The following is a 115,343-nucleotide window of genomic DNA, read 5'->3' as shown; positions in this document are numbered from 1 at the left end:
CATTAAAACTGATTAGAGGTTTTTCATCTCCATAAATACTTTGCACAACCATAATTACATAATTTACATCGTATTGTTCCTTAATGGCCTTTAATATTGAGATTTTGTGTTTCAAATTTCTAATTGTGTCCAATACTTGTGCTTTGACATCTAATCTTTCAATATCAGATTTTTCCGCAACCCAAGAGGAAAATAAATATTCCTTTCCATTCCTTCTTTTATCTCCCTTTTTCCAGCAACTAAACGGCTGTATACCTAGTACCTTCGTTATATTGTCCGGATTAAAAAAACCTCTTTCATTTGAAACTAAACCTCTGCTACCGATTTGCCCATTACTCTCTATTCCAAAGTATATGTAAGTATGTGTTTTATCCATCTCTTACTTCCCTTCCAATACCATTAAGTAACCAGGATAAATTCCTTTTCTGCTTTCTAACAACTTTAATTCAACAAAATAATGCATTAATCCTTTCTGGTATTATGCCATCACTTAATGTACTGACCTGCCCGTTAGCAAAATAAAAAAAGAGCTGCCATCGCAGCCCCTGTTCTTCTAGTAAAATACCCATTACATAAATAGATATTCACATTGCGAATTAGGGTAATACTCATTATATTCAATGAGACATTCTTTCATAATACTTGCATCTCTTGGAAGAGTCTTCTCTAGCTGAGCCCATCCAATAAGAGTTAGTTTTTCCGGCATATCTATAGGTCCGGTAATAGCATCCCAAAAGGCATCCCAATTTTCACCGTAAAAATTAGGGAACGCTAATTTTTCTTTAAGTACCAATTGCAAATCATACGCTGTTTTTATATTTGTTACATCAACAGTTAATTCGTTTTCACAATTCAATTTTCCACCCTCCAAGCAGAGTATTATTATTAATATTACTCTTTGCTGGATTACCTTTCTAGCAGTATTAATAATAGACAAATCGTTAGTCTTTTATTGGCTTTTACTGTTTCGTCGAATCCTATAATTAACATAACGAAAAGGGCCGCCTCAGCAGCCCCTTCTTCTTAAACTAACGCACCCGTTAGCATAACAAGAAAATTATTATTTTATTTTTTTTGACATTTTAAAATTAGCTAATTTAACCCCCTTTTTTTCCACAGTTTGTGAACAAACAATTTTGTAACCTAGATGTTCAAAAAATGGCTTAGCTGTAATACTTGCTTCGGTATCAATTTCTAAAAGATTTAATTTCTTTGCATTAGATTCAAGCATATCAACTAAAGCTTTGGCTATACCTTGTCCTTGATAATCTTTATGAACAAATAGTCTATCTAAGTACCCACTATGTGTTAAATCGCTAAAACCAACAACTTTATCATTAACTTTAGCTACAAATGTTATATTTCTACTCAATGATTCCTTCCAAGATTTCATTTTAGATTCTTTTTCATCTCTTGGTGCCCAAGCATCCAACTGTGCTTGGGAATAATCTTTTGAATTTACAGAATGAACTGTTTCATAAAACAAAGAAACAATCTCTTCGGTATCAGTGTCCTTAAACTTTATAATCTTCACTATCTGTTATGCCTCCCCTTATTAGATAAGCATCCTAATAAAATTTCCACTCCAACTTCATCTTACATTGTCCTGCCCGTTAGTTAGACAAGTTCTGTTTTCGTAAATATTGTTGTTTTAGAATTTAAATGGGGACAAATCACTTCTCTGTTAAAATGCAAATGATACAAATTTTAAATTTATAATTAATGGGGATAAGATAAGTTTTGTTGAAAGTTGGGCTCTATCTACAAATACTTTGGTATTTAATGTTCTTTACAAATATACTTGGATTTATAGGTTCAAAAAGTGAAATATTGCAAGACATAGTTTGGTTAGGAATTCCTGCTTACGGGTTAATCATCACCATTGTTTATCTACTAAAAAGGAAATTCGAGAATATTGTATGATTGTAATATTTCTGTCTCTATCAATAATTTTCTTGTGGTTCCTAATTTCTTTCATTGGCAAAATGTAAGTTGAATGTGAATATGAAAAAACTTGACCTCTTTTGAGGTCTTTTATTATGCACTTCTCAACATCTCAACAGTTATCAAACTTGACTTTTGACACGCCAAAATAAGCATTTGTTCTACTTGAAAGCAACAATTTATGCGAAAACAGCCTTCTTTTTATAATATCTTATTGTTTCATCATCAACTATCCTGCTTTAGTTAAACAACAAAAAAACTGCCTAAGCAGCTGAGTGATAACTAACGCACCCGTTAGTTAAACAAGGGTGCTAAGTAATTTGAAAATCTTTTGGTGCCCATACTGCTATTTCATTGCCTGGAACAGCTACAATTAACCATTCGTGACCGCCATAACCTTCTCCATCTCCAGCTTGCCAACATTCAAAATTTTTATCATATCCGTTTACAAATAGTACTTTGCCAGACTTAAAAGTTATAAACAAGTGGGGAGATGTGTCACCTAAAGAAATATCAACAATTTCTTCTCTCCGAATTTCTAAGATTCGCTTTATGGATTCTTCTTCATCCAATTCATCCATTTTTTCATTGTATTTCGGTAGATTGCCTGAATTCTTTGGAAGGATAATAAATTTGTTCACCTCGATATTTAACCACATAAGATCAGGCTCTTGGTTTTTGTAATGGAGAAAGTATAGAAAAGTACATCCTGGACCAGCACCAAATTTAATACCATCTAACTGGCTTCCAATAAATACTTTTTTCAAAGCAGCTTCAGCAAAACGTTTGTCCGATGATTTGATAAAAACTCCTCCAATATCCTGTTAATTGACATTTTTTAAACTACCTACTCAGTTACTTGAAGAATGAAAGAACATTCCTTTTCTTCCAGAAGCACACTTGTTAATTAAATAAGAAAATTATATTTTGGTACATTAATAGCTTTTTTAATGCCTCGGCTAACTGTCCAGGAACAATTTTCTTTCCTAATGGAATAACTTTTTCCTCTATAACGACATATCCACGCCGTGGAATTTTTTGATAAGGTTTAACATCATATCCATCTTTCTTATTCCACTCAAATTCAATTAGCTTCAGGTTTTTGGTTGCCTTTCCTTAGCCGTTTATTCCCAACACTCTTTCAATAGTTGACTGTTTGCTGTCTACATCGGGTTCTATTGAGTGGCATAATTCCATAGAACCTAATAATGTTTCTTCCAATTCAAGTTCATTGTAGGGATAATTAACCTTGGCAATTACATCAATTTCCCTATTTAATCCTTCCAATTTTTTAGATTCACCACAAGAAATAATAATCAAATCATTGTGGGGATTACAATAAATTAATACAATCCCATAATTGAAAGACTGTTAGAAAATTAGTTCTGCATTATATATCAATTGAGTTTTCTTCAACTAATCTGCACCGTTTATTTATTTAAGAATTCAACAAAAAAGGCAGCTAATCCTTCTTCGAATAACGCACCCGTTAGTTCAATCAATAAAAATATATAACACTTAACAATTCAATTAAAATCACTAAGAAAAAAGCTATACCAAATCCAATTAGTTGTTTTTTAGTTGCCTTTTTTAATGTATAACGTTCAAATAATGTTAAAGAAAATCCAATAAGTACGTAAATATTAGCAATCCCAATATAAATGTTGTCAGGACCGTAATACCAAGGAGAAACTAAGTATATGACTCCTGCTAATATCCATAAAACTAATGCTGGAAAAAATAAAGGTTTTATTCTGTTTCTAAAAAGTCCCATTATAAAATCGCCTCTCTAAAATGACCTCCACCCAAAAATCTTACTCAAATAGTTCAATAAAAATGTCATTTTTCCTTCTTTCACTAACCTGCCCCTTTGTTAAACAACACAAAAAAGGCTACTGAAGCAGCCATAACGTTTTTTAACAAACGCACCCGTTAGTTTAAGTACAATTCTCACAATGTTTGCTTTTTAATGCATTCTCAATTTTTAGATGTTGGGAAATATTTAAGATTTCCTTTGCTTTTAACCCCGTTTCTTCAAAAAGCTCACGTTCAGCGGTTTGTTCTAAACTTTCACCCATTTCCATTGCTCCACCGGGCAGACCCCATTCCTTTGTGTCAGAACGGCGTTGAAATAAAATCTCTTTTTTTTCATTCATAACAATAATAGTAGAACCAACCAATATTAATGGTCTATTTCCGATTAGTCCTCTAATTTCCTTTATGTAGTCAGCCACTTTCCCAACTCCTATTTCCTGCCTTGATCTATCCCATAACTGATGTAAGTACGATAGCTACTCTTAGAGTTTCATATAAACCACCGACTCCATTTAACTGGATGTCCTGTTTAGACAAAAAAACCTATCATAATAAAAAAGTGGTTTGTTCTGTTAGAATATAGGATATTAACTTATAAATTGGCTACAAGGATGAGTAGCTACAGATCACATCTCTGGTTACCCATTCTACCAACCAGCATCTAACTTAGGTGCTGGTTATTATTTTCCAAACACTTACTTTGTACTTAAACAAACGCACCCGTTAGTTGAATAAGAGCCAATACCTTTTGAGTTCAATCCCCTCCGACAAATATTTTTTTATGGCTGGATTGATGATTTCATAAGACTTTGGTACTGACCTTGATTATTTTCGTTAATAAACATCTTGTATTTTTCCAAATCATTAGATTAACCCAATAAGTGCCCGTCCTTCATAGGTTGCATCTGACAGTTCCGAAAATCAAATATCCTTTGTACCGTTGCGAGGCGGGTATTACTGTTTGATATTTCTTAACTATATCCTAATGTAGTAAAATATAAAAAAGTACATTAAATGTAGTTTAACCCACTACTTATTATCCAAATGGAACATAAACATTTAGGATGAATTCATAAACAGAAAAGTTTCACATTTTTAAAACAAGGTGGAATATATGTCATACGAATCTAAGATCAAGCAAATAATTAAAGATACGCAGAGTAAAGTTCCTGATAAGCGTCACAAAACTTTAGACTCTTTGAATCAATTAAAAGATAACGAAGAAATAGGTCTGGATTTTGGTATTTTTGAAGATATTATAAAAGCTGCTTCATTCCACTTTGAGTCCACTAATGAAGAGTGGGATGACCCGAGTTTCCAGCTTATTGATTTCGTCAGTGATTACCAAACACCTGAAGTATCAGATGCAATTGCTCGTTATTATCAAGGTTTTAGTCGTGAAGCAAAAATCCGGGCGTTGTATTATTTATGTTCATTCGAGGAAGAAAACAATCTATCAGCTATTATGGACATTTTTGAAAAAAACTTGCCCTCTAAGAATGCAGTTATCGTAACGGAGCCTTTATACGATCATCCTCGATGGATTCAAAGGATCGTAGAGAAATTTTACATATATCTCTCAGACGAAACGTATAAATATCAGTTTTACGACCTGCTATTGTATTGTTATGAGAACGAATTAATACAAAATTTTCACCCGGATTATGTATATCCGCTATTGCTTGAGGATTACGAAAAATGTAAAGAGAAATATAAATCTTATCACGATTCTTACAGCCTTAAAAAGGTCTATATTGATTGGAAAGAAAATTATATAGACCTCCGTTTAGAAATTGAGTACGTATTAATGAATATGGCCTACCATTATAACGAAAAGGTTCAAGAAGTATTTGATGAAGTTCTTACATTTAAGGATCCGATATTACAAACCAGAGCTTTTATTTCAACGATGGAATTCAAAGGAGTTTGGGATAAGAACCTTCTCAACGATCTATCAAAAAATATTGAATCCACTCAACTTATTTATTATGGGCTGCACCGATTACGTAAAACTCATTTATTCTTGGCCGATGAGAATAAACAACCTTACTTTGCTCGTTCTTACCTATTTCATTATTTAATGGAATACGATGAGTATCAAGGAGTCCCATTCGAGGTGAAAATTGAAGATCATCTAGATATCGAAAATCATTACGGGCAGCCAATCCGGTACTATCTCGCCTCATTTATAGGAGTAGATGAGAAAACATATTATGGTTGGGTCGGGGCCTTCCCGCTTGAGGTTAAGGACAGTATAGATATATGGGAAGGAACCTATACAGAATTAGAAGAATTCGTACCTTCCAAGATAGAGGAATATAAAAACAAATTTATGAAAAAGAGAGAAATAAATAAAGAACAGCTCCAAAGTGAAGTGTATTACGAAGACACGCCTGTTTTTAATAAAGGATGGTTTGCAACCTATTTAGTTCTAGCTGCAATTTGGTCCGTTCATTTTATTTCCTCTATCTCATATGGATTAATACCTGTCTCTGCTATAACGGCTTATGTCCTGTTTGTAACAATACGTTGGATTATAGAGAGAAAATCTTATATAAAAATTCAAGGAAGCAACTTGCATATTCAGTACAAATCACAGGTCAAAAATATTGAGTTGCATCAGATTAAAAAAGTCTCTCTACGTAAAAATGGCCGAAAACGCATTGCGGAAATATATGATAAAAATAATCATTTGTTAATTTCGTTTCCTACCAGGGTATTTGATTATGATACATTCATTGAGTGTGTTGAAGAACTTACTGACCATCTTAAAGAGCCGCCGTTTCTTGAAAGTGAAAAATATGAACAATGATCCCTATAAAATAAAAGCTATGTTAAATAATATTGTTGATAAATGACCATAAAAATAAGGACCTGATTTGGGGTCCTTTGTTTTAAATCCATATTGTTGATTAGCACCCGTTAGCTCAATAAAAACCTACCAAATTTCATAATAAATACCTTGGTTATTATGATTAGGTTCATCATATTCTTCTCTAAGTGAATTTTCTCGCTTTTTCATATAAGTTACATAGCGGCTTAAACTCTCAATAAATCCATTTATATCGCCCTTTAGAATTTCGTAATAAGTATAATCCCATTGTTCAATATAGTAGTCTTCTATTTCTTCCAGTTTGCTTTTACCCGCCTCGCTTAAAAGCACTATATATTTATCCTGAACCTGATTTACAATCTTAATTGAAAGGGTACACCAATAAGCCTCCATCACTGAACTATCAGTAATATGGAAGGGACTTATTACTAAATCGTCAATATAGTTAAGACGCTTAATAATACTAGATAGAAGGTTAATTTCTTCTAGAGTGAAATACAAACTATTATCACGACAATGTCCTCCAGCCAACTTATCCAGCTCAGCAGAACACTGTTTGCCAAAATCCATACTCATTTCCTCCAAACTAAAAGTTCCAATTTTGATTTTAGCATCTTCTTGTTCGATTATATTACCCTGTAAGTGGAACAACAAAAAGGCTACCATTGCAGACAAGCTTGTTAAACTAACGCACCCGTTAGTTCAAGAACAACTATTAAAGTTTAACCTTTTCAAAATGTTCAACTGTTGGAAATGGGTCATAAAAATTATGTAATTTCTTTTTCCATTCTTGATACTCGTTGGATTGTCTAAATCCAATTGTATGGTCTTCTAATGTTTCCCACTGCACTAGTAGTAAATATTTTCCCTCAATTTCCATACAACGCTGTAACTCGTGATATATGTACCCTTTCATTGAAGAAATAATTTCTGATGCTTCACGAAATGCTTCTTCATATTTTCCTTCCATACCTTCCTTAACTTGTAGCATAACAGCTTCCAATATCATTTAATTTCCACCTTTTTTATTGACTTTTTGTTGAACTATACTGACCCGTTAGCTGAAGAACAAAAATGCTGCCATAGCAGCCTCCTTCTTTAACTAACGCACCCGGTAGTGGAATAAGAATTTTTAATCTCTCCCAGTATTTAATTCATTTAACAACTTACTTATATATCCAACGATGTACTCCCTTTGAGTTTTTTCTTCAATATCATCGTTCTCAACAAGGTCTTCAATAGCTTTATTAACGATGTTCCATAATGGAGTATTTTCAAATTGCTTATATGGATGAGACATCTTATGTACCTCCTACACTCAAGCACCCCTAATAATGAAATCAGTTTGTCTCTTCGTTTATCATATCTGCAAGACGCTTAAAAGCTGTATTTATGGGATTCGCTTCTAATTTTTTTCGAATCAAATTTGCACATTCTTCAGGATTTAGAACCGATGTATCAATCTCCAGATCATAGATACCGGGCAAATGAACGGACTTCTGCCACAACATAATGGGTTTTGGTACAGACCCATCTTCAGCGTAGCTATTATTCCAAGTCGCAATTCGTCGATCCATTACAACATTTATGGGACATCGGATACCTACAAATAACACGGGAAAGTCCTTCAAAATACGGACACACTTATAAAGAATTCCCCTCCTAGTTGAATAGTTATCGTGATGTCCAATATCAACTACAACGTTCAATCCTAATCGACTGTGTGCTGCTATAGATTCATACATAGCCTGATACAAGGTAACGATTAATGGCTCTAAATCAGGGCGTTCGCCTCCAGGTCTTAATCCAATACCAGGTTGGTAACGTTGAGGTGTCATTCGAATAAAGTTATCAACACCTAAATTCATCCAAACTCCATCAAACGTATTTTGTACAATAGTTGCTATACTTGATTTTCCTGACCGAGGAGTTCCGTTTAGAATCACTATCTTACCTAATGGATTTCTATTTAGCAATTCTGTCTCCTCCTATTACTATAACTTTTTTATTATACTAACCTGCCAGTTAGTGGACCAAGGAAAAGGGCTCCCGCAGCAATCCAATATTCAACTCTTGCACCCTTTAGTTGGAGTACATTTTTTCATAATTTTGTTTTAGTGCTTATCAATACTGTTAGTTATATGGTGAATTAAATTCTTCAACGAATAGTCCACTCCTTTCTACACTTACACGGGCTTTAGGACAATCTTTTATAGCTCCTATATACATATAGTAGTCGTACCCAAAAAGAACAAAATATTCTTTTTTGTAGCTTAATTTACACCAAATAGCATCACGTAAAGTTAGCTTTACTAACTCCTTTATTTCTTGTTTAGATACCCCTTTACCTACCCACATTTTGGACATAAATTCAGAGGCTTTTTGTTTCTCCACTTCATTGGAATTAAGCTCCAAGGCATTTAAATATATCTTATTAAAATTCATTTCATTCATAAAAGAAAAAATCGCATTTATATAGCGTTTTTCAGTTTTTAAATACACTTCTTCACTAACCTTACTACCTATATCTGAATAAGAAGTCCATTCATAATTTTTATAGGAACCATTAATATCCCTATTTAAAGGGTTATATTTCGTTATTCTCCACGAATACAAATAGATATTCCCCCTATTTATTTTTACTAAAAATGAGTTTATTCACTACTTATTAATTTATTTCTTACCTGCCTATTATTTAAAAAAAAATGCTGCCTAAGCAGCCATATGTTCTTCAACTAAAGCACCCGATAGTTGAAGAAAAACACGTAAAATTACTTTTTCAGTTGATTTATAATCAGTTTCAATACATCATTCTGTGACATATTATTAGTCAATATAGTTTCTCCATTTACGCCAAGATAATCTTTTGGATTCCACCAGACACGTAAAGAATCTTCTCCGAATTCCATCTTTTTCGAACTAGAGTTATGACGTATGACTGTTTCCTCAAATGATAAATCAAAATAATAAGTAAATGTCTCTTGGTTATAGAACTGAATTAAGTTATTTAACATTTCACCGTAACGACTTTTATACAAAATTCCTTCCACAATAACAAATTCACATCTATCTTTACCATATTCTGCAATTTGACGTATCAAATCAATTGAAAGGTTCCCTTCACTATCGTGAACCTTCAACATATCACGGCGAACGACATCCTGAGAAACCAAGAGTGTTCCGTGCCCAAAATGATTTTGAAGACTATTCGCAGTCGTTGTTTTTCCACTCCCCGAGTTTCCTCGAATGATTATTAGCTTAGATTCCATATTCTGCTCCCAATTTATATTGTATCGGTAGTATTTCTATATCGCCTTGAATATTCCTCTTAATGTTACACGGCCCTTTGTAAAACAAATAAGCTACAGAAGCGGCACATTGATCTTCCACTAACGCACCCTTTAGTTAAACACGGAAGCAATTACCTTAGTGATTAACTTGTGCTCGATAGATCTTTTTTTCGTAATGGTTCCATTCCTCATTCAATTCCCTCCAGGTTATAATCTTCCAAGGATTAAAGAAGGTTTGGCCGTTTTTATTAAATAAAAGGTTATTTCCAATGTAATATGACGAGTGTTGAATTACACCATCTTCATTAACCCAAGTAATAACATCCCCGTTTTTAATTTCATCATTTACTAAGGAATAGTTAGCTCTTTCTAAACCTTCTTTAAATGTTGCCGGATGTATCCATTCATTGATCATCCATTCTTGTTTCGTTATAGCAAACAAAGTAGCAGCCAAACAGTTACTACCCGAAACTATAGAAAAGTTATTAGCATATTTCCTGATATGTTCAGGAATTCGAATCGGTATATCGCAGCAGGTCCAACTATCCCATAAACGAGCATATGCTTTTATTGCATTTACTTTTATACTGTAGGGCAACTCGTTCCAAATATCGTATTGTAAAACAACAACCTCTTTACCTTCGTCTACAAAAATGTGATCTTGAGGTATTGATGAATTAGAGAAGAATGATAAAGGAAAAATTAAGCCCCTGCCGATACTTATTTGATTGTGTAAGATCTTTCTCTTTTTTTGTTTTTCGAGGTTCTTTATCCAACTAGGAGGTGCAACAATAACATATTGAGTTTTACTTGCGATATTCCAATATGTATAGCTATTCAAAAGTTCAATTTGTCTATAAGATGGGTGGTTAAAGAATTCTTTTTTTGGAATTACCAAAACTTCATTTAGTTCATCCTTTATCTTACTCAACTCTACCTTATCTAAGAAAAACAAATCTTTCTCTGGTACAAATCTTTCTACCCACCGCTCAAGTTGCTCATTTGTAGGTGTTATATCAACAGTTTGCATTACTACACCTCATTTCTTTTGTATAACTTATGTTATTTGTTTTGATTATTTACGGCCTTAGACGACTTATTATTTAACTATTTGGAAATTTAGTGCAAATTAATTTTATCATAAATGATTGATGAGCTTTGTTAAAATGCAGAACTTAGAAAGTACTTCTTTTTGATAAGGATTCTATTGGTCACTCAAATTATTTTCTTTATAAAAAAAGGCTGCCACAGCAGCCCTTACTAACGCACCCGTATGGTTAAGTATATTTCTTCACAAACTTTCGTTATTACAGAAATGGTGTCTTTAGTTTATGCTTTCGACTTTAATTGTGTATCGAGTAAAATTAATAACTTTTGTTGGGCTCTTTCATCACGAATAATTTTATTTACACGGTTGGTGTTTTGTAAATAAGCTCGGATATTCCTATTGGTAATAAACAATTTATAATATCTATTGTCATCGTATATCTGTCTAAACCAATCCTGTTGTTTCAACAATTCAATATTTTTATCAATTTTTCTTGTATCCAAGGCTCCTGTACTAACACCTACCAAGCTGGATAAAAAGCCCGATAAAAAATCACACATAAGTAAATCCCGTCCTTATTATTCCTAATTATTTGACCAGTTTACTACACTATCCAGCCAATTATAAAGGCTTCCAATTTGAATCCTTTTCGTCATTCTCATTAGGCTTTCTAACAAACTCAGTACACCTTTCTTCGAAGGCTCCGAACACAAATTTTCCTCCAAAATTCAGGTTTGTATTTTTTAATTTTATTATATCATTCGTTATTGAACTAACCTGCACCGTTAGTTCAATAAGAAAAAAAGGCTTGACTCCTTCTTGAAGTAAAGCACCCGTTAGTTGAACAATCATTATTTTAAGGGATTTCCTGAAACGATATGCCAATGGAGGTGTTTCGAGTCCTGATAATTACCTAAATTAGTAATAACTCTACAACCCCATTTTCATTAGTCACTATAGCAGCAACTTTTTTAATTACTCTAAGAAGTTCAAGCAATAATTCGTTGTCATCCTCTTCCAACGTAATTAAAGAAGAGATATGTTTCTTTGGTATTGCTACAATATGAACTGGATAAAAAGGTCTTGTATGATAATAGGCTAATACATTTTCTGTCTCCATCACTTTATTGACTTGTGTTTTACCACTTAACACCTCTTCACAGTAAAAATCTTCGGTCATAATACCCCCTCAAACATATGGATTTTCCTCATTTATATCCAATATTTATTTTATTCCCTTATTCATCAATCCTGCCCCTTTAGTGGAATAAAGCCAACAGATCTTAAACTAACGCACCCGTTAGCTTAATAACACGTTAGCCTTTAAATTTCATAAAGTGACTTGAATTCGGATAAAGATTTTCCTTTAAAAATCCTAAAGAAGTATAAAATTTATCAGCCTGTTCCGTATCTGTATGAAGTACCAAAATTTTATAATATCTTTTTGCTTCGTAAATTATTTTTTTCACCAAAAGGCTTCCTATACCGTTTCTCCTATATTCTTTACTAACATAAAACCTTCTCAGCCTACCAATAAATAGTTCATTTGAAAATGGGTCTTTATTTAATCCACCAATAGCAACAAGGACACCTTCTTCATTAAATACTCCAAATAAACCTTCTCCAGAATGATTAAAAGTATTACTGCCATTTGTATAATCATTTACTAATCTTTCTACAAAACGAAAACCATCTTCTTTACTTTGCATTACTAAACTATCCAAATCATAATTCAACAGATTATATATTTTCTTTACCTCATATTCCCCCATATGTATCCCCCTGCGAATTAGTATTCTTGTTTTAAATTATTCTGCCCCTTTAATGAAACAACAAAAAGCTACCTAAGCAGCCAAGTAATCTTCAACTCCCTCAGTTTAATTCGATTTTCTTCCGAATGCTCGCTTATTCGCAGGATTTCAACCACCAAGGATATCATCCTTTGACTGTAGGAAGTAAATTGAGGACATTTAGGCTACATGGAGGCATGATTAAATAGAGGAGTAACTTTCCTTCTCCATATTCTACCATATAATGCACGTCTCCACGCCGCCCCTGGAGGCTTTCCCTCCCATGTCTCAACGGGTCAATGCCCTCTCATTCCTTCGTTATGCCTATCCAAGGGGTGGAGGCCAGTTATGCTAACGCAATGGATAAGAGCCCTTTTGTTGAAGAAACCTGGTACTCCGTACATATTTGAAATCCTACGAATAAGCCAACACTCGATCTAAGAGAGTTCTCTTCGAGAACAATAAAATGGATTAAACTACGCTGCCAACTCCGTTAATGATTGAACTTTCTTGGCACAATACGATTCGTTTTTGCGTGCTATTCCTACGAATATCCGGGCTAACTTTCCAACTAACTTCATGATGGATTTCATCTTTTTCATTTTCTTCACTTTAACATTGTTGGAGTGAATGGCCTTAAATTCCGGGTTGTTCATCACTAGGCTCATAGTGGCCAAGTAAAGGAAACACCTAAGCCTTGATCTTCCACGTTTGGAAATGACAATTTGCCCTTTCCACTTTCCTGAACTAGCTTCAGCGAGATGGAGTCCTGCATGGCGAAGTAAAGAATTGCCGTGTGAAAACCCACTTAAATCTCCGGCTTCCCCTAAAATACCAGCTAACGAAATTTCACTAATTCCCTTTATCATAAGCAACTTATCTGCAAATGGAATTTTAGGCAGTTCATCCTTAATTGCTAGTTCCACTCTTTCCAGTTGTTTTACCGCTAGATCATACTCTTCGAGTAATTGTTCAAGATGAAATTTGTAAGCCTCTATTGCTTGTCTTGTACCAACAGATTTCCTAGCTACATTGAGCAGTAAATAGGCTTTCTTTAACCCAGGCTGTCGCTTCATGAGTGACTTCCAACCGGACACTATCTCTTCAGGATTCATGGAACCCAGTTCCATTGGGGACGGGAAAAGCCTTAGTGTGGCAATCGCACCTTTAGCAGTGATGTCTTTAAATACTTGCCTAAGCTCAGGGAAAACAATATCCACCCAGCGATTTAATTGATTAACAGAGCTGACAAGTCTTTTAACAATGACATCCCGGTTGGACATTAGAACCCTAAGTTTTTCAAACAACTCAGAGGTATTCCTGACAAAGGCATAGTAACCATTCTTCACCATATCGGCTATTACAAGAGCGTCTTTCTTATCACTCTTGGATTGTGTATTATCACGGTTTTCTTTATTTCTTTTCACCAGATGAGGATTAACAGTTACTACCTCAATATCTTTTTTTATTAGCCATTTTGAAAGGTTGATCCAGTAATGACCTGTAGGTTCCATCCCGACAATAGCTGCCTCTAACTTATGTATTCTTTTAAGATTATTTAACCAGATTAATAGGGTCGAAAAACCGTCTTCATTGTTTGAGAAAGTAATTGGATCTCCTACAACAATCCCGCGGAAATTGACAGCTCGTGCAACGTGAAACTGTTGTGCAATATCAACCCCAACAACGAGATGCTTATCGGTTATTCTCTCTATTAGTTGATTTTGTTTGTCCTGCATTTTAAACTTCATAGTAAGGGTTCCTCCTAAGGTTTTGAGTTAGAGTCGTGTCTTACTCATATCTTACTGAGAGCCCTATTTTTTTCAAAGTTGAAAAATAACGATCTACAGGAATGCTAACGCACCCGATAGTTAAGTAAAGCCTCTTTTTCTTTCTAGTGCATATCATCCCGTACTGTACAATACTTTTGAAAAAAATGAAAATCCCACACACACGGTTCTTTATCATTTGCATATCCTTTAAGTACAGGCACTTGCTTGAACAACTTTTTTCTCTCTTTTAGCTTTTTCTCTCTTTAGGACCATGAGTTCATTTGGTACAAGACAAACACAGTATGAACGGTATTTTTTTGGTGATCCCATTCGTTTATCAGTGCTTTATATCAAAATCATCTAAAAAATAAGTTGTGGAAGAAGTAAAGAAATACCTTAACTTACACAAATAAGTGTATGCTACACTCTTCATGACGGTAATTGTGCCAACAAACTGCCTTTATGAAATATATCCACGTGGTATATAACATAATTCGTAGAATTCCCTAAATTAAAAACATATGTACGAAGAAGAGGGTATAGAACCTGTTCTTCTTCTGGAGGAAAAAATGCATGGGAGCGGATACTGGATACGGCTTACAATAGAGTATGCCTCAAAGATGAATCTGTTCTGCTTTAACAAATAAAGAAAAATTCTCTACTGACGTTAACAAACTCTGAATAATAATAAAAGGTCCTCAAAGGACCCTTTTCAACAATATTTAATTCCAACAGACGGCTCCAATAATCACTAAAAGGATAAACAAAACTACAATTAAAGCGAAAACTCTTCCGCAGCCAGATCCATAACCACCGTATCCGCAACCACCGTATCCATATCCATATCCATATCCGTACATAAGTTAATTCCCCTCTCTTAAATGATTATTATTTAGTACCCGTATCCACAGTAGGAAGCACCTATAATAATTAGTAAAATAAATAATACAACGATTAAGGCAAAACCGCTTCCATATCCAGCATGATCACCCACCATTTATACCTCCTTTCGAACTGTTATTATAAGGTATGTAAATGGAGGAAAAATGTATGGGCAACCCAAAATTATCCTGTCAAGAGCAAGGCACCTTCATCAGAAGCATGCCAGCTGCCTTGCTCCGCCACTTTTCATAACGTTCAACTGCGACATAGAGGAAAAAAGGTACCGAGTTTAGTCAGCTAAAATTAATAAGGGTAGATGTTGGTTTGGTAATATTTTGGTAATATTTTAGTAATATTTACACTATTTAAATACAAAGTTATTCTAACATACGATTGAGGCTCCTCAACAAAGTTCAATTGTATTTACTGATAAGATATTTCAAGGATATAGATATAAAAACACTTACCACGGAAGATTTAAAACAGTACCTTATAAATACTGGGGATCATTTGAAACCGGCAAGCCTTGCATATCGAATACGATTCATTAAATCCTTACTTAGGTGGGCATATGAAGAAGGCTATTTAAATCACAACCCGGCTGTAAAAATAAAAGAGCCTAAATTGGGACAGCGAATACCGAAATTCCTTATTGATCAGGAGATTGAATTACTAAGAGAGGTTTGTTATTCCCCAATCGAAAATGCTTTGTTTGAATTTATGTTTTCGACGGGGTGTAGGATTGGTGAAGTCGCAATGCTCAACAAAGAGCACATAGATTGGCCCAGCAGATCAGCGATACTCAGAGGGAAAGGAAATAAGGAACGCAAAGTTTATTTTAATACCCGCAGTGACATTTGGTTAAAGCGTTACCTGGCTGACCTGCAGGATGAAGATTCAGCCCTATTTGTCACAGAACGCTGTCCTCATAAGATGAGTACAGCCCAGATACGTTACATTATAAAGCGAATTTCGAAAAGAGCATCCTTCAATAAAAATAATTTACATTTACCCTCACCAATTCTGCCATAGTTATGCCACTCATTTATTAAATAATGGGGCCCCTTTTGAAGTTATTCAGACGTTACTCGGACACGAAAAAAGTGAAACAACCAGAGTCTACGCCCATCTTAGTGGGAAAATAAGGAAAGATTTCTACAATAAATACTTGTACCAAGTTAGTTAAACAAGGGCGATTCAAATTAGTTGCTCATTATACACGCTAATTGGGTGTATTTTCTCTTGTAATAAGTTATTAATTATTTGCTTTATTACACGGGGTTCTCGTAAGTCGTTGTTTTCAAAGGTTCCAAGTTCATTTACTTTTATCCACTTGCTGTCAGAAATTACTCCTTCTTCGAGATTTAGAGAACCTCCTGTAACCTCACCAACAAAATGAAATAAAATAACTGGATTGTTTGTACTACTAACAAAATTATATACACCAGTAGTACCAATTAGCTTTACATCAAACCCTGTTTCCTCTTTAACTTCCCTCTGAGCTGTATAGAGAATGTTCTCTCCGTATTCGACATGACCACTTGGAAAGTTCCACTTATCAATTGCAGTAGGCTTATTCTCTTTTATAATCAAGACTTTATCATCATTAAAGATTGACACACTTGCTACTAAAACAATTCCATCTTGTGACATCTGAGTTCTCCCCATTTCCCACTTAAAATTAATTTATCTCTATTATACCTGTTTAGCTTTCTTTCACTGACCTGCCTCGTTTTTTCAATAAGGAATTTTTTTAAAAAAGCGGCTAATCCTTCCTTAATTAACGCACCCGTTAGTGAAATATTCGTTAAGATCTTTTTATTTGAATAATTAAGTTAGTTCACCTGCTATTACGGCTTTTTAAAGAACTGATTACTACACTAAATACCTTCTCCAACACTTAATCCATGGTAAAATAAAGAAAATACAGGTTAAGGCGGGGGATTTATGTGAAATTATTTTTAATTGTCGCCTTTCTTATAACCGTTATCTTCTTGTTGGAGAAATTCACTAACAAATGGCTGGGTGTCAAAAAGAAAAAACTGTCTGAAACTCCAGGGAAAAAAGTAGATTTCTGGGTTAGAGTTAGTATTGTAGCTCTCTTCGTATGTACGATACCGCTTCTAGTGAGTGGGGATGTATTCATCCCAAAATGGTATTGGATCGTTTATTTAACTGTTTTATTGGGTTCGCAGGTAATATTGGAACGAATCTATTTAAAGAACTCCAAACAATATATTTCTACACTAATTGGCCTTATTATCGTTTTATTATTTATTTATTTTTTAGAACCCCTTTTGCATGTACTAACGTGCATCTCTCTCTCGTAATTCCTTTACGATTTTGTTTATTTTCTCTATTTCCATAACAGATTCTCCCATAAGTATAATTCCTTCCTCAATATGACAATTAGTTGAAAGAAATGTTTAATCAGAGAAATCCCAGAACAATACTTCTATCTCTTGACCACCATAAACATTATCGTCACCAATAAATTTTTCAATCTCTACTGTTCCATCCTCCATAAATACAACTCCCCAACGTTGTCCTGGAACTGCAATTTCAACCATAATAGCATCATTTCGAACTTTATTTAGCTTATAGCTTATATTGAGGAATTTGATTAAATATTTTGGGCCCAACAAACCATCTCAATTCATTAAATATTATACAAATTATAATCTAAATCCTTATCGAACTAAACTGCCCGTTAGTTTAAGTACAATCATTCACATACTGGTTTTTTACCAAACAGCGTAAAACTTTTGTTCTTAACACAACCCCAATTTGTTCTAGTGAATTTTTAATATAAAGTTATTGATATCTTAATTCATTAACATTGTGATAACAAATATAAATTTATACACTTTTGATATGTGTGGCAATTGGAGGTTCGCTTAATGGCATTAATCAAATAATAAGAAGACTATCCTCACTGGATAGTCCTTTTTCTGTATTTTATTACTGGCTATTTAATTCATATGCCCCAAAAGTTAGATGGTGTTTTTATCCACCTTGCCTTTCGATTACTTTGCCATTTTCAGTTAACCCTCTTACAATTCCTCTGCCTAAATGAAGAAAATAACTTCTTCCTTGTGTCTTAAATATTTTAGCTTCATGAGAATTAAAAATGACTATTTGCCGTTACACTTGTGCTTCAAAATCTTTAATCCTGGCATCCGGGCTCAGGATCTTTTCCGGTTGGAAATCGTTTATTGGCTCTCCGGCTTTTACTTTTTTTACCCAGTCATGGTTGGCAAGAGCGCCTTTCCCTAAGGTAACAATGTCAGCTTCTCCTTTTTCAACGATTTCTGCAGCTGTTTCCGGGTTCTCAAGGTGTCCATTCGCAATAACAGGCAATTTACCGAATTTTTTTGCTAATTTTGCTAATGAAGCTCCGCCGTCCCCAAAGGCTGAATCGGTAGCGGTCGTGCCTTCCCCTTCCGGAAATGCTGGCTGCCAGGCTTCGTACTCCGTTACATGGATGAAATCAAGACCAGCTTGTCCCAGCTGACCAAAGATGATTTCAGCATCTTTTTCCTTCCCAGCCCACTTGTGTGTATAGTCATTTACTTTCCCTTGTGAAATCCGGATCCCAACGGTGAAATCCTGTCCAACAGCTTCCCGAACGGCTTTCGATACTTCTTCCAGTAAACGCACGCGATTTTCTGTAGAACCTCCATATTCATCTGTACGCTGATTCGTATAATCGGTTAGGAACTGGTCTAATATATACCCATTTGCCCCGTGAATTTCAACTCCATCAAATCCAGCTGCTACTGCATGTTTAGCCGCCTTCACAAATCCATTGATCACTTCTGTGATTTCTTCCTTGGTAACTTCTCTTGGCGTTGGGAATGGTCCCTTTCCTCCGTAAAACTCCATCTGTTCACCTTTTGGAGGAACAGACGAAGGAGCTATTGTTTCATTCACAAAACGGTTTCCTTGTGACAGGGCTCCTGCGTGCATGAGCTGTGCAAATATTTTAGCTCCAGCTTGATGAACAGAATCCACTACTTTCTTCCATGCTTGTACTTGTTCGTCATTGAAAATGCCTGGTTGATTCAAATACCCTTGACTGTACTTATCGTCTGGGTAAATTCCCTCTGTAATAATCAGGCCAAATCCGCCTTGGGCAAATGATGTATAGTAAGAAACCATTTGATCGGTTGCATAACCTTCCGATCCAGCACTTGTCCGTGTCATGGGAGCGACACCTGCCCGGTTATCTATTGTGGTACTGCCTAATGTCACTTTTTCAAACAATACGTCTTTATTTGTCATAAATAATACTCCTTCCAAATTTAAAGCATAAATAGTCTTTTCCCTTTTATTGAATGATTTAACATCCGTCAATACTCGAGGTTACACCTTCCATTACTATTTGAGGCTTTTGCTTATCTAATTCATGCTTAAACTAAAAAAGAGACTGCTTATTCATTAAGCAGCCTTTTTTTCGTTTTATATCGTCATTTCATTACAAGACCACCATCTACATGCAGGCACTGCCCCGTTATGAATGCAGATAAATCGGATGCAAAGAATAACACACTGCCTGCTATATCCTCCGGGGAAGCCAATCTGCGCATTGGAGTTAGATGAATGATTGATTCTCTGACATCATCTTTTGTTTCAGCGCTGGAGTCAGTTGGATAAGTGAGCCCTGGTGATACGGCATTCACCGTTATTCCAAAAGCGCCTAGTTCTTTGGCGAGATTTCTTGTAAAGCCGAGCAGCGCCATCTTCGCGGTGGAATAATCATGATAAGGAATGACAGGGAAATCTATCAAATTACTTACAATATTGATGATTCTTCCATACATTTGTTCCTTCATAAATGGCATGGCCGCTCTGCATATGTTATAGGCGCCATGAACATTTCCTTCCCATTGCTGATTGTAATCGTCCCATTCCATCTCCCAGGCCGTTTTCCTTGTTCTAGGATTGAAGGTGTAGTGGCTTAAGGCATTGTTCACAACGACATCGATGGTGCCAAAGTTTTCGATAATGTGGGCCATCATTTCATTTACCTGCTCAAAATCAGTGACATCAGCTTGTATCGCCGCTGCCTGACCGCCCCTTGTCTCGATGTCTGCTGCTATATCTTCTGCAAGATGTTTATTACTTAAATAGTTAATAATGACAAAGGAACCTTCGGAAGCGAATTTCCTTGCGATAGCCGCCCCTATTCCCCTGCTGGCTCCAGTTATCAAGACCACTTTATCTTTTAGATTCATCAAAGCACCCCCTACTCCACGTCTGGATCGAATCGTTCCAGTTCCTGTTCCACATTTCTTTCAATATCCATGATCCTGACAAGGTCCAAGAGATTAAATCCCCCATCATGATGCCAGCCGGGTTTTGCCCGGTTCATTTCTCCGATGGTACTTATCCGGTTTACACCGTATGATCCCAATAAATCCGCCAGTATAAACAGTCTGTTAGGCGAAACAGCCAGGCCGCATGATTGTAAAAACTGCTGATAAGGCTTTATTGCAGCTGCGGCATCCTCCAGAGATTCCGTTGAAAAAACATGGATGGAACGATTTAAGGGTGTACCAGCAAATCCCGCTTCCTCATGGAAAATGACCGTCCAGGAGGTATCCATGCTGCTGAAATAAACGGAGATAGGCCTGTTATTCAATGCCTCGAGCTGATATTGGTTTCTAAACCGCTGAATGGACATCGCTTCTTCATCAGAAAGCTTAGCTCTCGGTTTTTTCTTGTGATATCTTTCCATTTCAGCTGCAAGCATTTGAGCAAATTGTTTGGGGCTTATAGCCCCTCCTTCTTCCACATAGACAGACTGAGGAGTTAAGCAGCTTTGCTGATCATAGACTGATATATCCTCCGTAAGCTTATGAATACTTTCGTAATAGTGATCAGGGGTTAATGCTTCCCTGCCAACCATTGCAAAACTGATTTTATGCCCATAGGATAAAACCCTTTTGCCATTCGGGACTTTCTCCTTCACTTTTTCAACCGTGTCCTGAGAACCATAGACAATAACCACCTCTGATTCTTCAATCGCCGGTTCCTCCAGCTCGTTTGTTCCGCCCTTCCATGGAAGAATGGCGATGGTCTCCGCCAGCCTTTCATCCACCTCTGCCAGTGACTGTGCGAAAAGGACAGGCAGCAGAGGCTCGGACATAGAAGTTTTTCCAATAGCCGCTGACTTCACCAGTAGCCCCATGATCAAGCTCCAAATTTGGACACCCGGGACATTCCCTGAAAAGACATGGAATATGGATTCCGGGCCAAAGGCTCTGCTCATTCCACCCGTTTTTCTTGGCCGGAATTCATCCAGCATAGCGGGCTGATCAAACTCCTCATCCAAGAAACGGAGAAGCTCTTTTTTCCGAAAGGTTCTTATATACCGTTTTACCTCCAGGCGAACCATCTCTTCATCATAGCCTGTGACTACTGGAACCAGCTTCTCTGCCAAACGCCTTAACGCATAATCTGGATTGAGCCATTTTTGGACCGCCAGATCGATTTTTTCGACGATTTGAGCAATTGGCATGGATGCAAGATAAGCGGAGCGGTTGAATTTGACCAAACTTGCAATATTCTTCATATCTTCGCCAGAAATAATCGGATATTTCATCACAAAGGTGGATTCACCGCATTCGATGATTTCTTCCCTTTCCTTTAATTCAATGGTTATGGGTGTTCTATAGACCTTTACTTCCACCGTGATACTCACTAACGCTGTACACCGCCTAAGTTTGACTGAAGAAGCTGGTCCACCGCAATCGAACAGCCCCTTGCCTCTGATCCTTGAATTCTGCCAAGCAGCACAAAACCATGTTCCGTTTTATAGCCCATATCCTCGGTCAGAATGGCCAGGCAGGAATTCCAGTTCGCCAGATCGTAATGGGCGAGGACACCAGCCGCTCCGTCCTCAACAGGTTCTAAAGTGTCTGTATTCAGGACAAGTGTTTTCACCCATGACGGACCCTTCTTATCATGAATGGCCGTTCCGTTTAAACAGCTTGACTGTATGGTCTGGTCATAGATTTGTGAGCTGAGCTCTGTCATCCCATACATATTAATGATTCGATTCCTGTCAACATGGAACTGTTCCGAAAACAGACCATATAATTGATCCATCTCTACTTCACGGGACTGCCCTTTAAAGCCGCCGGTATCAAAGATGCGGCTTCCTTTTGGAAGATGAAACTGAAGACCCCTTTCTTTCATGTAATCAAGGATATGAACATAAGCGAATGTGGCTCCCATCAGCATCACAGGCTCCTGCTCGGCCTCGCAGGCTCTTATTGCTTGGATCAGCTCATCTACATTCAAACCATGCTCAGTAAAGAAGAAGCGGCTCTTGTCTGTGCCATAATAAGTGACCGCATTAGTTAAATAGCGGGACAAGGATGAATGTTTATTCAAGTCCTCAGCAGGAGATAGCACAAATATGGTCATCCTGTCACAGTCAGGAAGGACAAACTGTTTAAAAGGCCCCTTCATGGAGGCATCCGAGACTGAGAGGACAGGATGATAATTTTTCCCTTTGGCATCCGGGTTTGTTGTACCGCTGGTCATAAATACAGCCTGAGCTTCCTGTATGGGCTCACAGGAAAGCGGCAAATGCTTAAAAACCTGAATAGGCATCGGGGGGATATGCTCCCAATGCTTAACCGTAAGAGGCGTTTTTTTTCTTGCCTGGCAGAATTTCTTATAGGGCAGATTAGTTTGAAATTGATACTGAAACAGCTCCAGTGCCAGTCTGTTATAATCATCCTCATATTCAGCTTTGTCTAAATTCAGGTTATGCTGATCAATAAATTGTAAAATTTCATTCGTTATTTTCGTTGAATTCTCTCTCATTTTGACTCTCCCCTTTTCAACCAATCAGGAATATTTTTAAAGACCAGCTGCAGCAGAACAGAGGTGAACGCTCCTATTAAAATACTATTGGAAAGGAAGGTACCTGCAAGTCCTGAAGCATTTTCAAAATTAGGCGGCAACGAAACAGCCAGAAGGATCGACAGCCCGATTATCATATAATTGGCTTGGGAATTTTCTACCTTGGCGAGAATGGAAATTCCCGAAAATATTAATGAAGCGGCCGCTGGCAGAAAGATGCCGCCAACCACTGCATCAGGCGTTAAGGCCAGCAAGGCCCCAGCCTTGGGTACGAACCCAAGAACGATAAAAATGATTCCTGCCGCCATAACCGGGTATCGTGAGCCAACCCCAGTCATTCTAAGAATACCTGTATTCTGAGCATAGGCCGTCGTAGGGAACCCCCCTATTAGAGAGGATAACATCGACCCCGCCGATTCACCGGCAAATCCATTTCGAATCCGTTTGGAGTCTAGTTCTGTGTTTAACAAGGAGCCAGCGGCCTGGTAAACGCCCATTGCTTCAATTACCGCCACAATATAAGCCACAAAAAAGGGAAGGAACGTTTTCCATTCAAAACTTAAACCGCCGTATGGAAGAAAGTGCGGAAAGCCAAACCAGCCCTTTTCTGCAACAATGGAAAAATTGGTTTTACCCATAAAGACTGCAAGGATATCTCCTATGACCAACGCAATTAGAAACGAAAAAGATTTCCACATTCCCTTACCAAAAAGAGATAATACTAACACAACGACTGAAGTCGTTATAGACAATAAAAGGGTATCGGCGGCTGCGAAAGAATGGTCACCGGGTGAACCTCCTAAAAACTCATACAAGGTAAAACTGGATAACGAGATTCCAACGAGAAAAATGACCGTTCCTGATATAACTGGCGTAAAAAGTACTTTCAAACGTCCTATAACTCCAGTAATGGATAACAGAAACACGATAATAGCACTTAAAAAAATGCCTCCACTGGCCGATGCCAGCCCATTTGCCTTCCCGGCAGAAATCATAAGAGAGTCAAAGGCAGCGGACGGTCCCTGAATAATAGGTAATTTAACAAGCCTGGTAGCCTGGACTAATGTTACCAAGCCAGCAGTAATAAATATGGCATTGACCATATTTACAGATTGAGTAAGCGGCAGTCCTATCATCGCCGCTATAAAAATGGGATCAAGCCATACATTCGATACAAAAACATGCTGCATCCCATATAAAAAAGTGTTGAAGCGAGCTGGCTTTTCTTCAATCCCTATCAATATTTGATTTTCAGTGCTGTTTTTTTCTTCCATGCTAAAAACTCCTTTTAAAAAATCTTATTTCCAGGCGGACACGGTTTTGGCCAATAAAAAAAGCCAGACCCTTAATGCAGGACCCGACTTAGATTAAGTAGATATACATATATCTTTCCCATACTAAGCTACTTCCCCACGCAGGTATAATCCTGATCGGGTCCAAAGGGTTAAAAAACACACTCGTTTTTCTCTCAGCCGTTTCCGGGCACCCCTAGTAGAACTTATACGATTTAATAGAGTTTATAATAATCCAATTGTATCTATTAGTAAAGATAAATAGAATTCGCTTGTCTATCCATTAAATAATCCCTGTCGTTTTTAGCGTATAGCTTTCATTATTCTTACAAACCATTATAAAAACTCTTAATCGATTTATTGTTCTGAAATTCCCTGGGCTAATAACAATAGAAATATAAATACTGATAACGAGAATATAAATACAGCATTTGATAAAATGCTGAATATTTTTACTGTCCTATTCCTAGACCTGACCCCTAATACCAAAGCCACTATAAAACCAACATCAATAACAAAATATAGAGTGATTGGCACCCATAAGCTCCGATTGAGGAAAAGGCTGCGAACCAGAAACAGGATGACGACAAGCAAAAACAAAGTCATCGTTAAAATAAGCGGTCGAAACTCTTTTCTGCCTACAAGCTTTATTTCCAAAAGACAACTCCCCTTAATTTAAATTCGCATCTGCATCCAATTCCATTATGTACCAATTAAAAAATGGAGTCTAACGATTTATAGATGTACGTTTTATACAACTCCATATTCCCCCCTACACTCTCAACTCCTGCTGTGATTATTTTATGGACAACTATGTAACAGAGTTTATTAAACCAACAAAACGGAAATACTTAAGTACGGATTCTTTACTTTTACATACTATTTACACATTTTTTGAAACCTTTTTAAACCCTGGCCGTATTATTTACTCAACGTAAGATTATTTCTTAAATAAAGAATAGAATGGAAGATTAATTTGGGCATTTATATTATGCAATTTGTACAATACGCTTTTGAAGCATATTATTGGTTAATATTAATTTCTATTTTTGGTTCCTGGTTCCCTAAGTTTCATTCATCAAAGCTTGGCAGCTGGGTCAACCGGCTGGTCGCCCCGTATTTAGGGTTCTTCAGAAGGTTCATTCCTCCCCTGGGGCCGATTGATATTTCACCGATTATCGCTTTATTCACTTTTACATTTTTAAGAGCTTTCGCTATAGAAGGTCTTCGCCAATCATTGAGACTCCTGAACGTCTAAAAAACAAAAAGCCTGTGACTGTAATAGCAGCCACCGGCTTTTTCCATTGGGATTATGCTGGTGATTTAAATGGCAGTAAGGAGTACCTCTTTCATTGTATGAACAATAAATGATACATCTTCATCCGTTGAAGACAAAGGCGGCGATATGGTCAGGATATTATTGTAGCCTGCCACAGTCGCTCCGTTTTTGCCGATGATTAATCCCTTGGACTTGCAAGCAGCGATAATTTCATCCAGCTTGGATAGATCGATTGGCTGTTTTGTTTTCTTATCTTCTACAAGCTCCATTCCCAGCATAAAGCCAAAGCTGCGGATATCTCCTACATGAGGATGGTTTTCTAATTCACTCATTTCTTCCCTTAATCGATTTCCTAAGATCCTCGAACGTTCGACAAGGTTTTCCTTCTCATAAATTTCTAAATTTTTCAAGGCCAGTGCACAGGCTGCTGGGTTCCCTCCGAATGTATTCACATGCCGGAAATAGCCATATTCATCAGAGCTCTTAAATTTTTCATAAATATCGCGTCTTACCGCTGTGGCGGATAAAGGCAGATAGCCGCTTGTTAAGCCTTTTGCCATCGTGACTATATCCGGCTTCATGTTAAAATGCATATGACCGAATTTCTTTCCTGTACGGCCAAATCCGCAAATCACTTCGTCCATGATGAGCAGGACTCCGTGCTTTTTACAGATTTCCTGCACTTTCTCCATATAGACAGGATGAGGAACCAGAATTCCTCCGCCGGTTATGGCAGGTTCCATGATGATGGCTGCGATCGTCTCTTCACCTTCCCAAACGATCGTCTTTTCAATCTCCAGCGCACATTGCAGATTGAAATCTTCAATCGACTGCCCATCCGGCCGGCGGTAGCTGTCTGGAGGACTCACATGGATAAAGCCAGGAGTCAAAGGCTCGTATTTGAATTTCCGGACAGCCTGTCCTGTCGCAGCAAGCGCTCCCATTGAATTGCCATGATACCCGCGGTAACGTGAAATAAATTTATAGCGGCTCGGATCCCCGTTTTGCTGATGATACTGCCGCACGATTTTAAAGGCCGCTTCATTGGCCTCAGAGCCGCTGTTAGAAAAAAAGATCACATACTCCCCTTCAAGCCATTCATTTAACTTCTCCGCTAACTGTATGGCTGGCATATGACTCTGAGATAGGGGGAAATACGCCATTTTTTTCATTTGTTCAAACGCTGCCAGCGCCAATTCCTCTCTTCCATATCCCACATTGACACACCATAATCCAGACATCGCATCTAAATACTTCTTTCCATTTGAATCCGTAATCCACGAGCCATTTCCTTCTTCTGCAATCGTCGGCGCAGCCTGTTCTTTATAGGGCGTCATATGATGCCATAGATACTGGCGGTCTTTCTCAATCAAGTCTTCCGTCTGATTCTTCATAATAGACATAATCCCATCCTCCTTATAAAAGGTCATTCTATCGATCGAAAAAATCTGGTGCCTGGACTGATATATTTTCCGTGCGGCACCAGTTATGGGAAACAGCTGATGCAGAATCAGCACTCCCAGTATTTTTTATAATTGAACATTTCCCTGCGCCTGCTCGATGAGCTTCACAGAGAAATATTTTCGTGCATTAGGAGTTAAAATGAGTAAAATTTCTTTTGTTGGTTCCTCTTCGGTATTGCTGTCCTGCTCAAACTGGACGATGTCTCCGCTTAAGCTTTCTATGACTTTTTTGATTTTGTATCCTTTTTGAAGAAGATCATCAATCTGTTCCCGTTCCAGTACATACTGCTGGTGTTCTGACATTTTCCCTCCCCTTTCTTCTCTTATCTTCATTTCTTTCTCTGCTTTACTTTGCGGCTGTCTCTATGGTTTTGGCCTGCTGGCTTTTGCCGTACTTTGCTCTTTTAATATATTGTCCGGATCCTGGTTTTCCGACGAATTGCTTCTCACGGATGACAAATTCACCTCGTGATAACACCGAAACAGGCTCTCCGGTGATTTGCATGCCCTCAAATGGATTGTAATCGACGGCCATATGATGGGTTTCAGCTGATAAGACTCTTTCCGTATCAGGATTGAAAATCACGATATCAGCATCCGCTCCAACGGCAATCGTTCCTTTCTTTGGATACAATCCGAACAATTTTGCTGCCCTTGTGGACGTAAGATCAACAAACTGATTGAGAGAAATTCTGCCCTTCTTTACACCTTCAGAGAACAGAATGCTGACTCGGTCTTCGATAATCGGGCCGCCATTTGGTATTTTTGAAAAATCATCTCTTCCAAGCTCCTTCTGGCCGATAAAATCAAATGAACACTGATCGGAGCCTAGAGTCTGCAGCTCTCCCGCTTTTAACGCATTCCATAATACATCCTGATTCCATTTCTCCCTGAGCGGCGGGGACCAGACATATTTTGCTCCTTCAAAATGCGGTTTTTCTAAATAAGATTGATCAAGAACCAAATACTGCGGACAGGTTTCTCCCCAAATTTCAATTCCCTTACTTCTGGCTTCTGCAATCTTCCTGGCTGCTTCGGCACAGGATACATGGACGATATATAGCTGGGAATCAGCCAAATCCGTCAGGGTGATCGCTCTTCCAGTGGCTTCTCCCTCTGCTTCCGGCGGGCGTGTTAATGCATGGTAGATGGGGTCAGTATTTCCATCTGCCAATGCTTTCTTTACTAAGTAGTCAATCACATCACCATTCTCTGCATGCACCATGACCAGAGCTCCATGTTCCTTAGCTGCGATTAATGTGCGGAACAACGTTTCATCATCTGCCTGGAACTGATTTTTATACGCCATAAATACTTTAAAGGAGGTAATTCCTTCTTCCTCAATCACCTGGGGAAGTTCATTTAGTACGTTTTCATTGGCTTCGACAATCTGAAGGTGAAATCCATAATCAATGACGGCTTTGTTTTTCGATTTTGCGTGCCAGGTTTCAAGGGCACTTCTCAATGTTTTTCCTTTATTCGTTAAACAAAAGTCAATAATGGTGGTCGTCCCTCCAAACGCGGCAGCAATCGTCCCGGTTTCAAAATCATCCCTGGTCGTAGTCCCTCCAAATGGCATATCCAGATGTGTATGAGGGTCAATTCCGCCTGGGAACACATAACACCCGTCTGCATCAATGATTTCTGCATCAGGGGCTGTAAGGTTGGCTCCGATCTGGCTGATGACCCCATTTTCTATGAACACGTCTGCCTTGTATGTATCAGCCGCAGTCACGACAGTTCCATTTTTTATGATTCTTCTCATATAAACTCCTCCTTCAATATTAGGATTTGACCACTTTCTCGGCCGTTCCATTAAGCAGCCCGAGTGCTGCCTGGCGCTCATTCCAAGTCATCGGCGGAAGGTCATTTGGTACTTCCACCATGTCGATTGCCCCATCCACCGGACAGACAATGGAGCATAAGTTACAGCCCACACAATCCTCTTCTCTTACTTTCAGGAAGCTTACTCCATTTGAATCTACCAATCTATCGATGCATTGATGGGAGGTGTCTTCGCAGGCAATATAGCATTTGTTGCACTCTATACAAACATCCTGATTGATTCTTGCTGTAATGTTGTAGTTTAAGTCCAGATTGCCCCAGTCTGAATATTTAGGGACGGACTTTCCGACAATGTCCATGACGGAGGAAATCCCCTTATCATCCAGATAATTATTTAAGCCTTCTATCATATCCTCCACAATTCGGAAGCCATGGTGCATGGCTGCGGTGCAGACTTGCACACCCGTCGCTCCCATTAACATAAATTCCACCGCATTCTGCCAATTGGATATTCCCCCGATACCGGAAATCGGAATAGGAATGCGGGGGTTCCTGGCACATTCTCCTACCATATGGAGAGCAATCGGTTTAACGGCGGGTCCGCAGTAGCCTCCGTGAGCTCCCTTGCCTCCAACATGCGGAATGGTATTCCATGTATCAATGTCCACGCCTGCCAGGCTGTTAATGGTATTGATCATACTGACCGCATCCGCTCCGCCCTTTACTGCTGCCTCTGCCGTTGAAGTAATATCCGTTATATTAGGAGTTAACTTAACAATAACAGGTGTTTTAGCTGCCTCCTTCACCCAATAGGTTTGTCTTTCAACCAGCTCAGGCACCTGTCCGGAAGCGGAACCCATTCCCCGCTCTGCCATTCCGTGCGGACAGCCAAAATTCAGTTCGAGGCCGTCTACCCCTGTGTCTTCCACTCTTTTTACGATTTCATGCCACTTTTCCTGTTTGGGCTCCACCATCAAAGAAGCTATGATGGCATGATCCGGGAAACGTTTCTTTGTTTCGTAAATCTCCTTTAAATTCACTTCTAATGGACGATCGGTGATTAATTCAATATTGTTGAATCCCGCCACTCTCTGCCCGTTAAAACTGACCGCTGCAAATCGCGATGAAACATTTAATATAGGATCGCCCAGCGTCTTCCAGACAGCGCCGCCCCAGCCAGCTTCGAAAGCCCGCTGGACCTGATACCCCGAATTCGTCGGAGGAGCCGATGCTAACCAAAATGGATTTGGTGATTTGATCCCCGCTAAATTAATCCTTAAATCTGCCATCTATTTCCCTCCCTGTTTTTATTTCACAAGCACCCGTGTCTATACGGTTTCAGCAAAGAAGGGAGCTAAAGAACGATGTACCGCATGGGCACTTTCTTTTCCCTGCTGGGCTGCAGATACGACCATGGCTTCTCCCTGTCCTTTACCAAAAATGACATCTCCGCAGGCAAACACTTTTTCATTGGAAGTTTGATAGGATGCAGAGTCTACCTTGACGACACCATCATCATGATGAAGATTGAATTGCTCAATCAGTCCGACAAATCTGGCCTGGCCGTTGGCTTTTATGACCATATCTGCCTCCAGGATGAATTCTGATCCCTGAATAGGAACAGGCCGCCTGCGGCCATCCTCCGCTGGTTCGCCTAATTCCATTTTGATGCATTCGATTCCAATCACCCGTCCCTGCTCATCACCTATAATCCGGCTGGGTGCGGTCAAAAACCTGAATTCAACTCCGTCCTGCTTCGCAAATTCATATTCAAAGGCATAGGCGGTCATCTCTTCAGAGGTTCTCCGATAAAGGATCTTTACGTTTCCGGCACCCAGACGCACAGAGCTCGTAGCCGCATCAATGGCCGTATTCCCGGCACCTATCACCACCGCTTTTTTACCAAAAAACTGATGAGAAAGAGGCTTAGTTTTGGTGTCTCTTACAAATTCAATGGCATCATAAACTCCCTTAAGGTTTTCTCCCTCTATGCCCAAATCCGGCACATGAGCCATCCCGATTGCTAGAATGACAGCATCATAGCTGTTCACCAGTTCGTCAGCTGATAGGTCCTTTCCGATTCTTGTCTTTGTATGAATGGTCACACCCAGTTTTTCAACCTGCTCGATCTCCCAATCAGAAATGGCCATAGGCAGACGGAAAGGAACAATGCCAAAGGTGTTTAGTCCTCCCGCCTTTTCTTCAGCCTCAAATATGTCCGCTTTATAGCCAAGTCGTGCCAATTCCCTGGCTGCCGAAAGCCCAGCAGGTCCTCCGCCGACAATCGCCACCCTTTTGCCATTCTGGGTTCCCGGCTCAAAGAAATCCACTTCATTTTTGATCGCCCAGTCGGTGGCATAACGCTGCAGGTTTCCGATCATAATCGGCTTAGCAGTGTGATTCAGTACACAGGCTCCTTCGCATAATTCCTCTGTCGGGCATACACGGGAACAGCTTGCCCCCATAGGATTCGCCGTCATAATGGTCTTCGCTGATCCCTTTAGGTTTCCTGATGCGATTTTCTTGATGAAACTCGGAATATCGATCCCGGTTGGACAGGCTTTAATACAGGGAGCGTCATAGCAGTAAAGACAGCGGTTGGCCTCCTCCAACGCTTCATTCTGTGATAATCCCGGATGTATTTCTTGAAAATTCAGATCTATGTTTGTATGATTGATCTTCAAATTAAATAACCTCCTTTAACATAGAATGACCGGTCCATTATTTCAATTGCATGTTTAATACGGTTTCAAGCAGGACATTTACACCCTTTTCACAATCTTCCCAAGGTGTCCATTCTTCTTCACAATGACTTTTCCCATGGATGCTCGGCACAAAAACCATGGCGGTCGGCACATAACCCGCTAAAAATTGAGCGTCATGGCCGGCACCGCTGACCATCCTTTTATACGAATATCCTAATGACTTCACCGATTGCTCGAGCTGGTTCACGATCTGCGGATCAAACCAGACGGTATTGCGGTCCCATAATTTTTTCGCTTTAATTTCACAGCCTTCATTTGAAGGGAAATCAGGCAGCCCCTGGATGATTTGTTCCACCTGTTGTATGACAGCCGGATCCTTATGCCTTGCTTCGAGCGAAAACACCACCTTATTCGGAATAACCGTGTGGATGTTCGGCCATACATTCATCCTGCCCATTGTAAAGACCAGATCAGAATCGAGTGCTCCCAGTTTACTGCGTGCGTCAGCCAGGATATTATTGGCAGCAAACAGGGCATCCTTTCTCATGGTCATGGGAGTAGTCCCTGCGTGATCCGATTCTCCTGTTATTTCGATTTCGTAGCAGACCATTCCAACCACGCATTCCACCACCCCGATGGACAAGGATTCCTGTTCAAGTATCGGCCCTTGTTCGATATGCAGTTCCAAAAAGGCAGAAGCTTCTTTTAGACGAAATTCATCCTTCCCTTTATATCCGATGGTCTCTAACGCTTCATCAAAGCTTACGCCATCCGAATCCCTTTTATTAATCATAATTTCTTTATCGAATTTGCCAGATAGTACGCCGGATGACATCATGGAAGGCTCAAATCTTGCTCCTTCTTCATTTGTAAAATTCACAACCATAAGGGAAATTCTAGGCTTCATGTGATTTTCAGCGAATGTACGGGCAATCTCCAGACCGGCAGCGACCCCGAGCACACCATCAAATCGTCCGCCTTTTTTTACCGTATCAAGATGGGAGCCGATCACGATTGGCGGCTTGTCTTCTGTTCCTTCCAATGCGGCATAAATATTTCCCATATCATCGACTTTTACTGTCATGCCCAGGTCTTTACAGACTGAACAAAAATAATCCCTTGCCTTACGATCTTCCTCGGATAAGGACAGGCGCGTAACCCCATTCTTTTCGGTGCGTCCAAAATCAGCGAACCTTTCCAGTGTTTCCTTCAATCTGCGGCCGTTAATGAGCAATTTTTGCTGTTCCAAGTTTTGCTCCTCCTTTTTCCTGCTAAACGAATGGTTCTTCCTTCTTTTCATTCACATAATGGGCCAGTTTTTCTATATTGATTTCATAGACTAGGCGCGGCCGTCCTTTCTGATGAATCAATTCCTTTCCGATGATGGCTGCAATCTTTTCTTCGCTTAAGTTTTTTAAGATTCTGGCTGCATGCCGCTCCGTTGTATTCATCCCAATGCCCACTTCTCTGGTTGTAAGCTTCTTTTTTTGCATCATGGATAACCACGCATAAAACTTACGGAGACTTAGCGAACGATAATGATTGTCATGATTTAAAAGGTTATACTCCATGGATTGACGTGTTCCTAATGGTCCGTGAATCCTTTTTTGTTCATCAATTAAAAAGCAGCACCCGCCATCCGTCTTTCGTGAGGCAAACTCCAATGCATTCTTCGCATTGTATGAAGCACTTTCCGCTGTACTGCCGATGCCGATTCCCAGGTTGATCCCGATGGAAAATGAATCATTCAATTGCTGTAAAAACGTAAAATCTTTTTTCTTTCTCGTTACTCGGTCTAACACTCCGTAGGTTGTATAAAGAGTAATGGTGTTTTCCTCCATCAGCACAGAGCTTGAAAAAAACCGGTTTCCATAGGCTTGTATGCTTTCCTTTATGGCCGTAAATTCCTGGAGCAGAGACTCTTTTCCTGCTATATTCATAATTTGAAAGCGCAGGGCTGTAATTTGGGCTTCCTCTTTTTTTCGCTCATAACCTTTTAAAACCGCTTTACGCAGGGTATGGCGGATCGTGGCCTTTGTATGATTGATTAAAAACACAGGTGCCTGAATTTCCTTCAGCCCTTCATATACCGAATTGATCGTAGTGGCGATGACCTGGATTTTATTATCTTTTAATAGAGTGATGTGATAATCCAATAAGGCCCCGCTCCGCTCCATTTCTAAGGTGCTGGACTTTAAATAATAGGTCTTATTAGTGATATTCATTTCTTCATAAATCTCTTTTAAATCATTTGCTTCGACAATATCAAAGCTGATGTCTGGGAAATGGTTGTAATGTTTATAGATGTTCAGTAAAACCCTATATATATCTGACCCTTCAAAGGGTACATAATAGGCAAGACTGTCATGAGGGATAGTTCCTTTTGAAATATGGTAAGGAGTTGGTCCGGCAAACATATAAATATCTGCTGGTTCTGTATGATGGTCGATTAATGCGGCAGATTCTTCGACAGTTTGATAGATGAGCGTTTTTAGTTCAAGTTCCTGAAATTCCTGGGCGATTTCACAAATTTCTTCTACCAGTGGCTTGGGACCGATCACAAGCATGTTTAAGCTGATGATTTCACCTCCTTATCCTTTGTCTTTAATAGGTCTTTAATTAATTTTATAAACCGAAAATAAAACGGATTCCATAAGTTCGTGAGACATTCTGACATAGTTTGGAAAAAACAGGACTTTTGGTGCAGGCAGTTCGTTAGCTACGCGGCTGGAGGGTGACAGCTAGGAGGAAGCATCATATAAGCCCCATTAAAAAACACCACAGTTTTAGACTGTGGTGTTCTTGGTGGCAAATCCCATTACAATGCTGTTGTTTCTATATTTTCCGTACTGGATTCAGGCATTCTTTCTGATTTCATTAATAATACATAAGTAATAAAGCCAAAGCCGATTCCGAAGAACCATGAATACGTGTACAGCCCCTTTAATGAAGGGACCATCAGGCCGATAAAGGAAGCGATCAGCCCTAAGGCGAGTGCTGCCAGCGCCTTTATATTCCAGCCGTTTTTATACTCATATAGACCATCTTTTCTATAGAAACTGTTTAAATCATATTTTCCCCGTGCCACCAGGTAATAATCCGCAATCATAATACCGCCAACCGGTCCAAGTGCCCCTCCGATCGCTCCAAGGACATTAAAAATCGTGTCTGAGTTGTTATACCATAGCCATGGTGCAACAAAAAATGCCGCCACAATTGAAATCAACCCTGCTTTTACGAAATTCAGTTTTTTAGGGAACAGATTTACTAGATCATAAGCTGGTGAAACTACATTAGCTGCCACATTGACAGACAAGGTAGCGATTAAGAGCGCGAATGCTCCCAGGAATAATACGATCGGGTTACCGAATTGCTGAAGCAGTTCAACAGGATCCCAAATCGGCCTTCCAAAAGCAATAACCGTTCCGGAGGTTGTAATGATACTCATAACAGCAAAGATAATGGCCGTTCCTGGCAGCCCTATTGCCTGGCCGATCACTTGATCCTTTTGTGAGCGGGCAAATCTGGTAAAATCGGGGATGTTCAAAATCAAGGTAGCCCAGGTTCCAATTAATCCAGTGACCGAAACCCCAAATGCTGTCCAAAATGCCCCGCCCGTTAATGTGGATGGTTCAGCGAATAATGGCCCTAATCCCTTAGATACAGTAATCGCCCAAATAACCAGCCCTAAGCCTAGAACAATTACCAGCGGGCCGGCCCAAAGTTCAAAGAATTTAACTCTTTCCATCCCATGAGAGATCACCCAGGCATGTAAAATCCAGAATAGAGCGACCGCCAAAGCATCATTCAATCCCATACCGATAATATGAATGGAAGAAAGACTGTCCCAGCCTGGTATCAATGTACCCAGTACCGCACCCACAGCTTTACTGCCTAAATAGGCCTGTACCGCAAACCAGAAGATCGCCACAATGGCTCTGATAATAATGGGCAGCTGCGCCCCTTTATAACCGAAAGAAGCACGTATTAAAACAGGAAAGGGCACTCCATACTTGGCACCTGCGGAACTGTTCAGCCACATGACCACAATAAGGATGATATTGGCTGTAATGACGGTCGCTAATGCCTGCCAGACATTCATCCCTAAGCCAAGCAGACTTCCGGCCGTTTCATAAGCCACAATATTATGGACCATTCCCATCCAGACCGTTGTATAGTTCAGCCAATTCCAATTTCTCTTTTCCTTAGCGACCGGCGCCAGGTCCTCATTGTATAAGGAAGGATCCTTGAACATCAAAACATCTTTATTTTCCATTGTTTTAGCACCCATTCATATTCCTCCTTATTCCTCCTGTAAATTGGCTGCAATATCATTTGCCGCCTATCTGTGCAGAGCTTTAGACCTACCGATCTCATTGGACACCTATCTATTTTTAGAATTCCACCTCCATGTAAGGGTCTTTAAAATGTCTTTATATCTTTTGTTAGCAACATTATCTTTTGAATCGAAAATGTTATCCATGAACTGGTTAGGTAATCTCACCATACTTTTAAATAAACGTACAAACGATCCAAAAATTAGACTTTCACATCCCCTAAAAGATATAATATAGAAAATCTTACATAACAAAGGAGTATGAGTCATGGCAAAAACTTTTAAAGATATGGTTACAGAAGCACGAGATAATGTGAAGGGCATTTCCTCACAGGAAGCAAGAGAAAAAATCAACAGCAATCCGAACACTTTGGTGATCGATGTTCAGGATGCAGCGGATGCAGGTGCATGCGGTCTTATTCCAAGCAGTGTCAACATTTCTCTTGGAATGCTGCCGATCAGGGCTGATCAGCTGGTACCGGAAAATCTTCGTGATGAAAAACTTCAGGACAGAACCCGCCCTGTGATCGTAACTTGCGGAGCAGGCGGCCAGGCAGCTCTAGGTGCCTATGTTCTAAAACAAATGGGCTTTGAAGACGTAGCGTTCATTGAAGGCGGAACAAGCGCTTGGAAAGAAGCAGGCTTTGACGTCGAAAGGTAAAATAATACAACAAAGAGCACTGGCTGACAGTGCTCTTTGTTTTTATAGATAAGGGAAAGATGATATTGTATTTCACAATTTTATTATATTACTTATTTTTTCTACTGCCGCAACTGCTTCGATCTCCACCAGCTGATTGGGATATCCCAAGACGGTAACTCCTGATAAGGTGCTTGGAACATCATGATCCCCGAATTCTTTTCGAATTGCCTCCCAGGCTGTTACTAAATCAGAGCGATTACTTGAGGCTACCAGAACTCTTGTATAAGCAACGTTTTCTAATGTGGCAGCACACTCTTTTAACGCTTCCCTTAAATTATCCACACAAAGCTTGGCCTGAAGCGAGTACTCTCCTATATATTCTACCTGGCCTTCTCTATTTAACGGGCATGCCCCCGCTAAAAAAAATACGTCCATGCCTGAAGGAATCCGGCTGGCGTAGGCATAATCTACTGAAGCTAAATTCTGTGAGCGTATGAGGGATATTTTATTATTCAATTTAAACACTTCCTAATCTTGTTTTATGCTTACTCAATTCCACCTACAGACAATTCTCCTGAAATAAGTAGATTCCTTTTCCAATTTCTTAAAGAGACCATTAAAAAGAAGTCTGGTACCGAAAACCAGACTTCAGGTGTATATTCTCATTGAAGAAATTATTGTGCCAGCAGGTCCTGGTATTCACTATGAGACTCAAATTGTTTCCTTGCAAATGAACAAAGCGGAATGATTTTATGTTGATTTTCACGTGCATACTCTACAACATGCTGAAATAGCTTCTCTCCTACCCCCTGGCCTCTAAGATCTTCAGAGACAAAAGTATGATCAACCACTAATTCATTTCCCTCTCCTTTTTCGAAATGAACTTCAGCCGTTGGATTATTTTCATCATTTCCAATAAAAAAAGAGTTTTTTCCTTTTTGTATGTCCATTATGTAATCCTCCTTTATCTGTACTTATGTATATCTTCCACTAACTAAAAATATTAAACTATCTATGATTTTATTACTTTGCTATCCCTGTTAGAAAGATATTGATTTGTAGTATCATTTCACCATAAATGATACGAATAGTAGTAGATGATGCCTTTTTTTGAGACAAAAATCTTTCCCCAAAAGCTACTCCTCCGACTGGTAACATTTTATACAGTGGTCCAAAGTGAACAAGTGCTCCCCTCTTCCGCCAGACCCTGGCACGATTTGTCTCTATATTTCCGAAATTGCGTTAACTCATATGTTTGCGACGATAAGAAGACACCTCTCCTCCATCAGCCAAGCACATCGATTTCAACGATACCTCAGTCCGACTAGGACCTCCGTAGTCCAGGCTTTAATGGAGGGAAAAAACGATAAAAAGGCTCCCGACAACAATTAAAGCCCCGCGTTAATGCGGTCGGTACTTCCGGAATTAATTGGTAAGATTGATACTTCTACATTGGATGGAATCCAGGACAAGGCGATTTTACTTTTGTATTGGCAAGTAGACGGTTAGAACTTGTTGCCATTAATTTAGAGGATTTAGAGGTAAATGATTTGGGAATGGATGTACGAGTGCGGGAAACGAAAAGCAAAAGTGATTTAATCAAAGCGGTAGTTTTTTCTCACAATGAATATTGCCCTGTGAAGGTGGCAGGGGATTGAATCAAAAGTGCGGGCCTTAACAGTGGAACATTATTTCGATAACGTGGACAGGCATGGCGATGTACGATGGCTTAAGTGATAATTCCATCGCTAATAATATGAAGAAAAATGTTGGGAAACTGAGTGCTTAAATTAAGAGGAGGCGGCTAACGTTTCAGCCGCCTCTCTCCCTAAGGTTTAATTTTATTTTTGGTGTTCTGAAAGTAGTTTTCCACCTACACCAACATTGTCAGAGTCATTCTCTCTTATTATTACTGTAAATGCCTGTTCAGGCATATTTAGTACCTCTTGAGAAACCTTGGTGAATTTTTCAACTAATTCAGCTTTTTTCTCTTTGGATAAAACAGGTCCATCAAATTGAATATATGGCATATACATTCACTCCTTAAAAGCAAGATTGGTATCCTTCAGGATTACCGAGATTATTGTATCCAAAATCGATTAAATATACCAAAATAACGCTTGAGAACATACTCAATTAACAATTCTTGTTCCACTAACCTGCCCCATTAGCCATCCATGAATCGCATATATCAGCGATTCACCACAGAGAATGAAAACAGGTTGTGCAAACTAAACTGTTTAATGCTGAGAAGAAGGTCTTTGAACTATGGTGCCTAGAGCCCATCGGTTAGTCTGAATACAACGACCATGGTGCACCACCGGCTGTCGCACCCTTGATGGGTAGCACTCATGGGAGATTAATCCTAATTCTGGGTTGTTACGTCCAGCTTCACTTATTTTGCTCTGCTCCTAGGGTTTATGGTTAGCAAAAAGCTGCCGAAGCAGCCATTTCACCCGTATAATATACTAGCTTTAGTTTCCAATTTAACATACATGACATAAAGTTTATTTTTCAATTTGTCGAAATTCCGCTTAAATCTTTGCCAATAAGCCTTCTCCGTAGGCAAATGATACCCGTTAGGGCGAGGGCCTTTGCACCCGTTAATAATGCATGTTCTCCTAGTTTAGAACCTGCAGCTTTGCGGAATTCATTCGTATGGGTAATTAAATCATCAGGTCCTTTTTTAATAAAGGTTGGGAAGTTGGAATGACATGACAAATATTTTAAATATACATTTGTATAAACATAAATAATAATATTATTATTTATGTATTTGGTTAACGCATTTAGAGTTTCAATCAATTTAACAAATAACGCCCGTTCCGGAGGTGGCAACGGGCACTTTTAGAATATCTATAATTCCTAACTGAGCAATGACTATGTCATCCAGTTCCAATGAATATTAATGCAAGATTTCACCTTCAGTTTCCTTGATAAATAGAATCGTAATCAGAGTGATTACCATGAATATCTGTATAAATGATACGGTTGCTCCAAAAGCCCATCCTAAACTGATAACAAAACCGATTAGGGACGGAGCTACCGTATTTGCCCAGCGCTGACCAGCAACTCCCCAGCTATATCCAACACCTCGTACATTGGTTGGGTAGATTTCACCGAACCATGTATTCCAAACTCCCCAGGCACCTAAGCTAAAGAATGCTAGCAAAAAGTTAAGGATATAAAGCTGCGTGATATTTTGGGAGTAAGCAAAGGCAAAGCCGAAAATTGCCGCAAATAATACGAAGCTAAACATGACCTTTTTGCGGCCAAATTTACTTGTAAGCTGAGCGGAGACCAGATAGCCTGGGATCTGGGCAACGGCTGACAAGGCTACAAAACTCATGCTTTGACCCATAGATAACCCTTTTTGCTGAAGGAGTGTAGGTATCCATGTGTATAGCCCCCAATATCCAAAGGAAAAAGCAAAGTTTACGATGGTTTGCAAGGCTGTTGTTTTGAACATAGCACCTTTGAAAATCTCAAAGAAGCTTCCCTGTTTTACCTGATAGACAGCCAGTTGTGTGTCTTCAGGCACTTTTGTGTGTCCTTCACTAATTTGCTCAAGAATGTTCTTGGCCTCAGCCGTCCTTCCTTTTCCTGCCAACCAATAAGGGGATTCAGGAATTCTCGCAATCACAAATGCCCATAAGCCTGCTAGAGAGCTTACCAATAAGACAGCCCTCCAACCTCCCCAGATACCATGAAGGTTCATTAAACCACTTGTCAATCCAACTGCAATCAAAGTACCTATTGGCCAGCCAGCAGATAAATAAACAGCTGCTTTTCCTCTTGTCATCACAGGAAGCATTTCTTCATAATAAGGGAAGATACAGGCAAGTACACCCCCTAATGCAAAACCTGATAACATGCGAAGCGCGTACAGCGTTTCGTAATTCGGAGAAAAAGCACTGGCAAGCGATACCAAACCATAAAGCATTAGGCTGTACATAATCGTTTTCCTTCTGCCAATTTTATCTCCAATGATCCCTCCAACATATGTTCCGGGAATCATCCCTAAGAAGATGGAGCCAATGAGTGAACCAACTTGAACCGGAGTCAGGTTAAACTCCGCTGCAATCGATCCACTTAGCATGATGATAATCATCATTTCCCAGGCTTCAATCACGAAAGCCATGAACAATGCAATCCCTATTTTCCTGTGGGTTTTAGTAAATGGCATCGTTTGAAAATAGGAGCCAATTTCGACCGCCTTGTTTTCTGTTTTAGCTTTAGCTACATTTTGCACCATAACCTCTCCTCCGAACTAACTCTTATTATTTTTTATATTTTGCTTAAAGGAATATTGAATAGCTTAAAATCTTTTACTTCATCCGCTGGAGGTGACTGGTACCCTACTTTCTTGCTGTGGGTCCAAGCTAACTTCTGTTTGAGTTCTACCAAAAACTCAGCATATTTAAATGGAGAAAGACTTGCGTCGATCACAGGTACACCCAATTCATCCTGCAGTGTTTCAAAAAAACCGAACTCACCGGTACACCCTAAAACAATGACATCTGCTCCATCTTTTTCAATCGCTTCCACGGCAGCTTCTCTGATTCTTCTTTTTGTTTCCGCAGGATCCTTCTGGAAGTCATGCACACCTAACTCAAGTGACTTAAAAGATGATAATTTATGCCCAAATCCGTATTTATACACATTTTCTTTCATTTCCGGAATCCATTTTTTTCTGCCAACAAGAATTGAAAAATTTTCACCCAGAGTAGTCGCAAGATGTAAAGCAGCTTCTGCAGGCGCTGTGATTACCATTTTATTTGCCACCTCACGGCATGCTCTTAGAGCTGGGTCATAAAAACAGCCGATGATGGCTGCATCATAACCGTCTTCTTCTGCCTTCTTTACAGTCCGGATTAATTCAGGAATGACCATTGCTTCATAACAGCTATATTCTAGATGAATCGGACCTGCTCCGGCTTCAAAGGATACAACATCCACTACTGTATCCGGGCTTTTATAATGATTGAATTGTTCCCTGAACTCCTGATCAAAAACATCTGTGTGAAGTGGATTAATAAATAAAATCTTCTTCATAAAATCATCCTTTCATATTGCAGAATATTCAAAATTTTAAAAATACTTGTATTTCCATATTACCATAATCATTTCTTGTATAGGTGGAATTTCCTTCAAAAATTTTTATTATCAATTATTCAAGTATCTCAATTTTTTTTTATATGTTCCGTCCCATTTAACCAAATCCGGTCACCAACCGTGAATAACTGGTCTAGGATTTGAGCCATCACAGTAATAGGTTCGTCTCCCCTATGGCTACGTGTATGTTCTGCTCCATAATAGTTCGCTATCCCCTCAATCATCCTGACCGCTTCCCAATCCCTCAAGTAGACCAACTCACCTAAACTTGTAACTATAGTTTGGTTTTCCCTTTTAGGGTGCCCATTTGATTTGTATGCGACGTTCACTTCACGTCCGGACCATCCGGAATGCCTACCAATACTGCAAATAGGGAGAGTCTCCCAAACTTTTTTAAAGTCTGGGACACTTATCTTCCTAACGTAGCAGGAAAACTTTCTCCATTTTGATAATTAGAATGCGGTTCAGATCAGTACCACCAAAATCAATTTTTTCTCCGATAATTTGCTGTTTCCTCTTCATCGACAGAAAGCGTCTCTGGATTAATAACGACACCATACTGCTCCAAAGCCGCATTAAGGTTGATATAGCCATCCATTACATCCTCAAGGACTCTGTTTGGCTCTCTCTCGAACGGGTCCCCGAATCCACCGCCTCCCCCGGTTTTCACGATGACCTTATTTCCGAACTTCATCGGCTTCGCATTTGCTTTCAACGCTTTTTCTTCGTTCTTACCCTCATAAATGATTACCTCAGGCTTAGCTGCCTCACCGCCTCCAAATAGTCCCCAAGCTGGAGTTGCAGACCGCTCAAACCAAAGGTATAGATCTGCTTCATCCGTCAGTACTTCATAGCCCCTCTGCATGCCGAGGCCACCGCGATTCCTTCCCGGCCCACCTGAATTCTGGCGTAATCCGTAGGTAGTAACCTTAAACGGATACTTATCTTCGAGAACTTCAATGGGCAGATTTTTAAAATCTCCGTTCACATTGTTAATCAATCCTGATTGACCATCATTTTCCGCAAAACCTCCCCATCCGCCGGCTGTCGCTTCTACGTTCAAAAATGGGGAATTCCTGCGTGGATCATGTCCAGCAAAGGTTATGATCATGGAGTCCCCATAATGGGCGCCTGCACTCTTTTCCTTGAGGGAAGGCGATAATGCTTTGACCACCAAATCTATCAAAAGACCTAAGGCGGAATAATAGAATACACAGGCTGCTGGCTGTTCCGCACTGAATATGGTCCTTTTTGGTACTATAACGTTCAACGTCTTAAAATTCCCCCCAGTTACAGGGGCATCAGGGCTTATCAGTTCTTTGAAAGCAACACGGCATGCGGAAACCGTTTGGGCAAGTCCACAGTTCGTCATGCCCCTCACTTGTTCACTTGAGCCGGTAAGGTCAATGGTAATATCCTCCCCTTCAACAGTAACCTTCACCTTAACGTTTACGGGTTCATTGGACACACCATCATTATCCAAACAGCCTTCCGCTTCATATACACCATCCGCTATTTGAGAGATCATTTCACGGTCTAAAAGCTCGGATTGTTTGAAGATATCTATGATGGAACGGGTCACTGTTTCCAGGCTGAATCTACCGATGATCTCATGAAACCTTTTTTCACCTGTACGACAGGCAGCAATTTGTGCATTAAGGTCCCCTAATGCGGCTTCGCTAAATCTGCTGTTTGTAATGATGAGATTAATAATATCCTTTAACGGCACTCCGCCGTCATAAATCTTTGTAGGGGGAATACGTATTCCTTCCTGGTATATTTCGGTGGCATTCATGGAAAACCCGGGATCCTGGCCGCCTACGTCAAGCCAATGGGCACGGTTCGCTGTAAAACCAACCAGTTCTTCTTCGTAAAATACCGGTGAAATGACCGTAATATCGTTAAGATGAGTACCTGTTAAATACGAATCATTCATGATATAAACATCGCCAGGTTTGTAACTATCCACGCCGCCAATATATTTTGTGTTGATCTTAATGCAATCATCTAAGTTCCCAAGAAAAATTGGAAGACCAGCCGATTGTCCAAGCAATTCAGCGTGGCGGTTGAAAATGCCAACACTGCAGTCTTTCATTTCGTAAATAATCGGAGAAAAAGAGCTTCTTGCGAGACTCGCGTTCATTTCCTCTGCAGCCGATGATAGAGCATTTCGAATGATTTCCGTTGTAATGGGATTTTCTAGAAACGTATGGGTCTCTATTTTGGTTTTCGTTGCCACGCTTATCGTTCCTCCTTTGTAATTTCAAGATTCCCTAAACGGTCTACTTCAACGCGGTAACCATATGGTACAACAGTAGTTGTACTTGGATCTTCTATAATGGCAGGTCCATAGAACCGATGCCCATACTGTAGATGTTCAGACATGAGAACAGGTGTATTTATTTCGGTACCATTCCAAATCACCTGTTTGTTTGTTTTCGGGATCACGTCTGTGGCTGTTTTCGGGGTGTTATTCGATTCCTCAACGTCGTTTTTTTCCAGTTTTCCATATCCAGTAATACGGATGTTTACTGCTTCCACTGCTCCTTCCTGATTGCTATGACCATAAATCTTCCCATGCATCTGATGGAATAGGTCCATTACCCGACCATTATCTGATTGAAATGGAACGTTGACCGTATACTCCTGGCCCATATACCGAAGATCGATACTACGCTGCAGAGACATATTTTCTTTCTTCACCCTTTGCTGGGATAGAATCGTCTTCGTTTCCTCTTCCATTTCTTGATAAAGTGCATCGATTTTTGTCATGTCCTCATCCTGCAATGCCGATACAAATGTGCGAACGGCATCATGCCGGATGTCGGTTTGAAGCATGCCCCATGCAGAGAATGTTCCCGCGACAGAAGGAACAAGGATTTTCTGGATACCAAGAAGATCGGCTATTAGTACTGCGTGCATCGGGCCAGCCCCCCCAAACGCTACTAGGGCAAAATCACGTGGATCAATTCCCTTTGACACCGTAAGGGTACGGATTGCGTCCGCCATTTTTGCATTGGCAATATCACAAATGCCTTCAGCTGTTTCAAGGACACCTAAGCCTAGGCGGTCTGCAATTTCTTTAACCGCTTTGAAGGCCGCATCCTTGTCCAAGATCATATTGCCTCCAAGAAAACCGTCTTCAATAAGACGGCCAAGAACAAGGTTTGCATCTGTTACGGTCGCTTGAGTTCCGCCCTTTCCATAGCAAGCAGGCCCTGGATCAGATCCCGCGCTTTTTGGCCCTACCCTGAGTCCGCCTCCCTCAATCCAGGCAATAGAACCGCCTCCAGCCCCGATTGTATGAATATTAACCATTGGTGTAAGGATAGGGAATCCTTCCAATGATGTCTCTGATGTGACATCCGGTTCTCCATCAATTACAAGGCTGACATCAAAACTGGTGCCTCCCATATCTACACAAATTAAGTTTTTATATTGTGTTAGATTTCCAAGCGTTATGCTTCCTACTGCCCCCCCGACGGGTCCAGATAAAAGTGTCTGGATCGGCATCTGTTTTGCTACCCTGGAAGTCATGACTCCTCCATTCGACTGCATGATATACAGGTCTCCAACCAAGCCCGCAGACTCTGTTCTCTCTTCCAAACTTGAAAGATAGTTTTCTACGATAGGTGCGACATAACCGTTGATCACGGTCGTGCTCGTGCGTTCGTATTCCCGCCACTCTCGGGCAATTTCATGAGAGAGGGAAACGGACAGCTGCGGTGCTCGGTTTTTAATCACCTCACGTATGGCGATTTCATGATCAGGATTTTTGTATGCATGCAGCAGACTTACTGAAACGGAATTGAACCCTTTTTGCACGATCCGATCAAGGACTTCATTCAATTGAGCTTCGTCGATGGCTGTTTCTACTGACCCATCGGCCAACACTCTCTCCTCCACCTCAAAAATGTTTCGACGTTTCACTAGAGGTTCAGGCTTCCGGTATTTAATGCTGTACATATCCGGTCTGTTCGCGCGTCCAATCTCATACACATCGCGAAATCCTTTTGTAACGATCAACGCTACGTCCGAACCTTTGCGTTCAAGAAATGCATTTAGTCCCGCGGTTGTTCCGTGGACGAAATAATCAATGGTTTTAAAATCACCCACCAGGTTTTGCATTCCTTCCAGTACACCATCCGCAAGGTTTTTCGGTGTGGTTAAAATTTTCTCGGTTTTATAACTTCCTCCGCTTTTGTCATAAAGAACTAAATCTGTAAATGTTCCTCCAATATCGATTCCCAATTGGTATTGTGACATAATTCCACCTCTTTAAATGTAATGTAATCCTTTTTGAATATTCTGACTTACATATTGATTACCATCCTGTAACGGTGTACTTAATACTTACCCCCTAGACTAGGATAGCGGCCCCGCTTACTGTATTGATCAGGTCACGGGTTACATGATTGAGCCTTTTACTTCCCGTTGATGTGACCACAACTATATCCTCAATCCTTACACCGAATTGACCGCTCAAATAAACACCGGGTTCAATACTGATGACCATGCCTTCTTCAAGGATCTGCTCATTATTGTTTGTCACAAAAGGCTCTTCATGAACTTCGATTCCTAATCCATGCCCGGTTCGGTGGGTAAAATAGTCGCCGTAACCTTCCTTGGTGATGACATTCCTTGCTGTAAGGTCGATCTCCTTTAACGGAACTCCAGGACGAACCGCCTTTACCGCTTCCTCCTGTGCGCGTCTAACGATGTCATAAACTTTTTGCATTTCTTTTGTGGCTTCCCCGCCAACCAGCACAGTTCTGGTCATATCGGAACAATAGTGGTCTTTAATGCCACCCATATCGATGACTACCATATCGCCATCATCAATCATGGTGTCATCCGATTGATGATGGGGAATAGCGCCGTTTCGTCCAGCACCCACAATTGGACTGAAAGATAAATCATCCACTCCGTAATCCGCAAAGAGACGCTTCATTTCATCGGCAACTTGTTTTTCGGTCATACCGGGCTTGATAAAGTTGATGATTTTTTTCATTACGGTATCAGCAACCTGTCCGGATGCTTCCAATAGGTCCACTTCCTGCTCGTCCTTAGTAATTCTCGCTTTTCCTATCACCTCTGTACTGTCTACAAACGTTACTTGGTTACAAAGCTTCATCAGGGCCAGTAAGTTTTGACTCGGCCACAGATTGTCGACAGAAACAAGCCCTGCTTCTGGCAGTACTTTTGCTAGAATCTTAAGTGATGGGTCTCCGTCTTTCCAAAAGACGGTGTCGAAAGGTCCATCTAGTTCAATTTCTTCTTTGGACATTTCATGTACAATCATTACCGGTTTACCAAGCTTCGGAATAACGACTGCTTGTAATCTTTCATGAGAGTCGAGCCATGTACCGCTAAAATAGAAGAAATTTGCAGGAGCCGTGATGACAGCAGCCTCTATATTCCTTTCATCCAATAGATGTTGCACTTTTTCAATTCGTTTTTGATATGTCACTCTTAACCCTCCATATGAAATTCAAATATGTATTCATATAAAAAACTGACCCATATAAAAGGATTGCCCCTCTCGCACGAACCGTATATATATGGCAAACAATTTAATGCAAAATAGCTGCTGTATATATCGTGTGTACAGAGGAAGTCAGACCTCATATGAGTCAGCCTCTTCTAGCTGAAAAATCTACGTATGCAAATATAAGAAAAATAAGCTTAGTTTTCTATTATCGTTTAACCAAAATCCATACAATCTCGCAATCTTCTGTTCCATCATTGTAAGCCCAATGTTCCTCTCCACGAGGGATGAACGTAGCCTCACCGGATGAAACCCGGTATTCTTTTTCTCCGCTTCGTGTCACAATCGACCCTTTTAACACAAGCCCGTATTCATCCTCTTCATGAGCACCCGTTCCTTCAATGGGAATCCGGGCTCCCGGTGGGATGGAAACAGTGCCCATCAAGGTTCGGCCGCCTTCAATCACCGCTTCATTGAATAGGGTCTTCATGGTGATTCCCGGTCGGTTGTCTTCAGCTACATCCTTTACTTTAACTACTTCCATTCATCTCGCCTCCTTAGCTTGACGTTCTGGTGTGTAATTTTTTATTTCAAATGTATCAGGGTCAAGTATAACGCCATAATCACGTTCAGCTTGTTCGGCAGTGATGTATTCATTTTTGACATCGTCCACAACTTTTTCAACAGGCCGGTTTATCGGATCCCCGTAACCTCCTCCTGTTGCTGTTACAAGACGCGCAACATCATGTTTATTTAAAGGATACTGGTTGTACTTGCCAAACGGACCGTCTACTTCTCCACTTGCTTTCACAATCTCAAAATAATTGGTAGAGCCGTCTTTTCCTCCCTCTGCTCCCCACACGTTATATTTATGCCGTCCGAAAGAGGCAGTAAATACTTGATTGTTCGTAAGTGCCTGGTATGAGCGTACCACTCCATGCCCGCCGCGGAACTCACCTGCACCGGCCCCGTCGGTGTATAAGCTATACTCATCGACTAACACGCCATTTCTGGTTTCACACACTTCAACAGGGATATTGAATGTTTCACCATCCAGGATACAGAATTGGGCAGAAGCTCCATCTGACCCCTTAGCTCCACCCCAGCCGCCAACGGAAGGCTCGACAATCAAGAATCGTTCGTTCGTATCCTGATGCTGCCCGGAAAGAATGGCGACACACACCGATAAGAAGTGTCCTGCAGACAAACGGTGAGGCACGACAGGCGCCAGTGCTTTCCAAACCAGGTCAGTTCCAAATAGCATGGACTCCCAATACATCGAAACAGGCGCAGGCCGCACCGCATTGAATATGGAACCTTCATCTGTAAGAACCTTAAGCGGGCGGAAAGATCCATCATTCACATCCTGGGAAGGATTCGTAATCGCGAGATAAACCGTACGGACAGCTGACACCAAACCGGTTAACGAAGTGTTGATCGATCCTGTAACCTGTGGATGGCTGCCCCTGAAATCGCATATGAATTCATTTTCCGTGATCTCTACCTTTACCTGGACTCTGAAAGGCCCGTCTTGAATGCCATCATCATCTATGAAATCGACTGCTTCATAAATACCCTGCGGCAATTCTTTAAGAGACTTGAGCGCTAATTGCTCCCCATGGTCCAAAAGGTGATGGATGGAGTTCACCACGATGTCCCTGCTATACTTCTCACATAGTTCCTGAACGCGTCTTTCTCCGGTTTTCAAAGCCGCTACTTGTGCCCAAAGATCCCCTAATGAAAGATCAGGGAAGCGCACATTTGCACCTATAATATCCACAACTGCCTGGTTCAATTTACCTTCATCATAAATTTTCACACATGGGAACTGCAGACCCTCCTGGTAGATTTCAGTTGAATCTGTAGACATAGAACCAGCGTCTTTTCCTCCAACTTCAGTCCAATGAGCTTTATTAGCAGAAAAAGCTACTAGTTCTCCTTTGTAAAAGATTGGCATAACTAAGCCAACATCACAAAGGTGGGAGCCGCCTCCACCATAAGGATCATTAATGAGGAAAATGTCACCTGGTTTTAAATCCCCTGTTTTGTTGTAGCGCTGCAATGTTTCGCGAACCATGAAGGAAAGCATACCGATAAACCCTGTTACCCCGTTCCCCTGGGTAAGCAACTGCCCTTTTGGATCGGTCAGCCCACTCGCATAGTCTAATACTTCATAGATAATGGGACTCATCGATGTTCGTGCAAGAGCATAGAACATCTCTTCCCCAATGGCGACTAGAGAGTCCTTAACAATGTCTAATGTAAATGGATCTACCTTTGAAGCAACTGTTTTTACCATGCTATTACACTCCCATCTCAATGATTAAGTTTCCATAGACGTCTACGGTTACGGTTTGACCAGGATAAACAACGGTCGAGGCTGTTGGTTCTTCCACAATAGCCGGCCCAGCAATTTTAGCTTCCGGATTGAGCTTCGCTCTGTCATATACCTTAGTGTTAATCCATCCATTTTCCTCGTACAAAACAGGCCTTACTTCCTTTAAAGCATCCTCCACGGAAAGACCATTACTCTCAATCCTAGCAAGCTCTGGTTTTTTAACCGAACCAAGGGCAATCAAGTGAAGGTTCACGATTTCAGTCGGTGATTCTTCCAGCTTAAATGTATACAATCTTTCATGCGTTTGATGGAATTCTTGAATGACTCGCTGCATGCTCTCGTGATTCATTTCACCATTTGGAACAGGTACTTTTACGGTATGTTCCTGGCCTACGTAACGGAGGTCCACGTAGCGTGAAAACAGGACGTTTTCTTCCTTGACTCCTTCCGTTTCATATTGGGCAAACGCTTCTTTCTCTTGTCTGGTTAAAATATCATTAAATTCGCTATAATTAATTGCTTCCACGCGGCGAATATAAGTTTGAATATAGTCGTGGCGCAAGTCAGTCATCAGCATTCCCCATGCTGAGAAGACGGAAGCCGCAACCGGAACAATTACCTTACTTACCCCAAGTTCTTTCGCAAGTGCAGGAGCATGCATAGACCCCCCTCCACCAAAGGCTACTAGTGCGAAATCACGTGGATCGTAGCCTTTTCGAACGGATATGAGCTTTAATGCATTCAGCATATTGGAATTGGCAATCCGGATGATGCCAAGTGCCGCTTCATCAACTGACGTTTCAAAATGCGAAGCAATCTTCTCATGGATGGCTCCTTTTACTCGTTCCATATCCACATTGCTATCAAAATTCCCAGGAGAAAGTCGGCCTACCACAAGATTCGCATCGGTCGTTGTAGGTTCAGTTCCGCCTTTGCCATAGGCAATGGGTCCAGGCAATGCACCTGCAGATTGAGGGCCGACACGCAGTGAACCTCCGTCGTCGATCCATGCAATGGAACCGCCGCCATTTCCAATTTCCACAATGTCGACGACCGGTACTTTAATTGGATAACCCGCTGTCCGGTCGGTGCGCTCAATGTTGTATTCTGTTGTTACTTTTACTTCACCCTTGTCAATCAGGGAACATTTCGCCGTTGTTCCTCCAATATCAAAAGCTATGATGTTTTCTTCTCCAAGGATCTTCCCGAGTATAGCGGAGCCGTAAATGCCTGCAACCGGACCCGACTCTACCATATTAATTGGTGTCTGTTTGGATTGTTCAAATGTCGTAGTACCGCCATTAGATTGCATGATATATTTATTAGACTTGTTTCCAATTTCTTTTAATTTATTTTCAAGGCGGTCCACATACGATGAAGCGATTGGTTTTACATAAGAGTTCAAAACAGTGGTGCTTGTCCGCTCATATTCCCGCCACTCTCTTGTTACTTCATATGATGCTGTAACCGCGACTTCAGGCCATATTTCTTGAATTAACTTTACCGTTTCCATTTCATGTACAGGGTTACTGTATGAATGAAGGTACGAAACGGCAATAGCTTCTACCTTTTCATTCTTAAAATACGAAACGATTTCTTCAATTCTTTCTTTATGTAAAGGCTGGATGACTTCTCCCTTGTAATTCAAGCGCTCTTCAACTTCCTGGCGTAGATAACGAGGAACGAAAGGAGCAGGCTTTTCGTATTGGATATTAAATAGATCTGGTCGGTTTCCACGGGCGATTTCCAGCACATCTCTAAACCCTTTGGTTGTAATCAAGCCTGTCTTTACACCTTTTCTCTCTGTTAAGGCGTTAATTATTACGGTCGTACCATGGATAAACGTTTCTAGCTGTTCAGTGCCAATACCGCTAACACTGATGACATCCAGCACACCTTGTTCAAAGTTCGGAGGAGTAGTATGGCTTTTAGCGACGCCAATTTTCCCTTGCTGATCAACATAAACTAAATCCGTAAATGTTCCACCAATATCAGTTGCAACTCTCATGACTTTAACCACCTTATAGATTATTTAAATAACTGCTTTTCTAAAAAATAACCGGTGTGACAAAACAAAGTACCTTTGCAATTTGATTGAGAGGGTTTGACATAAAATGTGTAGATGTGGATGGAAAATGAATAGAATCACCTGATTTTACAGTGTACTCTTCTCCATCAACCTCAAAATAAAGTTCCCCTTCAAGAACGTAATAAAATTCTTCACCAGGATGGTTCGTGGATTTTTCACCAGGCTGACCTGGAGGAATTGTTAACAACAGTGGTTCTACCGTCCTCCCTGCAAACTCCCCTCCTAATCTCGTATAAACCACACCTGATCCTTCCAAGCGAAAGGGTTTTTGCTCTTGTGCCCGAACTATGTAATTGTTGTTAGCATAATCCTCGAAAAAGCTGGTTATTGGAACCTCTACTGCATCAGCTATCTTTTTTAGCGACGTAATAGCAATTGAAGATGAGCCTCGTTCAACCTGCGATAAAAAACTGACGGATAATCCCGTTTTCTCACTCAGCTCCTTCAACGTCAACTTCCTTTCCAATCGCCATTCCTTGATCCTTTTTGATACTTCTTCTTCCACTAGTAAAACCTCCAGCACTCTTAGCAAATACTGTGTTTCATATCTGACTGTAATTTTTTAAGTAATACTGTATTTATTATTTATGTTATCACAATATTTAAAATGATGACAGTATTTTCTAAAAATTTGAAATAGTGAAAAATGCCTTTGTTATTCTGTTCTTAAAAAGGTGGAAAAAGCCGGCATGGCTAAATCATCAATTTTAAAAGAGATTTATAAAAATGCACGCCCTAGTCTTGGCTTTAACTGATTTGTGCGCTTGGAAATTAAATCTTGCAGGAATCAGACCAACTAAACCAAGTAAGAGTTTGTATTGAAGACCAAGCCAACTAACCGTTTTCCCTAACCTCTACAGAGCGCGATTCCCAGTAACATGCTATTTGAATATAAAATTGGTCGCGACTTCTATTCTACTTTACCAAATGTCTCAAAACACTCGGGTGCCAATCCAATACTTATATCCGCTAACAGACAGAAGCGACTCTAGAAGAGGATATAGTTTTGTACATGGAAGGCTTTTTAGCACACCACTTAACACTGTTGGAACCGTGCTCGCTTTTAAGACGACTTCATTGGGACTCAGACCAAAAAGTGAAAGCGAAAGAGCGAACAAACCAGCAAACAATCCTTTGGCTATTCGCGTGTGGATACCCACTTTCCATCCCGACTGTGTCATCATACTCCAATACGATTTGTTCATCCTCAGCTAATTGAGCGGAGGGTACATAGGGCATATCCTGCATTTAAACCCTATAAAAGTGTGGAAAATACCGTATAAAAAATTGCCTTACATACAAAAAATAACACAGTATCAAGGACTGTGATGGAAAAAAATTATATACTTTCTTATCTCTCAAAAAAAGCTACTCAAAAATTTAAGCAGCCTCTATGATTGAACATTTAATTTTCTTTTAACGCGTATCGTACCTTAAGTAACTTATCTTTCACTCTTCTATTTCTAGGACCATCTCAATTTCAACTGGTAAATTCAAGGGAAGGACACCGGTTCCTATAGCCGACCTTGCGTGCTTCCCCTTTTCCCCGAAAACCTCTACCAAAAGATCTGAAGCACCATTGATTACTTGTGGATGATTATAAAAGTCATATGTAGAACTTACAAATCCGAGTAGTTTGACTACTTTTTTCACTTTATTTAAATCCCCGAGCTCTTCCTTTACTATACTGAGTAAATTTAAAGCAGTAATTCTAGCCGCGTCATAGCCTTGCTCGATAGAAATATCTTCTCCAAGCCTACCTTGGTAAAGTGGCTTTCCATCGATAAAGCATCCGGAGCCAGAAGTAAAAAGAAGGTTTCCAGAACGATTAATGGTAACATAATTGGCCAGTGGTGCTGGTGCTGGTGGTAACTCATATCCAAGTTCTTTTATTTTAGACTCTATCATTCTTATACTCCTTTAGTTTATCTCGTTTTTTTTCAAATAACTTAATGACAGAGGCTGTTAAAATAGCTACGCCATTCCCCAAAGATGCTAAGTTAAATTTCATATTTGGGTGATGAAGACCCGGTTCTAGGCCTGTACCTAACCCTACCATCGTTGCTTGAATATTAGGTCTTTCCTTTGTATAAAAATGAAAATCTTCCCCGCCCGGTGTAACAGGAGGTTGGACAAGTGATTTTTCACCAAGTATTTGGCGAACCACTTCTCCCACTATTTCTTCCATATCAGGGCTTTTCTCTGCTGCTGCCATATGCGCACGAATTTCAAGTTGTACTTCAGCGCCATTGGCTTCCCCTGCATATTGAACAGCTCTCATTACACTTTCTGTTAAAGCTTCCATGGCCTTATTCGTTTGTGCTCTAAGATCGATACTAAACTCTGCTTCATCGGGAATAACATTGATGTTTTCCCCACCGGCTTTCACTTGTGTAACTTTTGCTGAACTTGGTAAGGTTGGATCAACCTTAACCGAATTAACCGCACTTATAATCGCCCCAAGGGAATCTACCACATTAATGCCCAGATTAGGTCTTGACCCATGGGATTGTATCCCTTTAATTTTTCCTTTTAAAAGAGTGGCAGCTCCATGGTAAATAGCAGAGGATGCCTGCCCCATCCCAAGTTCGAATACCGGTCTAACATGAATACCGAGCAAGAAATCCACGTCATCGACTATTCCATCTTTTATGATTGCTTGAGCACCTTTCCCTGTCTCTTCAGCAGGTTGGAAAATAATTTTTAGGCATCCACTATTCGGTTGGAATTTGAATTCCTTTAAACAACGAAGAGTATTTAAAACCATGGTCATATGCGCGTCATGCCCGCATGAATGGTTTGCCTTCCATACACCTTCCACATTCTGCCATAATGCATCCATGTCCGTCCGTAAAGCGATAGTTGGGCCAAGAGTACCGCTGTTCCATTTAACCACTATTCCACAATGACTTGGGTACGTTTCGTATGGAAGACCTAGTTTATCTAGTTCTTTACAAAGGAAATCTCTCGTTTTTTGTTCCTTCCAACTAACTTCTGCCAAGTCATGTAATTTGTCGTAAGTATCTAGCAGAAGAGTGTTGTTATTCCTCACCCATTCTTTGATTCTAGATAGACTAATGTTTGTTTGTGTATTATGCAGAAGGATCACTTCTTTCTAGTACGTAATACGCAATATGATCTTCCGGAATCACCCCGGTGACATGATAGCCATTTGAAAGGGCTTCATTTAGTTTATTGCGAGTGTATGATCGCCACACTTGGAACAGTTCAGGTGCGTCATCCTTCATTTGCCGTACCTCTTTTGGAATAGGTATCAGATAACCTGAAATATGTTGTTGCAATCTATAATCATCACTAGGAATAGGATGTTCACCGTCAAACTTAATGTCAGATAGTTTTTCGTAATTCTTCCACTCGGCTTGGTTGCGGGTTTCCTCAATCGCAAATATCACCGGTTCAGACAAAAGATCCCATTCCACCAAGAATCTGTCGGAGGGTGTATCTTTATTTAATTTATCATTCATGTAACCATAATAAGCTTCAATATACGTTTTTACATATCCGCCCAGTTTAGATAGGTTAAGATATCCATTTTTAACTTCAAGGGGGTCAAAAGTCCATATTATTTTTTCGTAGCCATATTCAATTGCCCACTCTCGTTGTTTTAATTTTAATTGCTTACCGATTCCTTGATTTCGATATTGGGGGTGTATGGCCATCATATGAGAACATAAATATGGCTTTTTTCTAACATTACTGTATCCGGCAAATCCATAGCAAAATCCCACTAGTGTACTGGATTCCTTTTCAAATGCACCAATCACGACCCCGCCGTTGTGAATGGCAGCCATCATTTGTGGGAGAGAGGTGACTACCTCTTCTCCCCACACTATTTTTTGTAATTCAACAATGTCAGACAGTGGTTCGAGTTCAGTTATAATCTTATAGATAAACTTTGCTTGCATAACTGTTCTCCTGTCGCAACACTTTTCCTGCGGTAGTACCGATATACTTGCCTTCTTTTACGGCCAGCTGACCATTTACAAAGACGTAAATTATTCCAACTGGCTCTTCTAGTGGGTTTTCGTATGTTGATTGGTCATTCACTGTTTTGGGATCAAACACTACAATGTCCGCGGCATAACTTTCTCGGATTAATCCTCTATCTTTTAAACGAAGCAATTGTGCAGGCGCCCCTGTCATCCTACGCACGGCCTGTTCGAGTGTAAGGGCATGTTTTTCGCGCACATATCTTCCTAACACACGTGGATATGTTCCGTAAAGTCTAGGATGGGGTTTCCCACCAAAAATCCCGTCCGACCCCACTATCTGTAGCGGATGTTGCATTCCATAAATTACATCACCCTCATCGCCCCAATGAACCACCATCGTAATTCCCGCATTCTCCTCGATTAGTAAATCAAAGGCTGCGTCTGCAGGGTCTTCTTTTAGTAATTTAGCAACTTCGATCATGTTTTTGCCTTCGGCCCAGCGGTTTTTTTCTGTAGAAACGGCAGAAATAATAATGTTTTCCCAACCACAGGTAAGGACCCAGTTTTCGTAGTCTTCATTATGCTTAAATTCTTGCTTTATTTTTTCTCGGATTTCCGGTTCCGTTAATTTTTCTAACAGTTCAGAAGTTCCTCCTGCATGCATCCAAGGAGGTAAAATAGCGTGAAATACAGTTGATCCAGCTGTATACGGGTATTGATCAAATGTGATTTCAATTCCTTCCTTACGGCCCTGGTCCATTTTTTCAAGTGCTTTTACAAATTTTTCTCGATTTGTTTTACCTGCCACTTTGAAATGAGAGACATGAAGACGAACACCTGATTGACGGGCGACATCAATGACTTCATCCAACGCTTCTAAGGAGTGGTTGCTCTCGTTTCGAATGTGAACCACAAAGCAGCCGTCATATTTAGCTGCCCCTTTGCAGATAGCAATTAACTCTTCTTTATTGGAAAACACATTGGGAGGATACACCAAACCTGAAGATACCCCTACTGCTCCCTGCTTTATCCCCTCTTCCACAAGGAGTTGCATTTGATCCATTTCGTCTTTTGTCGCCGGACGTCCATCAAAGCCCATGACAAGTGTCCGTACAGCCCCATGTGGCACCAAGTATGTCGCATTCCCTGCAATTTTTGAATTTTCCAAAAAATGAAGGTATTCATCGATTGTGTTCCATGGCCAATCGCCAATATCTCCATTGAGTCCTTTTAACTGCTTTTGCCATAGAGGCTTGGTTTCTTCAGATACTGGCGCAACAGAAATACCATCCTGTCCAAATAATTCAGTGGTAACACCTTGTAATACTTTTATATGATGGATTTCTGGTTTGGTACAGAGTAAATCAGAATGAACATGCGTATCGATAAATCCAGGTGAAACAGCCAAGCCCTTAGCATCTATCACTGTTGCAGCCTGTTCATTACTTAAATCACCCATTTTACAAATTACCCCGTTTTTAATACCAATATCTAGTTTCGTCCATGGATTTTCTGTACCATCAAAAACCTGTCCACCTTTTATAATGAAATCAAACATTTTATCCCTCCTGTTTATTAGTTCTACTATTTCTTTATTTCAATATCAATTCCTTTGTAAATAACTCTTTATCGATCACATATTGATTCAATACTGCTTCGTTGATTTCATAGCCAATACCGGGAGAGTCCGGCACTTGAAGCCTACCTGGTTGAGATAACATGACCTCTGGCGTAACGATATCATAAGCCCAATAACGATCAGAAGCGGATGTATCCCCAGGGATACTAAAGTTGTCGAGCGACGAAAGGGCAATATTATGTGCACGTCCGATCCCAGCTTCAAGCATCCCCCCACACCAAACCGGAATATTGTGAGATTTACATAAATCATGAATTTTTTTAGCTTCTGTCAGTCCGCCCACACGACCAACCTTAATATTTATAATTTTACAACTTCCTAGTTCAATAGCTTTTCTAGCGTCTTCCACTGAATGAATACTTTCATCCAGGCAAATTGGCGTAGCCAGCTGTTCTTGAAGCTTAGCATGATCAATAATGTCATCGTGAGACAATGGCTGCTCAATCATAATAAGGTTAAACTGGTCCAATTGTTTAAGGATATTCACATCATTTAATGAGTAAGCTGAGTTTGCATCTGCCATCAACGGGATATTAGGGCTAAATTGTTCCCGAATGGCACGAATCACTTCGACATCATGACCTGGTTTAATTTTTATTTTAATTTTTTTGTAACCTTCTCCAATAAATTGCTCCACTTTCTCGAGCACTTTTTCGACGGTATCCTCGATACCGATACTGACGCCTACATCAATTTCACTTTTATGACCCCCAAGAGCGGTTGCAAGTGAAATACCTTGTTGTTTTGAATATAAATCCCAAATCGCTCCATCAAGGACAGCTTTAGCCATGTTATTCCGTCGGATTGGCATAAAGAGTTCATGAATGTCAGTGGGATGTTTGATGCTTTTAGCTGAGAACAATTTAGGAATAAGAAATTCCTTAAGAATATAACTGACGGTTCCTGTGGTTTCTTCATTATATATAGGATATGGAAGAGAAGCGCTTTCTGCATATCCTATAAAGTCGCCGCTATGGACACTGACTACGAGAAAATCTTTATATGTCAAACGGCCAAAGCTGGTCTCAAATTGGTTTTTTAGTGGCATTTTAAGTCTAGAAATTTCCACTTTATCTATATTCATGTCATAGCCCCTTTCTCTATTTAATGTTAGAGGATCAATCCTTCTCCTGCATAAAAAATGGAAAGTACTGTTCGCTCGTTTGTTGATAGTCATTAATTCTATTTTGTACCTCTTCCCACTTGGATGAGGCGACGCCAGATACAATAACATTCAGCAATGAAAACATCGTAGCCATCCCGTTTAGTCCTGCAGGAGAGGGCGTGTAAACTTTAATCAACATATCCGCTAATGATCCTAAGGGAGATATTTCGTTATCCGTTATAGCTAATATTTTCGCTCCCTTTTTCTTGGCGGCCTTGACAAACGAAACAGTCTCCTCCGCATAACGCGGAAATGAAAACGCAATAACCAAGCTATCTTTGTCCATGTCTGAAATTAAAGAAATTGCGTCGTCAATTTCTCCTCTATACAAATGGGTGTTACCTTTCACAATGTTTAAACTAAACGCCAGCCAATTAGCTGCTGCATACGAGCTTCTCATTCCAATGACACATCTATTTTTTGAATACAGAATAGCATCGATAATTTTTTGATATAATTCTGCATTCAAAGAATCCAGCGTTTTCTCTATAAAAGCAATATCCCGCTCTTTAATTTGTTTGATAAGATCATCATTGTTCTGACTGAGAGCACCAGTTGATACACTATACTTTCCTAATGGATCTGTTTGTCCATTCTCTAATAAAGTTGTTTGAATCTGCTTTTGCAAATGACTAAATCCTGTATATCCAAGCGCGTAACAAAGGCGTATCACCGTAGTCTCACTGGTTGATGTCAACTCACCGACTTCTTTTGCCTTTTGGAAAGCGATTTGTTGTGGATGGTCCAAAATAAATTTAGCTACAATTTTTTGACGATTCGTTAACGTATTAAAATTCTTGCGGATGACTTCTTTGATAGGTTCCATATTATGATCTTCCTTTCTAAGATGTTATGGTCAATGAATTGGCACCTACTCTTTCACATCTCTCATATCAAAAATTTTCTGTTATACCTCTGATGTCTGTTTCTTATAATCGTGAACAGAATCTAAAGGGAAGATTGGTCGATTAATTCGTTTATAATCAAATGACGAAAAATCACAAGTACTTAAACCTGGTGAATCTACGGTAATAATTTCTTTTGCTATTGACTGAAAGGCTGCTCTAAAGTGCTGACTTGATTTTAACGCTACAATTTTATATTCTTTTACGTCCATCCCATGAAGTAAGAAAACCTGCTCATCAAAGGTTTGGGCTCTAACTGAGCAAACTAAGATATCTACATTACCGGTTTGTAATCTCGCAGATTTCCCTAGATTTACTTTTATCCCACGCCACATCGGAGAAGATTGAAAAAACTGACCGTCCGATAAACTCTTAACATAAACTCTTAAAGACAAGGGTTGGCCGTGTAATAAATCTGTTTTTCCTCCCAATTCCACCTCTATATATGACCCTACCCCTGCTTGGTGGGCCAACTCTGCTACTTCAGGATCGTAAATAAATCCGAAGCATGTCTTAGGAGCATTCGCTTCTACCATAGCTTTTAATAAGAAGGTACCATCCCCTGGAGTCCCTCCACCTGGATTATCTGATGTTTCATTGATGACGATTGGAAAGCCAGGTTTCGCTAAAGCCTGCTGGATACCCTCCTCAGGAGTTGGCAGGTCAGGTCGAAACTCTTCCCTCTTATCCCAGATAGTTTTGGCTACTTCTTTCCCCACTTTCTCCGCTAATGAAGAATTACCGTTTGTGATTGTGATGACAGAAACGCCTACATCAGGAATATCCGTATATGGGAACCCGTGGAAGAACGTGCAATCCACTACTCCCTGTTCCTTTTCCCATTCCCAGCATTGCTCATTGATTTCCTTTGCTGGGGATGCGTATGTTGTGGAGGTCGGAATGATAAGCGGCAGCTTCTCCAGATGTATGACAGGCTCCATTTCACCTTGAATGATTTGTTCTAGTAATCCAATGGCTTCCCTTCCTCTATCATGGGAGTCCGTATGTGGATAAAAATTAACGCCTAGAAGAGCATTTGCTTCTTGCACCATTATATCAGTTAGATTTGCATGCAAATCTAATGTTACAACAATAGGAATCTCATATCCAATTGATTTTCGCAGTGCTTTAAGTAATGACCCTTCTAAATCATCCATCCCTTCTGCAACGCCAGCCCCATGTAATGCTAGACAAATTCCGTCTACTTCACCTGCATTTTGGATGCTTGTTATTAGCTCTTTCTCTAATGTTTCATAGGTCTCTTTCGTGATCATTCCTGACGGCCCTGTAAACGCGGAAAAGGTGGGAGCGATTTCGATGCCAAGTTGATTGCATTTATCAATCATCCCTCCAACGTAATCATCGACTCCTAAATGTCTTTCGATAATTCGCTCGTTATGATCCCATTCCCAGTTTTTAAATAATTTTACTGTCGTTGGCACATTTGAAAAGGTATTTGTTTCATGAGCAAGCTGTGCAATAGCAATTTTCATATAAAATTCCTCTTTTCTTTAATATTATTGAACTAAAAATCTACGCACTCTTTACCTTTGATACTAGTGATTTTTTGGTATCACCAAGTGTAAAGCAAGCTACTACAGAGATAATGGAAGAAAGAATTAAAAACCAGAATGCAGCATTGTATGAACCATTAAAAGCAGTGATTAAAAAGCCCATGATCATCGGGGACACAAAGCCAGCTACCTGGCCCCCGAAATTAATCATTCCAGCTGCAGATCCCATAACTTCAGTAGGGAGAAATTTCAACGGTAATGACCAAATCCCTGCGAAACCTGCATATAGGAAAAAGGCTGAGATGATTTGATAGGTGACTGCCAATTGAAGGGAAGGTGTTTTAAACATGAGATATAAAAACAGAGCTCCCAGTATTGTCACAACAATCGAGAAATATTTTTCACGGCCTACAAAGTATTTATCTACGACCAATCCTCCTAATACCATGGAAATTCCACCTGCAAAAAACGGTAAAGATGCCACAAAACCAGCGTGCAAAAGATCCAATTCACGCACTTTTAAAAGGTAAGACGGAAGCCATGATGCAAAACCCCAAATCACAACATCTAAACCAAACCATGCAATAACCAGTTTCCACATTATAGGTGTCCGCAGCAAATCTTTCATTGAAATTTGTTTCGTCTCCACATGCTTTTCTTCCTCTTTTTGTTTGAACGGCTTCTTTAAAACAATCCCATAGACAGCCACGAGAACTAGTCCAACTAGTGCAATGACGAAAAACATGTTTCTCCAACCTAGCCATACCATCATTGGTGCGGCAAAAAGCGGAGCGATAGCAGCGCCAAACGCGTTGGAAGATAACATCGCGGACTGTGCTTTCGCACGTTCTGCCTTTGGAAAATATTCGGCTATTGCTTTTGAACTAGCTGCCGGAAATCCGCTTTCGCCCACTCCGAAGAAGAAACGGATGACGAGCAAAGAAACCAATGACCACGCAAAGCCTGTAAACGCCGTAAATAGGGACCATGCAATAAGTGATAAAATCATGACTCTTTTTGAACCGTACTTGTCTGCAAGTACACCTCCGGGAATTTGCATTAATGCATAACCCGCAAAAAAGCTGCTTAGAACAACCCCTAATGATGCAGCACTTAAATGAAGGTCATCCCCTATTGATGTAAGAGCGACACTCATTACCATACGGTCTAAATATGCCACCATCCAGCCTGCAAAAAGAACAAAAAGGATAAAATACTTATTCTGTGTAAACTCTAGCAAACGTCCCATAATTTCCCTCCCAAATCAATGTTAATTACCAACCGGTTTGAATTAAATGTGTAAAGCATTAAAAGGAGTTCTTATTCTTTTTTTACCTTGGCAAGTTTGTTATTACTAATGGAGAATGATTTATTTTGCGGTAAGTTAATTTCTTGAGGATATTTGATGAATGTCTAAGATTCGATTCTTACATATTTCATAAATATGATTCCAAGGTTTCAGCTTTTCAAATACAGCACTAGCTGTTATCACATCGGTATCTGCATACCGTTTTCCGATAATTTGCATTCCAACGGGAAGTTGGTCTGAAAGCCCTGCAGGGATCGATGCAGAAGGATGACCCGTAAAATTGGTGATATAGGTCATACACCATCCAATTAATGAGTCTATTTCTTCACCGTTAATTTGACTCGGACCAAGCGTGTTTCCCCAATGGCCATTTTCTGTTGGAAGAGAGGCTACTGTTGGTGTTATTAATAAATCATAATCTTTAAATACATTTTGAATCACATCATAGATTGTAGTACGCATAATTTGATCTTGGTTAACATCAAGCATGTTCATCTGGTAAGCTTTCTCAATCCATTCAAGATACTGAGGAGGCAAATCTTCTCGATGATCCTTTAATAAATCTATTCCCTTACTTTTATAATTTTCGAATATGGAAATTGACCCTCTCATTACAATCCGATTAAAGAGTTCACTTAACTCCCGTTGATCATAAGGAATACCAATGTCAACTTCTTCAACAGTAGCTCCAGCCTGTTCGAATACCTTTACTGCTTCGGCTACCGTTTGAGCAACACGACTATCAACAGGGTAAACGCCAAAATTTGGACTGTAGGCAATTCGCCAATCTTTGATAGAACCATGTAATGCCGACCGGAAGTCCACTTTTTCATTTAGACTATAAGGATCTCGATTGTCATATCCCGTTAACATACTAAGACTTAGTGCTGCGTCCTCGACGGTTCGTGTCAGTGTTCCCTCAGTTGAAAATATGTAAGTTCTAAAACCGTCAGGTCTTCCTAAGAAAGGCACACGTCCACCAGAAGGCTTAAAACCATATATTCCACACCATGCCGCTGGGATACGAGTGGATCCACCAGTATCCGATCCTTGAGCAATTGGAACGAGACCATCAGCAACTGCCGCGGCGCTTCCACCAGATGATCCCCCTGCGTTTCTACTTAAATCAAATGGGTTTCGTGTAGGTCCAAACAAATAATTATCTGTCACCCCACGAAAACCTAAAACGGGACTATTTGTTTTACCTAGTAAAATTCCACCTGCCTTTTCAAAGCGCTCCCCATAGGCACAATAATGGTTTACTACGTTATCTTTAAATGCTCTGATGCCTCCAAAAGTAGAAATCCAGCCAGGCTTGGCGCCAAACAAATCTTTTAAAGCTGAAGGCACACCATGAAACATGCCAACATCTTCACCGGCTAACAAAGACCGTTCTGTCTCTTTTGCTTTGTTCAATGCGTCTTGATATCCAAAGTAGACAAAAGCATTTAAACTTTTATTTCTTTCTTCAATACGATTGATAAAGGCCTCTGTCACTTCTACAGGGGAAAATTCAAGGTCTTTAATTTTAGCAGCTATTTCACTTGCAGACATATAGGCCACTTCATTATGAGAAATCATATAAAACCTCCATAGTTAAGAATTTTAATCGCATGGATCAATTCAATTCCCATAACCCCCTTTTTACTTTTTAAAGTAAAAACTTCAAAATTACATTTTATTTGAAGCTATAACTTTATATTCTAAAGTTTAAACAATTTAGAAAATTTCGTCAATTATTTTTTAATTTTTGCCTTTGTCAAACTTGGCTGTTGATTTCCGCTCCCGCAGCAGGAGTCTTCGTGCCTTCCGCTCCAATCAACTTGGCTATAAAATCAACGTCCTTTAGCACAATCTCAAAATGCGGCAGAAAAAAACGGCATCATCACAAGCATGTCCCCGAAAGGCAATTGCTTTGATAATGCCGCAAATTTTCCAGAAAGTTGTTACAGTTGGATCCACCAGATCTCGTTCAATCTGAAATAAAAGGCTTGAACTCAAACCTGTTTGTACAGCTAATTCCTTTAAAGTTAAGTTTTTGTTCTTCCTTAGTTCACGGATTTTTCTTCCTTGCAACACGTTTTTTCCTCCCTTTATTGTAAGTGGCAAGAAAAAGTGTGGTTTTCTGAGGCTGGTTGATAACATGGTTCTTTAAGACAAATTTCCTGCCTTAGTGGACATTTCTGGTAAAATACACAGGCTGACTCAGAACTTAAGCTAGGAGGATGTGAAAAGTTAATTTTTTCTTTCGTTTCTTCAAATAAGCTGGGAAGAGAAGAGAGTAGAATTTTAGTATAAGGATGTTTAGGATTTTGAAAAATGGATTGAACGGGACCTATTTCCACGATTTTCCCCTTATACATAACCGCTACTCTATCACACATATATCGGATCACTGACATGTTATGAGAAATAAAAATATAGGTTAAATTCTTTTCTCTTTTTAATTCCTTCAATAAATTTAGAACCTGCGCTTGGACGGAAATGTCTAAAGCGGATGTTGGCTCATCTAAAATCATAAACTGAGGATCTGTTATTAGTGCACGGGCAATTGCAATTCGCTGACGTTGTCCACCACTGAATTCATGTGGGTAACGATTCATATGGTCTTCCTTTAATCCAACCCTTTTCATTAAATAAATGAGTCTTTCCATTTTTCCTTTTTCTTTTCGTTCTTTTGAATTTAACGCCAATAGAGGCTCTAGGATAATATCTTTTACCCTCATTCTGGGGTCTAAAGAGGATTGTGGATCCTGAAAGACTGTTTGGATTTCACCCGGCCGGAGTCGTTTAAATTTCTTTTTCTTCCAGAGTTCAATTCCTTTATAGGCTATCATTCCATCCGTTGGTGTTTCCAGCCCACTCAGCATTTTACCCAATGTACTTTTTCCAGAACCTGATTCTCCAACAAGGCCAACAGTTTCCCCTTGCTGTATGGACAAATTTGTGTCCTTTACAGCGTCAATCTTCATTGCCCCGGTTTTAAATGTTTTTCTAACTTGATGGATATCAATCATTTTGTTCTTTTTCTCCTTTCCAACAAGCGGTATAATGCTGAGGCAAAATCTCTACAAGGGCAGGTTGGTGGGTACGGCAATATTCTCCCGCTATTGAGCAGCGGGCAGCAAAGGAGCAGCCATTAGGACGATGACGAAGATCCATGATTTCTCCTGGAATTGCTTGTAATGGTTGGGCTGGATCTGCTAAATCGGGAAGGGCATTCAGCAATGCTTTTGTATACGGATGTTTTGGGTTTTTTAATACTCCATTTGTTGAACCAGATTCAACAATTTCACCCCCGTACATGACTAACGTCCGCTGGCAAAGTTGTGAAATCACACCCATATCATGAGTTATTATCAGGACAGAGGTGTCATTTTTATTATTCAATTCTTTAATTAAATTTAAAATCTCTGCTTGAATTGTGACATCTAATGCGGTGGTTGGTTCATCGGCAATAAGTAAATCAGGCGGTGCAGCCATTGCTAAAGCTATTACAATCCGCTGGCGCATACCTCCGCTTAATTCAAAAGGATATTTTGCAGCGACCAGTTCTGGATCATGTATGTGAACGTCTTTTAAAGCTTGAACCGCCAAGCGAAAGGCCGCTTTTTTTGATACGGCCCGGTGCCTTTCGATGACCTCAGCCAGCTGTCGTCCAATTTTCATGGTTGGATGTAGGGCAGTCATGGGCTCTTGAAAGACCATACCAATCTTTTTACCTCTTAAGGCTTGAATTTCTTTTGTTCTTATTTTTAAAAGATCGGTTCCATTAAAAAGGATTTCGCCATTAGACGTTTTGGCGTTATTCCCCAATAAGCGCAGGATAGATAGGGCCGTCACCGATTTTCCAGAGCCCGATTCACCTACAATCCCTAAAATTTCTCCTTTTGAAATGTTCAAACTTATATTTTTAAGTACTTGCACGCTTCCTCTCATTCCAGTAAATTCTACTGATACATCTTTCATTTCAAGTAACATAGCTGCCTCCTAACTATTCGACTTTGGATCAAGAATGTCACGAATCCCGTCACCGATTAAATTAAAGGCACAGGAAGACATGAAGAGAAATATTCCCGGAAAAGTTGGATACCACCAGAAATCCAGCAAGTATTTCCAACCAATGCTTATCATTGCCCCCCATTCTGGTGTAGGAGGCTGAGCTCCGAGGCCAAGAAATCCAAGGGTGGCAATCATCAATATCGCATCGCCGATATCAAGGGTAGCTTGGATTATCACAGGTGATAAGGAGTTTGGGACGATATGCTTTAATATAATCCTTACAGGATGAATTCCAAAGGTAATAGCTGATTTTACAAAAAGCTTCTCGCGGAGAACTAAGGTTTCACTGCGCGCTAACCGAACGTAAACAGGAATTTTGACAATAGCGATTGCCAGCATAGCGTTTTGCAGGCTTGGACCCAGTGCCGCAGCCAAGGCCATCGCTAAAATTAAAGTTGGGAAGGCTAGGATCATGTCCATTATCCTCATTATAATTTGATCAATATACCCGCCAAAAAAGCCGGAAATGGTTCCCAAAACAATTCCAATAGCTGCGGTAATCAGAATGGCCAAAACACCCATTCCCAGTGAAAGTCTGCCCCCATATAGGATTCTTGATAAAATATCCCTTCCCACTTCATCTGTTCCAAACCAATGTTTACCCGAAGGGCCTTGGAATTTTTCAACAATATAAATTTTGGTTGGGTCGTATGAAGTCAAAACAGGCGCGAGCAAGGAGGTAAGAATGATGACAAATATAATAACAAATCCTATCCATGTCATTTTATTGTTTTTTAATTTATACCAGACTGGGTGAATAGTTATCGGTTTTTCTATTTGTTTTACAGTCTGTATTTCCGCACTCAATTTAATCCACCTCACTTTCTCTCAACTGTGGATCTAGGAAATAATAGGTTAAATCTACAACAAGATTAATTAACACATACCCAATTGATATCAAAAGCGTGAAGCCCATTATGGCAGGAAAATCAAGGTATGATATGGAGTCTACGACATATTTGCCCATACCTGGCCAGCCAAAGATGGTTTCGGTGACCACTGCACCGCCTAATAGAGAGCCAAATGAAATCCCTACAACAGTAACGGTTGGAATTAGGGCGTTTCTCAAGGCATAGCGATATAACAAAACCCAGCCATGAATCCCATTGGCCATGGCAGTCCGGATATAATCTTGTCCAAGGACTTCTAACATGCTGGCCCGAACTTGACGCGTAATAACTGCAAGTTGAGCATATGACAGAACAAGGGCGGGAAGCAGGATATGTTTAAGGCTGCTTTTAAAAGCTACGATATCACCACTTAGCAAGCTGTCTATTAAATAGAATCCGGTTACTCTAGTTGGAGGATTAATATTCAAATCAATACGGCCGCTTGCCGGGAACCAGCCTAGATAGCCATAAAATAGTAGAATAATGATTAATCCGCTCCAAAAAACCGGCATAGACACACCACTAATGGAAAACAGCCGGGAAAAGTGATCCCAAAACCGATCTTTTTTAACTGCTGCCAGGACGCCCAATGGAATTCCTATTAACAGAGCAATAAAGAATGCCGCCATCGCAAGCTCAAGTGTAGCCGGGAAAAAGGCTGTTAAATCATCCAGCACGGGTTTCTGGGTGCGGATGGATGTCCCTAAATCTCCACTGATGACATTTTTTACATAGGTAACATATTGGATCCAGACCGGTTGGTCCAAACCCAATTGTCCCCTAACTTGCTTGAGTGTTTCTTCACTGGCTCTTTGCCCAACCATCATTCTGGCCGGATCACCTGGAATGATGTGGGATAAGAAAAAAGATACAAAGGTTACTCCAAATACGACGAAAACAAGTAACGCTAATCGTTTCATAATCATTTTCTTCATGAGAAACACTCCCAAACAATGATGTTAATTCGATATTTCTGCTAAATTATAGATGCCTTCAAGCATTGGGTTGTAAGTAAAGCCGTTAACTTTTTTGCTCATAGGAAGCATGAAATCCTTTTGATACAGAAGAATATAAGGTGCATCATCTAACTCAATCGTTTGTACTTTTTTATAAATGGTTTCCCGTTCACGCTGATTATTAATAGTTGCAGCCTGATGAAGCAGGGTGTCAACTTCAGTATTTTTATAGAAAGCACGATTACCGGATAAACCGAAATTCTTGGAGTCCAGCCAGTAATTTAAAAAGGCATAAGGATCTCCAAAGTCTGGGCTCCAGACTCCGAGCGCCAAATCAAAATCGCCTTTGTCGATCATATCCCGTGACATTGCATAGGCAACCTTTTTTAATTTAACCTTGACTCCAATTTCAGCCAAATTAGCTTGAATCGTTAACGCTTCGGTTTCCCACCAGGTTTTATTATCCGAGTAAAGTAAATTTAAAGTAAGATTTTTTACGCCTGCATCAGCTAATAGCTTCTTCGCATTATCTACATTATGGTTATATTGTTTGGCTTGATCGTCATATCCCCATAAACCTTTAGGAATGGGGCCGCGCATTTGCGTAGCTAGGCCTTGCTGAACCGCATCAATCAACGATTTATAATCAATACCATAATTTAATGCCTGTCGTACTTTCACGTTTTTCAACGCGTTATTTCCTTTACTGGTATTGATATAGACATAGTCTACCAATAAACTAGGCCTTTGTAATACGGTCACATTACTCGCCGACTTAAGGCTTTTTAACTGTTCGACTGGGATTCCCTCTGCTATGTCAATATCACCTTTTTCAAGCTGCAGTTTTTGCGCAGAAGGATCTCCGACGATCTTAAAATATACATTCTTTATTGCCGGTTTTACCCTGGAGTTGGGGTTGAGGCCTAATTGAATATATTCTCCTTTTTTCCAATTAGCCATCTTGTAAGGACCGCTGCCCATCGTGTTGTTAGCTAGATAGTTCTGGCCTAGATCTCCATTGACTTCATGTTCCTTTACCTTTGGACTGACAATGTTTCCATAGTTGGCGGCTAATGTTGATAGGAATGGAGGAAAGTTTTCCTTAAGTACCATGGTTACTGTAGTTGGATTTTCTGCCTTAATTTGTGAAATCACACCATATACCTCGGAGGGGCCTTTGCCTATTTTTAATAAGCGCTCGAAACTAAACTTTACAGCTTCCGCATCAACTGAACTTCCATCGGCAAATTTATGTCCTTCATTAAGTGTAAACGTCCATGTTTTTCCGTCTTTGCTTACCTTCCACTCTTTTGCTAAACCTGGCTTAACATTTGTGGAAGAACCGTCATAATCAACTAAACGTTCATAGGCTGGATAGGTGATTTTCCACGCAGAGTTGTCCATCGTAACTGCAGGGTCCAAGGTGCCTTGGTCAGCCATGATGCCCACTGTTAATCTATCATTGGTGCCGCCATTTTTCTCTGCAGCTGTATTGGCTTCGTTTTTTGTGCTATTTGCATTCGAATTGGCATTTTTTGTACAAGCACTTAGCATGGCAATAACAGCCATAATCAATATCCAAATGAATAACTTTTTTTTCATAGTAGTCCTCCTCATAAGAATATTAGAAAAGATGTGATTGATATTCAGAAGTTCAGGGAAATTTTGTTGATGCTGGTACTTGGAGTTATGTAGCATTACATTCTGTCGATATAAGCATAAATGGGGATATTATCTGTTAGACATGCCCAGCTTTGATTACCTAAATCGAAGTGCCACTATTCTTGTTCGTATGAAGTAAAACCAGCACTTTCCATAGTGTGTTTTAATAATCTGCGGTTTTCTAGGTTGAAGTTAAAAGGGGTTTCAATTCAAACCAATTTGATTTGGCTTTTTCATGAAATTCATCGAAGTCAGTACCCATATTCAGCCATCCATTTTCATCGCTCAGCCATAGTAACGTCTACAGCTCCTCCTGTTAAATGAGGAAAAGGGGAAAACGGGCTTTTTGAAGGATTTGCGACGTATTTAGTAAGCTCCTCATCGGTTTTTTGGGGGAGTATCCCATTTGTTGAAACATTTTTTTCGTATTGTGATAGATTGCATATTGTGTTTCATAGGACCTTCAGCCATCCAAAAGAACAGATTTAGTATCGGTGGGAGTAATCCGGCTGCTTTATACAATCTTTCAACTGCTCCTTGATGTAAGAAAATCTCGCTGGAAGATCCGGGTAAATGGTGATAGTAAGGATAAAATTTAATTTTTGTCTAAGTGGCTGTTAATGAAACAAGAGGCTCACCCATCCCGGTTTTTGGCACTTCATTTTTATGCCCTTACATCTTTAACCTCCTTTCACTATATTTAACTTTTGTTAAATATACTTAATTTTCATTATATTTTTAATATACAAATTTTTCAATTAACTGTTTTTGCATATAAAAATCAAGTACGGATAAACGATTTTAATAACATTTTCACTGTTGATGAAAAGCCATTTAAATGTTGTCGATATTTGTTTTAACGTTAACATTGGTTAACAGCCTACTAGCAGCCACCTTAGCTACGTCAGGATTCTTCACCTTTTAGCCTGCCCTGGCATAAACTTCACCGGCATTTCCTGTCTCAATGTAATAATCAGCAAATCGTTTCTGTTTTTCGTTCATTACATGTCACCAACCTCTAATTATCGATAATTTATATCACTATATATCTAGTAAAAAGGAATATAAAAAAAACGTGTCGAATATACTAAGTTAGGAAAAGAGGTGAAAATCATGGCACATCCAACTAAATGTACTCATTGTGAAGGTATAAATATATCAAGAATGAATCCTGAGCCAGGAACAGCACATTTTATTTCTGTAGTGGACACTAACCAAAATCCACCTGCAATCATGGCTGCTACTGGAAACGCAATTAACCTATTTACTTGTGCATCTTGTGGAAATATCATGCCTTTCAAAGCATAACTTTCGCCGCCCTCATGTTTAAGACATGGGGGCATACATCTAACAAAATATGGTGGATATAATCAGGTGTAAAAGAAAGACCTATTTAGGGATTAGGACTTTATTGTAATAAGAAGAGAAGGCCTCCCCACCAGCTAAGTATCCTTCTCTGAGATTTTCTCAACATTACTGTTTGCCTCCATAGGATTTCTGCATTCAAAGCAGTAGCTCCTCCCCTTCAGGTCGTTAGGTGTGAATATAACATGGAAGGAAATTCAAGTGAGCATTAACCTAAACATTGGGACCATAGATGTTCAACATGTATTTAATACTTTATTGGCTGAAATCCTTATATAGTGGGTTTCTTATTTATTCTTATTAAACGTTTGTTCAAAGTACTGTTACCATTTTTTGTTCTATTTTGACAGCTAAATAAATTCTTAGTTATAAACCATTGGTTAGCAAGAAAATTTCCGAATCCGATTGACATCATGATATAAAGTCACTATGCAAACAGGACGCCCCCAAGAGCGTCCCGCATAAGATATCAAATAAATTATAGGTAATAATCTATTTCCGATGTTTTAAAAAATTGTGGTGCATACTACTTCAATAAAATAGAATCTATTATTTTTTAAAAGAAAGCGACAAACTTGTCTGTCTACTTCCTACTTTTAAATCGGCATCATATTGGCACATTATTTACTTTGATGGTGTAGGGCCCCGTTTAAGATCCAAAAGCTTCAAACCGAACTTCTTTTAATTCCGTCTTCACACCCGTAATGGATATGCCCGTACCTTTATTTTGGTCATAAGCTGTAAAGCTAACAACTTTTTCCCCCGAATTGAGAAACAATTCAACAGAATGTAAATCAAAATAAAATTCTAGCGTCTTCTCTCCCTTGAAAGCACCAAAGCAGTTGTCAAGGACAATTGGTTCCTGAGAACCATAATCAGAATTAATTAATAGTATGTTTTTCTCTAAATTAAACTCAAAACTTGTGGACTTTTCCTCGTTTTTGTTTAACTCAATGGTGATTTTCTTTGTATTTTCGTTTGATATAACCTTTAAGTATCCTGCTTCAGTCCCAGCAATATTCATTTCCGACTGCAAGTTAATATTCTCAAAAACTTCAGATTCTCGAAAATACTTTTGATGATCGATAAAAGGCGTTTGAAATAATACAGAATTTTTTATACTTAGCTGTCTAGGAATGGACATCATTCCGTTGTATCCATATTCTTTCGGAGGCATAGTATCGTGCCAGCGATGCATCCATCCCATTAATACTCTTTCTCCGTCTTTACCTTGTGTCGATTGAGGAGCGTAAAAGGTATGACCATAATCTAGCAGTCCTTTTTTGTGTGTTGTAAACACACCATGTTCAAAGTCCATTTCCCCAATCACGTAGGCAGTTTTATTTTTAATTTGATCACTATATTCGGGGTCACATGGCATTTCCGAAAATAACAATACATCCTTGTCATTAATCCGAAACAAATCAGGGCATTCCAATAATGTATTATCATCAAACTTCGTCTGATAAATCGATGAATGGAACGTCCAGTCTAACAAGTTGTGGGACTTAAACATAAGAATTTCACCGCGTCGCTGCTCGTTTCTTACTGCCAAAACACAGTAAAAAACTTCGTCAACTTCAAGTATCTTGGGATCCCTAAAATCACAGATCAAGTAACCCTCTGGAAGCTGCTTTTTTCCAATTACCGGATTTAGTGGATACTTCTCGAAATTCACCCCATCACTTGAATATGCTAGACACTGACTCTGCGAAATCTCTGGCTCATCTCTATCAAATCCAAGATTCGGATCAATATGGCCAGTATACATCACATATAATTTCCCTTCTTTTTCAATGGCACTTCCTGAGAAACAGCCGTTTGTATCGTACGCCTTATCATTAGCCAGCGCCTCAGGCAGATACTCCCAATTTATAAAGTCCTTTGTTTTTGCATGTCCCCAATGTATATCATTCCAAACAATATCATAAGGGTTATGCTGATAAAAAAGGTGGTACTCCCCTTCGAAAAAAATAAATCCATTTGGATCATTCATCCACCCGATTTCAGGAGAGAAATGATATAATGGCCTGCTAGTCACTTTCTCTTTACTTTGCTGTATATATTCGTTCGCTTTTTGTAATCGATTCATTGTGCACCCCTCTTATTTAATTCCACTTTGGACTGAGCCCTCAACAATATATTTCTGAAAAATAATATATAGTATCACAATTGGTATAGTGACAATTGTTAACGCAGCCATGATATGGCTTGTAAAAATGTTATATGTATCACTAAAAATAGCATTCAAAGCCACTTGGATGGGCATTAGATCTGCATTCGATAAAGCCATGACCGGCCATAAGAAATCGTTCCAAGAAGCGAGGAATGTTAGAATTCCTACTGTGATATACATATTCAGGCTGGATGGAATAACAATCCTTAAGAAACAGCCAATTTCACTTAGACCATCTATTTTCCCTGATTCAATGAGTTCGCCGGGGAATGATAGAAAGTGCTGCCTGAATAAGAAAATATTCATCACATTTACGATAAAAGGAAGAAGGTACCCGGGTATCGTATTAATTAGACCCATTTCATTCACTACTGAGAACAAAGGAAGAATGGTCGCTTCAACCGGTACAATCATTAAAGCAATAATAAAAATTAGAATTCCATCTTTAAATGGGAATTTAAATCTGGCTAGTGCATATCCCGCTAACGAATTGATTGTCAATCCGAACACAACAGTGAGAGATGCGTAAAGGAGACTATTTAATAGATTTCGAAAAATATTATAGAAACCCAATAATTCCGTATAAGACTTCAAGGAAAGATCGGAAAATCTAGGGAATATAGCATAAATACTGCCAATGTCCTTGTAGATAACCTCGTCAATCTTAAAAGAAGAAAGCACCATCCATACCAGTGGAGTAATAAATTGAAGAGCGATCGCTATGGCTACTATATAAAACAAGCACTTCTTTACCATTTTCATGCAACGTTCTCCTCTCTAAATAACTTTTTAATTCCAATAGATAGGATTACCAGAAACAACGTAAACATCAAAGTGATTGCACACGCATATCCAATATTTCTATGACGGAATCCGTATTCATAGATATATTGCAAAATAGTCATTGTTGAGTAATCAGGACCTCCGCCTGTCATGACCATTGGCTGAACAATCAGTTTAAAGGCCTGAATGGTCGTAGTGATAACCAAAAACATCGTTATTGGTTTCAATGATGGTAGTGTGATATAAAAAAACTTTTGAAAAGGATTGGCGCCATCAATTTCTGCCGCTTCGTACATCTGATGGTCAATGTTCTTTAGCCCAGCTAAAAAGATCATCATCTGGTATCCACAACCGGACCAGGCGGAAATGAAAACAATAGTATACATAGCTTGGGAAGCACTTGAGAGGAAAGGCTGTTTTCCAATTCCCAGATTCGATAAGATTTCATTGATAAGTCCTGATGTCGGGTTCAACATCACCGTCCAAAGGATTGAGATGACGACCAAGGATAGAACGGCCGGTGAAAAATATGCGGTTCGGAAAACACCGACGCCTCTTATTTTCTTATTCGCGATTAAGGCTAAACCGAGTGCCATAGAAAGCTGAAGCGGGACAACCAGGACGACGAATTTAATGGTATTGAGAAAACTTTGTTTCAATACATCATCAGACAGCATTTGTTTAAAATTATCTAAGCCGTTAAAATGTTTATCATTAGGCTTTAATAAATAATAATCGGTAAATCCATACGTAAAGGCCAAGATGATTGGAAGAACGATGAACAAAAGTGCAAGAATCACGGCTGGAGTTAAAAAGCCGTAAGCCGAAATTACTTCACCCTTCTTATAATGCTGGCTTTGCCGATAATGTTCCGTTGTATTTCTCACTTGTATGAACGGGCTTCTTTTCTCTAATTTCATGTTTTCACATCCTTTTTATAAATAAAGAGGTGAGGTAGGAGACCCCACTCTCTTTATCTCAAAATTACTTTCTATATTTCTCGAATTCCTTATCAATCTTTTTAACTGCATCATCAGTGTATTTTTTGATGGTTGCTGAATCTGTTACTTTATTTTGCGCAATCTTTAAAAGTATATCTTTTGCAAATGTTTCAGAAAGGTACGGGTATCCTGGAGATACAGGACGGGCTTTATTGGTGTTTTCAACTTGATATTTTAAAACTGTCCAAGCTTCGTTGTGGTACTTATTATCAGTTTTGGTATCGATTTCGGATATAGAATTGACCCTTGTAGGAATTGATCCATTCTTATGATAATACTCTTTTGATGCTTCATCATTATTCAACCATTCCATGACTTCAACTACTTTTTTAGCTCGTTTTTCATCTTCCTCTTGACCATTGCGAACAAATGCCCAGCTTCCGGATGGTGTATATAAACCATCAAAGTCCTTATTCATTTTCGGATAGCGGACTGTTCTGAACTTTAAGTCAGGATAGTTATTTGTCAATTCATTTACATACCAGAAACCGCTGACAGATAACGCGGTCTTGCCAGAGTGAAATGCCTTTTCTGATTCTGATACACTAGCTAGAGCTGGTTCTTTAAACAATTGAGCAAATTTTGTTAGAGCCTCCACCGACTTTTCGCTATTTAATACTCCATCTACAGTCACACCATCTTTGCCCACGATGTTGGTGTTATTTCCCCAAAGAAGAGGTGTGAAATAATATGTTCCTGTTTCATAAACCCCGCTTGCTACATCAGTTAATAGTGTACTGACAGCCGCTTCATAGTTAGCAAACGCAGGATTGTTGGTGGTCTTTGCAAATTCATCGATTTTCCTTGTCAGTGTCAAAAATTGATCCCAAGTCCAGTCTTGATCGGCTGCTGGGATTAATGCTTTTACATCTTTAGGAAGTGCATTAATCATATCCTCGTTATACATAACGGCTACGCCAGAATCGGAGTATCCCATTCCGTAAAACTTCCCCTTAACGGTTCCTTGTTCTACAATAGCTTTTGTAAATCCATCTTTAAATCCGTCACTCATGTAGTCATCTAACTCGCCAAGAAGTCCTGAGTCAGCATATGCTGCAATGTCAGGCCCATCAAGTGTAAATATGTCAGGCATGTTGTTTGCTGTAATTGCTGCATTTAATTTATCTATGTAACCAGAACCAGCGCCTGCGCGTGTAATATTTTGAATTTCCACTTTTGGTCCACTTGGATGTTTTTCATTATAACTTTTCACTCGGTCTGCAAACATTTTGCCTTCTGGGTGATCTGCTGAAGCTTGGGTCCAAATTACGATTTTCTCATTACTGCTGGCTCCTTTAGATTTACATCCAATTAAGGATAAAGCTAAAGCCACAATTGTCATAAACAAGAATACTTTTCTCATACTTTCATAGAACCCCCTTGTTTTTGAATAAACCGTGAAAACGTATTCACGGTTTCTGGTTAAAATGTTACAATGTTTAAAATTTTCTGTCAACAATTATTTTTAAGCGTTTACAAATTTCTAATTTATTTATATGATTAAGTGGGAAGTTAAGTTGTTCGAATAAAATTATCATACTGAATACGTATTCCAAAAGGAGTCATAATATGAAAATGACAATGAAGGAGATTGCAAAACTAGCCAACGTTTCGCAGTCTACCGTTTCACGTGTAATAAATGGAAATACAGGAGTCAACGAAGAATCCGCTAAACGTGTTCTTGATGTTATTGACAAAGTTGGATTTATTCCCAATAAAGCAGCACAAACACTAAAAAGGAGTCATTCACACATCATCGGTGTTTGCATTACAGAAACATATAATCCCTATTTTATTGAATTAATAGATCAATTGGAGTCGCAAGCACGCAAACATGGTTATAACATTCTGTTGCATAATTCAAACCATAATCCCATTCAGGAATGGGAGAGCGTTCAGAATTTTATCTCCCGTCAAGTGGATGGAATGATTATTGTCCCAACTGGTGATTATAATGTCGAGCGAATCAGCAAGCTATCGACTCCATCAGTCGTAATCACTCAAAACCGTAAATTTTTGGATAGTGTAGGTCTCGATCATGCTTTAGCTGGGAAAATAGTAGCGGAAAAGTTTATCCATTCCGGCCATAAATCATTTGGATTCATTGGAACTGAACCTGATGACAAATATTTTGGTTACCGAATGGCATTAAACGAAAATGGTATGAAATTAAAAGAAGAGAATTATGTTCAGCTAGAGGAATCCTCCACGAATAATATACTAATGCGGCGTGATATTGAATCCTATTTGAATCAAGTAGGGAATATTATTGATTTTACATGTGCATTTGCAGCAAATGATATTATGGCTCTAGAATTCATAAATGCTGCTAAAGATAGAGGAATTTCCGTGCCAGAGGATCTAAACATTATTGGATTTGATGACACATACCTTGCAAAAATCATGGGGATTTCAAGCATCCATCAGCCTATCGAGGAAATGGTAACAACAACGTTTGAACTATTATTAAATCGGATGGAAAATGAAGTATCTTCTAAACCTGTTCAAATCAAATTGAAGCCCACTTTGATTGAACGAAACAGCTCTAACTTAGTTAGGGTACCATAATAATTTTTATAGCCTTGGCCAAATCCTAGAAAAACAACTTCTTGGTTTCAAGGGCTCTACATATGCTTAATTCCGTTTATTATGTTACTACTAGTATGTTAAATAATCCCAACTATATAACCCTGCAAATGCCACCATTACCTGGCATTTTTTCTGCCAAACTACTCAAATGCGCAACGTCAATATTCAAGCCGTAAATGACAGCTAATAATCTTGTTCTTCCTTGACTATATATATACCGAGACACTTGTGGAGCAGATGAACGGCGGTTAGCGTATTGTTTTGGGTCACTATCTTTCCATCTGCTAATAATAAATGACCACCTAAAACGAACCCTGCTAATAGCAGGGTTCGGAAGTTTATCTTTGATGACGATCCTCTTTCCTCATCAAAGGATTGAACTTGTTGTGTGTCTCACTTTGATACCAATAAACAACCGATGAAACGTCATCCTGTCGTTCAAAAAGACCATTCTTGTTTACGCCACTTTGCTAGGTCGTCACCTATAGGTCCTCCGCAAATCGTATCGGATCCAGGATATGCCAGCGGTAGAACCCCCTCATACATCATCATTGTAATAATAGTTATGAACTCCCTCATCTTCATTCGAATAGTATGGATAACCCATAAAAGGCGTACAATACGTGTTTTCTACTTAAACAATGTTTATAATCCCTTATTCCCGTATATTTATTAATATAAGCTTTTCAGCGGCAGACATTGTTTCGTCGTTTTAATCATTATTCAATTAATGCAGGACCAGAGGATAATAAAATGTACCTAAATGATGCTAAGGACAAAAGGGAGTATCGGTTTGAAGGAGAAGGTCCTCCATATAAGGAGGCCCATTTTCCGCCTGTGATGCCAGACGCACAAGGACATTTTGACTATATCAACCCAAATGATATTTGCATTATCCTTTAGGACCATGTTTGCTACTGTTAGACGTGTCTTAGATATTTGGGACACCCAATTAAGTGGTTTTTCCACAGAGATTTCTCTAAAACGAACTAATTGTACGAGTAGATTGGGAGAATGCCCACTCTGGATACGGTTTTCTAGAATTTGGATTTGGTCGTAACCCGGATGGCAGTATTGATAATACGAACCCTTATTGTGAAAACTTTGATGTACTAGCTCATAGAAACAGGTCATACCATTAAAAATTCAACAATTGGATGGCCACGTTTAGGTAAAGATACTCCTGAATATCATGCGCACCATGAAGCGTTTGGAGATTTGGTAGCAATTGTTTCGTTATTGCATTTTAATTCGGTAATCACCATCTCCTTAAGCATACAAAAGGTAATCTCTTCTCTGAAAAAGTCAGTAACAATATAAATGAAGCGAAAAGTAAGAATGCTACAGTTTATGCCTATGGAGAAAAGTTTAAACATGAAAATGGAAAAGACAAATACTTTGGTTTTTCACCAGGCAGAGGCATTCACGATATTCATATGAAGCCAGGGAATAGTTCCAGGTGGCAAAGTGACGATGGAATATGGCAAGATGGCGGCGTTCTTATTCACTTTGAGGAAGAAAATCGATGGGTGGGAATATTTCTCGCGTTTCAATCTCAGTCTTGGTGTACTGATGACCAAGGACATGCAACTAAGCCCGTAAGTGAGTGTAATCATACCAATGCAAAAACCATCAAAAATGAAACGGTTTAAAACAGATAGAAGTTCCGTAATATTGGGAATCCCAAAATGATAAAGGGGCTCCCATTTTTTTTTATGATTATTCACTCTTATTCAAGTTGTAAGAATATCGCTTGGAATAGCTTGCATAGAGTTGTAACCGATAAAGGGGAGCAGTTGGACCCGAACCAAAGTATTCTAACATCTAATTTTGATAATGAATTTTTGGGGAAAGTCACCCAGGAAGATTTTTATGGAATAGTATTAGGTAAAGGCAAGGAAGATATTCATAAGTTGAAATTAGTTTTTATTTCATCAGCGGATAATGACACATATGAGGATATTACACCAGAACAGCAGGTGGAATATACCCTGGATTGATCCCTAATAAGGGATCTTTTTATGTAACACTCTGTTAAACGACGTTGTTGATTTTTATCAATAGAAAAGAGAACATTTAAGATCCCCTCTAATATTCTTTACAATTATTAATGAGACAATATTTTTTTTTAGTTTAATTATAAATCTAAATTAATCCTCTATGTAAACCGATTCTAAGTGAATTTAAAAGTCAGCAGCAAATACTTTTCCGCTGACTTTCAAAAAAAGAATTATCTACCTGATTTTACAGTCCTTTCAAGAGTTTGATAATCTAGTTCTTCTCCATTTGAGGAAATCACTTGTTTATACCATTCAAAGCTTTTCTTCTTATAGCGTTTCATGTCTCTTAAATCCGTTTCATCTCGGTTAACAAAGACAAAACCATATCGCTTTTTCATTTCGCCCTGGGAACTTAAAAGATCGGTGGATCCCCATGTTAAGTAACCGAAAATGTCCACTCCCTCTTCCATGGCAATTTTCATTTGTTTTATATGTTCTTTTAAATATTCAATTCGGTAATCATCTTCAACCGTGTTGTTTTCATCTAATTCTTCTCTTACACCAATACCGTTTTCTGTAATAAAAATAGGTAATTTGTAGCGAGCGTACATATCTTTTAAGGCCACTCTTAATCCAATAGGATCAATTGCCCAGCCCCACTCATTGGAATCCAGCATTGGATTTGGGATAACGCCAGGAATCACGGAAATATCATCTTCAGTATGCTTTACAGTTTTACTTTGGTAGTAGCTGATACTTAAATAATCTACAGTATTCTCTTTAAGTAACTCAGCATCTCCCTTTTCAAAAACCGGCATAATGCCTTTCTTTTCTAACCTACTAGTTACGTATGATGGGTACTCACCATGTGTGAACATGTCGAGGTAAAAATCGTTTAATAGTTCTTTTGCTTTTACGTTAGCAATTGCATCCTCTGGTTTAGAAGATACCGGATAGGTTGTCATATAGGTCACCATTCCCGCCATTTGACCTCCGGGAATGATTTCATGGAGAGCTTTAACCGCTTTCGCATGGGCAATAAATGCATTATGGGTTACCTGGTATCGTAAAGCTTCCTCGTTTTCAGCTGCTGACAGATCAACGCCCCATAAATCAGTATGGGTTAATACTAAGTTTTGCTCGTTAAATGTCAGCCAGTATTTAACTTTATTTTTGTAGCGATCGAATACTGTTCTTACATAACGATCAAATAGTTCAACAACTTTTCTGGATGCAAATCCATTATACTTCTTAGCTAAAGCAAGAGGTAAGTCAAAATGATAAAGGGTGATTACTGGCTGTATGCCGTTTGAGATCATTTCGTCAAAAACATCATCATAAAATTGAAGGCCTTCCTCATTTACTTCTCCTTCGCCATCCGGATAGATTCTTGTCCAGGAGATACTGGTACGATAGGCGTTGAAACCCATTTCTTTAAATAAAGCTATATCTTCCTTGTAACGGTGATAAAAATCAACAGCTGTATTCCAATCAGAAAAACCTTGAGGGATAGGTCGTGCATCTACGATAGAGGGTCCCTTACCTCCCTCTTTATTGGCTCCTTCAGTTTGGAAAGAAGTTACAGCACCACCCCATAGAAAGTTATCAGGAATAATATTTGCTTTTTTTGTCATTTTAATTTGCTCCTCCCACTTGGTATAAATAAATTCATGAAACCTCTTAATCTAGAAATCTCGCTTGTTATAATACCTGTGTTCTATTTATGGATTCCTCAACCTTTTGGTACATGTCCACGAATTCTTCAGATAAATCTTTAATACTAAGAGCATTCATGAGATGATCTTGTGCATGAACCATTAAAAGTGACATCTCCACCTTGTCTCCCCGAATCTCATTCTGTATAAGTTGAGTTTGGATATGATGTGCTTGAACTAATTCTTCACCTGAAAGCCTAATTTTTTCATAGGCACCTTCAAAATTGTTGGTTTTAGCAAGTCCAATCGCTTCCATAGCAAAACTTCGGCCATTTCCGCTGTGAAGTATTAACTTAAAGATTTGTTCCTCTGAATTCATGCTTCACCCTCCTCAGCTTGATAATATTCTTCATTTAGAATCTTCGGCGTGATTTACTAATTACTTTATCTAGAACAAAGTTAATAAATAGAAAAAGGAAAAAAGAGATACTGTACTATATTGACTATGCAGATTTTGTTACACCACCATTCTTTTTAGAAATTCCGCCTTCTTCCTGCAGTTTCTGCTTATCCCATATTCTAAAAAATGGATAATATAAAGCTGCAGATAGCACTACGCTGAACAATTGCAAAACAGCTCCTGATATTTTTCCGCCTGTGGCAAGGAAACCACCAATTGGGGCAGGTGTAGTCCATGGAACCATTACGCCGGCTGTTTTAGCGACTAAGCCTAAATCCATTGCAAAGTAAGAAAGAGTTACCACTACAATTGGTACACCAATAAAAGGGATCATCATAATTGGATTCATGATCATTGGCATGCCAAAAGTAATTGGTTCGTTAATATTAAAGAACCCCGGCGCAAGTGCTAACCTGCCAAGCTGCTTCATTTGCTTACTTTGTGCTCTAAAGAAAATGATAAGTGCTAATCCCAATGTTGTACCAGAGCCGCCTATTGAATAGAAAATATCCATAAATTGAGAATTAACAACGTTAGGTATATGTTCCCCGGCAGTATAGGCAAGTCTATTTTCATCTGTAAGAGCTAACCAAACAGGAGACATAATGCCCCACACCAATGCTTGGCCGTGAATACCTGTTACCCAAAGCATTTGTGCAATGATTACCGCAATAAGAGCACCTGCTAATGACCCTCCAAGGTGAGAAAGCGGCTTTCCAAGAAGCTCACCTACAATATTATGCATGGTACCAAAAGGTGTATTCTGAAGAACCATTCGGATAACCCATAACGTCACAATGACAGCAAATCCTGGAATGAGTGATGCAAAAGATTTAGCTACTGCGGGAGGAACACCATCTGGCATTTTGAATACGATGTTTTTCTTAACAATATAACGATAAATTTCAGTTGCAATAATAGCTACAATGATTGCAACAAACATACCCTTACTCCCTGTGAGTGCTAGAGGAATACCTGAAACCTCAACTGCTTTATCCGCTCCTTCAGGAACAAAAGGAATTTTGTAAGGTGTTACAAGGAAGAAACCTGCAACTGAAATTGCTGCAACGGACAATGGGTCAAGCTTATACCGCTCTGCAAGGCGATAGGCAACGCCAAAAGCAACGAATAGGGCAAGTAGGTCAAACGTCACTCCGACAGGGGATAACATATTATCCATCCAGTTACTTCCAAATAAACCTTTCATAAATCCTTCATATCCCGGGATTGGTATAAAGGCGAGTATTAAAAATAAGGATCCTATAATCGTTAACGGCATTGTCAAAATAATTCCATCCCTTATGGCCTGTAAATGCCTCTGCTGCCCAATTCTTGCGGCTGTAGGCATAAACTTTTCTTCCAGGAATCTAGTAAATCGATTCATTCATTATATCCTCCTCATTATCTCGTATTAATATAGGTCTCCTCATCACGGTTCTAACCCTGGTTCTTCATATTGATGGCAAACTCCAGAACTTTCTCACCATTTACCATTCCATAATCAACAGGATTTATGACATCGATTGGCACCCCTTTCTCATCCGCCATTTCCCTAAATTGCTGCAGCTTGTAGCGAACCTGTGGCCCAATGAGCACAACATTAGCATCACCGATATTTGCTCTGGCTTCATCCATTGAAACCGCCCAAATTCTTGTTGTTATTCCCTTTTCTTCTGCTGATTCTTCCATCTTTTGAACGAGTAAGCTTGTAGACATACCTGCTGCACATACTAATAAAATATTCATGATTTTTCCTCCTCTTGTTTTCCTAATATTAATGCAAGTTCTGTGCCAACACTAAAAATTAAAGCGTTTTCATTTCATTCATTGTTAATGTGTTTTTTTACTTAGTTAGTGTTTTAAATGTGTGTTCCAATATTAAGCAAGAATAGAGTAGTGTATCGATTGTGTGTAAGATAGTAATTATCATGCATTGAAAAAAATTGCCATTTAGAAATGAATCCACGGTGTTTGATACATTGAATTGAATATTGTGTCTATTCCTATGCTTCCCTCGCTAGTCTCAAAAAAAAAAAGTCTGCATGAAACATTTGCAAACCTTCTTAATTTATTGGAATTTGTCCTTTGAAATCAAAGAAATGCACCATGTTGCAAATCTCATCATCTGTAATTTGAATTCTGTATCTATGTTCAATGCGATGAAGTGATTGTTTTATAGATTTGTATAACGCATAATGTTCATTGATTATTCGTTCTTTATCCTTGCAGGTAACCGAGAAGTCTCTGCCGGCTAGTCTATCAACCATACAACTAATATGCAGAACGACTCCAATCAAATCATGGCTATTAAATTGAGTGTTCAAGCTACTATGCAACTCTTCTACACAGCCCCGGATTAAAGGGATGAGTCCCTGATCATTGATATGGTGTAAATGATGGGCTAGCGTTTCCGCCATTTTCAAATAAGCCTCTTCTGTGTCGATAATGTCCTGAATAATTCTAACCGCCCTTAAACTCAGTACTTCCTCAAGATCAAATTGTTTAACATCTACCTTCATCGGAAAGTTGCTGACAATAGATATAATTTTATGGTGTTTACGCATTTCATCAAGCTTCGCATGGATTGCTGTCTGATCTGTAAGATTAATAGGAATAATCCTTACTTTTTTCTCATCAAACTTCAAATAACTTGTAAGTATTTTTTTCAATACTGCAGCAGTTCCTTTACCTGTAAGGCAGGCAGTAACAATTGCCATTTTTTTGTTCTCTACACGTTCAATTTCTTCCTCTTTTGTATAAAAAGAATTTAGGTTTAGCAAATCCTGGTATATTTCATCTAGCGAATAGCCGACGATAGCTTTCCTGGTTCCTTCTATTACATGAGGAGTACTCACCATTGAAACAACACGTACCGGCACGCCCATTTCTTTTTCAAGCATTTCACCGAACCTTACGAGTGACCCCATATCAACAAGCAATAATAAACCTTTTCGTGTAACTCTATTTTCAACAAATATTTTTAGTTTTTGGTAGACTTCCTTTGGATCAATATGAAGCGGCATGTCCATAGCCTTAGCGTGGTTAGAGCTTAAAAGCTGATTTGTTACTTCCACCATTGCCGGAGCAGTACCGATTCCATGCATGATGACCACAACTTCTACTTGACCGTCTTCCTGACCAATTACTTGACTTTCAAACACGAAAAACATAGTTAAAAATGCCGCTTCATCTATCGGCAAATCAATGTCGATACTTTCCTCAATCATTTTGATACAGGTAAGTGCAATATTAAATTCTTTGTTATAGGTTTTTCTAATCTTGTTTAATTGCGGATTAATGATCTTACTGCCATTCTTAATTCTGTCTATAGCGGTTTGAACATGCAGTGAAAGTCCAAGCATCACCTGTTGATTTAGTGATTTTTGAAGCTGTTCTTCTGCATACCGAACCAAGTTCTCAGCTAAATCAATCACCTTGGGGTCAATGACCTTTGTCAAGTCCTCAATATTGATACGCTGATTCACTCCATATATATATTGAGAAAAATATTTATCAATATCGATATTCATCAAAAGCTCTAATTCTTCATTATTTAATCCTTTTTCCTTAAGCTCGGTAAATTTTTGTTCAATATTTTCATATATATTCTGATGGTATTTCTCCTCATTATACTGAAAGGTTAGATTTCCTCCATCAGAATTAAAAATATAATATTCATATCCTAATTCTACGATATGGTTATGTCTATTTCCCGTAAGCAGACCTTCCCTCAAATATCCGGGCAGATCTGAACTATTTATGTTTATCCGATCCTTTTTATTTGTAACGAAGTCGGCGTATGCTTTTGCACATGCGAGCTGTATATCAGACTTTAACTGTCCTATGTTGTTGGGGCAATGATAGTATAAAAAGGATAGTATGGAGTTCGGGGAAACACTAATTTCTTTGCCTAGACGCAGGGCTTCTTCTCTGAAAAAAGTGAAAATCAAGTTTTTCCGTTCCTGTCGATCTCTCTCTCGGAGAGAAGGCAGTCTGATAACCATCGGAATCCTTCTATTAAAGGTTTTTAACAGGGTCAAGTCAGGATCTTCTGTCGTTGCTGCAAGAAGTAAAACCTTTGCTCTGCGTTCCGTTTCAGTTTCTCCTAATCTCCTGAATACACCTTTATCAATAAAGGTAAATAACATTTCCTGACCTTCAAAAGGTAACCGGTGAATTTCATCCAGGAAGAGAATGCCTTCGTTCGCTTTTTCAATCAATCCTTGCTGGGCCGTTGCTCCAGTAAAGGCACTCTTCCTAATTCCGAATAATTGTCCTAATAATAGTTGTGGATTATGGGCGTAATCAGCACAGTTAAATGTGATAAAGGGGGCATCATCTTTCATTTTTTTAGTTTCAATAGCATACTGGTGCAAAAACCCAGCAAATGTGGACTTCCCTACACCTGTTTCTCCTAAAATTAAACAATGCATGCCAAAGGGAGGGTAAAGAATTGCTGCCTTACCTTGCTCAATAGCTGCAGCAAGACTTGGACTGTCTTTTAGCAACTGATCCAAACTTGTGCTGTGATGATTGCAATCGTTTTCTTTGCATGAAAAAAACACGGGTCTTCCCTTTGATTTTTGTACTTTCCCTTCTTTCCACAATTTATTTAAATCGCTGCTCACATTTGTTCGGTCATAGTTTAGGCGTTCTGCTAATTCATGAGCACTAATTCCTTTCTCTGTTTTAATTTTAGAAAGCTCATTAAATATGATATCAATGCGTTTCATTCCAACACCTTCAGTTCTGTCCTTATATAACTAAATTCCACAGTCGCTAGTCATTTACTTTTTTTATTCCAATTAGATTGTTGCTAAGTACAGTCCCATATACTCTGCCAGATAGTGATTGACATAAACTAGTTCCAAAAAACTCCAAACTGGATCCGTTTGCTTCTTTTAAGAATAAGTATTTGAAGATAATTGCCCCGGAAGATGCTTTTAGTATTCATCATCTTTGGAGTCTTTTAACATAGCCGGAAAGTATTTAACTAAGAATGTGTTTAAATTTGACAAGTTTATCCCCTCCTATAGCTATGATTCGACACATTACAAATAATTCCTTTTCCCTTGATAATTATAGGATTATTAAAATCTATAAATAACCTAAAAATTTATATCAATATCATATTTAAGAACATAAAAAAAAGGACCTGAATAGTCCCTCCCTGTTAATTTATATGTTTTAGTTATGCTTTATCCCAATCTAAGTCTGTTAAAGAATTAGAATCTATTTCTGGTCACGCTTTTTTTCTCCAAAACAGAACTTATAGATTTCTCCAAACCTTTATTATGCATAACAGCTACTTGTGCTTCATACGGATAAAGCTTGCATTAGTTACATAGACTTTAACAAAGTCTTTTGATTATTTAGTAGGACCTATGGAAAAACCACTTCTAACTCTTTGGTTTCCTGATTCAATGGATGATAACAAGCATAAGACCGTTCAATCCCACTATAATACTGTATAGTGGTTTGAGGATGGGATTCATAACATTTTGCAGAAGCATAGTTGCACTTTCCAGAAAATGAACAGCCAGTATGCATATCAGTTGACTCTAAAGTTTCTTCAAGATTAGAAGATTCTTCCTGTCTTTCAAGCTTCAAAACGGATTTTAGCAACATATTGGAAATGGGATGGAAAGGTTTCGAATATAGTTCATCACTTTTGGCTATCTCCACAATTTTCCCTTTGTAAAGAACGGCAACTCTGTGGCAGAAAAATTTTATTACACTTAGATTGTGGCCGATGAATAAATAGGTAAGATTAAATTCTTCTTGAATATCTAATAATAGATTAAGAATCTGGGCTTGGATAGAAACATCAAGTGCCGAGGTTGGTTCGTCCAAGACAAGAAATTCGGGTTTTAGGGCTAAGGCTCGTGCAATACCAATCCTCTGACGCTGCCCGCCAGAAAATTCATGAGGATATCTATAGATATGTTCTGATTTTAATCCAACTTTTTTCAATAATTCAATGGACTCCTTTTCCGCTTCTTGTTTACTTGAAACGACACCAAGTCTTAACATGGGTGCGGTAATTTGTTCACCAATGGTTTTTCTTGGATTTAAAGAAGAGGTGCTGTCCTGGAAAATCATTTGCATCTTCAAGTAATAAGGGATTTTTTCTTTATCAGTCAATTGGCTGATTTCTTCACCATTATATTTTATTGATCCGCTGCTTGAACTTGTTAAGCCCATAATCATCCTGCCTAAAGTGGACTTACCTGAACCTGATTCCCCGACCAGCCCAAGGATTTCTCCTTTTTTAATTTCTAAATTGACATCATCAAGAGCCGTAAAGTATTCTTTTTTCCGAAAAAGTTTATTGTTTTTTTGGGGAAATTGTTTTTGCAGATGCTTGATTTCCAATAAGTTATTCATAATCAGACTACCTCCTTCGAATGATAACAATAAACAAATTGAGTTCCTGAATCATTTGCATAAGTGGCATCCGGAAACGCTTTTTTACATAAATTCGTAGCAAAATTGCATCGTTCAAAGAAACTGCATCCCTCAGGAAGCTCGATGAGATCCGGCGGCGTTCCGTCGATTTGAATCAGGCGGTTCATCCCTTTACTTCCGGGCTCCTGAAATTCAGGCATAGCACCCATCAAGCCTTTCGTATATGGATGTACAGGCTTTGAAAGAATATCATTTGTTTCACCGTATTCCACGATCCTGCCAGCATACATAACAGCCACCGAATCACATAAATTAGCCACCACTCCAAAGTCATGGGTAATGATCAGAATCGCTGTCCCCGTTTCTTTATTGATTTTTTTCAATAAATCCAGTATTTGTTTTTGAATCGTTGCGTCTAAAGCCGTGGTTGGCTCATCGGCAATTAATAACTTAGGCTTGCAGCTTAAAGCCATAGCGATCATCACCCTCTGTCTCATTCCCCCGCTTAAAGCATGCGGGTAAGAGGAGAGTACTCGTTCAGGCTCGTGAATGCCCACTAAATGTAATAATTTTACGGCTTGGTCCCTGGCTTCCTTTTTTCCAACTTTTCCTCGTGAACGGATTATTTCGAACATCTGATTACCAATCGTGTAGGAAGGATCCATTGCAGTCAGTGGATTTTGAAAGATCATCGCAATTTCTCCCCCTTGTATTTGTCTATATTCTTTCGAGCCTTTACCAACAAGGTTCTCACCCTTAAACAGGATTTTTCCATCTTCTATCTTTCCGTTAGGCTGAGGAACGAGGCCTAAGATGGAAAGGCCTGTTATACTTTTTCCAGAGCCTGATTCCCCAACCAAGGCCATAATTTCACCTTTATCGATGGAGAAAGAAACGCCGTTTACCGCTTTAACCTTACCCCTTGATGTATGGAAACACGTTTTTAAGTTCGAAACTTCTAATAAAGCCATTGGCCTATCCCCTTCCTTATAGGTAATTATTATTGCGTTCTTTTGTGCGGATCAAAGAGATCTCTTAACCCATCTCCCAGCCAATTGAAAGCAGTAGCCACAATTAGAATAATCAGCCCAGGAATCGTGGCAACATGGGGAGCCCCCAGTGTCAAAACTTTCATACCGTCTGAAGTCATTTTCCCCCAATCAGCGGTAGGCGGCTGAACGCCTAACCCAAGGAAACTAAGACCTGCACCTAAAACCATAGCCACCCCGATCAGGGACGTGGAATAAACGATGAGATCGGAAACAACATTTGGCAATATTTCCTTAAACGCAATTTGAAGTTTATTAGCCCCAAGTATTTTCGCGGCTTCTATATATTCTTTTGTTTTCTCGGTTACTGTGGATGTATAGACCACCCTTGTCATATACGGCAGCATAGTAAGACAGCAAGAAACCATAATGGTTAAAACGCCAGCCCCCATAATGGCTGATACAACTATGGCAAGCAAGACGGTCGGAAATGAAAACAGCACATCCAGTAATCTCATAATCACTTCACCTGTTTTGCCACCCCAATAACCCGCAAGCAAACCAAGTATTAAACTAAGACTGAACATACAGGTAATTGGCACAACGGCTGTCAGTAACGAAGTTCTCCCTCCCCATATTAAACGGCTTAGGATATCTCTCCCTTGTTCATCCACACCAAGGATATGTCCCGCTGTTCCTATGCCCAATAACCGCTTTGATCCATTCGAGATGTTAGGATCATATGGAGCTATAATTGGAGCAAGCAGTGAAACAGCCGCAGCCACTAGAATGATGAATAACCCCATAACAGCGAGTTTGTCTTTTTTAAATACATTCCATAGCTTTTTCAGCTTGTTTTCCTTCCTGTCAAAGACAAGCGGGTGTTGAAGAACTTGCTTCGTTTCTAAAACCGGTTCAAATTTTTCCATTGATCTAATCTCCTTTTTTATTAATGTCTAAGTCGAGGATTAAGAGAGGCAACCAATAAATCATTGATTAAATTTACCAGAACAAAACTTATAGCAATGAATAATACCCCAGCCTGAACCATTGGAAGGTCCTGGCCTGTTATCGATGAATATAACTGGCTGCCCAATCCTGGCCAAGAAAACACTACTTCTACAAACAGCGCACCTCCCATCAAGGAACCCACCTGCAATCCGGTCATATTGAGAATCGGAGATAAAATGTTGCGAAAAGCATGTTTAAAGACTATGTTCTTTTCTGATATCCCATAGGCTCTAAACGTTTTAACATAATCAGAATTAAAAGCATCTATTAAACTACTTCTTGTTAAGCGGGCCATAACAGCTAACGACACACTTGCAGCAGCGATGGAAGGCAAAATTAAATGCTGCAGGATACTCCATGTACTGCCTTCTGTTCGCATGTCATACATTCCGAAAGCCGGGAGCCAACCTAATTTAATGGAAAATATCCACATTAAAACAATGGCTAGCCAAAAGACTGGGACATTCGCTCCGAATTGTGCGAAAAACATTGAAATCCTATCAAACCAGGAATACGGTTTTAGCCCCGCCAGCAATCCTATCAACAATCCCCCAATTAAACATACAGCCAAGCTGCCCCCGGTTAGGATTAAGGTATTTATTAACTTCGGTATTAAGACGGAATCTACCGAGACCCTCATCGTTATCGATGTTCCAAGATCCCCTTTCAGCATATTTGCTAACCATATTCCATATTGAATGAAGAAAGGCTTATCCAATCCTAAATCCTTTCTCAGTTCAGCTACTGCTTCATCTGTAGCTGCCTGACCCAATATTTTCACCGCTGGATCTCCTGGAATGAGATAGACAATTGAAAACACCAAAAATGATACTCCCATTAGAATGGGTATGATGGCCAATATCCGCTTTATTGCGTAAGAAAGCATTTTAGCACCGCCTTTTCCTAAGTTCTCAAAAACACTATTTCAGAAACTCCCGATAATTATTTCAATTTAACATCGAGTAGGCTGAACCATTCCTCATTCGGTACAATAAACCCTTCTACATCCTCAGACATCGCATATGGGGCTTTATCATTCACAACACCAACAATCCCCTTATCTTGCGTTACTTTTTCGTTCGCCAAACGCCAATATTCATTTGATGTCCCATTATCCGTTTCAGTCACTGCATTTTCTATTAGTTGATCCACCTCATTATTATGGTACTTTCCCGGATTTGAACCGCTCTGTGATTGTGCCATTATGGATAAGATATATGGGGTGGACATACCCCATGACATTTGCGAAAAACCAATATTTTCTGGGGCTTCTTGATAATAAACACCCAGATAAGAAATCCACTCGTAGGTCTCGATCTTTACATTAATGCCAATTCTATCTAGGTCCCTTTGAATCCACTCAGCCATCTGTACGGGGATTAATTGACCCGAACCATCTACAGAAGTCCTGAAAACCGTATCAAAACCATCGGGATATCCCGCTTCTTTCAAGATATACTTTGCTTTTTCAGGGTTGTATTCATATCCGTTAAAATTCTCAGCATAGGCCTCATTTGCCGGTGATAGAACGCTTTTCGCTGGTGTTACCGTTTTTTGGAGCAGTTCTTCAGCCATACCTTTGCGATCAATCGCCAAACTAATCGCTTCTCTTACCTTCCTGTTTCGCATTTCTTTATTGTTCATATTCAAGGCGAGGTACCATACATGCGGAACATTTCCATCCACTACTTTAAATCCTTTTTCCTTTAATACTTTCACACTGTCTGGCGGGGGTACGGAGATGATATCTACTTCCCCGCTTTCAAGCGCCAGGACTCTAGTTGCGGGATCTGGTATCGGCCTGAAAATGACTCTGTCGATGTGAGGTTTCTTGCCCCAGTAATTTTCATTGGTATCCAATACAATTTTTTCTCCGCGCACTCGTTCGACAAACTTAAATGGCCCTGTACCAGAAGGATGCTCGGCATAACCATCATTTCCCCACTTTTTTAATGCTGCAGGACTAAGAATGCCGCCTGATCCCATTCCTCCCTGGGCCAGCATTCGTAAAAATGGGGCAAATGGCTGGTCCATAACCAGTTGAATTTCGTCATCATCAATAACCTTTACTTCTTTCAAATATTGGTATGTAGAAGCAAGCTGTCCCGCTGACCGAGTATCGTAATATTTGAAATCTTTATCCCAGGCTCTCCTAATATTAAATTCAACTGCCTTTGAATTAAAAGGTGTGCCATCATGGAACCTTACACCTTTTCTCAAATGAAAAGTATAGGTCAATCCATCTGCTGAAACAGACCATTTTTCAGCCAATCCAGGTTTCAAAGACGGGGTCTTTTCATTGGAGGTTGATAAATCTTCTGTAACCAATGATTCATGTATTTGATAATTGACCCTAAATGTCACCCATCCCCCTGCTCTTTGAGGATCCAAAACATCTGTTTCTGACTCAATCCCGATAATAAGCGTTTTTCTATCTTCTGCAGATCCTGCTAAAGCGCAGCCAGCAAGAGATATCGCAAGTAAACAAATTAATAACAGTTTAAAAAACTTGAATTTCAATTGAATCCTCCTCCCCCTGATATTTCATGGTTTTTCAAAATGTAAATCATTACATCACTTTTATCATCAAACAACCACACAACTCCAAATATTTGTTAGTTTTTCTTACGTAAAAATTCGTCAAAACGCTTACAATTTTATTTTTTTATAAAACTTTTAATTGTTTTAGTGAAATTTCCCGAACTTTAATTCGAATTAGTTTTTATATGTTAGGGGTTTTACCACATATTTGTTTTTAACTTTCATCGGAAACGATATGAATAATGAATTTCATGTCAGGTTTCCTAACAAGGTTGTTTTTAACCATAGCAAACAAATATAAGATAGGAAAGTGAGAGAAAATTCTAGCTATTAGTGGTGGCGAAGATTTAGTTCTCGATTCAATTAATTCAAATGGAGAGGGGTAAAACAATGAAAAATAGTACCTTATTAAAATCTACTAAAGAAGATTTCCGTTTTGAAGAAGTAACCGTGAATGAATTACTATCAGGATATCAGGAAGGCGCTTTTACGGTACAAGAGGTTGTTCAGTCATTTCTAAATCGAATTGAGGAATTCGAGGATACCTATAATGCTTTCACCTTTATGAACCCTGATGCTTTAGAAGAGGCAAAAGAAATGGATCGTTTGCGTGAAGAAGGGAATAAACTAGGACCGCTAGCAGGAATACCGATTGTCATTAAGGAAGCAGTTGATGTTACAGGTTACCCGTCTACATTCGGGTGGGCTCCTCTTAGCAAAGGTAGCGGAGCGATTGAATTAATGCCTACTAAGGATGCCACCGTTACAACAAGACTAAAAGAGGCAGGTGCCATCATCCTCGGAAAAACAAATATCCCTGCCTTCAGCTGTGCATATAATGCAAACAATAGTTGGGATGGCCCTACTTATAATGCGGTAAACCGTGAGCTTTCACCTGGCGGAAGTAGCAGTGGTACTGCTATGGCTGTATCGGGTAACTTTGCCGTACTTGGTGTAGCCGAAGAAACGGCAGGTTCCATCCAGGTTCCCGCTGCAGCCCAATCATTGGTTGGAATTAAGCCATCATTTGGATTGATTCCATCAACTGGAGTGACCCCCCTTGCAGGTAGTACCAGGGATGTTTTAGGACCCCACGCCCGTACCGTTCAAGATGCTGCGATTATGCTCGGTGTGATGGCTGGATATTCTAAAGAGGACATTAAAACAGAAGCTGCTAAAGGGAATGTTCCTGAAGCTGGATACCCTGCTTTCCTTGATGCGACATCGCTTAAGGGAAAACGACTCGGATTGTACGGACCCGGTTGGCGTACAGAAGAACTTTCAAAAGAAACACAAGAACTGTATGCTCTTGCCATTGAGGAATTAGAAAATCAAGGAGCAGTAGTAATAACCGATCCTTTTGCTGGGACAGGCTTCGCTGAATACATGGAGTCAAAAAATGGATTTGTCGGAATGGAAACCTTCTTCTATGACCTTGAAAAATACTTTAAAAATATAAATCCGGAGCTTTCCATTAAAAACGTATTTGAAAAAGCGGGCCAAGTACCTTGGGCTGAAGGAGGTCCATTAAGTTTAGTTTCTGATTTCATCAATGCTGAAACAGCATCGGCTGATCCAAGTGTTTTACCAGATTTGAAGGATTTCATTGAGGTGAAAGCGGAGTTGCTGCGCATCATTAATATGGTGATGGAAAAACATGAGTTAGACGGATTCGTTTTTCCTCAGATGCCTGAAGCAATTCCGTCACTTCAGGTTGAAAATGTAAAATCAACAACTGTCTCTGAAATCAATATCAGCGGGTTGCCACTGATTACGGTCCCCGCCGGTTATTATGAAAACGGCTCCCCATTCGCTCTAGCTTTCTTCGGTAAGATGTGGAGTGAAGCTGACCTCGTAGGGATGGCTTATGCATATGAACAAGCTACTAAACACAGAGTTGCACCAACCCTAATTAAATAACTATAAATCATTGAATACTCCCCATCTGAAAGATGGGGAGTATTCATGGTTAGATAAGAGTTCATAGTTATTTTAACTTACATACCCCAAATGACTCGTTGTGAAAGAAAGAACTTTTCTTTGCCATTAAAACCAATAGAATCTATTGAATACTTTTTGGTATAGAGAAAAGAGATTGCGGGGACAGGATGTGAACCTTCGACCTTCGGGTTATGAGCCCGACGAGCTACCAGACTGCTCCACCCCTCGACGAAAAGAAGATATTAAATTTATTCTGGCAGCGTCCTACACTCAAAGGGGGAGAGCCCCCAACTACCATCGGCGCAAAAGAGTTTTACTTCCGTGTTCAGGATGGGAACGGGTGTGGCCTCTTTGCCATAACTACCAGACACTGCAAAAGAACTACATTCCTTCAAAACTAGATAACATAAGGCAGTCAAGTTGAATTTTTTAAATTCCCTCAATGATTGCCGACAGCACGACCAAGTTCCGGAAGTTTTTTAGGTCCAAGAACGATTAGTACAAATACTAAGATTAATATTAATCCTGGAATCTCAATATTTCACAAAAATCCCCGTTCCTTTTCAAAAATATTAAATTCCTCATACATTTCCTGCTCCCTTTATTCTAAATTCTACTAATCTGTCAAAAGCCAAGGATTAAATTTTGATTAAAATCCTAAATCCAATAGAATTTCATAGTAAAATCATCAAGTGCTTTACTTCCCAGTTAGGAGGCATTTATGAATTCATTTTTTCATTATGTAAAATCTTTATTCTGTCATCCTACCACAAGGTGGATGATGAGATTGTTATTTTATTTTTTAATTCTGTTAGGCTTATTAACCATTTATGGATTTAAAAATTCCGGTACTTTTATTTATAACGAATTTTAGAGGTGACACCATGAATTTTTATTCACAACTACAAAAATGGTCTGAATTATATCCTGAAAAGACCGTTTTTTCATGCGGAAATGAGAGCCTTACCTATAGGCAGCTTTATAATATGTCCGAGTCTTTAGCTGATTTTTTAAACAATCTTTTGCTTGATCATTCTACTCCTATTGTGGTTTATGGTCACATGGAACCATTAATGCTTGTTTGTTTTTTAGCATGCGTTAAATCAGGTCATCCGTATATTCCGGTTGATACATCTATTCCAGATGAAAGAATTGCAAAAATTATAGAAGATTCTGGAGCTAAAATGATGCTATCACCTACTGATCTGCCTCAAGTAGGTTTGGAACATCTATCCCATTCTTTGAATGGAGATCGTTTACGAGATGCACTCGTAAAGAATCAAGGAAAAACCGTTTCTTCCGAGTCATATGTTCTCAATGATGAAAACTTTTATATCATCTATACGTCAGGGAGCACAGGAAATCCAAAAGGTGTCCAAATTTCTTACAACAATTTAATGAGTTTTATTCACTGGATGACGAATGACTTCGGTTTAGCAAACCACCAAGTCTTTTTAAACCAAGCACCTTTTTCGTTTGATTTGTCAGTGATGGATCTGTTTCCTAGTTTATTCTTAGGAGGAACCCTTTGGATGCTGCCCAAAGAGTATGTGGCAGCGCCTAAAGAATTATTTTTATCGCTTGAAAAGTCCTCCGCGAATATTTGGACGTCTACTCCTTCCTTTGTGGACTATTGCTTATCGGATGAACAGTTTTCAGCATCTCTACTCCCTGAATTAACAACATTTTTATTTTGCGGAGAAGCATTACCAAGTTCTACGGCATTAAAATTGAGAAAGAGGTTCCCAAATGCCACTGTATTCAATACGTATGGTCCTACTGAATGTACAGTAGCAGCAACAAGTATCAATGTGGATGATTCCTTGATTGAAAAGTACGAATCATTGCCAATTGGCATTTCGAAAAAAGATGGCGAAGTTTATATTCTGTCAGAATCACTTGATGAACAACCAGATGGGGAAAAAGGTCAAATTGTTATAACCGGACCCCATGTGAGCAAAGGGTATTTGAATCAACCAGGTTTGACTCGTAACTCATTTTTCGTCCTCAATGGGCAGCCTGCTTATAAAACAGGAGACCTTGGCTATAAAAAAGATGGATTGGTATTTTACGCAGGAAGAATGGATTTCCAAGTGAAAGTGAATGGATACAGGATGGAGCTTGAAGAGATTGAGGCACAGCTTTCTTCCCTGCCGTTAGTACAAAACGTTATGATTGTACCTAATTACAAAGACGGGAAATGCGAATTTTTAACAGCGGTGATCGTCCCAGCTCCTCATAAATTCGAAAAGGAATTTCAACTTACCAGTCAGTTAAAAAAAGAATTGCGTGCTCTATTACCGCAATACATGGTACCGAGAAAGTTTGTTTATCGCCCAGCTCTTCCCATGACGAATAACGGCAAGGTAGACCGAAAAAGAGTATTACATGAGGTTATTGCATGACGCCCTATGCAACTTTACTTTATTTTATGATTGTTGGCATCTTGCTTATCCCTGTCGTAGCAGCGGGATACCGAAAAAAAAGGTTAGGCTGGTATAACGCTCTCGTTACGTTTGTCGTTCTCTTTATGGCATTCGCAGCTGACCTTCATCAAGCGTATTCCTTTATTGCCTATGTCATTTGGGAGATCATCCTTGTTTCCGTTTATATACGGTATCGTTCAAAGCAAAATTCGTCACTTGTTTTTTATCTTGCTATTTTTCTTTCCATCATCCCTTTATTGTTAATAAAAATCTTGCCTGCCTTCGAATTGAATAACTGGTTTGGATTTTTAGGAATTTCTTATTTAACCTTTAAAAATGTCCAAATGGTAATTGATATTCGAGATGGTTCGTTAACATCTTTGACCATAAAAGAACAACTTTCGTTTTTATTGTTTTTTCCGACCATATCCTCCGGTCCTATCGACCGTTACAGACGTTTTAAAAAGGATATAGGCACCGTTCCTTCCAGAGAAGAGTATCATGAGCTTCTTTATATGGGAATTAATAAGATTTTTTTAGGCTTTTTATATAAATTTATTATCGGGTTTCTCATCAATAGTAAATTAATTTCAACACTTTTTATCCAAAACCATACGTTGCTATCCGATATTAGCTATATGTATCTGTACAGTTTATATTTATTTTTTGACTTTGCTGGATACAGCAACTTTGCCATCGGTTTCAGCTATATTATGGGGGTTAAAACGCCTGAAAACTTTAATCTTCCTTTTTTGAGCAGAAATATTAAAGACTTTTGGAACCGTTGGCACATGTCACTTTCATTTTGGTTCCGGGATTATGTGTACATGCGATTTGCCTTCTTAATGCAAAAGAAAAAGTGGATCAAAAACCGTTTCACCATTTCCTATCTTGGTTACCTGCTTCTCTTTTTATTAATGGGGGTATGGCACGGTCTGGAACTTCACTATATTGTGTACGGGTTATATCATGCTCTTTTAATCATCAGTTTTGATTGGTTTGCACGAAAAAACAAAAAATACTCATTCTGGAAAAAGAATAAATGGACACATGCAATCTCGATCGTCATCACCTTCCACTTCATTTGCTTTGGATTTTTAATCTTTTCCGGTCGATTATTTTAATATTAGGAGGAATTATCATGACAGTAAAAGAGACAGTGTTGGATATTTTAGAAGAGATTTGTGATTCGGATATTGTAAGAGAAAATTTAAATATCGATTTATTTGATGAAGGTCTATTGGATTCGTTCGGAACGGTTTCATTGCTTGTTGAAATTGAAGATCGTTTAGAGATCACAGTGGGGATTTCTGATTTTGTCAGAGAAGAATGGAATACTCCGAATGCAATTATTGGTCAATTGGAGAATCGGTAATGGTCCGCTCCTCCTTTAAACCCTTAATTATGGCAGTCATCTTATTTTCCATTCTTTTGTTTTTTCCAGCCCAATGGTTACTGCCTTTGATTAATGAGAAGTTGGTGGAGCGAGATGCAGCAGGATTAGACCACAATATGTTTCAAGGCTATTTAGTTCAACAAAAAATGTTAGAAAATCCTGCCTATTTGCCTATTTATGGTTCTTCTGAATTGTCTCGATTAGACCCTTTTCATCCGTCAAACTATTTTCATGTGAATCCACAGGGCTTCACGCCGTTTTTAGTCGGAACCGGGGGGACTGAGGCACTCATTCACTTTTTAAACTTTTCAGCTCATGCAGATCAGTTAAAAGGCAAAAGGATAGTTTTCGTCTTATCACCACAATGGTTTGTGCCTAAAGGCTCGGATGAATCCCACTTTGCACCCAACTTTTCTGTTTTACAAGGATACCAATTTGCGTTAAACCCAAAATTGAATCACCCATTAGTGACAGAAGGTTCAAAGCGCCTTTTAGCCTTTAATGTAGTCAAAAGTGATTGGATGCTTTCTTCTCTTTTGGAGGCGAATGTATATCATGATAAATGGCACCAAACCAAAGCCATGGTCATCAAGCCCTTTGCTTATGGTTTTTTACATTTGTTGGAACGAAGAGATTTAATCCTTTCTTTACTAGATGTCCATTTGAAAAAACTTCATCCAAAACCAGCCCTCACACATAATAAATCATGGGCTGAACTTGAAGACGCTGCCGGCCATATGGCTGCAAAAAAAACAACAACCAATCCGTTCTATGTGAATGATTTGTATTATAAAGCCATGTTACAACCTAATTTGGAAAAACTTCAAGGATATAAAAAGGGAGCAAGTTATGCAAAATCTACACAATATCAAGATCTGCAACTGGTCCTCGATGTACTAAAAGAAGCTCATGCAAAACCTTTATTTGTTTCCGTTCCAGTCAATGGTTACTGGTCAGATTATACCGGTTTTCCAACCAAAGGACGCACGGATTATTATGTGAAGGTTAAAAAACAAATTGAAAAGAACGGATTTCCTATTTTAGACTTATCCGGTCATGAGTACGATAAATATTTCTTTAAAGATACGATCCATCTGGGGTATAAAGGATGGGTATCTGTTGACAAAGGTATTCTACAATTTGAAAAACAAAAATAATACGAAAAAGAAGTCTAATCCCTATTAAGAGGTAGACTTCTTTTTCGTTTTCTAGGCATTATTGATTACGTTCACAAGATTTTACCACCCAAGCATCAGGCTGTATATAATTCTCTTTCTTCTGCCAACTTTTTCTCCAATACTCCCTCCAACATATTTCACCCCTAGAGAGTAGCCCGCGTATTCAAGACTGTAATTCGGCTACCGCAATCCCGTGATGGTGATAGAACCAGCATTAAGAATCAAGCTTTGAAGGTTTAATTACACTGATGGCTTCGTTGCTTAAAATCATAATAAATAACGATATCAGAAAAGATTGACGTTTAAGAGAAAATAGAAGATATTTGAACTTCTTAACGAACTACCTATTTTATAACACCGAAAATTATGTAGCAAGCAAGACCTATACTCTTTCAGAATTTTGTTCCCATTCTCATTATCCTGGTCGCCTTGCTTGCGTTTTTTCCTTTCATATCATAAGTTTATTATCATATTGATAAGGTTAATTATGCGCCTAAAGCTGAAGTTCCATTTCGAACTACATCATTTCAGAGGAAACGTATCATGTTCTTCACCTTTAGGTAGTCGTAACCCCATTTTAATATGGGGTCTAAATAGTTGAAGGGTAGTGAAAAAAAATGATAAATATATGGAATATCGAGAACATAATTAAAGATACATTACTTGAGCACAAATTAGATATTAATTATGAATTTAACAATAGCCTAACGGCCCCCATGAGTTATAACGTTTCAACTAATACAATCAAATTTAATTATCTTGAAGTAAATGGTTATAAAGGAAAAATTAGAATTAAAGAAACAGAAGAAAATATGGTTAAAATTATTCTCTACCATGAGATTGGTTATTATTTGTATTTTAAGAAAAACAAGTCTAATTTAAGAATTTTAGCGTATGGAGGCGAAGAAGAAAAAGTAAATCTACAATCTGAAATTGAAATAAATGCCTGGGAATATGGGAGAACATTGGTTCCTGAACAACTAGTAAAGTCATATGATAAAGTACGTGAATTAGATAAGTTCCTACTAAAAAGGTTATAAAAAGATAGCTGATCTGTCTATCTGATTAACGAAATTGAGGTCCCGGGCCATTTACTTGATACTCATGAACAGTACACATACAACAAAATAACCAAATTCAAAAGCAAAGTCCTCCTAATGAGAATTTTACTTTTCACAGAAACAATAAAGCAAAAAAACATGGTCATAAACAACCATGTTTTCTTCGTTACGCTACTTCTTTATTGATTTCTTCCGCCTTATCCATAAATTCTGTTTTAATCCCGCTTTTCACTCCCCAAGAATAGAAGCAAAGTGCAAGACAGGCGATGACCAGCATATCCCAGCCAAATGGAAGAATATTTTTTCCGCCGAATTTCTCACTTCCAATATACGAGATCAGAATCATACAGCCTAAGTAAAGAAGCATCCAAACACCTGAAAAAAATTGTTTTTTGAATCCAATCCATTTATTTTTTGCCTGGTAATATAAGTAGATCGGAAGCCCAATGGCCATGATGAACACGACTTCTCCGGTTAGCGGCCAGCGCGCCCAATATAAAGTAAGTGATGCAAAAACAAATCCCAAAGGTGCAATAACGGAAGCACCTTTTAAGCGAAATGGCCGGTTAAAATGAGCAGCTGTACGTCTTAATGTGATCAATGCAACGGGACCCATAATGTATGAAATAAGAGTAGCCACTGAAATGATTTCAGCTAGTACACCCCACCCGCGGAATAAAAATAAAAAGATATAACAAACACCTAAGTTCAATAACATAGCTGGACGCGGAACACCATATAGTGGATGCAAAGTACCAAAGATTTTCGGCAGGTATCCATTTTTTTGCATACCATAAATCATCCGCGATGTTGTAGCAGTATATGTTGACCCTGTCCCTGACGGTGATATAAATGCATCAGCATATAATACAATTGATAACCAGTTAAGACCAAGAACTAATGCCAAATCAGCAAAAGGCGAATTAAAATTCAGGTGACTCCATCCGTTCACAATCATAGATGGATCAACTGAACCGATAAATACTACTTGTAAAAGAATATACACAAAACCAGCGATTAAAATCGACCCAATCACAGCAATCGGAATCGACTTATTCGGTGATTTCGCTTCCCCTGCCATGTTAATGGGACTTTGAAATCCGTTAAAAGCAAACACGATCCCAGAAGTCGCAACTGCTGTTAACACGCCGGCCCCGCCATATGGTGCCATTCCTCGAGAACCTGTAAAGTTTTCCCCATGGAATCCAGCAAAAAATAACGCTCCCACCACTACACCTGGAACAATTAATTTCAAAACGGTTATAAATGAATTTGCCTTAGCAAAAAGATTGACAGTCCAATAGTTAACGAAGAAATAGACCAATAGCAGCAAAGCAGCGACGAGTACTCCTTTGGTCGTTAAGATATTTTGATGAACGAGAGAATGCGTCCACTCAGCCCACTTCCAAGGCCACGTACTCATATATTGGACCGAGGCAATGGCTTCCACCGTAATCGTCGAAGTGATTGAAATCCAGTTCGCCCATGCAGCTAGAAATCCAATAAAAGAACCATGTGAATATTGAGGATACTTAACCATCCCACCGGCTTCCGGAAGCATAGCGCCAAGCTCTGCATAAGAAAGTGCAATAAATAAAATAACAATCATTCCAATAATCCAAGAAAAAATAGCCGCTGGTCCAGCAATCTGGGCAGCTTTCCATGCTCCGAACAACCAACCTGACCCGATAATCGAACCAATACCAGTCATGGTTAAAGCAAATGTCCCCATTTTTCTTTGCAAATTACTCATCCCTATCTGCACCTCTCCCTAGGAAAATAAAAAAACACTCGATTCATTGATCAAGTGTTTGCCCAGGCGTACGGCGTTTAACTCTATATGCTCCCTCATGGTTCTCCATGTGCGCCAGTTACATATAGAAAAGTAATTTTTTTATTAGTATATAGGGTATTTGCACTTTTAACAACATAAAAAACATATATTTATCATAAATGCATAATTATATTTCGGATTTTAGTGTAAATTCTCATTTTATTTTTGATGTTTTAGTTATTATCAATCCCAAAAGCAAACATTCTCCTTTAAACTAGTATGAAATAAAAATAGATAAAGCCCTTTTAAAATGATATTAAAAACTTGTTTCAGCTCTATCCTCCCAAGGGCAAAGAGATAACAAAAAGGCTCTTTTGAAAAGAGCTTAAAAGGCTGGCTATTTACATTCATCAAACTACTTGGGTAAATAAGCAATGGTTATTTGAAAAACATAATAGGAAACTGGGCATTCCAAGTTATACTTTAAATGGCACATTATATAGCCGAAAAGAGTTCTCATCTTCGCTATAGAGAAATAAAATGAAACAGCGCAATCCTACCGGAAGCAGCGAGAGGAATTATTTACTTACATTCCTCTCTCCCCGTCCAAAAGTATGAAACAATACACCTACTAACACCGGCGAAATTTAACACGATTCACTGTTTACTTGTTCTAATCTGTTTAGTAAGACTTCGCTATTTCCAGATAATAAGCAAGTGTCCTTTAAAAAATATAAATAAATTACTTCTAAGGCTAATGGAATCCATTCCTCATCTAAATGATGTACGATACTACCCAAATCAAAAGGATGTTCCTCAGGGTCCTCAAAAAACATGGCTAACTGTAGGAAGACAGCTTCTGTCTTACCTAGACCTATAGCTCCCCATTGGTTAAGATTTACACCATGATCAGATAATACAGGGAAAGTGTCAATTACCTTTGCCGTAGCTTCCTTCACTACTATCTCCTCCTTGATCGTTAGACAAGATAACTTTATCCTCCGAAAGAAGTGACAACAACAGTGGATTTTCATAATGTCCGTCGTCTCATGTTGAACCAGTTTTACTTTACAGCTTTCCGTCGCTTATTAAGCTTCTTTACCCAGCGTACCATATTTAAATCTTCTTTGTTGTCTGGATCGGTTTAATAATTCCTTTTTTATTTGGTTAGTGTGGATATTGGCTGCGGCATGGAAGTGGCAATTATCGAAAAACAAAAACAGAAGTGAACTTTGATACCTAATGGTTTTGGGCTGAAAGAAATACAAGAAGCTCTTCTTAATATCTAGAAGCCATAGATAAACAAGGATTTGGCATACTTGTAGGGAGCAAGCGCTGGAAAATAGGATTCTTCGTAAAGTAGCGATTTCAGCTCAGAAGGATGAGAGGGCTTTTATTCCCATCAATATGCGTGATGATTCTATCATAGCCATGGGTAAAGGCAATCAAAATTAGAACTTCTCAGGGCCCCATGGGGCAGGAAGAATCATGAGCCGCTCCATAGCAAAGGAAAAAGTAGGCCTCAAGAATTCCATGCTACCATGGCTAGTGTATAGACCACATCAGTGAATGATGAAGCTCCAATGGTTTATAAGCCGTTAGAAGAAATTGTATTTAATATTACCGGCTCTGTTGGAATTCAGCATATTATGAAACCCATTTACAACTTTAAAGCGAATTAATTGAGGAGCTTGAACTACAAAGCTAAGACTGGTTTATCCTTGGAAGTTCAAAGCGAAGCGTTACCAAGCCCACTCATTTTAATCAGCAAGTGCCCAGACCGAAACACTCCCCCCATTCACTGGAAAGACGGCGAATCCGTCTTCTTCAATCGTGATTCGATCTTCTCGTGTGAGAGTTAAGTCGGTCCAGACTTCTTTAACCCGGTGCTGGCCCACATACATCCGCTTTTTGCCTTCGTCTCCATTCGATATCACTACCGCGCACCCTGAACCTTCTATATCGTCTACACCCCGCCGAACCCAGCCAATGGTGTTTGGGTGGTCAAAGTAGTCCTCCTGCTCGCCGTAGGCTTTGTGAGTTCTCGCATAAAGAAGGCGTTCAAGGTCTTCCCTTTTACCCGGAATGGGCTCATCTCCCCCTATTCCGTAATAATCTCCGTAAAAGACAACAGGATATCCGTCCTTGCGCAGCAGTATTAGGGAATAGGCGCTCGGCTTAAACCAGTCATCTACCCACGACTCAAGCGCCTCATTTGGCTGTGTATCATGATTATCGACAAAAGTTACCGCGTTCATTGGATGAGACTGGACCAGTGTATACTCCAGAATGGTGGTAAGATCAAAATTACGCCCTGCTTTAGAAGCTTCATGAAATTTGTAATGAAGCGGGACATCAAATAAATCAATCTGATAATCCACTTCATTTAAAAATTTCCGGCAGGATTCTAACTCCGGATTCCAGAACTCCCCTACCATATAAAAATCATCGCCTCTGTGTTTACGCACTTCCCCTGCAAACGTACTGATAAATTCATGATTTATATGCTTAATCGCATCTAATCGAAATCCATCACAATTCAGCGTGTCGCTCAGCCATTTTCCCCAGGAAAACATTTCATCGATCACAACCGGGTGATTGTAATCGATATTTGCAAACATTAGGTAATCGTAATTCCCGAATTCATCATCCACATTTTCGTTCCAGCGTTTATTTTCCCCGAGGATACGAAAGACACCCGTCCTGTCCGTTCTGGCATCATAATCGGTCCCGTTAAAATGTTCAAAACTCCACTTAAACGAAGAGTATTTTTCTTTCCGGCCCGGGAAGGTAAATTTAGTCCATCCGTCAATTTCAAAAGGCTCTGAAACTTCTTCATTCCGGTTTAACGGATCCACTTCTATTACCTGAAAAGTCTCTGTTTCGTCGGCTCCTGCTTTATGATTCATAACTACATCGGCAAAAATACAAAGTCCAAGCTCCTGGCATGCGGAAATCGCGTCAAGCAGTTCTTCCTTCGTGCCATATTTCGTCCGTACGGTTCCCTTTTGGTCAAATTCTCCTAAATCATAGCCGTCGTAGATGCCATAGCCATTATCTTCTGATGATAACCCTTTAGTCACGGGAGGAATCCAGATTGAACTGATTCCGATTGCCTTTAGCTGGGCAGCATTCTGTTTCAAAAAAGTCCAATGGGAGCCATCCGCTTTCACATGCCATTCAAAAAACTGCATTATAGTATGATTTCTTACCATGCCTGCTCCCCCGACCTATAGTATTTTTACTCCGATTTTCATTTGAGTTAACCTACAATTACCCACCCGTTTTCCAGCATAAACCAGGGCTAAAGGTTTTATCGCTTTTATGCTGTAAAGAGGAATAGACGTTAAAGTCTGTCAGCAAGATATTTATCATGCGGGTCAAAATGTCTGGATTGTAACCCTGTCTGTGGATGTGTAATTTTAAGTATGACAAAGCTGGAGTTACAAGTAGTGGGCCACTATTCTTTTGCCCTCGTTTTTTTTGACTTTATCCCAACGATTTATAGATGCATACAATTTATTGTGTCGGGCCTCCTTAAGATAACGAATACATAGAAAGAAGAACGTAGGAAGGTTACCAGGTTACCATTTCTGTAGGATGCTGTCGAAAAGTATGCGTTTGCCATCCATATAAAAGGTGAATTATTAGTAGGAAATAAATTCAAAGGGGTGTACATCTTGTCTCATGAAGCTATCTCTAAAATTTTATTGTTGTCAAATGAGTTACAAGCAAGAACAACCAATGAAAAAGCAATCGAAACAATTACAAATTTGAAAGACTTTGTTAAATCCGTAGCTAACGAGACAGGAATTCAGGTTGAGGAAGAGCATAATGGTATAAATCTCTCAGATTTTTCAGATTACGATTTATTAGTAAAGATCAGAGCAGAGGCTGAAAAACTTGAAGGAAAAGATAATGAAGAAGACAAAGATAATGATTCTATTGCAAAGATGCTATGCACCAGAATAATTCAAGTATTTGGCTTTGATCAAGAAGAAGCCCTTGAGGACAGCTGGTCCGTCTTCTTCTCACCATATGGGCGACCTAAATAGGTCGCTTTTTTTGTAACGCAGACCTAGAGTTGCCGGAAAATTACCCAAGATTGACCGATTGAAAGGTATACTTAAAAAATTGGTACATTAATCCTAAAAAATGATGTCAACGACACAATATAAAGTTTACGAAGATATTTTGGTAGTAGGGAAATATTTAAGTAGGGAAACAAAAAAAGACTTCTTAAAAGAGAGTCTTCTTTCTAATTGATCAAATTTCAATGTTTTCTTAATTTCAATAAAGGCCTTGAGATAATAGGAGCCAAAATAAACGAAGCAATCGCCTCTGCAACGCCATTAGTAGCTACTATAGCTAATAAAGCTGGTAATACTTGACTCACATCCATATGCAAAACGTTAGCATAAGATTCTTTGTAAAAGAGATACGTCAACCCTAAAACGAGAATAGTGTTCGTTAGAGAACCCAGCACTGCAGCAATGGGCATCGATCCCATCATTCCTAATTTAGTCCTTTTTATCCACTTGTAAGAATATCCAGCGACGAGAGCAATCATGATTCTAGGGAATATAGAAATGAGCGGATTAACAAATATGATGGGTGCGATAGGGCTTGTCGGATTTGTAAAAGCCCTGATGAAAGTAATCAGCCCCCATACTCCCCCAATAATGGCTCCATCTCGGGGACCCAGAACAAACGTGGAAACAATAACGGTAATTTGAATAATAGTCAGACTTAAAGGTCCAATTGGAATATATCCGAGAAATGGAATGAATGTTTGTAAAATAATAATCGCTATAAGTAAACCTAACATAGTCAATCGATATGTTTTATTTTGTCTTCTACCTTGATTCACTAGAGCTGCCCCTGTTCTTTTTTGCATTCTATTTTTGTTTATTCCAATCCCTATTATAAGTAAGAATGATTTTCTATGCCACAATAATATGTCCTTACATACTAATAAAGTATGTAGGCTTTAATAAGGTAATCATAAGTTTTGGTACTTTACTGATAAAAAATTATAGTTGATACTTGAAACCATACACTCACTCACATCTATGGAATGAAACTGTGATAACTGTATCTTCTTGATCCTATCATTCCTAAGCATTACTCTCTAGATAGGTTTTCATACGAGTACAAAGCTCGACAACAGCTCCGTTGTCCCCCATAGGGGCGTCCTCCCAATCGTAAACCTCCATAGGTCCCCAATGCTCCTTTGGGGTATTAGGGTAACGTGCAATGAGATGCATATGCAGATGCGGAACTGAATTTCCTGATACGAGTGAATAAATGTGCTCAGCCTTTTCGCTCTCCTTAAGCGCCTTGCTCACTCGGGCCATGGCGATACCGAATGCTTTTGCTTCTTCCTCAGTCAGATCGGCAAGAATCGGGGCATGCCTTTTTAGGTCAATCATAATATGTCCCAAATAATTGGGTCTGCCATTTCGGTCAATATGCCCCACATATACATAATCATCCTCATAAATCATGATTCCCGCGGTATCAATCGTTCCAGCATGCTTATTGCAAATAAAGCAATCATTCATTGGACTGATCCCCTTTTTATGTTTTCTAAAGATTATAATATAACTATCGTTCGATTGGTATAATTTTCTAAAATATAAAGGGGGAATCTAATGAACTATAAGCAGATCAGCCTGTTTATCATGGTGTTCTTTCTGTCTTCCTGCGGAGATGATTATGAAAGGATAAAAGAGAAAAACAAACAGAAATATGATGCTGCGATTAACCAAGTGATTAGGATGGAAAATGGAAGGCTTCAAGAAGAGAATCAACCCAGGATCTTAAGAAGCAAAACAGGTATTGTGGTGTATAAACACGGAGAATTTATTCGTCTGCTTTACCATATTTCTTCAATGGAGATCGTCTCTACTTATCAAAAAGAGGAATCTTTCTATATACACCTCCCGGAAACGAAGGAGACTCATAGCAAATTGGATCATGCACAGGATGAATATATAATATATAGAAAACCTTGGACGAAAATAGCCAGGAATGGACAAGGGATCCTCCATAGACCCCTTGTTTAAGTCTTTTTAATCGGAAATGCCTCCGGTTTTGAGATCCGTATTCGTTCCCGCTCAAAAAATTTCGTAAAATATTTTTCTACCTTATGATGGATGTCTTCCTGATACCATTCCGAGAGCCCATGTTCTCTAAATAATTCCGGCATTCCAAGTCTCTTGGACCGCCTTCCCATGGAACCATCCCCGATACTCAGGGTATCAATCCAGATATGATCCGCAATTCCATCCAGTTCTCTTGGAAAGTCAGGAGAGAATGGCAGAACAGGAGAAATCGAAGCTTGAGTCGGTATGCCTGCTTCATGTACTTCTTTTAAAGCTTTCAGCCTCATGCTGATCCCAGGTGCAGACGGAGCAAAAATTCTCTTGATATCCTCGCGGTCTGTTTCGATTGTCATGGATACGAGCACACCGCATTTTTCTTTTAATTCAACTAGTAAGTCGATATCTCTTGTAACCAGGGGACTTCTGGTTTGGATTTGAACAAAATCAGGAGGGCTTTCAATCATTTCTTCCAGTATTGTTCTGGTGATGGCTGCTTTCCGTTCGATCGGCTGGTATGGATCTGTGGCGGTAGACATAAAAATATTTACCGTCTTGTTCTTTTTACGCAGCTTTAACAGTTCACTCCGATAATTTTCAGCCGCGTTCGTTTTGATGTCGACCCATTCTCCCCAAGGTATATCCTTGAACTTTTGAATGGGCATTTCCCTTACATAGCAGTAGCGGCAGGAAAAAGAGCAGCCGCTGTATGGGTTCAAGGAATGTGTAAAACCGACATCCAGATATCCCTTTGCCTCGGTAAGGATCTTTTTTGAAAGAACATCCTTGATTTCGATTGGCATCTGCTTCCCTCCTTTCTCTTTGTAAAGCATCAGAAATCGGTTTTGTTTCCGTATAAATAACAGCAGATTATTTTAAATTCGGCCTGCATGGACAACTAAGAAAAAGTTTAGATGGAAAAAAATGAGAAAAACGCTTTTAACTTTGAAAAGGGCTACAGAAACGCTTTAAAACAATGCCGGATCACATCCCCCCGGCTGATGATCCCGACTAGTACGCCATTTCGCTGAACGGGGAGTTTTTTGATCTGCCTTTTACCAAGGATGGCGGCAATTGTTTCAATTTTTTCCTCCCATGAGACTGTAATCACCTTGCGTTTTGCAATTTTTAGGACATTTAAATCCAGCAGTCTTTTTGATTTTTCTACGAATTCCTCTTCTTCTTCTTTAAAGACATAGATATTATAAAATACATCGATGATCCGCTCCTCATGTTTCCCGATATACCTCATGATATCTCCATCACTGACATATGCAACGATTTCATTTCGCTCATTCACCACAGGCAGTCCGCTTATATTATATTCGATAAACTTTTCGATAACTGATCTGACTGTGTCACTTTCCTTCACTTTATACACTTGCTTGATCATGATTTCAAACGCTTTCATACACCATTCTCCTATTATGCAGATTTAGTCCTCGTGATGAATCAGTAATCAAAAAGAAGAAGGTTATGGGCTATCTGCCTTATTCAAACCTCTGTGATGAAGCATAGAAAATTGTTTGACTAGGTAAGATGGAGTGTACGGCATATCATTTCTTAGCCACGCAATAATCGTCCCAATAAGAGCAGAGGAATTGTACCAGATCAAAATATCATCTTGAATGCCCTCACGCACCAAATGAGAGCTGCTTACCCTCGATTCAATTCTTTTCACAATGATCTCTGTCAAAAATGAGAGCAGGCGGTCCTTAAAAATGGGAATCTGCTTGGATGCCAGAACGATTTTATAGAATTTTGCATTCCCTGCTATATATTCAAGGAAATTAACCATCATGGCCCAATCGCCCTTACCAGGAGGTGCCTCATCCTTTGTTCTTTCGTTTAAAACGATCGAGATTTCATCAATCATATCTTCCGCCATTTTTTCCAGCATATCCGGAATATCGCGGTAATGCAGATAGAAAGTTACCCGATTGATGGTGGCACGCTCTGCCAGCCGGTTAACGGAAATTTTTTCGAGTTCCATTTCCTGCAGCAGCTCAATCAGAGCGCCTTTTATCAATTGACGGGTGCGCAGGATCCTGGGATCTGTATGGGTCTTTTTCTGTTCCATCCTATTCTGATCCTTTCTAATTAATATAGCTGCAAAACATTGGTAAGTGTCGCTTTTTATATGAGTGAACGACATATTTTCAAAAACTGTAAACTACGATACATTTCCTGAAAATATGTAACTTGTAAACTTAATCTAACGTTCTTATAATCTTCTTTATATAATGTAAATTATACAACACATTGTAAATTTAATCTAGATTGACCCTTAAAGGATGGGGGAAGTGAGCAAGAGTTCTGCCATAGATCGCTCCATAAAAAAAGGGCCTATTCTGGCCATTATGATTCTGGGTGCGTTCATTGCCACCTTTAATCAGACGATCAAGAGTGTTGTGATCCCTGAATTAATGAAAGACTTTGATATTACAGCTACAACTGCACAGGGGCTTACGACCGGCTATATGCTGGTAAATGGGGTGCTGATTCCCTTAACAGCCTTTTAAATGCAGCGCTTTACGATCCGTCAGCAGTTTTTAGCTCCATGATCATCTCCCTTGTTCGGCACCATTGTTTCCGCCCTTGCAGTGAATTCCCCAGTCCTTCTGACCGGTTCGACGCTAAAGAGCTTTCCGTCATTGGCATCGCCATCGTTATCGCCTCTACCTTCAGCTTCATCCATTTGACCGATTCAGCCAGCTATACGTATGATCCTGATGTCTCGGGACGACGGATCGGTATGGCCCTGTTTTTGATGCCGATACAGACAGCCGGCTTAAATCAGCTGCCGCAAAGCCTGAATGCTCATGGAACAGCCATTTCAAACACTGTAAGACAGGTGGCTGGAGCCCTTGATACTTCCCTGCTTGTGACCATTATGACCAGCAGCACGAAGACGCACCTTCTGGATACCATGGCAGCAGGCCATGCCAAAGGCGAGTCCCAGCAGCATCTGATCATGGAAGCACAGACCCATGGAATCAACCAGGCGTATTTTGTTATCCTGCTGATCGGATTTGTCTCCCTGGTGCTTGCCTTCTTCATTAAGCGAGTCGGCCAGGCGCCAGAAAAAGTCCTCCGCAGCGGTTCAGAAGTCAGCCAAGATGGAAGCCTGAAAACAAAAAAACAGTGTCGGTTCAGCCGATGCTGTTTTTTTGATGAACTAAGAGCTAGAGTATCTTTCCTCAGACTTTTGAATTCCTTCATCCCACAATTCCCCTTTCAAAATAGGAAGTTTCCAAGGAGGGATTCGTGCAAAAGAGAACGAATAAATGAATATGGAGGAATGTCCTTATGACTTTTGATGAACTCGTAAAAACGAAAGGGAATTATCTTGCTCTGCAGCAGCTTGAACATCGGATATACGGTGATTCGGCTTTAAGAATCGTCTTCCAAATGGCTGAAGATGAAACAACTCTTTCCTTTACCCTGCCCCCGATACCCTAGGGAAGATATCCATTCTTACGATCGACTTTCCTACCTTTATCTCTTATTCAGCCATAGTCGAGGATTATACCCGATTAAATGATGATGAATACACAGGGGAAGCCTTCCGAATTTATCAAAAATCCCGCTATTACTCTTTTATCCGTGAAAAGGGGCCATTTAAGGAAGGAAAAAAGGCTGTGCATTATTCCCTTATCTGTTTTGATATGATTGTGGATATTCTCTCCTATGATGAGCCCGGCGTTACCGGCCCGGTATCTCACCATGGCAGTAACTAAGGTAAAAGTTATTCCCTTTGTTTTACCAATTTGCAGAAAGGTTATTTAAAAGGAGAGGAACTCTATGCTATCAGTAACGATCCGCAGGCCTGAGAAAAAGGATGAAATTGTGCTTCATCCTTTTTTCAAATATGTAATTGAGGATACCTTCCAAAATGAAGGCCTAACCCATCTAAAGGAAGACATCCGGCAGGAAATTAAATCAAAAGAGAAGCTTCTGAAACTGGATTTGGATAGCCTGGGGGAAGACCGCTTTTTCCTTCTGGCTGCAAACCCCAAAAATCACATCCTGGGAACAGTTGAATTCGGTCCCTGCAGCACCTTAATTGCCGAATGTACAAATGGCTCTTACAGCCGCCTGGTGGAGATCGGCACTGTATTGGTGCATCCAGACTTTCAAAATAAAGGAATTGGCAGGCTGCTTTTCAATGCAATTCTGCTTACTCTTCAAGCTAAAGAAATTAGGGAGTTCTGTTTGGACAGCGGCTATCAAAATGCACAGCGTATATGGACAAAGTGGCTGGGAAAACCGAATTATCTCCTGCTTGATTATTGGGGAGAAAACCACCCTCATATGATCTGGAAACGCCCAGTAAACCTGGGGATTCTGCCGTATAAAATAAACTGAAGAAATGTATGCGCTTACCTCTTTAATTTATGAGAAAAAGTTCAATAAAATGAGCAAAAAAAGCAGGCTATTCATTGAACTATTGCCCTTTTCTGATATAATAGAGACACTTAGGTTACTTTTTGTTCACTTGTTACTTTTCGTTTAATTATGAAGTGAGGTTCTTTGCATGCTTTTAGTAGAGTCAAAAGTTTTACAAACCCAATTTGAATCCGAAATTTATATGGATGAAGAATCGAACATCATCCTTTCAAATATTGAACTGCCAGAAGACGGATTCAGCGATTATAAGCTGAATGCCGGAGTAAAATTGACCAGAATAAGAGACAATGAATATTATGGAACAGAAACCAGCTACTTTGGTCTTTCCATTTCATATGATCTGGATCGGATTTCCATATTCAATCCTGAAGAACAAAGCATTTTTTCTATTAAAAATGAAGAAGAAATCGCGGCGGCTCTGGAATTGGTCCGCTATATTCTAATCGAATCCCCTGCTTTCAAACAAAAAGTAGAGTCTGAAATCGAGGAACTGCGGAAGACAAATGTTGTCAGCGCCAAGGATATTTTTGAAGTGAAAGAAAAATTGACGGTCTTAGAGAAACTAGGCAAAATTCAACAAGGAAGCCTGAACACAGAGCTTTAAAAGAACTGGCTTGCCTTATATAGGATGATGGAGAAGAAGTCCGGCAGTGCTGCTTTTTCTCCATTTTTTTATAAAGCATCCTTTTTTATGCCAAAAATATTAAATTTGAAAATATAGACAATTTTAAACAATAAAACTTTTGCTGTGTTTTATATTAGGTTACAATTAGTACATTAGATATAAATTGTGGCTATCAAAAGGAGATGATATTTTGTGGAGGAGCAACCAAACTTGTGTCCTAGGATAGAAAAGTCCTTTGAACTGCTGGGGAAGCGCTGGACGGGTTTAATTATTTACGTGTTATTAAGCGGGCCAAAACGTTTCAGCGAAATAAATTCTATTATTCCTGACCTGAGTAAACGGGTATTAACCGAGCGCATGAAAGAGCTTGAAGAGAATGGAATTGTCTTGCGGCATGTTCTTCCGGAAAGACCGGTACGGACTGAATATCTCTTAACGAAAAAAGGAACCGAGCTTGGGAAAATTCTTGGCCCGATCTCCGACTGGGCAACAAACTGGATGAAGGACCATTAAGCCGGAAATCGATAATTCTCTGTATAAATTGTTGGAAACGATTTCAACAGCCATTCTGCTTAAAAGTTCACGATGAAAGGAAGTATCAGTTTATTGGCAAATGTTCTTTATATTACTGCTCACCCATTAGAGAGTGACGAATCATACAGCCTGGCAGTAGGAAAAGCGTTTATTGATTCTTATAAAGAATCCCATATCGATGATGAAATCGTACACCTGGATCTCTACAAGGCGGATATTCCTTATCTCGACCGTGATGTATTCAGCGGCTGGGAAAAACTTCGGAGCGGCGAGTCCTTCACCCAATTAGCCCCTGAGGAAAGAGCCAAGGTCGGACGCTTAGCAGAGTTAGGCGCACAATTTTTAATGTCAGATAAATATGTCTTTGTTACCCCTCTCTGGAACTTCTCGTTCCCAGCCATCATGAAAACCTACCTTGATGCCGTGGCCGTTTCGGGAAAGACATTCAAATACTCCAAAAAAGGAGCACAAGGACTTTTAAAAGGAAAAAAAGCCATTCACATACAGGCCCGTGGAGACATCTACTCTGAGGGCCCGGAAGCAGAGTGGGAAATGGGCCACCGCCATCTCGGGGTGATGATGAACTTCTTCGGAATCGATGACTTTAAAGGAATTATCATTGAAGGCCACACAAGATACCCCGAAAAAGCGGAACAAATCAAAGCCGGCGGAATAACTAGGGCAAGAGAAGCAGCAAAAGACTTTTAATGGTCTGCTTCCCTTGTCCTGGTTTTTTATTTGCGTGGTTTCCTCCCTTTAGCTGTACCAGGTTCAATAATGAGGATATCTTCTGGCTGCTGGTGGCGGACTTTTAGTTAGGTTTTTCTACTGAACTTTGTATAGTTTTGTGTCCTCATTCTGAGTATAGTCTACCGGGTATGAAGTTTTGGCCTTGAGAAGGCGTCTCTGAACCATTTCTCCTGACTGCCTGGCGAAGTTTTGGTCTTGAGAAATTTCTCAAGGACATATCTCTGATGGTTTAATCCAGTTTTGTCCTTTAGAGCCTTCCTCACGGACAAATCTCTGACTCTTCAATCCAGTTTTGTCCTTTAGAGCCTTCCTCACGGACAAATCTC

110 protein-coding genes, 1 tRNA gene, 1 rRNA gene, 6 pseudogenes and 2 riboswitches (1 of these 120 only partly in view) are annotated in these 115,343 nt (G+C 39.4%); of the genes and pseudogenes, 29 read left to right on the top strand and 89 right to left on the bottom strand.

Annotated features, from left to right (window positions below; all coding sequences use genetic code 11):
* The 7 genes and pseudogenes from H539_RS0124415 to H539_RS32960 all read right to left on the bottom strand — a co-directional run.
* Positions 1 to 376: the 5' portion of a DUF4279 domain-containing protein gene (locus tag H539_RS0124415; protein ID WP_026695694.1), read on the bottom strand. Its footprint begins 89 nt before the window's first position; 376 of the gene's 465 nt are visible here — the first part of the coding sequence; it begins with the start codon at positions 374 to 376; the stop codon falls past the left edge of the window.
* Positions 377 to 568: 192 nt separating this feature from the next.
* Complete coding sequence (locus H539_RS0124410) at positions 569 to 856, bottom strand: barstar family protein (protein WP_026695693.1); 288 nt, start codon at positions 854 to 856, stop codon at positions 569 to 571.
* Between the two features lie 204 nt (positions 857 to 1,060).
* Positions 1,061 to 1,534: a GNAT family N-acetyltransferase gene (locus H539_RS0124405; RefSeq protein WP_026695692.1), complete on the bottom strand. Its 474-nt coding sequence runs from the start codon at positions 1,532 to 1,534 to the stop codon at positions 1,061 to 1,063.
* 721 nt (positions 1,535 to 2,255) lie between these two features.
* Positions 2,256 to 2,711, bottom strand: coding sequence for a hypothetical protein (locus H539_RS0124395; RefSeq protein WP_051348783.1), 456 nt, complete (start codon positions 2,709 to 2,711; stop codon positions 2,256 to 2,258).
* 349 nt (positions 2,712 to 3,060) lie between these two features.
* The gene (locus tag H539_RS31825) at positions 3,061 to 3,231 is read right to left on the bottom strand and encodes a hypothetical protein (RefSeq protein WP_155890243.1); all 171 of its coding nucleotides are present in this window, start codon (positions 3,229 to 3,231) and stop codon (positions 3,061 to 3,063) included.
* Positions 3,232 to 3,442: 211 nt separating this feature from the next.
* Entirely contained in the window at positions 3,443 to 3,718 is a 276-nt protein-coding gene (locus H539_RS0124390) for a hypothetical protein (RefSeq protein WP_026695689.1), read from the bottom strand.
* Between the two features lie 232 nt (positions 3,719 to 3,950).
* Positions 3,951 to 4,178 (bottom strand): annotated as a pseudogene (locus H539_RS32960) (NUDIX domain-containing protein); the annotation flags it as partial.
* 695 nt (positions 4,179 to 4,873) lie between these two features.
* On the opposite strand from H539_RS32960, the gene H539_RS0124380 reads away from it, so the two are divergent.
* Complete coding sequence (locus H539_RS0124380) at positions 4,874 to 6,571, top strand: hypothetical protein (protein ID WP_026695688.1); 1,698 nt, start codon at positions 4,874 to 4,876, stop codon at positions 6,569 to 6,571.
* Positions 6,572 to 6,697: 126 nt separating this feature from the next.
* Here H539_RS0124380 and H539_RS0124375 read toward each other — a convergent pair whose 3' ends face one another.
* The 11 genes and pseudogenes from H539_RS0124375 to H539_RS0124320 form a co-directional block, all read right to left on the bottom strand.
* Entirely contained in the window at positions 6,698 to 7,162 is a 465-nt protein-coding gene (locus H539_RS0124375; protein ID WP_155890242.1) for a hypothetical protein, read from the bottom strand.
* Between the two features lie 145 nt (positions 7,163 to 7,307).
* Positions 7,308 to 7,601 carry an antibiotic biosynthesis monooxygenase family protein gene (locus H539_RS0124370; RefSeq protein WP_026695686.1) on the bottom strand — a complete coding sequence of 98 codons (294 nt, stop codon included), beginning with the start codon at positions 7,599 to 7,601 and terminating at the stop codon, positions 7,308 to 7,310.
* A gap of 123 nt (positions 7,602 to 7,724) precedes the next feature.
* A complete protein-coding gene (locus tag H539_RS32490; RefSeq protein ID WP_169816045.1) occupies positions 7,725 to 7,892 on the bottom strand; it encodes a hypothetical protein in 168 nt (55 codons plus the stop codon).
* A 40-nt stretch (positions 7,893 to 7,932) separates the two neighbouring features.
* The gene (locus H539_RS0124360) at positions 7,933 to 8,568 is read right to left on the bottom strand and encodes a chloramphenicol phosphotransferase CPT family protein (RefSeq protein WP_026695685.1); all 636 of its coding nucleotides are present in this window, start codon (positions 8,566 to 8,568) and stop codon (positions 7,933 to 7,935) included.
* A gap of 157 nt (positions 8,569 to 8,725) precedes the next feature.
* Positions 8,726 to 9,208 carry a hypothetical protein gene (locus tag H539_RS0124355; protein WP_026695684.1) on the bottom strand — a complete coding sequence of 161 codons (483 nt, stop codon included), beginning with the start codon at positions 9,206 to 9,208 and terminating at the stop codon, positions 8,726 to 8,728.
* 155 nt (positions 9,209 to 9,363) lie between these two features.
* On the bottom strand, positions 9,364 to 9,861 hold the full coding sequence (locus tag H539_RS0124350; protein WP_026695683.1) for a kinase: 498 nt from the start codon (positions 9,859 to 9,861) through the stop codon (positions 9,364 to 9,366).
* A gap of 157 nt (positions 9,862 to 10,018) precedes the next feature.
* A complete protein-coding gene (locus H539_RS30400; protein WP_026695682.1) occupies positions 10,019 to 10,912 on the bottom strand; it encodes a hypothetical protein in 894 nt (297 codons plus the stop codon).
* A gap of 299 nt (positions 10,913 to 11,211) precedes the next feature.
* The gene (locus H539_RS0124340) at positions 11,212 to 11,490 is read right to left on the bottom strand and encodes a hypothetical protein (protein ID WP_026695681.1); all 279 of its coding nucleotides are present in this window, start codon (positions 11,488 to 11,490) and stop codon (positions 11,212 to 11,214) included.
* A 291-nt stretch (positions 11,491 to 11,781) separates the two neighbouring features.
* Positions 11,782 to 12,110, bottom strand: a pseudogene (locus tag H539_RS29665) (HIT domain-containing protein).
* A gap of 136 nt (positions 12,111 to 12,246) precedes the next feature.
* Entirely contained in the window at positions 12,247 to 12,702 is a 456-nt protein-coding gene (locus tag H539_RS0124325) for a GNAT family N-acetyltransferase (protein WP_026695680.1), read from the bottom strand.
* Positions 12,703 to 13,196: 494 nt separating this feature from the next.
* Complete coding sequence (locus tag H539_RS0124320) at positions 13,197 to 14,471, bottom strand: IS110 family RNA-guided transposase (RefSeq protein ID WP_026695679.1); 1,275 nt, start codon at positions 14,469 to 14,471, stop codon at positions 13,197 to 13,199.
* A gap of 289 nt (positions 14,472 to 14,760) precedes the next feature.
* Between H539_RS0124320 and H539_RS33485 the strand changes: the two are divergent.
* Positions 14,761 to 14,832: pseudogene (locus H539_RS33485) on the top strand (4-hydroxyphenylacetate 3-hydroxylase C-terminal domain-containing protein); the annotation flags it as partial.
* A gap of 382 nt (positions 14,833 to 15,214) precedes the next feature.
* Here H539_RS33485 and H539_RS31155 read toward each other — a convergent pair.
* Together H539_RS31155 and H539_RS31150 are read right to left on the bottom strand one after the other, a co-directional pair.
* Positions 15,215 to 15,352: a YjcZ family sporulation protein gene (locus tag H539_RS31155; RefSeq protein ID WP_081416032.1), complete on the bottom strand. Its 138-nt coding sequence runs from the start codon at positions 15,350 to 15,352 to the stop codon at positions 15,215 to 15,217.
* A 32-nt stretch (positions 15,353 to 15,384) separates the two neighbouring features.
* Positions 15,385 to 15,489, bottom strand: a complete 105-nt coding sequence (locus H539_RS31150; RefSeq protein WP_081416031.1) for a YjcZ family sporulation protein — start codon at positions 15,487 to 15,489, stop codon at positions 15,385 to 15,387.
* A 278-nt stretch (positions 15,490 to 15,767) separates the two neighbouring features.
* Between H539_RS31150 and H539_RS29660 the strand changes: the two genes are divergently transcribed.
* Both H539_RS29660 and H539_RS33315 read left to right on the top strand, forming a co-directional pair.
* The gene (locus H539_RS29660; RefSeq protein ID WP_342664039.1) at positions 15,768 to 16,406 is read left to right on the top strand and encodes a tyrosine-type recombinase/integrase; all 639 of its coding nucleotides are present in this window, start codon (positions 15,768 to 15,770) and stop codon (positions 16,404 to 16,406) included.
* Positions 16,366 to 16,560 (top strand): tyrosine-type recombinase/integrase, encoded by a 195-nt coding sequence (locus H539_RS33315; protein ID WP_342664043.1) that lies wholly within the window; start codon positions 16,366 to 16,368, stop codon positions 16,558 to 16,560. Before H539_RS29660 ends, H539_RS33315 begins: the two co-directional genes overlap by 41 nt.
* An 11-nt stretch (positions 16,561 to 16,571) precedes the next feature.
* Here H539_RS33315 and H539_RS0124300 read toward each other — a convergent pair whose 3' ends face one another.
* Entirely contained in the window at positions 16,572 to 17,027 is a 456-nt protein-coding gene (locus H539_RS0124300) for an NUDIX hydrolase (protein WP_026695678.1), read from the bottom strand.
* A gap of 296 nt (positions 17,028 to 17,323) precedes the next feature.
* Here H539_RS0124300 and H539_RS33480 point away from each other — a divergent pair, with 296 nt between their 5' ends.
* The gene (locus H539_RS33480; RefSeq protein ID WP_026695677.1) at positions 17,324 to 17,704 is read left to right on the top strand and encodes a DUF4181 domain-containing protein; all 381 of its coding nucleotides are present in this window, start codon (positions 17,324 to 17,326) and stop codon (positions 17,702 to 17,704) included.
* Positions 17,705 to 17,800: 96 nt separating this feature from the next.
* On the opposite strand, the gene H539_RS0124290 is transcribed toward H539_RS33480, so the two are convergent.
* From H539_RS0124290 to H539_RS0124265, 6 genes are all read right to left on the bottom strand, one after another.
* Positions 17,801 to 17,944 carry a hypothetical protein gene (locus H539_RS0124290; protein ID WP_245602256.1) on the bottom strand — a complete coding sequence of 48 codons (144 nt, stop codon included), beginning with the start codon at positions 17,942 to 17,944 and terminating at the stop codon, positions 17,801 to 17,803.
* Positions 17,945 to 18,518: 574 nt separating this feature from the next.
* Positions 18,519 to 19,658 carry an NADH:flavin oxidoreductase gene (locus H539_RS0124285; protein WP_026695675.1) on the bottom strand — a complete coding sequence of 380 codons (1,140 nt, stop codon included), beginning with the start codon at positions 19,656 to 19,658 and terminating at the stop codon, positions 18,519 to 18,521.
* A gap of 185 nt (positions 19,659 to 19,843) precedes the next feature.
* On the bottom strand, positions 19,844 to 20,611 hold the full coding sequence (locus H539_RS0124280) for a 3-oxoacyl-ACP reductase (RefSeq protein WP_026695674.1): 768 nt from the start codon (positions 20,609 to 20,611) through the stop codon (positions 19,844 to 19,846).
* Positions 20,612 to 20,622: 11 nt separating this feature from the next.
* Positions 20,623 to 22,080, bottom strand: coding sequence for an acyl-CoA reductase (locus tag H539_RS0124275; protein ID WP_026695673.1), 1,458 nt, complete (start codon positions 22,078 to 22,080; stop codon positions 20,623 to 20,625).
* Complete coding sequence (locus tag H539_RS0124270; protein ID WP_026695672.1) at positions 22,080 to 23,213, bottom strand: LuxE/PaaK family acyltransferase; 1,134 nt, start codon at positions 23,211 to 23,213, stop codon at positions 22,080 to 22,082. Before H539_RS0124270 ends, H539_RS0124275 begins: the two co-directional genes overlap by 1 nt.
* On the bottom strand, positions 23,210 to 24,526 hold the full coding sequence (locus H539_RS0124265; protein ID WP_081416029.1) for a solute carrier family 23 protein: 1,317 nt from the start codon (positions 24,524 to 24,526) through the stop codon (positions 23,210 to 23,212). The genes H539_RS0124270 and H539_RS0124265 overlap by 4 nt, the downstream gene beginning before the upstream one ends.
* A gap of 116 nt (positions 24,527 to 24,642) precedes the next feature.
* Positions 24,643 to 24,752, bottom strand: a riboswitch (TPP riboswitch).
* A 768-nt stretch (positions 24,753 to 25,520) separates the two neighbouring features.
* Between H539_RS0124265 and H539_RS29655 the strand changes: the two genes are divergently transcribed.
* Positions 25,521 to 25,802: a YggT family protein gene (locus H539_RS29655; RefSeq protein ID WP_245602255.1), complete on the top strand. Its 282-nt coding sequence runs from the start codon at positions 25,521 to 25,523 to the stop codon at positions 25,800 to 25,802.
* 65 nt (positions 25,803 to 25,867) lie between these two features.
* Here H539_RS29655 and H539_RS0124250 read toward each other — a convergent pair whose 3' ends face one another.
* From H539_RS0124250 to H539_RS29650, 8 genes are all read right to left on the bottom strand, one after another.
* Positions 25,868 to 27,226, bottom strand: a complete 1,359-nt coding sequence (locus H539_RS0124250; protein WP_035324037.1) for an aspartate aminotransferase family protein — start codon at positions 27,224 to 27,226, stop codon at positions 25,868 to 25,870.
* 126 nt (positions 27,227 to 27,352) lie between these two features.
* Positions 27,353 to 27,589 carry a hypothetical protein gene (locus H539_RS0124245; protein WP_026695668.1) on the bottom strand — a complete coding sequence of 79 codons (237 nt, stop codon included), beginning with the start codon at positions 27,587 to 27,589 and terminating at the stop codon, positions 27,353 to 27,355.
* 43 nt (positions 27,590 to 27,632) lie between these two features.
* A complete protein-coding gene (hydA, locus tag H539_RS0124240) occupies positions 27,633 to 29,051 on the bottom strand; it encodes a dihydropyrimidinase (RefSeq protein ID WP_026695667.1) in 1,419 nt (472 codons plus the stop codon).
* 19 nt (positions 29,052 to 29,070) lie between these two features.
* Positions 29,071 to 30,360 (bottom strand): NAD-dependent dihydropyrimidine dehydrogenase subunit PreA, encoded by a 1,290-nt coding sequence (gene preA, locus H539_RS0124235; protein ID WP_026695666.1) that lies wholly within the window; start codon positions 30,358 to 30,360, stop codon positions 29,071 to 29,073.
* Positions 30,361 to 30,399: 39 nt separating this feature from the next.
* Entirely contained in the window at positions 30,400 to 31,749 is a 1,350-nt protein-coding gene (locus H539_RS0124230) for an NAD(P)-dependent oxidoreductase (RefSeq protein WP_035324143.1), read from the bottom strand.
* Between the two features lie 43 nt (positions 31,750 to 31,792).
* Positions 31,793 to 33,025, bottom strand: coding sequence for a Zn-dependent hydrolase (locus H539_RS0124225; protein ID WP_026695664.1), 1,233 nt, complete (start codon positions 33,023 to 33,025; stop codon positions 31,793 to 31,795).
* Positions 33,026 to 33,047: 22 nt separating this feature from the next.
* A complete protein-coding gene (locus H539_RS0124220; protein ID WP_026695663.1) occupies positions 33,048 to 34,343 on the bottom strand; it encodes a hypothetical protein in 1,296 nt (431 codons plus the stop codon).
* 251 nt (positions 34,344 to 34,594) lie between these two features.
* Positions 34,595 to 36,067, bottom strand: coding sequence for an NCS1 family nucleobase:cation symporter-1 (locus H539_RS29650; RefSeq protein ID WP_245602254.1), 1,473 nt, complete (start codon positions 36,065 to 36,067; stop codon positions 34,595 to 34,597).
* Between the two features lie 313 nt (positions 36,068 to 36,380).
* Here H539_RS29650 and H539_RS0124210 point away from each other — a divergent pair, with 313 nt between their 5' ends.
* A complete protein-coding gene (locus H539_RS0124210) occupies positions 36,381 to 36,773 on the top strand; it encodes a rhodanese-like domain-containing protein (RefSeq protein WP_026695662.1) in 393 nt (130 codons plus the stop codon).
* A gap of 72 nt (positions 36,774 to 36,845) precedes the next feature.
* On the opposite strand, the gene H539_RS0124205 is transcribed toward H539_RS0124210, so the two are convergent.
* Both H539_RS0124205 and H539_RS0124200 read right to left on the bottom strand, forming a co-directional pair.
* Complete coding sequence (locus H539_RS0124205) at positions 36,846 to 37,271, bottom strand: RidA family protein (RefSeq protein ID WP_026695661.1); 426 nt, start codon at positions 37,269 to 37,271, stop codon at positions 36,846 to 36,848.
* 158 nt (positions 37,272 to 37,429) lie between these two features.
* On the bottom strand, positions 37,430 to 37,705 hold the full coding sequence (locus H539_RS0124200; RefSeq protein WP_026695660.1) for a GNAT family N-acetyltransferase: 276 nt from the start codon (positions 37,703 to 37,705) through the stop codon (positions 37,430 to 37,432).
* A 540-nt stretch (positions 37,706 to 38,245) separates the two neighbouring features.
* Between H539_RS0124200 and H539_RS31820 the strand changes: the two genes are divergently transcribed.
* Positions 38,246 to 38,413: a site-specific integrase gene (locus H539_RS31820; protein WP_155890241.1), complete on the top strand. Its 168-nt coding sequence runs from the start codon at positions 38,246 to 38,248 to the stop codon at positions 38,411 to 38,413.
* A gap of 183 nt (positions 38,414 to 38,596) precedes the next feature.
* On the opposite strand, the gene dmpI is transcribed toward H539_RS31820, so the two are convergent.
* The 27 genes from dmpI to H539_RS32955 all read right to left on the bottom strand — a co-directional run bounded on the left by dmpI (position 38,597) and on the right by H539_RS32955 (position 70,842).
* On the bottom strand, positions 38,597 to 38,785 hold the full coding sequence (gene dmpI, locus H539_RS0124195; protein ID WP_026695659.1) for a 4-oxalocrotonate tautomerase DmpI: 189 nt from the start codon (positions 38,783 to 38,785) through the stop codon (positions 38,597 to 38,599).
* A gap of 875 nt (positions 38,786 to 39,660) precedes the next feature.
* Positions 39,661 to 41,010 (bottom strand): MFS transporter, encoded by a 1,350-nt coding sequence (locus H539_RS0124185; protein ID WP_035324022.1) that lies wholly within the window; start codon positions 41,008 to 41,010, stop codon positions 39,661 to 39,663.
* Positions 41,011 to 41,042: 32 nt separating this feature from the next.
* Entirely contained in the window at positions 41,043 to 41,810 is a 768-nt protein-coding gene (locus tag H539_RS0124180; protein ID WP_026695656.1) for an aspartate/glutamate racemase family protein, read from the bottom strand.
* Between the two features lie 128 nt (positions 41,811 to 41,938).
* A complete protein-coding gene (locus H539_RS29645; protein ID WP_245602262.1) occupies positions 41,939 to 42,232 on the bottom strand; it encodes a DUF3830 family protein in 294 nt (97 codons plus the stop codon).
* A 122-nt stretch (positions 42,233 to 42,354) separates the two neighbouring features.
* Positions 42,355 to 44,109 (bottom strand): hydantoinase B/oxoprolinase family protein, encoded by a 1,755-nt coding sequence (locus tag H539_RS0124170; RefSeq protein WP_245602253.1) that lies wholly within the window; start codon positions 44,107 to 44,109, stop codon positions 42,355 to 42,357.
* Positions 44,110 to 44,111: 2 nt separating this feature from the next.
* Entirely contained in the window at positions 44,112 to 46,136 is a 2,025-nt protein-coding gene (locus tag H539_RS0124165) for a hydantoinase/oxoprolinase family protein (RefSeq protein WP_026695654.1), read from the bottom strand.
* Positions 46,137 to 46,230: 94 nt separating this feature from the next.
* On the bottom strand, positions 46,231 to 47,340 hold the full coding sequence (locus H539_RS0124160) for a M24 family metallopeptidase (RefSeq protein ID WP_026695653.1): 1,110 nt from the start codon (positions 47,338 to 47,340) through the stop codon (positions 46,231 to 46,233).
* A 226-nt stretch (positions 47,341 to 47,566) separates the two neighbouring features.
* On the bottom strand, positions 47,567 to 47,902 hold the full coding sequence (locus tag H539_RS0124155) for a cupin domain-containing protein (RefSeq protein ID WP_026695652.1): 336 nt from the start codon (positions 47,900 to 47,902) through the stop codon (positions 47,567 to 47,569).
* Positions 47,903 to 49,657 (bottom strand): hydantoinase B/oxoprolinase family protein, encoded by a 1,755-nt coding sequence (locus H539_RS0124150; RefSeq protein WP_026695651.1) that lies wholly within the window; start codon positions 49,655 to 49,657, stop codon positions 47,903 to 47,905.
* A gap of 4 nt (positions 49,658 to 49,661) precedes the next feature.
* Positions 49,662 to 51,704, bottom strand: coding sequence for a hydantoinase/oxoprolinase family protein (locus H539_RS0124145; protein WP_026695650.1), 2,043 nt, complete (start codon positions 51,702 to 51,704; stop codon positions 49,662 to 49,664).
* A 40-nt stretch (positions 51,705 to 51,744) separates the two neighbouring features.
* Positions 51,745 to 52,290 carry a helix-turn-helix domain-containing protein gene (locus tag H539_RS0124140; protein WP_026695649.1) on the bottom strand — a complete coding sequence of 182 codons (546 nt, stop codon included), beginning with the start codon at positions 52,288 to 52,290 and terminating at the stop codon, positions 51,745 to 51,747.
* 944 nt (positions 52,291 to 53,234) lie between these two features.
* Complete coding sequence (locus H539_RS0124135; protein WP_035324012.1) at positions 53,235 to 53,693, bottom strand: RidA family protein; 459 nt, start codon at positions 53,691 to 53,693, stop codon at positions 53,235 to 53,237.
* Positions 53,680 to 54,837, bottom strand: a complete 1,158-nt coding sequence (locus H539_RS29640; protein ID WP_245602252.1) for a M20 peptidase aminoacylase family protein — start codon at positions 54,835 to 54,837, stop codon at positions 53,680 to 53,682. The genes H539_RS0124135 and H539_RS29640 overlap by 14 nt, the downstream gene beginning before the upstream one ends.
* A 40-nt stretch (positions 54,838 to 54,877) precedes the next feature.
* The gene (locus H539_RS29635; RefSeq protein ID WP_035324008.1) at positions 54,878 to 55,711 is read right to left on the bottom strand and encodes a GNAT family N-acetyltransferase; all 834 of its coding nucleotides are present in this window, start codon (positions 55,709 to 55,711) and stop codon (positions 54,878 to 54,880) included.
* Entirely contained in the window at positions 55,689 to 57,296 is a 1,608-nt protein-coding gene (locus H539_RS0124120; RefSeq protein ID WP_026695647.1) for an N-acyl-D-amino-acid deacylase family protein, read from the bottom strand. Before H539_RS0124120 ends, H539_RS29635 begins: the two co-directional genes overlap by 23 nt.
* A 34-nt stretch (positions 57,297 to 57,330) precedes the next feature.
* Positions 57,331 to 58,461, bottom strand: a complete 1,131-nt coding sequence (menC, locus tag H539_RS0124115) for an o-succinylbenzoate synthase (RefSeq protein WP_026695646.1) — start codon at positions 58,459 to 58,461, stop codon at positions 57,331 to 57,333.
* A 34-nt stretch (positions 58,462 to 58,495) separates the two neighbouring features.
* Positions 58,496 to 59,368, bottom strand: a complete 873-nt coding sequence (locus tag H539_RS0124110) for a MurR/RpiR family transcriptional regulator (protein ID WP_026695645.1) — start codon at positions 59,366 to 59,368, stop codon at positions 58,496 to 58,498.
* Between the two features lie 81 nt (positions 59,369 to 59,449).
* Positions 59,450 to 60,940 carry a M81 family metallopeptidase gene (locus H539_RS0124105; RefSeq protein ID WP_026695644.1) on the bottom strand — a complete coding sequence of 497 codons (1,491 nt, stop codon included), beginning with the start codon at positions 60,938 to 60,940 and terminating at the stop codon, positions 59,450 to 59,452.
* 40 nt (positions 60,941 to 60,980) lie between these two features.
* Entirely contained in the window at positions 60,981 to 62,210 is a 1,230-nt protein-coding gene (locus H539_RS0124100; protein ID WP_035324005.1) for an MFS transporter, read from the bottom strand.
* Between the two features lie 135 nt (positions 62,211 to 62,345).
* The gene (locus H539_RS0124095) at positions 62,346 to 63,851 is read right to left on the bottom strand and encodes an amidase (protein WP_026695642.1); all 1,506 of its coding nucleotides are present in this window, start codon (positions 63,849 to 63,851) and stop codon (positions 62,346 to 62,348) included.
* A 264-nt stretch (positions 63,852 to 64,115) separates the two neighbouring features.
* Positions 64,116 to 64,349 carry a helix-turn-helix domain-containing protein gene (locus H539_RS0124090; RefSeq protein ID WP_026695641.1) on the bottom strand — a complete coding sequence of 78 codons (234 nt, stop codon included), beginning with the start codon at positions 64,347 to 64,349 and terminating at the stop codon, positions 64,116 to 64,118.
* Between the two features lie 14 nt (positions 64,350 to 64,363).
* Positions 64,364 to 65,287, bottom strand: a complete 924-nt coding sequence (locus H539_RS0124085) for an ABC transporter ATP-binding protein (RefSeq protein WP_026695640.1) — start codon at positions 65,285 to 65,287, stop codon at positions 64,364 to 64,366.
* The gene (locus H539_RS0124080) at positions 65,280 to 66,251 is read right to left on the bottom strand and encodes an ABC transporter ATP-binding protein (RefSeq protein WP_026695639.1); all 972 of its coding nucleotides are present in this window, start codon (positions 66,249 to 66,251) and stop codon (positions 65,280 to 65,282) included. Before H539_RS0124080 ends, H539_RS0124085 begins: the two co-directional genes overlap by 8 nt.
* Before the next feature lie 9 nt (positions 66,252 to 66,260).
* Complete coding sequence (locus tag H539_RS0124075) at positions 66,261 to 67,139, bottom strand: ABC transporter permease (RefSeq protein ID WP_051348779.1); 879 nt, start codon at positions 67,137 to 67,139, stop codon at positions 66,261 to 66,263.
* 1 nt (position 67,140) lies between these two features.
* Positions 67,141 to 68,157, bottom strand: coding sequence for an ABC transporter permease (locus tag H539_RS0124070; RefSeq protein ID WP_026695637.1), 1,017 nt, complete (start codon positions 68,155 to 68,157; stop codon positions 67,141 to 67,143).
* A 24-nt stretch (positions 68,158 to 68,181) separates the two neighbouring features.
* Entirely contained in the window at positions 68,182 to 69,780 is a 1,599-nt protein-coding gene (locus H539_RS0124065) for an ABC transporter substrate-binding protein (RefSeq protein WP_026695636.1), read from the bottom strand.
* 981 nt (positions 69,781 to 70,761) lie between these two features.
* Positions 70,762 to 70,842: a terminase small subunit gene (locus tag H539_RS32955; protein ID WP_081416027.1), complete on the bottom strand. Its 81-nt coding sequence runs from the start codon at positions 70,840 to 70,842 to the stop codon at positions 70,762 to 70,764.
* A 111-nt stretch (positions 70,843 to 70,953) separates the two neighbouring features.
* On the opposite strand from H539_RS32955, the gene H539_RS0124055 reads away from it, so the two are divergent.
* The gene (locus H539_RS0124055) at positions 70,954 to 71,148 is read left to right on the top strand and encodes a hypothetical protein (RefSeq protein WP_026695635.1); all 195 of its coding nucleotides are present in this window, start codon (positions 70,954 to 70,956) and stop codon (positions 71,146 to 71,148) included.
* A gap of 706 nt (positions 71,149 to 71,854) precedes the next feature.
* Here the strand turns inward: H539_RS0124055 and H539_RS29630 are convergent.
* The 4 genes from H539_RS29630 to H539_RS0124035 all read right to left on the bottom strand — a co-directional run bounded on the left by H539_RS29630 (position 71,855) and on the right by H539_RS0124035 (position 76,528).
* Complete coding sequence (locus H539_RS29630; protein ID WP_051348778.1) at positions 71,855 to 73,297, bottom strand: glycoside hydrolase family 32 protein; 1,443 nt, start codon at positions 73,295 to 73,297, stop codon at positions 71,855 to 71,857.
* Positions 73,298 to 73,309: 12 nt separating this feature from the next.
* A complete protein-coding gene (locus H539_RS0124045) occupies positions 73,310 to 74,143 on the bottom strand; it encodes a carbohydrate ABC transporter permease (protein ID WP_026695634.1) in 834 nt (277 codons plus the stop codon).
* A complete protein-coding gene (locus H539_RS0124040; protein WP_081416026.1) occupies positions 74,140 to 75,084 on the bottom strand; it encodes a carbohydrate ABC transporter permease in 945 nt (314 codons plus the stop codon). Before H539_RS0124040 ends, H539_RS0124045 begins: the two co-directional genes overlap by 4 nt.
* 64 nt (positions 75,085 to 75,148) lie before the next feature.
* Positions 75,149 to 76,528: an ABC transporter substrate-binding protein gene (locus tag H539_RS0124035; RefSeq protein ID WP_026695632.1), complete on the bottom strand. Its 1,380-nt coding sequence runs from the start codon at positions 76,526 to 76,528 to the stop codon at positions 75,149 to 75,151.
* Positions 76,529 to 76,734: 206 nt separating this feature from the next.
* Between H539_RS0124035 and H539_RS0124030 the strand changes: the two genes are divergently transcribed.
* The 3 genes and pseudogenes from H539_RS0124030 to H539_RS0124015 all read left to right on the top strand — a co-directional run bounded on the left by H539_RS0124030 (position 76,735) and on the right by H539_RS0124015 (position 79,754).
* Positions 76,735 to 77,733: a LacI family DNA-binding transcriptional regulator gene (locus H539_RS0124030; RefSeq protein ID WP_026695631.1), complete on the top strand. Its 999-nt coding sequence runs from the start codon at positions 76,735 to 76,737 to the stop codon at positions 77,731 to 77,733.
* A gap of 1,310 nt (positions 77,734 to 79,043) precedes the next feature.
* Positions 79,044 to 79,406 (top strand): annotated as a pseudogene (locus H539_RS31135) (DUF2278 family protein); the annotation flags it as partial.
* A gap of 63 nt (positions 79,407 to 79,469) precedes the next feature.
* Positions 79,470 to 79,754 (top strand): hypothetical protein, encoded by a 285-nt coding sequence (locus tag H539_RS0124015; protein WP_155890239.1) that lies wholly within the window; start codon positions 79,470 to 79,472, stop codon positions 79,752 to 79,754.
* Between the two features lie 230 nt (positions 79,755 to 79,984).
* Here the strand turns inward: H539_RS0124015 and H539_RS29620 are convergent, their stop codons facing one another.
* The 10 genes from H539_RS29620 to H539_RS0123965 form a co-directional block, all read right to left on the bottom strand.
* Positions 79,985 to 81,388, bottom strand: coding sequence for a glycoside hydrolase family 1 protein (locus tag H539_RS29620; protein ID WP_051348777.1), 1,404 nt, complete (start codon positions 81,386 to 81,388; stop codon positions 79,985 to 79,987).
* Positions 81,389 to 81,455: 67 nt separating this feature from the next.
* Positions 81,456 to 81,788 (bottom strand): PTS lactose/cellobiose transporter subunit IIA, encoded by a 333-nt coding sequence (locus H539_RS0124005; RefSeq protein ID WP_026695629.1) that lies wholly within the window; start codon positions 81,786 to 81,788, stop codon positions 81,456 to 81,458.
* 124 nt (positions 81,789 to 81,912) lie between these two features.
* Positions 81,913 to 83,253, bottom strand: coding sequence for a PTS cellobiose transporter subunit IIC (celB, locus tag H539_RS0124000; RefSeq protein WP_026695628.1), 1,341 nt, complete (start codon positions 83,251 to 83,253; stop codon positions 81,913 to 81,915).
* Positions 83,254 to 83,306: 53 nt separating this feature from the next.
* Positions 83,307 to 83,615 (bottom strand): PTS sugar transporter subunit IIB, encoded by a 309-nt coding sequence (locus H539_RS0123995; protein WP_026695627.1) that lies wholly within the window; start codon positions 83,613 to 83,615, stop codon positions 83,307 to 83,309.
* Positions 83,616 to 83,932: 317 nt separating this feature from the next.
* A complete protein-coding gene (locus H539_RS0123990; protein ID WP_026695626.1) occupies positions 83,933 to 86,602 on the bottom strand; it encodes a sigma-54-dependent transcriptional regulator in 2,670 nt (889 codons plus the stop codon).
* A gap of 649 nt (positions 86,603 to 87,251) precedes the next feature.
* Positions 87,252 to 88,256: an oligopeptide/dipeptide ABC transporter ATP-binding protein gene (locus H539_RS29615; protein WP_081416025.1), complete on the bottom strand. Its 1,005-nt coding sequence runs from the start codon at positions 88,254 to 88,256 to the stop codon at positions 87,252 to 87,254.
* A 2-nt stretch (positions 88,257 to 88,258) separates the two neighbouring features.
* Positions 88,259 to 89,248 (bottom strand): ABC transporter ATP-binding protein, encoded by a 990-nt coding sequence (locus H539_RS29610; protein ID WP_035324001.1) that lies wholly within the window; start codon positions 89,246 to 89,248, stop codon positions 88,259 to 88,261.
* 29 nt (positions 89,249 to 89,277) lie between these two features.
* A complete protein-coding gene (locus H539_RS0123975) occupies positions 89,278 to 90,195 on the bottom strand; it encodes an ABC transporter permease (protein WP_081416024.1) in 918 nt (305 codons plus the stop codon).
* Between the two features lie 20 nt (positions 90,196 to 90,215).
* Positions 90,216 to 91,163 carry an ABC transporter permease gene (locus H539_RS0123970; RefSeq protein WP_026695624.1) on the bottom strand — a complete coding sequence of 316 codons (948 nt, stop codon included), beginning with the start codon at positions 91,161 to 91,163 and terminating at the stop codon, positions 90,216 to 90,218.
* 56 nt (positions 91,164 to 91,219) lie between these two features.
* Positions 91,220 to 92,797, bottom strand: coding sequence for an ABC transporter substrate-binding protein (locus tag H539_RS0123965; RefSeq protein ID WP_051348776.1), 1,578 nt, complete (start codon positions 92,795 to 92,797; stop codon positions 91,220 to 91,222).
* Between the two features lie 411 nt (positions 92,798 to 93,208).
* Here H539_RS0123965 and H539_RS29605 point away from each other — a divergent pair, with 411 nt between their 5' ends.
* Complete coding sequence (locus tag H539_RS29605; protein WP_035323997.1) at positions 93,209 to 94,738, top strand: amidase; 1,530 nt, start codon at positions 93,209 to 93,211, stop codon at positions 94,736 to 94,738.
* 175 nt (positions 94,739 to 94,913) lie between these two features.
* On the opposite strand, the gene H539_RS0123955 is transcribed toward H539_RS29605, so the two are convergent.
* The 3 genes and pseudogenes from H539_RS0123955 to H539_RS33305 form a co-directional block, all read right to left on the bottom strand.
* Positions 94,914 to 94,987 (bottom strand) — tRNA-Met (locus H539_RS0123955).
* A 23-nt stretch (positions 94,988 to 95,010) separates the two neighbouring features.
* Positions 95,011 to 95,127: ribosomal RNA gene (gene rrf, locus H539_RS0123950) — 5S ribosomal RNA — on the bottom strand.
* Between the two features lie 57 nt (positions 95,128 to 95,184).
* Positions 95,185 to 95,297, bottom strand: a pseudogene (locus H539_RS33305) (twin-arginine translocase TatA/TatE family subunit); the annotation flags it as partial.
* A 183-nt stretch (positions 95,298 to 95,480) separates the two neighbouring features.
* Between H539_RS33305 and H539_RS33200 the strand changes: the two are divergent.
* The 6 genes from H539_RS33200 to H539_RS0123920 all read left to right on the top strand — a co-directional run bounded on the left by H539_RS33200 (position 95,481) and on the right by H539_RS0123920 (position 100,799).
* Entirely contained in the window at positions 95,481 to 95,633 is a 153-nt protein-coding gene (locus H539_RS33200; protein ID WP_081416022.1) for a teichoic acid D-Ala incorporation-associated protein DltX, read from the top strand.
* 10 nt (positions 95,634 to 95,643) lie between these two features.
* Positions 95,644 to 97,164 carry a D-alanine--poly(phosphoribitol) ligase subunit DltA gene (gene dltA / locus H539_RS0123940; protein WP_026695622.1) on the top strand — a complete coding sequence of 507 codons (1,521 nt, stop codon included), beginning with the start codon at positions 95,644 to 95,646 and terminating at the stop codon, positions 97,162 to 97,164.
* Positions 97,161 to 98,309: a D-alanyl-lipoteichoic acid biosynthesis protein DltB gene (gene dltB, locus H539_RS0123935; RefSeq protein WP_026695621.1), complete on the top strand. Its 1,149-nt coding sequence runs from the start codon at positions 97,161 to 97,163 to the stop codon at positions 98,307 to 98,309. Before dltA ends, dltB begins: the two co-directional genes overlap by 4 nt.
* Positions 98,310 to 98,326: 17 nt before the next feature.
* Positions 98,327 to 98,560, top strand: coding sequence for a D-alanine--poly(phosphoribitol) ligase subunit DltC (dltC, locus tag H539_RS0123930; protein WP_035323994.1), 234 nt, complete (start codon positions 98,327 to 98,329; stop codon positions 98,558 to 98,560).
* Positions 98,560 to 99,738: a D-alanyl-lipoteichoic acid biosynthesis protein DltD gene (gene dltD, locus H539_RS0123925; protein WP_026695619.1), complete on the top strand. Its 1,179-nt coding sequence runs from the start codon at positions 98,560 to 98,562 to the stop codon at positions 99,736 to 99,738. Before dltC ends, dltD begins: the two co-directional genes overlap by 1 nt.
* 638 nt (positions 99,739 to 100,376) lie before the next feature.
* Positions 100,377 to 100,799, top strand: a complete 423-nt coding sequence (locus H539_RS0123920) for a hypothetical protein (protein WP_026695618.1) — start codon at positions 100,377 to 100,379, stop codon at positions 100,797 to 100,799.
* A gap of 187 nt (positions 100,800 to 100,986) precedes the next feature.
* Here the strand turns inward: H539_RS0123920 and H539_RS0123915 are convergent, their stop codons facing one another.
* Positions 100,987 to 102,573 (bottom strand): glutamate/serine transporter AimA, encoded by a 1,587-nt coding sequence (locus H539_RS0123915; RefSeq protein ID WP_026695617.1) that lies wholly within the window; start codon positions 102,571 to 102,573, stop codon positions 100,987 to 100,989.
* A 53-nt stretch (positions 102,574 to 102,626) separates the two neighbouring features.
* Positions 102,627 to 102,705: riboswitch (ZMP/ZTP riboswitch) on the bottom strand.
* A 536-nt stretch (positions 102,706 to 103,241) separates the two neighbouring features.
* Positions 103,242 to 103,553 carry a hypothetical protein gene (locus tag H539_RS0123910; RefSeq protein ID WP_026695616.1) on the bottom strand — a complete coding sequence of 104 codons (312 nt, stop codon included), beginning with the start codon at positions 103,551 to 103,553 and terminating at the stop codon, positions 103,242 to 103,244.
* 376 nt (positions 103,554 to 103,929) lie between these two features.
* Here H539_RS0123910 and H539_RS32945 point away from each other — a divergent pair.
* Positions 103,930 to 104,276: pseudogene (locus H539_RS32945) on the top strand (RtcB family protein); the annotation flags it as partial.
* A 78-nt stretch (positions 104,277 to 104,354) separates the two neighbouring features.
* Here the strand turns inward: H539_RS32945 and H539_RS0123905 are convergent.
* Entirely contained in the window at positions 104,355 to 105,809 is a 1,455-nt protein-coding gene (locus H539_RS0123905) for an alpha-amylase (protein ID WP_026695615.1), read from the bottom strand.
* 465 nt (positions 105,810 to 106,274) lie between these two features.
* On the opposite strand from H539_RS0123905, the gene H539_RS0123900 reads away from it, so the two are divergent.
* The gene (locus H539_RS0123900) at positions 106,275 to 106,649 is read left to right on the top strand and encodes a hypothetical protein (RefSeq protein ID WP_026695614.1); all 375 of its coding nucleotides are present in this window, start codon (positions 106,275 to 106,277) and stop codon (positions 106,647 to 106,649) included.
* Between the two features lie 218 nt (positions 106,650 to 106,867).
* Here H539_RS0123900 and H539_RS0123895 read toward each other — a convergent pair whose 3' ends face one another.
* Both H539_RS0123895 and H539_RS0123890 read right to left on the bottom strand, forming a co-directional pair.
* The gene (locus H539_RS0123895) at positions 106,868 to 107,464 is read right to left on the bottom strand and encodes an ECF transporter S component (RefSeq protein ID WP_026695613.1); all 597 of its coding nucleotides are present in this window, start codon (positions 107,462 to 107,464) and stop codon (positions 106,868 to 106,870) included.
* Between the two features lie 247 nt (positions 107,465 to 107,711).
* The gene (locus H539_RS0123890) at positions 107,712 to 108,158 is read right to left on the bottom strand and encodes an HIT family protein (protein WP_051348775.1); all 447 of its coding nucleotides are present in this window, start codon (positions 108,156 to 108,158) and stop codon (positions 107,712 to 107,714) included.
* Positions 108,159 to 108,248: 90 nt separating this feature from the next.
* Here H539_RS0123890 and H539_RS0123885 point away from each other — a divergent pair, with 90 nt between their 5' ends.
* Positions 108,249 to 108,662: a hypothetical protein gene (locus H539_RS0123885; protein ID WP_026695611.1), complete on the top strand. Its 414-nt coding sequence runs from the start codon at positions 108,249 to 108,251 to the stop codon at positions 108,660 to 108,662.
* Here the strand turns inward: H539_RS0123885 and H539_RS0123880 are convergent.
* From H539_RS0123880 to H539_RS0123870, 3 genes are all read right to left on the bottom strand, one after another.
* Positions 108,659 to 109,501: an SPL family radical SAM protein gene (locus H539_RS0123880; protein ID WP_026695610.1), complete on the bottom strand. Its 843-nt coding sequence runs from the start codon at positions 109,499 to 109,501 to the stop codon at positions 108,659 to 108,661. The genes H539_RS0123885 and H539_RS0123880 overlap by 4 nt on opposite strands.
* Positions 109,502 to 109,653: 152 nt before the next feature.
* On the bottom strand, positions 109,654 to 110,109 hold the full coding sequence (locus H539_RS0123875; RefSeq protein ID WP_026695609.1) for a CBS domain-containing protein: 456 nt from the start codon (positions 110,107 to 110,109) through the stop codon (positions 109,654 to 109,656).
* A gap of 63 nt (positions 110,110 to 110,172) precedes the next feature.
* Positions 110,173 to 110,778 carry a TetR/AcrR family transcriptional regulator gene (locus H539_RS0123870; protein ID WP_026695608.1) on the bottom strand — a complete coding sequence of 202 codons (606 nt, stop codon included), beginning with the start codon at positions 110,776 to 110,778 and terminating at the stop codon, positions 110,173 to 110,175.
* A gap of 223 nt (positions 110,779 to 111,001) precedes the next feature.
* On the opposite strand from H539_RS0123870, the gene H539_RS33300 reads away from it, so the two are divergent.
* The 7 genes from H539_RS33300 (at position 111,002) to H539_RS0123830 (ending at position 114,975) form a co-directional block, all read left to right on the top strand.
* The gene (locus tag H539_RS33300) at positions 111,002 to 111,220 is read left to right on the top strand and encodes a hypothetical protein (RefSeq protein WP_026695607.1); all 219 of its coding nucleotides are present in this window, start codon (positions 111,002 to 111,004) and stop codon (positions 111,218 to 111,220) included.
* Between the two features lie 38 nt (positions 111,221 to 111,258).
* A complete protein-coding gene (locus tag H539_RS0123860; protein ID WP_026695606.1) occupies positions 111,259 to 112,011 on the top strand; it encodes an MFS transporter in 753 nt (250 codons plus the stop codon).
* The gene (locus H539_RS31810; RefSeq protein ID WP_155890237.1) at positions 112,008 to 112,160 is read left to right on the top strand and encodes a hypothetical protein; all 153 of its coding nucleotides are present in this window, start codon (positions 112,008 to 112,010) and stop codon (positions 112,158 to 112,160) included. The genes H539_RS0123860 and H539_RS31810 overlap by 4 nt, the downstream gene beginning before the upstream one ends.
* Before the next feature lie 342 nt (positions 112,161 to 112,502).
* Positions 112,503 to 113,066 carry a GNAT family N-acetyltransferase gene (locus H539_RS0123845; protein ID WP_026695604.1) on the top strand — a complete coding sequence of 188 codons (564 nt, stop codon included), beginning with the start codon at positions 112,503 to 112,505 and terminating at the stop codon, positions 113,064 to 113,066.
* Positions 113,067 to 113,235: 169 nt separating this feature from the next.
* A complete protein-coding gene (locus H539_RS0123840) occupies positions 113,236 to 113,712 on the top strand; it encodes a hypothetical protein (protein ID WP_026695603.1) in 477 nt (158 codons plus the stop codon).
* Between the two features lie 231 nt (positions 113,713 to 113,943).
* Positions 113,944 to 114,246 (top strand): winged helix-turn-helix transcriptional regulator, encoded by a 303-nt coding sequence (locus H539_RS0123835; protein WP_425414765.1) that lies wholly within the window; start codon positions 113,944 to 113,946, stop codon positions 114,244 to 114,246.
* A 93-nt stretch (positions 114,247 to 114,339) separates the two neighbouring features.
* The gene (locus H539_RS0123830; protein WP_026695601.1) at positions 114,340 to 114,975 is read left to right on the top strand and encodes an FMN-dependent NADH-azoreductase; all 636 of its coding nucleotides are present in this window, start codon (positions 114,340 to 114,342) and stop codon (positions 114,973 to 114,975) included.
* Positions 114,976 to 115,343 lie beyond the last annotated feature (368 nt).

The organism is Peribacillus kribbensis DSM 17871, from assembly GCF_000430765.1.
Lineage (GTDB): Bacteria > Bacillota > Bacilli > Bacillales > DSM-1321 > Paraperibacillus > Paraperibacillus kribbensis.
The sequence above is the reverse complement of the archived record's forward strand: the minus strand, read 5'-3'. Positions and strand labels throughout refer to the sequence as shown.

Excerpts from the sequence above, each read along its gene's own strand:
- H539_RS0124155 (WP_026695652.1), bottom strand. The coding sequence starts at position 47,902 with ATGGAAGTAGTTAAAGTAAAGGATGTAGCTGAAGACAACCGACCGGGA.
- H539_RS0123870 (WP_026695608.1), bottom strand. The coding sequence starts at position 110,778 with ATGGAACAGAAAAAGACCCATACAGATCCCAGGATCCTGCGCACCCGT.
- H539_RS29615 (WP_081416025.1), bottom strand. The coding sequence starts at position 88,256 with ATGAATAACTTATTGGAAATCAAGCATCTGCAAAAACAATTTCCCCAA.
- H539_RS29610 (WP_035324001.1), bottom strand. The coding sequence starts at position 89,248 with ATGGCTTTATTAGAAGTTTCGAACTTAAAAACGTGTTTCCATACATCA.
- H539_RS0124300 (WP_026695678.1), bottom strand. The coding sequence starts at position 17,027 with ATGTCACAAGATGGAATTGTTTTAGTAGCAAGTGTGTCAATCTTTAAT.
- H539_RS0124375 (WP_155890242.1), bottom strand. The coding sequence starts at position 7,162 with ATGGATTTTGGCAAACAGTGTTCTGCTGAGCTGGATAAGTTGGCTGGA.
- H539_RS0124040 (WP_081416026.1), bottom strand. The coding sequence starts at position 75,084 with ATGAAATTAGAGAAAAGAAGCCCGTTCATACAAGTGAGAAATACAACG.
- H539_RS0124055 (WP_026695635.1), top strand. The coding sequence starts at position 70,954 with ATGGCACATCCAACTAAATGTACTCATTGTGAAGGTATAAATATATCA.
- preA (WP_026695666.1), bottom strand. The coding sequence starts at position 30,360 with ATGGCAGATTTAAGGATTAATTTAGCGGGGATCAAATCACCAAATCCA.
- hydA (WP_026695667.1), bottom strand. The coding sequence starts at position 29,051 with ATGAGAAGAATCATAAAAAATGGAACTGTCGTGACTGCGGCTGATACA.
- H539_RS33200 (WP_081416022.1), top strand. The coding sequence starts at position 95,481 with ATGAATTCATTTTTTCATTATGTAAAATCTTTATTCTGTCATCCTACC.
- H539_RS0124120 (WP_026695647.1), bottom strand. The coding sequence starts at position 57,296 with ATGTTTGATTTCATTATAAAAGGTGGACAGGTTTTTGATGGTACAGAA.
- H539_RS0124350 (WP_026695683.1), bottom strand. The coding sequence starts at position 9,861 with ATGGAATCTAAGCTAATAATCATTCGAGGAAACTCGGGGAGTGGAAAA.
- dmpI (WP_026695659.1), bottom strand. The coding sequence starts at position 38,785 with ATGCCATATATTCAATTTGATGGACCTGTTTTATCCAAAGAGAAAAAA.
- H539_RS0123885 (WP_026695611.1), top strand. The coding sequence starts at position 108,249 with ATGAACTATAAGCAGATCAGCCTGTTTATCATGGTGTTCTTTCTGTCT.
- H539_RS0123995 (WP_026695627.1), bottom strand. The coding sequence starts at position 83,615 with ATGAATATTTTATTAGTATGTGCAGCAGGTATGTCTACAAGCTTACTC.
- H539_RS0124200 (WP_026695660.1), bottom strand. The coding sequence starts at position 37,705 with ATGGACATACAAAAAGGAAAAAACTCTTTTTTTATTGGAAATGATGAA.
- H539_RS0124045 (WP_026695634.1), bottom strand. The coding sequence starts at position 74,143 with ATGAAAATGGTAAAGAAGTGCTTGTTTTATATAGTAGCCATAGCGATC.
- H539_RS0124390 (WP_026695689.1), bottom strand. The coding sequence starts at position 3,718 with ATGGGACTTTTTAGAAACAGAATAAAACCTTTATTTTTTCCAGCATTA.
- H539_RS0124380 (WP_026695688.1), top strand. The coding sequence starts at position 4,874 with ATGTCATACGAATCTAAGATCAAGCAAATAATTAAAGATACGCAGAGT.
- H539_RS0124035 (WP_026695632.1), bottom strand. The coding sequence starts at position 76,528 with ATGAGAAAAGTATTCTTGTTTATGACAATTGTGGCTTTAGCTTTATCC.
- dltD (WP_026695619.1), top strand. The coding sequence starts at position 98,560 with ATGGTCCGCTCCTCCTTTAAACCCTTAATTATGGCAGTCATCTTATTT.
- H539_RS0124180 (WP_026695656.1), bottom strand. The coding sequence starts at position 41,810 with ATGAAGAAGATTTTATTTATTAATCCACTTCACACAGATGTTTTTGAT.
- H539_RS0124210 (WP_026695662.1), top strand. The coding sequence starts at position 36,381 with ATGGCAAAAACTTTTAAAGATATGGTTACAGAAGCACGAGATAATGTG.
- H539_RS0124070 (WP_026695637.1), bottom strand. The coding sequence starts at position 68,157 with ATGAAGAAAATGATTATGAAACGATTAGCGTTACTTGTTTTCGTCGTA.
- H539_RS0123990 (WP_026695626.1), bottom strand. The coding sequence starts at position 86,602 with ATGAAACGCATTGATATCATATTTAATGAGCTTTCTAAAATTAAAACA.
- H539_RS0124185 (WP_035324022.1), bottom strand. The coding sequence starts at position 41,010 with ATGGTGCAAAATGTAGCTAAAGCTAAAACAGAAAACAAGGCGGTCGAA.
- H539_RS0124135 (WP_035324012.1), bottom strand. The coding sequence starts at position 53,693 with ATGATAGAGTCTAAAATAAAAGAACTTGGATATGAGTTACCACCAGCA.
- H539_RS0124265 (WP_081416029.1), bottom strand. The coding sequence starts at position 24,526 with ATGGAAGAAAAAAACAGCACTGAAAATCAAATATTGATAGGGATTGAA.
- H539_RS0124105 (WP_026695644.1), bottom strand. The coding sequence starts at position 60,940 with ATGAAAATTGCTATTGCACAGCTTGCTCATGAAACAAATACCTTTTCA.
- H539_RS32955 (WP_081416027.1), bottom strand. The coding sequence starts at position 70,842 with ATGAACGAAAAACAGAAACGATTTGCTGATTATTACATTGAGACAGGA.
- dltC (WP_035323994.1), top strand. The coding sequence starts at position 98,327 with ATGACAGTAAAAGAGACAGTGTTGGATATTTTAGAAGAGATTTGTGAT.
- H539_RS0124250 (WP_035324037.1), bottom strand. The coding sequence starts at position 27,226 with ATGTCTATTATGAAGAATCAGACGGAAGACTTGATTGAGAAAGACCGC.
- H539_RS0124325 (WP_026695680.1), bottom strand. The coding sequence starts at position 12,702 with ATGGGGGAATATGAGGTAAAGAAAATATATAATCTGTTGAATTATGAT.
- H539_RS0124145 (WP_026695650.1), bottom strand. The coding sequence starts at position 51,704 with ATGAGAGTTGCAACTGATATTGGTGGAACATTTACGGATTTAGTTTAT.
- H539_RS0124065 (WP_026695636.1), bottom strand. The coding sequence starts at position 69,780 with ATGAAAAAAAAGTTATTCATTTGGATATTGATTATGGCTGTTATTGCC.
- H539_RS0123875 (WP_026695609.1), bottom strand. The coding sequence starts at position 110,109 with ATGAAAGCGTTTGAAATCATGATCAAGCAAGTGTATAAAGTGAAGGAA.
- H539_RS0123970 (WP_026695624.1), bottom strand. The coding sequence starts at position 91,163 with ATGCTTTCTTACGCAATAAAGCGGATATTGGCCATCATACCCATTCTA.
- H539_RS0124095 (WP_026695642.1), bottom strand. The coding sequence starts at position 63,851 with ATGATTTCTCATAATGAAGTGGCCTATATGTCTGCAAGTGAAATAGCT.
- H539_RS0124340 (WP_026695681.1), bottom strand. The coding sequence starts at position 11,490 with ATGTGTGATTTTTTATCGGGCTTTTTATCCAGCTTGGTAGGTGTTAGT.
- H539_RS29620 (WP_051348777.1), bottom strand. The coding sequence starts at position 81,388 with ATGACAAAAAAAGCAAATATTATTCCTGATAACTTTCTATGGGGTGGT.
- H539_RS0124290 (WP_245602256.1), bottom strand. The coding sequence starts at position 17,944 with ATGGTTGAAATTGCAGTTCCAGGACAACGTTGGGGAGTTGTATTTATG.
- H539_RS29650 (WP_245602254.1), bottom strand. The coding sequence starts at position 36,067 with ATGGGTGCTAAAACAATGGAAAATAAAGATGTTTTGATGTTCAAGGAT.
- H539_RS0124030 (WP_026695631.1), top strand. The coding sequence starts at position 76,735 with ATGAAAATGACAATGAAGGAGATTGCAAAACTAGCCAACGTTTCGCAG.
- H539_RS0123915 (WP_026695617.1), bottom strand. The coding sequence starts at position 102,573 with ATGAGTAATTTGCAAAGAAAAATGGGGACATTTGCTTTAACCATGACT.
- H539_RS0124370 (WP_026695686.1), bottom strand. The coding sequence starts at position 7,601 with ATGATATTGGAAGCTGTTATGCTACAAGTTAAGGAAGGTATGGAAGGA.
- H539_RS0124085 (WP_026695640.1), bottom strand. The coding sequence starts at position 65,287 with ATGATTGATATCCATCAAGTTAGAAAAACATTTAAAACCGGGGCAATG.
- H539_RS0124165 (WP_026695654.1), bottom strand. The coding sequence starts at position 46,136 with ATGTCACAATACCAATTGGGAATCGATATTGGAGGAACATTTACAGAT.
- H539_RS29605 (WP_035323997.1), top strand. The coding sequence starts at position 93,209 with ATGAAAAATAGTACCTTATTAAAATCTACTAAAGAAGATTTCCGTTTT.
- H539_RS0123975 (WP_081416024.1), bottom strand. The coding sequence starts at position 90,195 with ATGGAAAAATTTGAACCGGTTTTAGAAACGAAGCAAGTTCTTCAACAC.
- H539_RS0124005 (WP_026695629.1), bottom strand. The coding sequence starts at position 81,788 with ATGAATTCAGAGGAACAAATCTTTAAGTTAATACTTCACAGCGGAAAT.
- H539_RS0124270 (WP_026695672.1), bottom strand. The coding sequence starts at position 23,213 with ATGAGAGAGAATTCAACGAAAATAACGAATGAAATTTTACAATTTATT.
- H539_RS29635 (WP_035324008.1), bottom strand. The coding sequence starts at position 55,711 with ATGCAAGCAAAGTTTATCTATAAGATTATAACTGAACTCGAACCACTG.
- H539_RS0123905 (WP_026695615.1), bottom strand. The coding sequence starts at position 105,809 with ATGGTAAGAAATCATACTATAATGCAGTTTTTTGAATGGCATGTGAAA.
- H539_RS30400 (WP_026695682.1), bottom strand. The coding sequence starts at position 10,912 with ATGCAAACTGTTGATATAACACCTACAAATGAGCAACTTGAGCGGTGG.
- H539_RS0124320 (WP_026695679.1), bottom strand. The coding sequence starts at position 14,471 with ATGAAGTTTAAAATGCAGGACAAACAAAATCAACTAATAGAGAGAATA.
- H539_RS0123840 (WP_026695603.1), top strand. The coding sequence starts at position 113,236 with ATGCTTTTAGTAGAGTCAAAAGTTTTACAAACCCAATTTGAATCCGAA.
- H539_RS0124110 (WP_026695645.1), bottom strand. The coding sequence starts at position 59,368 with ATGGAACCTATCAAAGAAGTCATCCGCAAGAATTTTAATACGTTAACG.
- H539_RS0123920 (WP_026695618.1), top strand. The coding sequence starts at position 100,377 with ATGATAAATATATGGAATATCGAGAACATAATTAAAGATACATTACTT.
- H539_RS0124285 (WP_026695675.1), bottom strand. The coding sequence starts at position 19,658 with ATGACAAATAAAGACGTATTGTTTGAAAAAGTGACATTAGGCAGTACC.
- dltB (WP_026695621.1), top strand. The coding sequence starts at position 97,161 with ATGACGCCCTATGCAACTTTACTTTATTTTATGATTGTTGGCATCTTG.
- H539_RS0124080 (WP_026695639.1), bottom strand. The coding sequence starts at position 66,251 with ATGTTACTTGAAATGAAAGATGTATCAGTAGAATTTACTGGAATGAGA.
- H539_RS0123880 (WP_026695610.1), bottom strand. The coding sequence starts at position 109,501 with ATGCCAATCGAAATCAAGGATGTTCTTTCAAAAAAGATCCTTACCGAG.
- menC (WP_026695646.1), bottom strand. The coding sequence starts at position 58,461 with ATGAATATAGATAAAGTGGAAATTTCTAGACTTAAAATGCCACTAAAA.
- H539_RS31810 (WP_155890237.1), top strand. The coding sequence starts at position 112,008 with ATGACTTTTGATGAACTCGTAAAAACGAAAGGGAATTATCTTGCTCTG.
- H539_RS31155 (WP_081416032.1), bottom strand. The coding sequence starts at position 15,352 with ATGTACGGATATGGATATGGATATGGATACGGTGGTTGCGGATACGGT.
- H539_RS0124150 (WP_026695651.1), bottom strand. The coding sequence starts at position 49,657 with ATGGTAAAAACAGTTGCTTCAAAGGTAGATCCATTTACATTAGACATT.
- H539_RS0124245 (WP_026695668.1), bottom strand. The coding sequence starts at position 27,589 with ATGTCAGAACACCAGCAGTATGTACTGGAACGGGAACAGATTGATGAT.
- H539_RS0123845 (WP_026695604.1), top strand. The coding sequence starts at position 112,503 with ATGCTATCAGTAACGATCCGCAGGCCTGAGAAAAAGGATGAAATTGTG.
- H539_RS31150 (WP_081416031.1), bottom strand. The coding sequence starts at position 15,489 with ATGGTGGGTGATCATGCTGGATATGGAAGCGGTTTTGCCTTAATCGTT.
- dltA (WP_026695622.1), top strand. The coding sequence starts at position 95,644 with ATGAATTTTTATTCACAACTACAAAAATGGTCTGAATTATATCCTGAA.
- H539_RS29630 (WP_051348778.1), bottom strand. The coding sequence starts at position 73,297 with ATGAATCGATTACAAAAAGCGAACGAATATATACAGCAAAGTAAAGAG.
- H539_RS0123860 (WP_026695606.1), top strand. The coding sequence starts at position 111,259 with ATGATCATCTCCCTTGTTCGGCACCATTGTTTCCGCCCTTGCAGTGAA.
- H539_RS0124280 (WP_026695674.1), bottom strand. The coding sequence starts at position 20,611 with ATGAATCTAAAAGATAAAGTGGTCTTGATAACTGGAGCCAGCAGGGGA.
- H539_RS0124220 (WP_026695663.1), bottom strand. The coding sequence starts at position 34,343 with ATGCTTGTGATCGGTCCCAAGCCACTGGTAGAAGAAATTTGTGAAATC.
- H539_RS0124015 (WP_155890239.1), top strand. The coding sequence starts at position 79,470 with ATGATTATTCACTCTTATTCAAGTTGTAAGAATATCGCTTGGAATAGC.
- celB (WP_026695628.1), bottom strand. The coding sequence starts at position 83,253 with ATGAATCGATTTACTAGATTCCTGGAAGAAAAGTTTATGCCTACAGCC.
- H539_RS0123890 (WP_051348775.1), bottom strand. The coding sequence starts at position 108,158 with ATGAATGATTGCTTTATTTGCAATAAGCATGCTGGAACGATTGATACC.
- H539_RS32490 (WP_169816045.1), bottom strand. The coding sequence starts at position 7,892 with ATGTCTCATCCATATAAGCAATTTGAAAATACTCCATTATGGAACATC.
- H539_RS0124100 (WP_035324005.1), bottom strand. The coding sequence starts at position 62,210 with ATGGGACGTTTGCTAGAGTTTACACAGAATAAGTATTTTATCCTTTTT.